General features: G+C 73.2%; 30 protein-coding genes and 1 pseudogene (2 of these 31 cut by a window edge). 11 read left to right on the forward strand and 20 right to left on the reverse strand.

Translation table 11 applies throughout. The annotated features are described in order from the left end of the window. From KHP12_RS20880 to KHP12_RS20915, 8 genes and pseudogenes are all read right to left on the reverse strand, one after another. Window positions 1-13,934, reverse strand: the 5' portion of a protein-coding gene (locus tag KHP12_RS20880; RefSeq protein ID WP_211833438.1) for a type I polyketide synthase. It extends 1,768 nt beyond the left edge of the window; 13,934 of the gene's 15,702 nt are visible here — the first part of the coding sequence; it begins with the start codon at window positions 13,932-13,934; its stop codon lies off the left edge, out of view. 260 nt (window positions 13,935-14,194) lie between these two features. Beyond that, window positions 14,195-19,168 (reverse strand): annotated as a pseudogene (locus KHP12_RS20885) (type I polyketide synthase); the annotation flags it as partial. A 112-nt stretch (window positions 19,169-19,280) separates the two neighbouring features. Then, entirely contained in the window at window positions 19,281-45,377 is a 26,097-nt protein-coding gene (locus KHP12_RS53430; protein ID WP_211833441.1) for a type I polyketide synthase, read from the reverse strand. A 25-nt stretch (window positions 45,378-45,402) separates the two neighbouring features. Continuing rightward, window positions 45,403-55,998 (reverse strand): type I polyketide synthase, encoded by a 10,596-nt coding sequence (locus tag KHP12_RS20895; RefSeq protein WP_211833443.1) that lies wholly within the window; start codon window positions 55,996-55,998, stop codon window positions 45,403-45,405. A 47-nt stretch (window positions 55,999-56,045) separates the two neighbouring features. Further along, window positions 56,046-80,639 carry a type I polyketide synthase gene (locus tag KHP12_RS20900; RefSeq protein WP_211833445.1) on the reverse strand — a complete coding sequence of 8,198 codons (24,594 nt, stop codon included), beginning with the start codon at window positions 80,637-80,639 and terminating at the stop codon, window positions 56,046-56,048. A gap of 315 nt (window positions 80,640-80,954) precedes the next feature. Next, complete coding sequence (locus KHP12_RS20905; protein ID WP_086881338.1) at window positions 80,955-82,502, reverse strand: PH domain-containing protein; 1,548 nt, start codon at window positions 82,500-82,502, stop codon at window positions 80,955-80,957. Then, window positions 82,499-82,999: a PH domain-containing protein gene (locus tag KHP12_RS20910; protein WP_086881339.1), complete on the reverse strand. Its 501-nt coding sequence runs from the start codon at window positions 82,997-82,999 to the stop codon at window positions 82,499-82,501. Before KHP12_RS20910 ends, KHP12_RS20905 begins: the two co-directional genes overlap by 4 nt. 78 nt (window positions 83,000-83,077) lie before the next feature. After that, the gene (locus KHP12_RS20915; RefSeq protein ID WP_244202728.1) at window positions 83,078-83,623 is read right to left on the reverse strand and encodes a hypothetical protein; all 546 of its coding nucleotides are present in this window, start codon (window positions 83,621-83,623) and stop codon (window positions 83,078-83,080) included. A gap of 188 nt (window positions 83,624-83,811) precedes the next feature. Between KHP12_RS20915 and KHP12_RS20920 the strand changes: the two genes are divergently transcribed. After that, complete coding sequence (locus KHP12_RS20920; protein WP_086881341.1) at window positions 83,812-85,056, forward strand: sensor histidine kinase; 1,245 nt, start codon at window positions 83,812-83,814, stop codon at window positions 85,054-85,056. Further along, on the forward strand, window positions 85,049-85,696 hold the full coding sequence (locus tag KHP12_RS20925; RefSeq protein WP_037955164.1) for a response regulator transcription factor: 648 nt from the start codon (window positions 85,049-85,051) through the stop codon (window positions 85,694-85,696). Before KHP12_RS20920 ends, KHP12_RS20925 begins: the two co-directional genes overlap by 8 nt. A gap of 6 nt (window positions 85,697-85,702) precedes the next feature. Here the strand turns inward: KHP12_RS20925 and KHP12_RS20930 are convergent, their stop codons facing one another. The 10 genes from KHP12_RS20930 to iolC form a co-directional block, all read right to left on the reverse strand. Then, window positions 85,703-88,519 carry a helix-turn-helix transcriptional regulator gene (locus KHP12_RS20930; RefSeq protein WP_086881342.1) on the reverse strand — a complete coding sequence of 939 codons (2,817 nt, stop codon included), beginning with the start codon at window positions 88,517-88,519 and terminating at the stop codon, window positions 85,703-85,705. Window positions 88,520-88,620: 101 nt separating this feature from the next. Next, window positions 88,621-89,382 (reverse strand): thioesterase II family protein, encoded by a 762-nt coding sequence (locus tag KHP12_RS20935; protein ID WP_037955160.1) that lies wholly within the window; start codon window positions 89,380-89,382, stop codon window positions 88,621-88,623. A gap of 140 nt (window positions 89,383-89,522) precedes the next feature. Further along, a complete protein-coding gene (locus tag KHP12_RS20940) occupies window positions 89,523-91,637 on the reverse strand; it encodes an FUSC family protein (protein WP_086881343.1) in 2,115 nt (704 codons plus the stop codon). An 83-nt stretch (window positions 91,638-91,720) separates the two neighbouring features. Further along, window positions 91,721-92,185, reverse strand: coding sequence for a hypothetical protein (locus tag KHP12_RS20945; RefSeq protein WP_086881344.1), 465 nt, complete (start codon window positions 92,183-92,185; stop codon window positions 91,721-91,723). A gap of 94 nt (window positions 92,186-92,279) precedes the next feature. After that, a complete protein-coding gene (locus tag KHP12_RS20950) occupies window positions 92,280-95,015 on the reverse strand; it encodes a hypothetical protein (protein WP_210609304.1) in 2,736 nt (911 codons plus the stop codon). A gap of 190 nt (window positions 95,016-95,205) precedes the next feature. Beyond that, window positions 95,206-96,702, reverse strand: coding sequence for a CoA-acylating methylmalonate-semialdehyde dehydrogenase (locus KHP12_RS20955; RefSeq protein ID WP_086881346.1), 1,497 nt, complete (start codon window positions 96,700-96,702; stop codon window positions 95,206-95,208). 28 nt (window positions 96,703-96,730) lie between these two features. Next, entirely contained in the window at window positions 96,731-98,617 is a 1,887-nt protein-coding gene (gene iolD, locus KHP12_RS20960) for a 3D-(3,5/4)-trihydroxycyclohexane-1,2-dione acylhydrolase (decyclizing) (protein WP_086881347.1), read from the reverse strand. After that, a complete protein-coding gene (iolB, locus tag KHP12_RS20965) occupies window positions 98,614-99,546 on the reverse strand; it encodes a 5-deoxy-glucuronate isomerase (protein ID WP_086881348.1) in 933 nt (310 codons plus the stop codon). Before iolB ends, iolD begins: the two co-directional genes overlap by 4 nt. Before the next feature lie 29 nt (window positions 99,547-99,575). Beyond that, window positions 99,576-100,463, reverse strand: a complete 888-nt coding sequence (locus tag KHP12_RS20970; RefSeq protein WP_086881349.1) for a Cgl0159 family (beta/alpha)8-fold protein — start codon at window positions 100,461-100,463, stop codon at window positions 99,576-99,578. Between the two features lie 258 nt (window positions 100,464-100,721). Continuing rightward, entirely contained in the window at window positions 100,722-101,669 is a 948-nt protein-coding gene (iolC, locus tag KHP12_RS20975) for a 5-dehydro-2-deoxygluconokinase (protein ID WP_086881350.1), read from the reverse strand. Between the two features lie 282 nt (window positions 101,670-101,951). Between iolC and KHP12_RS20980 the strand changes: the two genes are divergently transcribed. The 6 genes from KHP12_RS20980 (at window position 101,952) to KHP12_RS21005 (ending at window position 107,659) form a co-directional block, all read left to right on the forward strand. After that, window positions 101,952-102,962 carry a substrate-binding domain-containing protein gene (locus KHP12_RS20980; protein ID WP_086881362.1) on the forward strand — a complete coding sequence of 337 codons (1,011 nt, stop codon included), beginning with the start codon at window positions 101,952-101,954 and terminating at the stop codon, window positions 102,960-102,962. A gap of 7 nt (window positions 102,963-102,969) precedes the next feature. Beyond that, window positions 102,970-104,040 carry an ABC transporter permease gene (locus KHP12_RS20985; protein ID WP_086881351.1) on the forward strand — a complete coding sequence of 357 codons (1,071 nt, stop codon included), beginning with the start codon at window positions 102,970-102,972 and terminating at the stop codon, window positions 104,038-104,040. A gap of 5 nt (window positions 104,041-104,045) precedes the next feature. After that, a complete protein-coding gene (locus KHP12_RS20990) occupies window positions 104,046-104,921 on the forward strand; it encodes an ATP-binding cassette domain-containing protein (protein ID WP_037955144.1) in 876 nt (291 codons plus the stop codon). A 165-nt stretch (window positions 104,922-105,086) separates the two neighbouring features. Beyond that, the gene (locus tag KHP12_RS20995; RefSeq protein WP_086881352.1) at window positions 105,087-106,007 is read left to right on the forward strand and encodes a sugar phosphate isomerase/epimerase family protein; all 921 of its coding nucleotides are present in this window, start codon (window positions 105,087-105,089) and stop codon (window positions 106,005-106,007) included. A 130-nt stretch (window positions 106,008-106,137) separates the two neighbouring features. Continuing rightward, window positions 106,138-107,157 (forward strand): Gfo/Idh/MocA family protein, encoded by a 1,020-nt coding sequence (locus KHP12_RS21000; protein WP_020871201.1) that lies wholly within the window; start codon window positions 106,138-106,140, stop codon window positions 107,155-107,157. 292 nt (window positions 107,158-107,449) lie between these two features. Beyond that, entirely contained in the window at window positions 107,450-107,659 is a 210-nt protein-coding gene (locus KHP12_RS21005) for a helix-turn-helix transcriptional regulator (RefSeq protein ID WP_020871200.1), read from the forward strand. Between the two features lie 26 nt (window positions 107,660-107,685). Here KHP12_RS21005 and KHP12_RS21010 read toward each other — a convergent pair whose 3' ends face one another. Beyond that, on the reverse strand, window positions 107,686-110,106 hold the full coding sequence (locus tag KHP12_RS21010; protein ID WP_086881353.1) for an MMPL family transporter: 2,421 nt from the start codon (window positions 110,104-110,106) through the stop codon (window positions 107,686-107,688). 167 nt (window positions 110,107-110,273) lie between these two features. Between KHP12_RS21010 and KHP12_RS21015 the strand changes: the two genes are divergently transcribed. The 3 genes from KHP12_RS21015 to KHP12_RS21025 all read left to right on the forward strand — a co-directional run bounded on the left by KHP12_RS21015 (window position 110,274) and on the right by KHP12_RS21025 (window position 113,764). Continuing rightward, window positions 110,274-110,933 carry a TetR/AcrR family transcriptional regulator gene (locus tag KHP12_RS21015; RefSeq protein ID WP_244202729.1) on the forward strand — a complete coding sequence of 220 codons (660 nt, stop codon included), beginning with the start codon at window positions 110,274-110,276 and terminating at the stop codon, window positions 110,931-110,933. A 167-nt stretch (window positions 110,934-111,100) separates the two neighbouring features. After that, on the forward strand, window positions 111,101-111,367 hold the full coding sequence (locus KHP12_RS21020) for a heavy-metal-associated domain-containing protein (protein ID WP_086881363.1): 267 nt from the start codon (window positions 111,101-111,103) through the stop codon (window positions 111,365-111,367). Between the two features lie 87 nt (window positions 111,368-111,454). Further along, complete coding sequence (locus KHP12_RS21025) at window positions 111,455-113,764, forward strand: heavy metal translocating P-type ATPase (RefSeq protein WP_086881355.1); 2,310 nt, start codon at window positions 111,455-111,457, stop codon at window positions 113,762-113,764. Between the two features lie 646 nt (window positions 113,765-114,410). On the opposite strand, the gene KHP12_RS21030 is transcribed toward KHP12_RS21025, so the two are convergent. Beyond that, window positions 114,411-115,343 carry the 3' portion of a citrate synthase gene (locus KHP12_RS21030; protein WP_086881356.1) on the reverse strand. The gene runs 357 nt beyond the window's last position, so only the last 933 of its 1,290 coding nucleotides appear in the window; its start codon lies off the right edge, out of view; its stop codon occupies window positions 114,411-114,413.

The raw sequence follows: 115,343 nt of genomic DNA on the forward strand, positions 1-115,343 counted from the left end.
GGCAGGGACGCCACGCCGTCGGTCGCGCGCAGAGGCGCCACGCCGCCGGTCCCGGTGAGAGGCGCCGCGCCGCCGGTCGCGGTGAGGGACGCCACGCCTGTGAGCGGTGCCACGACCACGTCGGGGGCGGGCGCGCCACCGTCGAGGGCGGCGGTGAGCGCCGCGAGGTCCGCGTGGTCGTCCAGCCGCTCGCCGCCGACGGTGAAGCCGGTGGCGGCGCCGAGGGTCACCCAGCGCTCGCCGAGCGGGATGTCGCTGGCGGACGCGGACAGGGCCGCCCACTCGGGGCGGAACAGCGACTCGTGGTGCGCGGCGCGCGAGGCGTCGAGCTGCTCGGCCGCCAGCGGGCGCAGCACCAGTCCGTCGATGGTGGCCACGGCGGCGCCGGTGCCGTCGGCGAGGTGCAGCGACACCCCGTCGGCGCCGGGCCGCAGCCGTACGCGCAGCGATGCGGCGCCCCCGGCGTGCAGCCGTACGCCGGTCCAGGCGAACGGCAGCCGCGCGCCCTCGCTCCGCTCGTCCCGCGGGTCGAGGCCGAGGGTGTGCAGGGCGGCGTCCAGCAGCGCCGGATGCACCCCGTACGCGGCGGCCTGCGGCTCGTAGCCCTGGGGCAGCCGGATCTCGGCGAACAGTTCCTCGCCGCGCCGCCAGGCGGTGTGCAGCCCCTGGAAGACCGGGCCGTAGCCGAGTCCGGCGGCGGCCGCGCCCTCGTAGAACTCCTCGGTCGCCAGGGCCGTCGCGTCGGCCGGGGGCCAGGCGCTCAGGTCCACCGGCTCGGCGGTGTGCTCGACCGCGGCGCCCGGGGCGAGGAAGCCGGTGGCGTGGCGGATCCACGGTTCGTCGGCGGGCGCGTCCTCCCGGCGGGAGTGCAGGGTGAGCGGGCGTCGGCCGGTCTCGTCGGCCGCCGCGAGCTCCAGCCGCAGCTGGACGGCGCCCTGTTCGGGCAGGACCAGCGGGGCCTGGAGGGTCAGCTCCTCGACCGTGTCACAGCCCGCCTGGTGGCCCGCGCGCAGCGCGAGTTCCACGAAGGCGGTGCCGGGCAGCAGCACGGTGTCCATGACGGCGTGGTCGGCCAGCCAGGGGTGGGTCAGCAGCGACAGCCGCCCGGTGAACACGAAGCCACCGGTGTCGGGGAGTTCCACCGCCGCGCCCAGCAGCGGGTGGTCGGCCGTGTCGAGGCCCGCGGAGATGACGTCCTCGACGGAGATGCCCACGTCGAGCCAGTAGCGCTGGCGCTGGAAGGCGTAGGTGGGCAGCTCCACGCGGCGGGCGCCGCGTCCGGCGTAGACCGCGGCCCAGTCCGGGGCCGCGCCGCGGACATGGACGTGGGCGAGGGCGGTGGCGAGCGCCTGGGCCTCGGGGCGGCCGCCGCGCAGGGCGGGGACGAACACCGCGTCGGTGTCCACACCGCCCTCGGTCCCGGTCTCCGTGTCGGCGAGGCAGTCCTCGCCCATCGCGGAGAGCACCCCGTCGGGGCCGAGCTCCAGATACGTGGTCACGCCCTGTTCGCGCAGGGTGCGGACACCGTCGGCGAAGCGGACGGACTCGCGGACGTGGCGCACCCAGAACTCCGGCAGGCGGACCTCGTCGGCGGAGACCACCGTGCCGGTGAGGCAGGACACCAGCGGGATCTTCGGGGCGTTGAAGGTCAGGCACTCGGCCAGCTTGCGGAAGTCCGCGAGCATCGGGTCCATATGCGGCGAGTGGAAGGCGTGGCTGACGGTGAGGCGCTTGGTCTTACGGCCCTGCGCCTCGAAACCAGAAGCGATCGCGACAGCCGCGTCCTCATCACCCGCGATGACCACCGACGTCGGGCCGTTGAGCGCGGCGATGCTCACCCGGTCGGTGAGCAGCGGCGCCACCTCGTCCTCGGACGCCTGGACGGCGATCATCGCGCCACCCCCGGGCAGCTCCTGCATCAGCCGGCCACGGGCCGCCACCAGCGCGCACGCGTCGGCGAGCGAGAACACGCCCGCCACATGCGCGGCGGCCAGCTCTCCGATGGAGTGGCCGCACAGGTAGTCCGGCTTCAGCCCCCACGCCTCGACCAGCCGGAACAGCGCCACCTCGACGGCGAACAGCGCGGGCTGGGTGACCGCGGTACGGTCCAGGGCCTGCGCGTCCTCGCCGAACAGCACGGTCTTCAGCGGCCGTTCGAGATGCGGGTCCAGCGCGTCGCACACCTCGTCCAGCGCCTCGGCGAAGCGCGGGAACGTCCGGTACAGCTCACGGCCCATGCCGAGCCGCTGGCTGCCCTGCCCGGTGAACAGGAACGCCACCTTGCCCTCGGTGGCCACCCCGCGCAGCGCCTGCGCCGGGTGCTCACCGCGCGCCAGCGCGTCCAGCGCGCCCAGCGCCTCGTCCTGGCCCTCGGCCACCAGCGCGACGCGGTGTTCCAGCGCGGCGCGGGTCGTGGCGAGCGAGAAGCCCAGGTCGGTGAGGGAGGTCCCGGGCTCGGCCGCGATCCGCGACCGCAGCCGCCGCGCCTGGGCCCGCACCCCGTCCTCGGTACGGGCCGACAGCAGCACCGGCACATACGGCAGGGCCTCGGGCTCCGCCGCGGGCTCGGCCGGCTCGGCGGCGGGCGGCTGCTCGATGATGGCGTGGGCGTTGGTGCCGCTGATGCCGAACGAGGACACCGCGGCCCGGCGCGGGCGGCCGCTCTCCGGCCACTCCCGCGCCTCGGTCAGCAGCGACACCGCGCCCGCCGACCAGTCCACGTGCGGCGACGGCTCATCGACGTGCAGCGTCCGCGGCAGCAGACCGTGCCGCATCGACAGCACCATCTTGATGACACCGGCCACACCGGAGGCGGCCTGGGTGTGGCCCAGGTTGGACTTCACCGAGCCCAGCCACAGCGGCCGCTCCGCGTCCCGCTCCCGGCCGTAGGTGGCCAGCAGCGCCTGCGCCTCGATCGGGTCACCCAGCGTCGTACCCGTGCCGTGCGCCTCGACGACGTCCACCTCACCGGTGGTCAGGCGGGCGTTGGCGAGGGCCTGGCGGATGACGCGCTGCTGGGACGGGCCGTTGGGCGCGGTCAGACCGTTGGACGCGCCGTCCTGGTTGACGGCCGAGCCGCGCACGATCGCCAGCACCTCATGGCCGTGTCGACGGGCGTCCGACAGCCGCTCCAGGAGCAGCATGCCCGCGCCCTCGCCCCATCCGGTGCCGTCGGCGGCGGCCGCGAAGGACTTGCAGCGGCCGTCCCTGGCCAGTCCGCGCTGGCGGCTGAAGTCGATGAACGTACCCGGGGTGAACATCACCGTGACCCCGCCGGCCAGCGCCAGCGAGCACTCGCCGTTGCGCAGCGCCTGCGCGGCCAGGTGCAGCGCCACCAGCGACGACGAGCAGGCCGTGTCGACCGTGACGGCCGGGCCCTCAAGGCCGAAGGTGTACGCCACGCGGCCGGACACCACGCTGCTGGAGCTGCCGGTGCCGAGGTAGCCCTCGACCTCGTTCGGGACGGCGTGCAGCCGGGATCCGTAGTCGTGGTACATGACGCCCGCGAACACACCGGTCCTGCTGCCGCGCACGGACAGCGGGTCGATCCCGGCGCGCTCGAACGCCTCCCACGACGTCTCCAGCAGCAGCCGCTGCTGCGGGTCCATCGCGAGCGCCTCGCGCGGCGAGATCCCGAAGAACGCCGGGTCGAACTCGGCGGCGTCGTGCAGGAAGCCGCCCTCGCGGGCGTAGGAGGTGCCCTGGGTCTCCGGGTCCGGGTCGTAGAGCGCCTCGAGGTCCCAGCCACGGTTGTCCGGGAAGCGGGAGATGCCGTCCTCGCCCGCGGCGAGCAGCTGCCACAGCTCCTCGGGGGTGGTGACCCCGCCGGGGTAGCGGCAGCTCATACCGACGATGGCGATCGGCTCGTCGTCGGTGGCGGCCACGACCGGCACCGGCGTGTGCACCACCGGGGACTGCGCGCCGACGAGCTCGGTGCGCAGATGGCGGGCCAGGACCTGTGGGTCCGGGTAGTCGAAGATGAGCGTGGCGGGCAGCCGCAGCCCGGTGACCGTGTTGAGCTGGTTGCGCAGCTCGACGGCGGTCAGCGAGTCGAAGCCCAGCTCCTTGAACGCCCGGCCCGAGCCGATGGTCTCCGCGCCCGCGTAGCCGAGCACGGTGGCCACCTGGGCCCGGACCAGGTCCAGCAGCAGCCGCTCCTGCTCGGGCTCGGACAGCCCGGCGAGCCGCCCGACGAGACCGGACTCGCCGCCCGCCGCGACCGCGTCCACCGCGCGCCGTGCCGGGATCCGCACCAGACCGCGGAACAGGGGCGAGACCGCGCCACCGGCGGCCTGGGTGCGCAGCGCCGCGAGGTCCACCCGCATCGGCACGAGCGACGCCTCGGAGACGGTCAGCGCGGTGTCGAGCAGCGCGAGGCCCTCGGCGACCGGCAGCGGCGGCAGTCCGGCGCGCCGCATCCGGGCGATGTCGGCCTCGTCCAGGGTGCTGCCCATACCGGCCCCGGCCCACAGGCCCCACGCGAGCGCGGTGGCGGGCAGGCCCTGGGCGGCGCGGTGGCGGGCGAGGGCGTCCAGGAAGGCGTTGGACGCGGCGTAGTTGCCCTGGCCGGGGCCGCCGAACACGCCGGAGGAGGACGAGAACAACACGAAGGCGGTCAGGTCCAGCTCGCGGGTGAGCTCATGCAGATTCCAGGCGGCGTCCACCTTCGGGCGCATGACGTGCGCCATGCGCTCGGGGGTGAGTGAGCCGATCACACCGTCGTCCAGTACGCCTGCGGTGTGCACGACCGCCGTCAGCGGATGCTCGGCGGGGACCGTGGCGAGGGCCGCGGCGAGCGCGTCCCGGTCCGCCACATCACACGCCGCCCAGCGCACGCTCGCGCCCAACTCAACCAGCTCGGTCGCGAGTTCATCAGCGCCCGGTGCCTCGCCGCCGCGACGGCTCACCAGCAGCAGACGCCGTACGCCACGCTCGGCCACCAGATGCCGGGCCACCAGCCCGCCCAGCGAACCGGACGCGCCGGTCACCAGCACCGTGCCCTCGGGGTCGAGACCCCGGGCGTCGTCGCCCTCCGGCTCCACGGCCACCCGTGTCAGCCGCGGCACGGACACCGCACCGGCACGGATCGCCAGCTGCGGCTCGCCGGAGGCCAGGGCGGCGGGCAGCGCCCGCAGCGACTCATCAGCGCCGTCGGTGTCCACCAGCACGAAGCGGCCCGGGTTCTCCGACTGCGCCGAGCGCAGCAGACCCCAGACGGCCGCACCGGCCAGATCCGCCACCGGTTCGCCGGTCTCGACGGCCACCGCGCCACGGGTCACCACGACCAGCGGGGCGTCCCCGAACCGCTCCTCCTCCAGCCACCGCTGGACGACGGAGAGCGCCGCGGCCGCGGCACGGTGCGCCCCGCGGGCCACCTGCTCACCGACCTCTGCGGACGGCGACACGACGACGTACTCGGGCGCGGGCGCCGTGCCCGCGGCGACCGCCCCGGCCAGCGTCTCCAGGTCCCCGTACGCCGAGGTCCCGAGCCCGAGCGGATCCGCGCCCAGCACCGCCCACCGGCCGTCGGCGGGAACGTCCGCCCCGGCCGCGTCGGCGAGCCCGGCCGTGGTCGCCCACTCCAGGCGGAACAGCGACTCGTGGTAGGCCGTACGGGCGCTCTGGATCTGCTCGGCCGAGACCGGGCGCAGCCCCAGCGTCTCGACGGCCGCGACCGGCGCGCCGGTGGTGTCGGCGATCTCCAGCCGGACGCCGTCGGTGCCCGCGGGGGCCAGGCGCACCCGCAGCGCCGAGGCGCCGCTCGCGTACAGCGACACGCCGGTCCAGGCGAACGGCAGCCGCCCTTCGCCACCCGTGTTGCCCAGGCCGCCCATGCCGATGGCGTGCAGGGCGGAGTCCAGCAGCGCCGGGTGCAGCCCGAACGCGGCGGCCTCCTCGGCCGTCTCCTCGTCCAGCGCCACCTCGGCGAACACCTCGCCGCCGCGCTGCCACGCCCTGCGCAGCCCCTGGAACGCGGGGCCGTAGGCGAAACCGATGTCCAGCAGGCCCTCGTAGCGGCCGTCCAGCTCCACCTCGGTCGCGTCCGCCGGGGGCCACGCACTCAGCTCGAACGCCGCCTCCGGACGGCCACCGGACGCCAGGACACCGGCGGCGTGCCGGGTCCACGGCTCCTCGGCGGGCAGGCTCTCCAGCCGGGAGTGCAGCGACAGCGGACGGCGGCCCGTCTCGTCGGCCGCACCGACCGAGAGCCGCAGCTGGACACCGCCTCGCGCGGGCAGCACCAGCGGCGCCTCGAGGGTCAGCTCCTCCAGGTAGTCGCAGCCGACCTGGTCACCGGCGCGGATCGCCAGCTCCACGAACGCGGTGCCGGGCAGCAGCACCGTGTCCAGGATGGTGTGGCCCGCGAGCCACGGGTGGGTGGACAGCGCCAGCCGCCCGGTGAACAACATCCCGTCCGCGTCCGGCAGTTCGGCGCTGGCGCCGAGCAGCGGATGCTCGGCCTCGCCCAGCCCGACCGCGGCCACGTCGCCGAGGAACAGCGACGAGACCTTCGGCCAGTAGCGCTGCCGCTGGAAGGCGTACGTGGGCAGCGTGACCTGCGTGGCGCCGGTACGGGCGTAGTACGCCGCCCAGTCCACCGCCACCCCACGCACATGCGCCCGCGCGACGGCCGACAGCAGCGCCTCGGCCTCGGAACGGTCCTTGCGCAGCACGGCGGCGAAGGCGGCGTCCTCGTCAGTGACGCACTCCTGGGCCATGGCGGTGAGGACACCGTCGGGGCCGAGTTCGACGTACGTGGTGACACCCTGGGCTTCCAACGTCCGGACGCCGTCGAGGAAACGGACGGCCTCGCGCACGTGGCGCACCCAGAAGTCGGGGCTGGTGATCTCCTCGGCGGAGACCACGTTCCCGGTCAGGTTGGAGACGATCGGGATGCGCGGGGCCTCGTACGTCAGCCCCTGCGCCACCTCGCGGAACGCCTCCACCATGCCGTCCATACGCGGCGAGTGGAAGGCGTGGCTGACGGTGAGCCGCTTGGTCTTCCGGCCCTGCGCCTCGAAACCATCGGCGATCGCGACGGCCTCGTCCTCGTCACCTGCGATGACGACCGACGTCGGCCCGTTGAGCGCGGCGATCGAGACCCGCTCGGTGAGCAGCGGCGTGACCTCGTCCTCCGACGCCTGTAGCGCGATCATCGCGCCACCGGCCGGAAGCTCCTGCATCAACCGCCCACGAGCGGCCACCAGCTTCGCCGCGTCCGCGAGCGAGAACACACCCGCCACATGCGCGGCGGCCAGCTCACCGATCGAGTGCCCGGAGAGGAGGTCCGCCTTCAGACCCCACGCCTCGACCAGCCGGAACAGCGCCACCTCGATGGCGAACAGCGCGGGCTGGGTGAAGCCGGTCCGGTTCAGCGCCTCGGCGTCCTCGCCGAACAGCACCTCCCGCAGCGGCCGCTCCAGATGCGCGTCCAGGTGGGCGCACACCTCGTCCAGCGCGTCCGCGAATGTCGGGAAGGCGTCGTACAGCTCACGGCCCATGCCGAGCCGCTGGCTGCCCTGCCCGGTGAACAGGAAGGCCACCTTGCCACCGGCCACCGCGTCCTGAACGAGCCCGGCGGCCGTACGTCCCTCGGCGAGCGCTTCCAGGCCGGACAGCAGCCCGTCCCGGTCCCCGGCGACGAGCGCCGCGCGCTCCTCGAAGGCGGTACGGCGCGTGGCGAGCGTGAACGCCACGTCGGTGAGGTCCAGTTCCGGGCGCTCGTCCAGGTGGGCGCGCAGCCGTACGGCCTGGTCGCGCAGGCCCTCGGGGGACTTGGCGGAGAGCACCCAGGCGGCGGGGAGACCGGACCGGGGCGCGGCGGCGGGCGCCGGGTCCTCGGTCTCGTCCGCGTACGCGGGGGCCTGCTCGATGATGGTGTGCGCGTTGGTGCCGCTGATGCCGAACGAGGACACGGCGGCCCGGCGCGGACGGCCGGGCTCGGGCCACTCCCGCGCCTCGGTCAGCAGGGCGACCGCGCCCGCCGACCAGTCCACGTGCGGGGTGGGCTCATCGACGTTGAGGGTCTGCGGCAGCAGTCCGTGCTGGATGGCCAGCACCATCTTCATCACACCGGCGACACCGGCCGCGGCCTGCGTGTGGCCGAAGTTGGACTTGATGGAGCCGAGCCACAGCGGCTGGTCGGCGTCGCGCTCCTGGCCGTAGGTGGCCAGCAGGGCCTGGGCCTCGATCGGGTCGCCCAGCTTGGTGCCGGTGCCATGGGCCTCGACCGCGTCCACCTCGGACGCGGACAGACCCGCACCCGCCAGCGCCTGCCGGATCACCCGCTGCTGCGAGGGGCCGTTGGGCGCCGTCAGACCGTTGGACGCACCGTCCTGGTTGATCGCGCTGCCGCGGACGATCGCCAGCACCGGGTGGCCGTTCTTGCGGGCCTCGGACAGCCGCTCCACGAGCAGCATGCCCACACCCTCACCCCACCCCGTGCCATCCGCGCCCGCCGCGAACGCCTTGATCCGGCCGTCCGCAGCCAGCCCACGCTGACGGCTGAAGTCCACGAACGAACCCGGCGTCGACATCACCGTCACACCACCGGCCAACGCCAACGAGCACTCACCCGCACGCAACGCCTGAATCGCCCAGTGCAACGCCACCAACGACGACGAACACGCCGTATCCACCGTCACCGCCGGACCTTCCAGACCCAGCGCGTACGACACCCGGCCCGACATCACACTGGCCGCGTTACCCGTCCCCATGAAGCCTTCCGAGCCATCGGGGGCGGAGAGGATCACGGGCAGATAGTCCTGGCCGTTGGTACCGGCGAACACGCCGACCTGCTGGCCGCGCAGCGTGGTCGGGTCGATCCCGGCCCGCTCGAACGCCTCCCACGACGTCTCCAGCAGCAGCCGCTGCTGCGGATCCATGGCAAGGGCCTCGCGCGGCGAGATGCCGAAGAAGACGGGGTCGAACTCGGCGGCGTCGGCGAGGAATCCGCCCTCGCGGACGTAGCTGGTGTGCTCGCCCGTGCCCTCCGGGTCGTACAGCGTCTCCAGGTCCCAGCCGCGGTCGGCGGGGAAGTCGACCACCGCGTCCTGGCCGGACGCCAGCAGCCGCCACAGCTCCTCCGGCGACCGCACCCCACCGGGGAAGCGGCAGCTCATGCCGACGATCGCGATGGGGTCGTCGTCCAGGGCCACGCCCACCGACGACGCGCCGGTCACCGCCGGGCGCGTGCCGATGAGTTCGGCCTGGAGGTGGTCGGCGAGGGCGATCGGGGTGGGGTAGTCGAAGATGATGGTCGCGGGCAGCTTCAGCCCGGTGAGCGTGGACAGCAGGTTGCGGATCTCGACCGCGGTCAGCGAGTCGAAGCCGAGGTCGCGGAAGGCGCGGCTGGGCTCCACCGAGTCCGGCCCGGGGTGGCCGAGGACGACGGCCACCTGGGTGCGGACGAAGTCCAGGGCGATCTGGTCGCGTTCCTCGTCGGTCCCGGCGTCGGTCAGCCGCTGGGCCAGCGATGTGGGCCGGCCGGGGATGGCGGGGCCGCCGGTGGCGGTGCGCGCCACCTCGATCGCGCGCCTGGCCTCGGAGAGGTCGGCGAGCAGCGGGTTCGGGCGGTGGCCGGCGAGGCCGGGCGCGAAGCGGTTCCATTCGATGTCCACGACGAGGGAGAAGGTCTCGTCGAGGTCGAGCGCGGCGCCCAGGGCGGCGGTGGCCGGTGCGGGGGCGAGGGCGGGCAGCCCGGACTGCCGGAGCCGCTCGGCCACCAGCTCGTCGGTGGCCATGCCGCCGTCGGCCCAGGCGCCCCAGGCCATCGAGGTGGCGGGCAGGCCCTCGGCGCGGCGCTGTTCGGCGAGCGCGTCGAGGTAGGCGTTGGCGGCCACGTAGTTGGCCTGTCCGGCGGCGCCGAAGGTGGCGGCCATGGAGGAGAAGAGCACGAACGCGGACAGGTCGAGGCCGCGCGTGAGCTCGTGCAGATGGCGGGCGGAGTCGGCCTTGGCGCGCAGCACTTCGGCCATCCGCCGCGGGGTCTGGGCGTCGAGCACCCCGTCGTCCAGCACTCCGGCGGCGTGGACGACCGTGGTCAGCGGGAGGTCCGCGGGGACGGTCGCCAGCAGCCCGGCGAGGGCGTCGCGGTCGGCCACGTCGCAGGCTGCGACGGTCACCTGGGCGCCGAGGGCGGTGAGTTCGTCCCGCAGCTCGGCGGCGCCGGGCGCGTCGGGGCCACGGCGACTGGTGAGCAGGATGTGCTGGGCGCCGTGGGCCACGAGCCAGCGGGCCACATGGCCGCCGAGGGCGCCGGTGCCGCCGGTGATCAGCGCGGTGCCGTGGGTGGTCCAGCCCTCGTCGGTGGTCTCGTGGTGCGGGGCGCGGGCCAGCCGGCGGACGTGGATGCCCTGCGGGCGGATGGCGAGGTGGTCCTCGCCGCTGATGCCCTCGGGCCCGGCGAGGATGTCGGCGAGCCGCCCGAGGGCGCGGTCGTCGGCGGTCTCGGGCAGGTCGATCAGACCGCCCCAGCGCTCGGGGTGTTCAAGGGCGGCGGTCCGGCCCAGGCCCCAGATCCGGGCCTGTTCGGGGCTGGTGAGCCGGTCGGAGCGGCCGACGGAGACCGCGCCGCGGGTGGCGGCCCACAGCGGGGCGTCGAGGCCGGCGTCGCCGAGGGCCTGGACGAGGGCGAGGGTGCCCGCGAGTCCGGCGCTGAGGGAGGGGTGCCCGTCGTGCGGGCGCTCGTCCAGTCCGAGCAGGGAGAGCACACCGTCGAAGGACGGGGCCTCGGCCGCCGGGTCCGGGCTCAGGGCGGTGCGGATCCGCTCGGCGAGGGCGGCGCGATCGGCGGTGGTGCCGTCGACGTCGATCCGGTGGACGGTGACGCCGCGTTCGGCCAGCAGCCGCAGCGACTCCACCACCCAGGGGTCGTCGGTACGTCCCTCGGGGGGGACCACGAGCCAGGTGCCGGTGAGCGGCTTGGCCGGGGCCTGTGGCAGCGGGGTCCAGGTGACGCGGTAGCGCCAGCCGTCCACGGTGGTGTCCACGTGACTCCGCCGGCGCCACGCGGACAGGACCGGCAGCACCTCGCTGAGGGGCTGGTCGCCGTCGAGGCCGAGGGTGTCGACCAGGGCGGCCAGGTCCTCGCTGTGCACGACCTCCCAGAACCGGGCGTCGGCCACGGCCGGTGCGGCGGCCTCGGCGGCGGCGGGGTCGGCGCCGTACGAGAAGGGGTTGGCGGGCCAGTAGCGCTGCCGCTGGAAGGCGTAGGTGGGCAGCTCGACGCGGCGGGCGCCGGTGCCCGCGTAGTACGTGGCCCAGTCCACGGGCAGGCCGCGGACGTGGGCCCGGGCGAGCGCGTTGCTCAGGGTGCGGGGCTCGGGGCGGCCGGAGCGCAGGGCGGGCAGGAAGGCGTACGTGCGGTTCTTGCCGCCGCTCACGCACTCCTGGGCCATGGCGGAGAGCACCCCGTCGGGGCCGAGCTCCAGATAAGTGGTCACGCCGTGGTCCTCGAGGCGGCGGACGCCGTCGAGGAAGCGGACGGCCTCGCGGACGTGGCGCACCCAGAACTCGGGCGTGGTGATCTCGTCGGCGCTCACCAGGGTGCCGGTGAGGTTGGAGACGATCGGGATCTTCGGAGCCTCGTAGGTCAGCCGCTCGGCCACCTGACGGAAGTTCTCCAGCATCCCGTCCATGTGCGGGGAGTGGAAGGCGTGGCTGACGGTGAGCCGCTTGGTCTTGCGGCCCCGTGCCTCGAAGCCCGCCGCGATCTCCACGGCCGCGTCCTCGTCACCGGCGATGACGACCGACGTCGGGCCGTTGATGGCGGCGATGGACACCCGCTCGGTGAGCAGCGGTGTCACCTCGTCCTCCGCCGCCTGCACGGCGATCATCGCGCCGCCGGTGGGGAGTTGCTGCATCAGCTGGCTGCGCGCGGCCACCAGGGCGGAGGCGTGGGTGAGCGAGAGCACCCCGGCGACATGGGCGGCGGCGAGCTCGCCGATGGAGTGGCCGGAGAGGAAGTCGGGCCGCAGCCCCAGGGACTCGACGAGGCGGAAGAGGGCGACCTCGACGGCGAACAGCGCGGGCTGGGTGTAGCCGGTCCGGTCGAGCGTGGTGGCGTCGTCGCCGAACAGCACGTCCTTCAGCGGCCGGTCGAGGAAGCGGTCGAGCTGGGCGCAGACCGCGTCCAGCGCCTCGGCGAACACCGGGTACGTCGCGTACAGCTCACGGCCCATGCCGAGCCGCTGGCTGCCCTGCCCGGTGAAGAGGAACGCGACCTTGCCCTCGGCGGCGAGGCCCTCGGGCACCTCGGGGTGGTGGCGGCCTTCGGCGAGCGCGTCGAGGCCCGCGAGGAGCTCCTCGTGGTCGGCGGCGACGACCGCGGCACGGCGGTCGAGGGCGGCGCGGGTGGCGGCCTGGGAGTAGCCGATGTCGACGAGGCGGTGGCCGGGGTGGGCGGCCAGATGGGTCCGCAGCCGGAGCGCCTGGGCGCGCAGTGCCTGCTCGTTCTTGCCGGACAGTACGACCGGGACGAGGGGCGGCTCGGCCCGCTCCGGCTCGTCGCCCTCGGCGGTCTCGACGGGGGCCGCGGCGGCCGGGGCCTCCTCGAGGATGGTGTGCACATTGGTGCCGCTCATGCCGAACGACGAGACGCCCGCGCGGCGCGGGGTGGCGCCCTCGGGGTCCTGGGGCCACTCGCGGGGGGCGGTGAGCAGTTCGACGTCCCCGGCCGTCCAGTCGACGTGCGGGGTGGGCTCGGTGAGATGGAGGGTCTGGGGCAGCACACCGTGCCGCATCGCCATGACCATCTTGATGATGCCGCCGACACCGGCGCCCGCCTGGGCGTGGCCGATGTTGGACTTGATGGAGCCGATGAGCAGCGGTTTGCCCTCGGGCCGGTCCTGGCCGTACGTGGCGAGCAGGGCCTGCGCCTCGATCGGGTCGCCGAGTGCGGTGCCGGTGCCATGCGCCTCGACGGCGTCCACCTGGTCGGGGCTGAGCCGGGCGTTGGCCAGCGCCTGGAGGATGACGCGCTGCTGCGAGGGGCCGTTGGGCGAGGTGAGGCCGTTGCTGGCGCCGTCCTGGTTGACGGCGGAGCCGCGGACCACGGCGAGCACCGGGTGGCCCTTGCGCTGGGCGTCCGACAGCCGCTCGACGAGCAGCATGCCGACGCCCTCGCCCAGGCAGAAGCCGTCGGCCTCCGGGGCGAAGGGCTTGGAGCGGCCGTCGAGGGCCAGTCCGCGCATCTTGCTGTAGTCGACGAAGACGCCGGGCGCGCACATCAGGGTGGCGCCACCGGCGAGGGCGAGCGAGCATTCGCCGTTGCGCAGCGCCTGGACGGCGAGGTGGAGCGCCACCAGCGAGGAGGAGCACGCGGTGTCGACCGTGACGGCCGGGCCCTCGAAACCGAAGGTGTAGGAGAGGCGGCCGGAGGCGACGCTCGCGGCGTTACCGGTGCCGAAGTAGCCCTCGAAGTTCTCGTTGGAACTGAGGATCGCGCCCAGGTAATCGTGATTGCTGGTGCCGACGAAGACGCCGATCTGCCGGCCGCGCACCGCGACCGGGTCGATTCCGGCGCGTTCGAACGCCTCCCAGGAGGTCTCCAGCAGCATCCGCTGCTGCGGATCCATGCCGAGCGCTTCCCGGGGGCTGATGCCGAACAGCGAAGGGTCGAAATCGGCAATGCCGTCGACGAATCCGCCCTCGTGCACATAGCTGGTGCCGGGGTGGTCCGGATCCGGGTGGTACATCGTGTCGACATTCCACCCGCGGTCCAGCGGGAACTCGCTGACCGCGTCGACGCCCTCGCTGACGATGCGCCACAGGTCCTCGGGCGATTGCACGCCCCCGGGATAACGGCAGCCGATCCCCACGATGGCGATGGGGTCGTGGTTCTTCGCCTCGGCCTCTTGCAGGCGGAGGCGAGTCTGGTGCAGATCCGCCGTTACCAGCTTGAGGTAGTCCCGCAGCGTCTCTTCATTCGCCATTTACGCAATCCAATTACGGCAGACGGCATCGGAAATGCTCCACAGATCCTCAACGGGAGCCGGTAACCAACAACCAAATCAGTCGACTTCTCGCTGAGAGGCTATGTGCGAACTAACCCTCATAACAACCCCTAGCTGCCCCCTATGACCCCCTGGAGACCCAAGGTGCGATAGGGGGCAGTCCGGTATTTCGAAACTCTATTGAAGGGTAGAGAAAATCCTGGCCGACATCGGATACGACGTCAATAGCGGAATTCCCGTCAAGCCCTTCCGAGCCCCTTGTTGATGAATGCGAAGAGCTCTTCGTCGCTGGCCGACTGGAGCTGTTCGGCGTCCACCGTGTCCTTCGCCGGGCGCTCCCGCGCCGCCGCGGCGGCGGGCTCGGCGGTGACCGCCGTGCCGTCCGACTCGTTCCACTTCGCCAGCAGCGACTGGAGCCGCATGGTGATCCGGGCCCGGGTGATGTTGTCGGGCGCGGTGCCGGTGAGCGCGGACTCCAGCTTGTCGAGCTCCTCGAGCACCGCCGTGCCGTCGGCCGCCTCGTCGGGCGCGATCCCGGCCCGCAGATAGGCGGCCACGGCGGCCGGGGTCGGGTGGTCGAAGATCAGGCTCGGGGGCAGCTTCAGCCCGCTCGCGGCGCCCAGCCGGTTGCGGAGCTCGACCGCGGTCAGCGAGTCGAAGCCCAGCTCCTTGAAGGCCCGCCCGGCCTCGATGGCCTGGGCGCCGGAGTGGCCCAGCACGGCGGCCACCGCGCTGCGCACCAGATCCAGCAGCACCCGCTCCCGCTCGGTCTCCGGCAGGCCCGCGAGCTGCCCGGCCAGGGCCGTCCCGGCGGCGCCCGCGTCGTCGGTCTCGGCGGCGGCCATCTCCTCGACGACCTCGCGGGCCTCCGGCAGGTCGTGCAGCAGCGGCCGCGGCCGGTCGGCGGTGAAGGCGAGGGTGAACCGCCGCCAGTCCATGTCGATGACGGTCAGCGCGGTCTCGTCCCGGTCCAGCGCGTGCTGGAGCGTGGCGGTGGCCGGCTCCGGCGCCATCTCGTTGATGCCGTGGCGGCGCATCCGGTCGCCCACGGCGCCGTCCACCGTGGCGCCGTCGCCCCACGGGCCGAAGGTCAGCGTGGTGGCGGGCAGCCCGTCCGCGCGGCGCTGCTCGGCGAAGGCGTGCAGGAAGGCGTTGCCGGGCGCCTGGTTGCCCTGGCCCGGTGCGCCGAAGGTGGCGGAGAAGTGCGAGCAGAGCACGAACGCGGTCAGGTCGAGCTCGCGGGTGAGCTCGTGCAGATGGCGTGTGGCGTCCACCTTCAGCCGCAGCACCCGCTCGACCTGATCGGGGGTCAGCCCCTCGATCACCCCGTCGTCGATGACGGCGGCGGTGTGCACGACGGCCGTCAGCGGCTGGTCGGCCGGGATGGCCGCGAGGGTCTCGGCGAGCGCGGCGCGGTCGGTCACATCGCACGCGGCGAGGGTGACCTTGGCGCCGAGCCCGGTCAGCTCGGCCTCCAGCTCGACCGCCCCGGGGGCGTCCGGGCCCCTGCGGCTCGCCAGGACGAGATGGTCGGCGCCGTTGCGGGCCAGCCACCGCGCGACCTGTGCGCCGAGCCGTCCCGTACCGCCGGTGACCAGTGTGGTGCCGGTCGGCCTCCAGGCCCGTACGGCGGAGGTGTCGGCCAGCGGGGCGCGCACCAGGCGGGGCCCGAAGACGCCGGTGGCACGGATCGCGGCCTGGTCGTCGTCGCCGTCGGAGGCGAGGAGGCCCACCAGCCGGGTCAGGGCGGGCTCGTCGGGCGTGTCGGGCAGGTCGATCAGACCGCCCCAGCGCTCCAGGTGCTCCAGCGCGGCCACCCGGCCCAGGCCCCAGACGAGGGCCTGCTCGGGCGCGGCCGGGCGGTCCGTGCCGCCCACGGAGACGGCGCCCTGCGTCAGGCACCACAGCGGCGCGCCGATCCCCGCGTCGCCGAGGGCCTGGACCAGCGCGAGCTGGGCGGCCGTTCCGGCGGGCAGGGAGGCGTGCTCGGGGTGTGTGCCCTCGGCCGGGGCCAGCAGGGACACCACTCCGGCGAAAGCGGCGCCGTCGGCGTCGGTTCCGGCTTCGGTTCCGGTTCCGGCCTCGGCGTCGGTTCCGGCTTCGGCGAGCGCGGTGCGCAGCCGCGCGGCCAGCTCCTCCCGGCCGTCGACGGCGGTGTCCACGACGATCCGCGTCACGTCGGCGCCGCGTTCGGCGAGCACACCGGCGACGGCGTCGGTCCAGGTGTCCTCGGTGGCCGGGGTGACGACGAGCCACGTGCCGGTCAGCCGCGCGGATCGCTTCTCGGCGAGCGGCTTCCACGTCACGCGGTAGCGCCAGCCGTCCACCGTGGACTGCTCACGGGCCTGCTTGCGCCACGACGCCAGGGCGGGCAGCACGGCGCTCATGGGCTGATCGCCCTCGACCGTCAGCTCGGCGGCCAGCGTCTGCCAGTCCTCGGCCTCCACGGCGGCCCAGAACTTCGCCTCCACGGCGTCGTGCCCGCGCCCCCCGCCCGCCTGCGCGGGCGCGGCCTCCGGCCAGTAGCGCTGCTGCTGGAAGGCGTACGTGGGCAGCTCGATCCGGCGCGCGCCGGTGCCGTCGAAAAACGCGTCCCAGTCCACGGCCACACCGCGCGACCACGCCTCGCCGACGGAGGCCCAGAAGCGGTCCAGGCCACCCTCGTCACGGCGCAGCGACCCGATCGCGGCCGCGTCCACTCCGGCGTCCTCGGCGGTCTCCTGCACCCCCATCGTCAGCACCGGGTGCGCGCTGGACTCGATGAACACGCCGAAGCCCTCGTCCAGCAGCCGCCGGACCGCGCCCTCCAGCTCAACCGTGCGCCGCAGGTTGGTGAACCAGTACTCGGCGTCCAGCTCCGGACCCTCGACCCACTCCCCCGTCACCGTCGACAGGAACGGCACCTCGGCGTTCTTCGGCTGTACGGGCGCCAGCAGCTCCAGCAGCTCCTCGCGGAGGAGTTCGACCTGCGCGGAGTGCGAGGCGTAGTCCACCGGCACCCGGCGGGCCCGCACCTCATCGGCCTCGCAGGACGCCAGGAGCTCGTCCAGCGCGGTCGGCTCACCGGAGACGACCACCGACGACGGGCCGTTGACGGCCGCCACCGAGATCCGCTCCTCGCCCCAGGGCGCGATGCGCTCGCGCACATCCGCCACCGGGAGCGCCACCGACACCATGCCGCCCTTGCCCGCCAGCACCCGGCCAATGGCCTGGCTGCGCAGCGCCACCACACGCGCCGCGTCCTTCAGCGACAGGGCTCCCGCCACGCAGGCGGCGGCGATCTCGCCCTGCGAGTGGCCGACCACCGCGCCCGGGACGACACCCAGCGAACGCCACAGCTCCGCGAGCGACACCATCACCGCGAACAGCACCGGCTGGACCACATCCACCCGGTCCAGCGACGGCGCGCCCTCGGCACCCCGCAACACATCCACCAGCGACCAGTCGGTGAACTCCGCCAGCGCCGCCGCACACTCCTCGATCCGCGCGCCGAAGACGGGCGAGGCGTCCATCAGCCCCACGCCCATCCGCACCCACTGCGACCCCTGCCCGGGGAAGACGAACGCCGTCTGCCCGGCGACCACGGCGCCCCGCTCCACACCGGCCGCCATGCCGCCCTCGGCGAGCGCGGTCAGCCCGGCCATCAGCTCCTCGCGGTCCCGGCCCTGGACCACACCGCGGTGGTCCAGGGCGGCGCGGGTGGTGGCCAGCGACAGGCCGACGTCCACCGTGCGCAGCGCCGGTTCGTCGTGCAGCCGGTCCAGCAGCCGCCACGCCTGGGCGCGCAGCGCCGCCTCGCTCTTGCCGGAGAGCACCCACGGCAGCACACCCGGCTGCTTGGACACCAGCTCGACCGGGCCCGGCTCCTCGGCGGGGGCCTGCTCGACGATGGTGTGCGCGTTGGTGCCGCTGAAGCCGAAGGAGGAGATGCCCGCACGGCGCGGACGGCCGGTCTCGGGCCACGGCGTGGCCGACCTGACCAGCGCGATCTTCCCCGAGGACCAGTCGATGTGCGGGGACGGCTCGGCGATGTGCAGCGACTCGGGGACGACGCCGTGCTGCATCGCCAGCACCATCTTCATCACCCCGGCGATGCCCGCGGCGCCCTGGGTGTGGCCGATGTTGGACTTCACCGAGCCGAGCAGCAGGGGCAGTTCCTCGGGCCGGTCCTGGCCGTAGGTGGCCAGCAGCGCCTGCGCCTCGATCGGGTCGCCGAGCGAGGTGCCCGTGCCATGGGCCTCCACGACGTCCACATCGCCCGCGGACAGCCGCGCGTTGGCCAGTGCCTGCTGGATGACGCGCTGCTGGGACGGGCCGTTGGGCGCCGTCAGACCGTTGGACGCGCCGTCCTGGTTGACGGCCGAGCCGCGCACCACGGCCAGCACCTTGTGGCCCAGGCGGCGGGCGTCCGAGAGCCGCTCGACCAGCAGGACGCCCACGCCCTCGGCCGGGCCGAAGCCGTCGGCGTCCGCCGAGAACGCCTTGCAGCGGCCGTCCTCGGACAGCCCGCGCTGGCGGCTGAACTCGATGAACAGGCCCGGCGTGGACATCACATGGACGCCGCCCGCGAGCGCGAGCGAGCACTCGCCGAGCCGCAGCGACTGGACGGCCAGGTGCAGCGCCACCAGTGACGCGGAGCACGCCGTGTCCACCGTGACGGCGGGGCCCTCCAGGCCGAACACGTAGGAGAGCCGGCCGGAGACGACGCTGCTGGCGTTGCCGGTGCCGAGGTGGCCGCCGAAGTCGTCCGCGGCGTCGAGCGCCACCGTCAGATAGTCGGAGGCGTTCATGCCCGCGAAGACACCGGTCCGGCTGCCGCGCAGGGACGCGGGGTCGATCCCGGCCCGCTCGAACGCCTCCCACGAGGTCTCCAGCAGCAGCCGCTGCTGCGGGTCCATCGCCATGGCCTCGCGCGGCGAGATCCCGAAGAACGCCGCGTCGAACCGGGTGGCGTCGCCCAGGAACCCGCCCTCACGGGTGTAGGTGGTGTCCGGGGTGTCCGGGTCGGAGTCGAACAGGTTCGCCAGGTCCCAGCCGCGGTCGGCCGGGAACTCCGTCTGCGCCTCGCCGCCGGAGGCCATGAGCCGCCACAGCTCCTCGGGGGTGCTGACACCCCCGGGGAAGCGGCAGCTCATGCCCACGATGGCGATCGGCTCATGGGCCTGGTCGTCGACCTCCTGGAGCCGCCGGTGGGCGGCGGTGAGGTCGGTGGTGACCTTCTTCAGATATTCGCGGAGCTTGGCTTCGTTCGCAGTCGCCATGGACGTTCACCTATTCGCAATGCTCTTGATCGTCGGGGGGTCCGGATGAGGGTGCTGCCGCGCTTCAGCCGTTACCGAACCTCTTGTCGATGAAGTCGAAGAGCTCGTCGTCACTGACCTCTTCGAACGCTTCCGCCTCGGCGTCCGCCCCGGCCTCGTCCGCGGTGCGACGCACGTCGTTCCACTTCGCCAGCAGCGTCTGGAGGCGCACCGCGATGTTCGCATGCGCGGCCTCGTCCTCCGTCACCGAGACCAGCTCCTCCGGCGTCAGCGAGGACAGGCTGTTCTCCAGCCGCTCCAGCTCCTCCAGTACGGGCACTCCGGGGCCCTCGGCCTCCGGCGCCACTTCCTGGCGCAGATGGCGCGCGAGCGCCACCGGCGTCGGGTAGTCGTAGACCAGCGTGGCCGTGAGCTTCAGCCCGGTGGCCGCGTTGAGCCGGTTGCGCAGCTCCACGGCGGTCAGCGAGTCGAAGCCCAGCTCCTTGAACGCCTGCTCGGCGCCCACCTGCTCCTTCGAGGCGTAGCCCAGCACGGCGGCCACCTGACGGCGGACCAGGTCCAGCACGGTCCGCTGCCGCTGGGGCTCCGACTGCCCGGCCAGCCGCTGGGCCAGGGTGCCCTCGCCGGTGTCCGCCACGGCCTCCGGGGCGGCGGGGCCACCGGCCGCGGCGCGGCGCACCGGCGTGCGCACCAGGCCGCGGTAGAGCGGCGGCAGCTCCCCGGTGGTGGCGGCGGCGCGCAGCGTTGCCATCTCCAGCCGTACGGGCACCAGGACCGCCTCGTCGGGCACGGCGTGGGCCGCGTCGAACAGGGCGAGCCCCTCCGCCGCGGACAGCGGCAGCACCCCGCCGCGCGCCGCCCGCTTCTGGTCGGCCTCGCCGAGCCTGCCGCCCATGCCCCGCTCCTCGGCCCACATGCCCCACACCAGGGACAGCGCGGTACGGCCGGTGGCGCGGCGGTGGCCGGCGAGGGCGTCGAGGAAGACGTTCGCCGCCGCGTAGCCGCCCTGGCCCGCGCCGCCCAGCGTGCCGGCCGCGGCCGAGAAGAGCACGAAGGCGGACAGGTCGAGATCGCGGGTCAGCTCATGGAGGTTGACGGCCGCGTCGACCTTGGGCCGCAGCACGGTGTCCACCCGCTCGGGCGTCAGCATGTCGATGACGCCGTCGTCGAGGACGCCCGCGGTGTGCACCACGGCCGTCAGCGGACGGTCGGCCGGAATCGTGGCCAGCAGCCCGGCCAGCGCCTCCCGGTCGGCCGCGTCGCACGCGGCCACGGTGGCCCGCGCACCCAACTCGGCGAGCTCCGCGACCAGTTCGGCCATGCCGTCGGCGGCGGGGCCGCTGCGGCTGGTCAGCAGCAGATGGCGGGCGCCGTGCGCGGTGGCCAGATGGCGGGCGAAGAGCCTGCCCAGACCGCCGGTGGCGCCGGTGATCAGCACGGTGCCGTCGGGGTCGATGGCCCTGGGGGCCCCGGTGGCGTCGATGGCCTCGGCGGTTCCGGTGGCGTCGATGGCCTGGACGGTCCCGGGGGCGTCGATGACCTGGACGGTCCCGGTGGCGTCGATGACCTCGGGGGCATCGGTGGCCTCGGAGGTCCCGGCGGCCTCGGTGGCCTGGACGGTCCCGGCGGCGTCCGTGGCCTTGGCGGTTCCGGCCGCCTCGGTGACCTTCGCGGCCCCAGCAGCCTCGGTGGCCATCGCGGCCCCGGCGCCCTCGGTGACCTTCGCGGCCCCGGCGGCCCTTGCGGCCCCGGGGGCCGGGGCCGTCTCGACCCTGGCCAGGCGTGGCGCGTACGCCGTCCCGGCGCGCAGCGCCAGCTCGGGCTCGCCCGAGTCCAGCGCCGCCGCGATCGCCGGGTACGACACCTCGCCGTCCACGTCCAGCAGGACGAACTGGCCCGGGTTCTCCGTCTGCGCGGACCGCAGCAGACCCCACGCCGGGGCGTGCGCCAGGTCCGCCACCGCCGGGTCACCGGCCGCCGCGACCGCGCCACGGGTGACCACCACCAGCCGGGCCGTACCGGGCCGCCCGCCGTTCAACCACTCCTGGACCAGGCCCAGGACGCGGTGAGTGGCCGTGTGCGCACCGGCGGCGAGGCCGCCCTGCGCGGCGCCCGGCTCGGGCGGGAACGGCACCAGCACGGTGTCCGGCGCGGGCCCGCCCGCCTCGACCGCCGCGTTCAGCGAGACGAGGTCGTCGTGGACCGTGGCACGGACCCCGGCCGTCTCCAGGGCCACGCTCAGCTTGAGCTCATCGCCGCCGATGACGGCGATCCCCGCCGACGCGGCCTCGGTGGGCGCCGCCACCGGCGCCCAGTCGATACGGAACAGCGACTCATGGTGGTCGGAGGTGGCGGCACCGGCGATCCGGTCCACCTCCAGCGCGCCGGTCACCAGCGCGTCCACCGACGCCACCGGCGCACCCGACTCATCGGCCGCCACCATCGACACCGCGCCGTCCTCGGTCAGCGCGAGCCGTACGCGCAACGCCTCGGCGCCCACCGCGTACAGGCTCACCCCACGCCAGGAGCGCGCCACCGCGGCACCGCCCGCCCCCAGCGCCAGCGGCTGCAACGCGCCGTCCAGCAGGGCCGGGTGCAGGGCGAAGCGGGCCGCCTCGGGCTGCCGCTCCTCCGCGATACGCACCTCCGCGAACACCTCCTCGCCACGCCGCCAGACGCGCCGCAGGCTCCGGAACGCGGGACCGTGCAGCAGCCCGGCGCGCGCCATGCTCGCGTACAGCTCATCGGTGTCGACCGGCTCCGCGTCGGCGGGCGGCCAGACGGACAGCGGTTCGGCACCGCCATCCGCCGGGGCCTCGGACGCGAGCACACCGGCGGCGTGCCGGGTCCACGGCCGGTCCCGGTCCGAGCGCTCGTCACGCCCGTACACGGCCAGCGGACGGCGACCGGCGTCGTCCGGCTCACCGACCGACACCCGCAGCCGCACCCCGCCGCGCTCCGGCAGGACCAGCGGCTCGTCCAGGGTCAGCTCCTCCAGCAGCGCACAGCCCACATGGTCCCCGGCGCGCACCGCGAGCTCCACGAACGCGGAGCCCGGCAGCACGGCCGTGTCCGCGACCGTGTGGTCCGCCAGCCACGCGTGCGAGGCGAGCGACAGCCGACCGGAGAACACATACGCGTCCGCGTCGGGCAGTTCCACCGCCGCGCCCAGCAGCGGATGATCGGCCGAGCCGAGCCCCGCCGAGGCCACCTCGTCCAGGCTCAGCTGGGCGTCGACCCAGTAGCGGCCGCGCTGGAAGGCGTACGTGGGCAGCGCGACCTTCCGCGCGCCCGTACCGGCGAAGAACGCCTCCCAGTCCGGGGCCAGGCCACGGACGTACAGCCGGGCCAGCACGCCCGTCACCGCCTCGGCCTCCGGCCTGCCCTTGCGCAGCGCGGGCAGCAGCTCGGCCGCGTCGGACTCGGCCAGGCAGTCCTGCGCCATGGCGGTGAGGACACCGTCGGGGCCGAGCTCGACGTACGTGGTGACGCCTCGGGCTTCGAGCGTGCGGACACCGTCGAGGAAGCGGACCGCCTCGCGGACGTGGCGCACCCAGAAGTCGGGAGTCGTGATCTCCTCGGCGGACACCACGTCCCCGGTGAGGTTGGAGACGATCGGGATGCGCGGGACCTCGTACGACAGCCCCTCGGCCACCTCGCGGAACGCCTCCAACATGCCGTCCATACGCGGGGAGTGGAACGCGTGGCTCACGGTGAGCCGCTTGGTCTTACGGCCCTGCGCCTCGAACGCGGCTGCGATCTCCCCGGCCGCGTCCTCATCACCCGCGAGGACGACGGAGGTCGGACCGTTGAGCGCGGCGATCGACACCCGCTCGGTGAGCAACGGTGCGACCTCGTCCTCGGACGCCTGCACCGCGATCATCGCGCCACCGGCCGGAAGCTCCTGCATCAGACGGCCACGCGCCGCCACCAGCTTCGCCGCGTCCGCGAGCGAGAGCACACCCGCCACATGGGCCGCCGCCAGCTCACCGATGGAGTGGCCCGACAGGAAGTCCGCCTTCAGGCCCCACGTCTCCACCAGCCGGAACAGCGCCACCTCGATGGCGAACAGCGCGGGCTGAGTGAACCCCGTCTGGTTCAGCGCCTCGGCGTCCTCCCCGAACAGCACCTCCCGCAGCGGCCGCTCCAGGTGCCCGTCCAGGTGGGCGCACACCTCGTCCAGCGCGTCCGCGAACACCGGGAAGGCGTCGTACAGCTCACGGCCCATGCCGAGCCGCTGGCTGCCCTGTCCCGTGAACAGGAACGCCACCTTGCCACCGGCCACCGAGCCCTCGACCAGGCCCGGCACCTCGGACTCGCCGCGCGCCAGCGCCGCGAGACCCGTCAGCGGCCCGTCCCCACTGTCCGCGGTGAGCACGGCCCGGTGGTCCAGGGCGGCGCGGGTCGTGGCCAGCGAGTAGGCCACATCGGTGGCGACCGGCGCGGTCTCGCCGCCGAGGTGAGCGAGGAGCCGTTCGGCCTGACCGCGTACGGCGGCCGGGGACTTGCCCGACAGCACCCACGGCACCGTCGGCAGCTCCACCGCCGGAGTGGCGGCGGGGCGCTCCTCCGGCTCCGGGGCCTGCTCCAGCAGGGTGTGGGCGTTGGTGCCGCTGATGCCGAACGCCGACACCGCGGCCCGGCGCGGACGGCCGGTCTCCGGCCACTCCCGCGCCTCGGTCAGCAGCTCCAGCTCACCGGCGGACCAGTCGACATGCGGGGTCGGCTCGTCCACGTGCAGCGTCGGCGGCAGCACACCGTGACGCAGCGCCAGCACCATCTTCATCACACCGGCGACACCGGCCGCGGCCTGCGTATGCCCGATGTTGGACTTGATGGAGCCGAGCCACAGCGGTCGGCCCTCCTCGCGGTCCTGGCCGTAGGTGGCCAGCAGCGCCTGCGCCTCGATCGGGTCACCCAGCGTCGTACCGGTGCCGTGGGCCTCGACCGCGTCCACCTCGGACGCCGACAACCCCGCACCCGCGAGCGCCTGACGGATCACCCGCTGCTGCGAGGGACCATTCGGCGCGGTCAGGCCGTTGCTGGCACCGTCCTGGTTGATGGCGGAGCCACGCACGACCGCCAACACCTCATGGCCGTTGCGCCGGGCATCCGACAGCCGCTCCACGAGCAGCATGCCCACACCCTCACCCCAGCCGGTGCCATCCGCACCCGCCGCGAACGCCTTGATCCGACCATCAGCAGCCAACCCACGCTGACGACTGAAGTCCACGAACGAACCCGGCGTCGACATCACCGTCACACCACCGGCCAACGCCAACGAGCACTCACCCGCACGCAACGCCTGAATCGCCCAGTGCAACGCCACCAACGACGAAGAGCAGGCCGTATCCACCGTCACCGCCGGACCCTCAAGACCCAGCGCGTACGACACCCGACCCGACATCACACTGGCCGCGTTGCCCGTCCCCATGAAGCCATCGCCGCCGTCCGGCGAGTGGAGGACGAGCGACATGTAGTCCTGGCCGTTGGTGCCCGCGAACACGCCGACCTGCTGGCCGCGCAGCGTCGTCGGGTCGATCCCGGCCCGCTCGAACGCCTCCCACGACGTCTCCAGCAGCAGCCGCTGCTGCGGGTCCATGGCCAGGGCCTCGCGCGGCGAGATGCCGAAGAACGCCGCGTCGAAGTCCCCGGCGTCGGCCAGGAATCCGCCTTCGCGGACATAGCTGGTGTTCTCGGTGGCGGAGTCCGGGTCGTACAGCGCCTCCAGGTCCCAGCCGCGGTCGGCCGGGAAGCCCGTCACGGCGTCCTGCCCGGAGACCAGGAGCCGCCACAGCTCCTCCGGCGACCGCACACCGCCCGGGAAGCGGCAGCTCATGCCGACGATCGCGATCGGATCGTCGGCGACGGCCACCGCCGTGGACGGCACACCGGCCACCGTGTCGGCCGCGCTCTCCTCGCCCAGGATCTCCGTACGGAGGTGGGCGGCGAGCGCCGAGGACGATGGGTAGTCGTACACCAGGGTGGGCGGCAGCTTCAGCCCGGTCACGGTGTTCAGCCGGTTGCGCAGCTCCACTGCCGTCAGCGAGTCGAAGCCCAGGTCCCGGAAGGCCCGGTCCGCCTCGACGGCCTCCGCGTCGGAGTGGCCCAGCACATCGGCCACGGCCGAGCGCACCAGGTCGAGCAGCATCCGCTCGCGCTCCGCCGCCTGGACCCCCGCGAGCCGCCCGGCCAGCGAGGACTCGTCCGCGCCGGCACCGGCCGCACGGGCCGTGCGCGCGCCCTCGGTCTCCAGCGCCGCACGTACCTCGGGCAGTTCCAGCAGCAGCGGGCTCGGCCGGGAGGCGGTGAAGCCGGGGGCCAGCCGCTCCCAGTCGATGTCCGCGACCGTCACCGCGGTCTCGTCCAGGTCCAGGGCCCGCTGTAGCGCGGCGATGGCCAGGTCCGCCGCCATCGGCGGCACACCGGCGCGGCGCATGCGCCGCTCCAGCGCGTCGTCCGCGGCCATGCCGCCCTCGGCCCACGGGCCCCAGGCCACCGAGGTGGCGGGCAGGCCCTCGGCCCGGCGGCGCTCGGCGAGCGCGTCCAGGAAGGCGTTGGCGGCGGCGTAGTTGGCCTGACCGGCGGCGCCGATCGAGCCCGCGAAGGAGGAGAACAGGACGAACGCCGTCAGGTCCAGGTCGCGCGTCAGCTCGTGGAGGTTGGCCGCGGCGTCGGCCTTGGCCCGCAGGACGGTGGCGAAGCGCTCGGGGGTCAGCGACTCCAGAACGCCGTCGTCCAGCACCCCGGCCGCGTGCACCACGGCCGTCAGCGGCAGTTCGGCCGGGAGCCCGGCCACCAGCGCGGCCAGCGCCTCGCGGTCGGCGACGTCGCAGGCCGCGACGGTGACCCGGGCGCCCGAGGCGGCGAGTTCGTCCCGCAGCTCGGCCGCGCCGGGGGCGTCGAGGCCACGGCGGCTGGTGAGCACCACGTGTTCGGCGCCCTTGTCGATCAGCCAGCGGGCCACATGCGCGCCCAGCGCGCCCGTACCGCCGGTCACCAGCACCGAGCCCGCGCCCGGCCGCCAGTCCCCGCGGCCACGCTCGGCCTTGCCGGTCTTGGTGGCATTGCCGGTCTTGGTGGCATTGGCGGTCTTGGCCGCGGTCTCGGCGGCCCGGGTCAGCCGGCGGCCGAAGACACCGGAGGCGCGCACCGCCACCTGGTCCTCGCCCTCGCCACCGGCCAGCACGCCCGCGAGCCGCGACAGCGCGCGGTCGTCCACCGCCTCCGGCAGATCGACCAGACCGCCCCACCGCTCGGCCAGTTCCAGGGCCGCGACCCGGCCCAGGCCCCAGACCCGCGCCTGCCACGGGTCCACCGGACCGTCCGCCCGACCGGTCGAGACCGCGCCGCGCGTGGCGACCCACAGCGGAGCGTCCACGGCCAGATCGCCCAGCGCCTGTGCCAGGGCGGCGGTGCGGAGCAGCCCGTCGGCGCCGTCCGCGTGGGACGGCAGCGCGAACACACCGGCCACCGGCGCATCGGCGATCGCCGTACGCAACAGCTCGGCCATGCCCGTACGGTCCTCGGCGGTCAGCTCGACCGTCCGCACCTCGGCGCCGCGTGCGGACAGCGTCCGTACGACACCCTCGGTCAGTGCGCCGTCCGTGCCCTTTGCTGTCGCGTCGGCCGGGGCGACGACCAGCCAGCGGCCGGTCAGCGTCCCCTCGGCGCGGGCGGCCACCGGCTTCCAGGTCACCTGGTAGCGCCAGGCGTCCACGGTGGACCGCTCGCCCTGGCGGCGCCGCCACGAGGACAGCATCGGCAGGACGGCGCCCAGCGAGGAGAGCGCGTCGGCGTCCGCGTCCTCGGACTGGAGCGTCCCGGCCAGGGCCTCCAAGTCCTCGCGCTCGACGGCCTCCCAGAACCGCGCGTCCACGGAATCCATGGCCGCGACGGTCTCGCGGACCTCCTCCGGGTTCTCGACCCAGAAGCGCTGCCGCTGGAAGGCGTAGGTCGGCAGTTCGACCGTACGGGCTCCCGTACCGGCGAAGAACGCCGCCCAGTCCAGGGTGAGCCCCCGCGTGTGCAGCGCGGCGAGCGCCGCCGTCAGCGCCACCGGCTCGGTACGCCCCTTGCGGAGCGCCGAGACGAAGGCGGCGGCATCGCCGGCGACGCACTCCTGGGCCATGGCGGTGAGCACACCGTCGGGGCCCAACTCGACGTAGGTGGTGACGCCCTGGGCCTCCATCGTCCGGACGCCGTCGAGGAAACGGACGGCTTCGCGAACGTGGCGCACCCAGAAGTCCGGGCTGGTGATCTCCTCGGCGGAGACGACGTCACCGGTGAGGTTGGAGACGATCGGGATGCGCGGGGCCTGGTACGACAGGCCCTGCGCCACCTCGCGGAACGCCTCCAGCATCCCGTCCATGCGCGGGGAGTGGAAGGCGTGGCTGACGGTGAGCCGCTTGGTCTTACGGCCTTGGGCCTCGAAACCAGAAGCGATCGCGACAGCCGCGTCCTCATCGCCCGCGATGACCACGGAGGTCGGGCCGTTCAGGGCGGCGATCGAGACGCGCTCGGTCAGCAGCGGCGCCACCTCGTCCTCGGACGCCTGGATGGCGATCATCGCGCCACCCGCCGGAAGTTCCTGCATCAGACGGCCACGCGCCGCCACCAGCTTGGCGGCATCGGCGAGCGAGAGCACACCCGCCACATGCGCGGCGGCCACCTCACCAATCGAATGCCCGGAGAGGAAATCGGGCCGCAGCCCCCATGCCTCCGAAACCAACCGGAACAACGCCACCTCGACCGCGAACAACGCAGGCTGGGTGAACCCCGTCCGATCCAGCGCCTCCGCGTCACCCCCGAACAACACATCCCGCAACGGCCGCTCAAGATGCGCGTCCAACTCATCGCACACCGCGTCCAGCGCCTCCGCGAACACCGGATAGGCGTCGTACAGCTCGCGTCCCATCCCCAGCCGCTGGCTCCCCTGGCCGGTGAACAGGAAGGCCACCTTGCCACCCTCGGCCACCGTTCCCTGGATCAGCCCGGCCGCCGACTCGCCACGCGCGAGCGCCTCCAGGCCGGACGACAGCCCGGCGCGGTCCTCGCCGATGACCACCGCGCGCCGCTCCAGCGCCGCCCGGCCCGTCGCCAGCGAGTGGCCGACGTCCGTGGCGTCCAGCTCGGGGTGGGTGGCGAGGTGGGCGAGGAGCCGTTCGGCCTGGCCGCGCAGGGCGGCCTCGGACTTGCCGGAGAGCGCCCACGGCACCGTCGGCAGCTCCGCTCGCTCCGCCACCGGACGACCGGTCGCGGGGGTCTCCTCGGGGACGGGGGCGGGGGCCGGGGGCTGCTCCAGGATGGTGTGGGCGTTCGTACCGCTCACGCCGAACGACGAGATGGCCGCCCGGCGCGGCCGGTCGAGCTCCGGCCACGGCCGGGCCTCGGTCAGCAGCTCGAGGTCGCCCGCCGACCAGTCCACATGCGGGGTGGGCTCGTCGATGTGCAGGGTCTGCGGAAGCACCCCGTGGCGCATCGCCATGATCATCTTGATGATGCCCGCGACACCCGCGGCGGCCTGCGTGTGGCCGATGTTGGACTTCAGCGAGCCCAGCCACAGCGGCTGCCCCTCCGGCCGGTTGCGGCCGTAGGTGGCGAGCAGGGCCTGCGCCTCGATCGGATCGCCCAGCGTCGTACCCGTGCCGTGCGCCTCCACCACATCGACATCGGCGGTGGTGAGCCGGGCGCTGGTGAGCGCGTCACGGATGACGCGCTGCTGGGACGGGCCGTTGGGCGCCGTCAGACCGTTGGAGGCGCCGTCCTGGTTGATGGCGGAGCCCCGCACGAGCGCCAGCACGCGGTGGCCGTTGCGCCGCGCGTCCGACAGCCGCTCCACGAGCAGCATGCCCGCGCCCTCAGCCCAGCCGGTGCCGTCCGCCGAGGCGGCGAAGGACTTGCAGCGGCCGTCGGTGGACAGCCCCTGCTGGCGGCTGAAGTCGATGAACGTGTCCGGGGTGGCCATGACGGTCACACCACCGGCCAGGGCCAGCGAGCACTCGCCGTTGCGCAGCGCCTGCGCGGCCAGGTGCAGCGCCACCAGCGACGACGAACACGCCGTGTCGATGGTGACCGCCGGGCCCTCCAGCCCGAAGGTGTACGCCACCCGGCCGGAGGCGATGCTGCCCGCCCCGCCGGTGCCGAGGTAGCCCTCGAGCCCCTCGGGGACGGCGGTCAGCCGGGTCAGATAGTCGTGGTACATGACGCCCGCGAAGACGCCGGTCTTGCTGCCGCGTACGGCCGCCGGGTCGATCCCGGCCCGCTCGAACGCCTCCCACGAGGTCTCCAGCAGCAGCCGCTGCTGCGGATCCATCGCCATGGCCTCGCGCGGGTTGATCCCGAAGAAGTCCGGGTCGAAGTCGGCGGCGTCGTGCAGGAAGCCGCCCTCGCGGGTGTAGCTGGTGCCCACCTGGTCGGGGTCGTCGCTGTAGAGCGCGTCGAGGTCCCAGCCACGGTCGACGGGGAAGTCGGAGATGGCGTCGGTGGCGCCGATGACGAGCTGCCACAGCTCCTCGGGCGTGGTGACCCCGCCCGGGTAGCGGCAGCTCATACCGACGATGGCGATCGGATCGTCGTCGGTGGCGGCCGCTACCGGGACCGGGGTGTGCACCACCGGGGACTCGGCGCCGACGAGCTCGGTGCGCAGATGGCGGGCCAGGACCTGCGGGTCCGGGTAGTCGAAGATGAGCGTGGCGGGCAGCCGCAGCCCGGTGACGGAGTTGAGCTGGTTGCGGAGTTCGACGGCGGTTAGGGAGTCGAAGCCCAGGTCCTTGAACGCCCGCCCGGAGCCGATGGTCTCCGCGCCCGCGTAGCCGAGCACGGTGGCCACCTGGGCCCGGACCAGGTCCAGCAGCAGCCGCTCCTGTTCGGGCTCGGACAGCCCGGCGAGCCGCCCGGCGAGGCCGGACTCGCCGCCCGCCGCGACCGCGTCCACCGCGCGCCGCGCCGGGCCCCGCACCAGGCCGCGCAGCAGCGGCGAGACGGCGGGCTGGTTCCGCAGCGCCGCGAGGTCCAGGCGCATCGGCACCAGGGACGCCTCGTCGACGGTCAGCGCGGCGTCGAAGAGCCGCAGCCCCTCGGCCACCGGCAGCGGGGGCACTCCGGCCCGCCGCATCCGGGTGATGTCGGCCTCGTCCAGGGTGTCGCCCATGCCGCCACCGGCCCACAGGCCCCACGCCAGCGCGGTGGCCGGCAGGCCATGCGCCCGGCGGTGCTGGGCTAGGGCGTCCAGGTAGGCGTTGGCGGCGGCGTAGTTGCCCTGGCCCGGGCCGCCGAAGACGCCCGCGGCGGAGGAGAACAGTACGAAGGCGGTCAGGTCGAGGTCGCGGGTGAGCTCGTGGAGGTTCCAGGCGGCGTCCACCTTCGGGCGCATGACGTGCGTTATGCGCTCGGGGGTGAGCGAACCGATCACACCGTCGTCCAGTACGCCTGCGGTGTGCACGACCGCCGTCAGCGGGTGCTCGGCGGGGATGGTGACGAGGGTCGCGGCGAGCGCGTCCCGGTCCGCCACGTCACACGCCGCCCAGCGCACCTTGGCGCCCAGCTCGGTGAGTTCGGTGGTGAGTTCGGCTGCCCCGGGGGCCTGGTCGCCGCGGCGGCTGACCAGCAGCAGGTGCCGTACGCCACGCTCCGCCACCAGGTGGCGGGCGAACAGGCCGCCCAGGGAGCCGGACGCGCCGGTGACCAGCACCGTGCCGTCCGGATTCCACTCCGGGGCCGCGTTGTCGGCCGCCGAGGCGGCGCGGGCCAGGCGTGGCGTCTTCAGGACGCCCTCCCGCACCGCGACCTCGGCCTCCCCGGTCGCGAGCACGTCGGGCAGTACGGCACGCGAGTCGTCGTGGCCGTCGACGTCGATCAGGACGATGCGGTCCGGGTTCTCGGACTGCGCCGAGCGCACCAGACCGCGGACCGCGGCGCCTGCCAGGTCTGTCACCGGCTCAGCGGCCTCGGTGGCCACGGCGCCGGAGGTCAGCAGGACCAGACGGGAGTCCGTGAAACGGTCCTCGGCCAGCCAGGACTGGAGGAGGTGGAGGGCTTGGGTGGTGGCCTCGCGTGCGGCCCGGGTGGGGTTCTCCCCCACCCCGCCCCTTCCCGAAACTCGGGGCTCCGCCCCAAGACCCCGGTCCTCAAACGCCGGACGGGCTTGAATTGCCGCACCCGAGCCTTCAGATACCGCGCCCGGACTTTCAGATGCCGCGCCGCCCGAGTGAGCGCCCGGACGCCCCTCGGGCGTGTCCTCAAACGCCGGACGGGCTTGATGCGTCAGGTTCACCACGACCTGAGCCGGCAGTGCCGTTCCGGAATCCACGGCCTCGGACAGCGCCGCCAGGTCCGGATACACCGTGGCGCCCAACCCGAACACGTCCGTGCCCAGCACCGCCCACCGGCCGTCCGCCGAGTCCACGGGGACGGGCGTCGACGCCCACTCCACGCGGTACAGCGACTCGTGATACGCCGTACGCGCGCTCTCCAACTGCTCGGCCGACACCGGACGCAACACCAGCGAGTCCACGGCCGCGACCGGCGCGCCGGTGGCGTCCGCGATCTCCAGCCGGACGCCGTCGCCGCCCACGGCGGCCATCCGCACCCGCAGCGTGGCCGCGCCGCTCGCGTACAGCGACACGCCGGTCCAGGCGAACGGCAGCCGCCCCTCGGTCTCGGTGCCGCCGAGCCCGGCCAGGCCGAGCGCGTGCAGCGCGGCGTCCAGCAGCGCCGGGTGCAGCCCGAACGCGGCGGCCTCCTCGGCCGTGCCCTCGTCCAGCGCCACCTCGGCGAACACCTCGCCATCGCGCCGCCACGCCTTACGGAGCCCCTGGAACGCGGGCCCGTACGCGAAACCGACGTCCCGCAGCTCGGCGTAACGGTCGCCGACCTCGACCTCGGCGGCATCCGCCGGAGGCCATGCGCTCAGCTCGAACGACGTTTCCGGCGCACCGCCGGACGCCAGCACACCGGACGCGTGCCGGGTCCACGGCTCCTCGGCCGACAGGTGCTCGGCCCGGGAGTGCAGCTCCAGCGGGCGGCGGCCGGTGTCATCGGCCGCGCCGACCCACAGCCGCAGCTGAACCCCGCCGTCCTCGGGCAGGACCAGCGGCGCCTCGAGGGTCAGCTCCTCCAGCACCTCGCAGCCGACCTGGTCACCGGCCCGGACCGCGAGCTCCACGAACGCGGTGCCGGGCAGCAGCACGGTGTCCATGATCGTGTGATCGGCCAGCCACGGATGCGTGGACAGCGCCAGCCGCCCGGTGAACAACATCCCGTCCGCGCTGGGCAGTTCGGCGCTGGCACCGAGCAGCGGGTGCTCGGCCCGGCCGAGTCCGACCGCGGCCACGTCGCCGAGGAGCAGCGACGAGACCTTCGGCCAGTAGCGCTGCCGCTGGAAGGCGTACGTGGGCAGCTCGGCCAGCTCGTCCGGCGCCAGCCGGGTGGCGCCGGTCCCGGCGTAGAGGGCCGTCCAGTCCACGGCCACGCCACGGACGTGCGCCCGTGCCACGGCCGTGGTCAGCGCCTCGGCCTCGGGGCGGTCCTTGCGCAGCGCGGAGATGAACGCGGTGTCCGACGCGGAGTCGGTCACGCACTCCTGTGCCATCGCGGTCAGGACCCCGTCCGGGCCCAGCTCGATGAGCGTGGTGACGTTGCGCGCTTCGAGGGTGCGGATGCCATCCAGGAAGCGGACGGCCTCGCGAACGTGGCGCACCCAGAAGTCGGGGGTCGTGATCTCCTCGGCGGAGACCACGTTCCCGGTGAGGTTGGAGACGATCGGGATCCGTGGGGCCTCGTACGACAGCCCCTCGGCCACCTCGCGGAACGCCTCCAGCATCCCGTCCATGCGCGGGGAGTGGAAGGCGTGGCTCACGGCGAGGCGCTTGGTCTTACGGCCCTGCGCCTCGAAACCGGAAGCGATCGCGACAGCCGCGTCCTCATCACCCGCGATGACCACCGACGACGGCCCATTGAGCGCGGCAATGCTCACCCGGTCGGTCAGCAGCGGCGCCACCTCGTCCTCCGACGCCTGCACCGCGATCATCGCGCCACCCGCCGGAAGCGCCTGCATCAGACGGCCACGCGCCGCCACCAACTTCGCCGCATCCGCCAGCGACAACACACCCGCCACATGCGCGGCAGCCAACTCACCAATCGAATGCCCCGACAGGAAGTCCGCCCGCAGCCCCCACGCCTCCGAAACCAACCGGAACAACGCCACCTCAACCGCGAACAACGCGGGCTGAGTGAACCCCGTCCGATCCAGCGCCTCCGCCTCATCCCCGAACAACACCGTCGTCAACGGCCGTTCGAGATGCTGGTCCAGCTCGTCGCACACCGCGTCCAGCGCCTCCGCGAAGACCGGGTAGGCGTCGTACAGCTCACGCCCCATGCCGAGCCGCTGACTGCCCTGTCCCGTGAACAGGAACGCCACCCGGCCACCGGCCACCGAGCCCCGCACGAGCCCGGCCGCCGTACGGCCCTCGGCGAGCGCTTCCAGAGCGGACAGCAGCCCGTCCCGGTCCTCGGCGACCAGCGCCGCGCGCTCCTCGAAGGCCGAGCGGCCCACGGCGAGCGCGTAGCCCAGGTCGGCCGTGCGGAGCTCGGTCCGCGCGGTCAGGTGGCCGTGCAGCTGCTCGGCCTGGGCGCGCAGCCCGTCTTCCGTACGGGCCGAGAGCAGCACCGGCAGGGCCGCCGGGCCGTCCTCGGCGTCCGCGACAGCCTCAACAGCGTCAGCCGCCGGGGCCTCTTCCAGCACGGCGTGGGCGTTGGTGCCGCTGAAGCCGAACGACGAGATGCCCGCACGACGCGGATGGCCCGTCTCCGGCCACTCCCGGGCCTCCGTCAGCAGGGCGACCGCGCCCGCCGACCAGTCCACATGCGGGGTGGGCTCGTCCACGTGCAGGGTGCGTGGCAGCACCCCGTGCCGCATGGCGAGGACCATCTTCATCACACCGGCGACGCCGGCCGCGGCCTGCGTGTGGCCGATGTTGGACTTGATGGAGCCGAGCCACAGCGGCTGCCCCTCGGCCCGGTCCTGGCCGTACGTGGCCAGCAGCGCCTGCGCCTCGATCGGGTCACCCAGCTTGGTGCCCGTGCCATGGGCCTCGACCGCGTCCACCTCGGACGCCGACAACCCCGCACCCGCCAGCGCCTGACGGATCACCCGCTGCTGCGACGGACCGTTCGGCGCCGTCAGACCATTCGACGCACCATCCTGGTTGACCGCCGTGCCGCGCACGAGCGCGAGCACCGGGTGGCCGTTGCGCCGCGCGTCCGACAGCCGCTCCACGAGCAGCATGCCCACGCCCTCGCCCCAACCCGTGCCATCCGCGTCGGCCGCGAACGCCTTGATCCGGCCGTCCTCCGCCAGCCCGCGCTGACGGCTGAAGTCCACGAACACACCGGGCGTGGACATCACGGTCACACCGCCCGCGAGCGCGATCGAGCACTCGCCGCCGCGCAGCGCCTGGATCGCCGAGTGCAGGGCGACCAGCGAGGAGGAGCAGGCGGTGTCGATGGTGACCGCCGGGCCCTCGAGCCCGAAGGTGTAGGCGAGCCGGCCCGAGATCACGCTGGCCGCGTTGCCCGTGCCCATGTGGCCTTCGAGGCCCTGCGAGTCGCCCAGCAGCAGGGACAGGTAGTCCTGGCCGTTGGTGCCGACGAAGACACCGGCGGTGGAGCCGCGCAGCGTCGCCGGGTCGATCCCGGCCCGCTCGAACGCCTCCCACGACGTCTCCAGCAGCAACCGCTGCTGCGGATCCATCGCCAGCGCCTCGCGCGGCGAGATGCCGAAGAACGCCGGGTCGAAGTCGGCCGCGTCCCGCAGGAATCCGCCCTCGCGGACGTACGAGGTGCCCTCGACGTCCGGGTCCGGGTTGTAGAGCGTGTGGAGGTCCCATCCGCGGTCGGCGGGCATGTCCGAGATGACGTCCGTGCCGGACACCAGCAGCCGCCACAGCTCCTCGGGGGTGCGCACACCACCCGGGAAGCGGCAGCTCATCGCGACGATCGCGATCGGATCGTCGTCGGCCACCACGCCCGCCACCGGCGACGCGCCGCCCGTGGCCGCCACCTGCCCGCCGAGCAGTTCGGCGAAGAGGTGGTCGGCGAGGGCGAGCGGCGTCGGGTAGTCGTAGATGAGGGTGACGGGGAGCCGCAGATCGGTGGCGGCGTTGAGTCCGTTGCGCAGTTCGACGGCGGTGAGGGAGTCGAAACCGATCTCGCGGAAGGCCCGTTCGGCGCTGATGTCGGACACATCGGTGTGGCCGAGGACCTCCGCGACATGGGTCCGTACGAGATCCAGCAGCGCCCGGTGGCGCTCCGCCTCGGGCAGGCCGAGGAGCCGCCGCGCGAGCACGGAAGCCGTCTCGGCCGGCGCGGCGTCGCCGGTCGCGGTGGCGGCGGCCTGGCGCACCTCGGGCAGGTCGGCCAGCAGGGGGCTCGGGCGGCCCGCGGTGAAGCCCGGCGCGAACCGGTCCCAGTGGACGTCCGCCACCGTCACGGCCGCGTCGCCGAGGTCGAGGGCGCGCTGGAGGGCGTCGATCGCGAGATCGGCGTCCATCGGCGGCATCCCGGCGCGGCGCATGCGCTGCTCCAGCGCCTCGTCGGCGGCCATGCCGCCCGCGGCCCACGGGCCCCAGGCGATCGAGGTGGCAGGCAGGCCCTCGGCGCGGCGCCGCTCGGCGAGCGCGTCCAGGAAGGCGTTCGCGGCGGCGTAGTTGGCCTGGCCCGCGGCGCCCACCGTGCCACTGGTCGAGGAGAACAGCACGAACGCGGACAGATCAAGATCGCGCGTCAGCTCGTCCAGCGCGAGCGCGGCATCGGCCTTCGCACGCAGGACGGAGGCGAAGCGCTCGGGGGTCAGCGACTCCAGAACGCCGTCGTCCAGCACCCCGGCCGCGTGCACCACGGCCGTCAGCGGGAGCTCGGCGGGGAGGTCGGCCAGCAGCCCGGCCAGGGCCTCGCGGTCGGCCACATCGCACGCGGCGACGGTGATCCGGGCACCGGTGGCGGCGAGTTCATCGCGCAGCTCGGCGGCGCCGGGGGCGTCGAGGCCACGGCGGCTGGTGAGCACCACGTGTTCGGCGCCCTTGTCGATCAGCCAACGGGCCACCTGGCCGCCCAACGCGCCCGTACCGCCCGTCACCAGCACCGTGCCGTGGGCGCTCCAGCCCTCGGACTCCGCCACCTGCCGTGCGGTCGCCCGCGCCAGCCGGCGGCCGAACACCCCGGAGGCGCGGACCGCGATCTGGTCCTCGTCCCCGGCCTCGGCGAGCACCACCGCGAGCCGCGGCAGCACCCGGTCGGTCATCGTCTCGGGCAGGTCGATCAGACCGCCCCAGCGGTCGGGCAGCTCCAGGGCCGCCACCCGGCCCAGGCCCCAGACCTGGGCGCGGGCCGGATCCACCGGCTCGCCCTGACGCCCGGTCGAGACCGCGCCCCGGGTGACACACCACAGCGGCGCGTCGATCGCGGCGTCACCCATGGCCTGCACGAGGGCGGCCGTGGGCAGCAGGGCGTCGGCGTCCCCGGTGGCCAGCAGCGAGAGCACACCGGCCACGGCGCCGCCGTCGGCCGCGATGCGGAGCCGCTCGGCGATGGACGCGCGGTCCTCGTCGGCACCGTTGGCCACGTCGAGCCGCCGTGCTTCGGCGCCCCGCTCGGTCAGCGTACGGACGACACCGTCCGTCCACGCGTCGGCGGTGGCGTCCTCGGCGGGGGCGACGACGAGCCACACCCCGGACAGCCGGGCCGCGGAGCCCAACGACAGCGGCTTCCACGCCACCTGGTACCGCCAGCCGTCGATACCCGTGGCGGCGGCCAGGCTCGCCACCGGCTCCTCGGGCCAGTAGCGGCGGTGCTGGAAGGCGTACGTCGGCAGGTCCACGCGGTGCGCGCCGGTCCCGGCGAAGTACGCCGCCCAGTCCGGCGCCACGCCGCGCACATACGCGCGGGCGACGGCCGTGGTCAGCGCCTCGGCCTCGGGCCGGTCCTTGCGCAGCGCGGAGACGAAACCGGCCGCGTCGGCGTCGGTCACGCACTCCTGGGCCATGGCGGTGAGCACACCGTCCGGGCCCAGCTCGATGAACGTGGTGACGCCCCGGGCCTCGAGGGTCCGGACACCGTCGAGGAAGCGGACGGCCTCGCGGACGTGGCGCACCCAGAAGTCGGGAGTCGTGATCTCCTCGGCGGACACCACGTCCCCGGTGAGGTTGGAGACGATCGGGATACGCGGAGCCTCGTACGACAGCCCCTCCGCGACCTCGCGGAACGCGTCCAACATGCCGTCCATACGCGGCGAATGGAACGCGTGGCTCACGGTGAGCCGCTTGGTCTTACGGCCCCGCGCCTCGAAACCAGCCGCGATCGCGACAGCCGCGTCCTCATCACCCGCGATGACCACCGACGACGGCCCATTGAGCGCGGCAATGCTCACCCGGTCGGTCAGCAGCGGCGCCACCTCGTCCTCCGACGCCTGCACCGCGATCATCGCGCCACCCGCCGGAAGCGCCTGCATCAGACGGCCACGCGCCGCCACCAGCTTGGCAGCGTCGGCCAGCGACAACACACCCGCCACATGCGCGGCGGCCAACTCACCGATCGAGTGACCCGACAGATAGTCCGGCGTCAGACCCCACGCCTCGACGAGACGGAACAACGCCACCTCAACCGCGAACAACGCGGGCTGAGTGAACCCCGTCTGATCCAGCGCCTCGGCATCGTCCCCGAACAGCACCGTCTTCAGCGGCCGCTCAAGGTGCGCGTCCAGCTCATCGCAGACGGCGTCCAGCGCCTCCGCGAACACCGGATAGGCGTCGTACAGCTCGCGGCCCATCCCGAGTCGCTGGCTGCCCTGCCCCGTGAACAGGAACGCCGTCTCGCCCTCGACGGCCGCGCCCTCGACCAGCCCCGGCGCGGTCTCCCCCCGCGCCAGCGCGTCAAGCCCGGCCAGCAGGTCGTCCCTGCCGTCCGCGACCAGCACCGCGCGGTGATCGAGCGCGGCGCGGCCGGTGGCCAGGGTGTGGGCCACATCGGCCGGTTCGAGGTCGGGCTGGGCGGTCAGATGGGCGTAGAGCCGCTCGGCCTGGGCGCGCAGGGCGTCGGTGCCCTTGGCCGAGAGCGCGTACGGCAGCACACCGGAGCCGTCCCGCCCGGCGTCCGCCACCGGCTCGGCGGCGATGGCCGGGGCCTGCTCGATGATGGTGTGCGCGTTGGTGCCGCTGATGCCGAACGACGACACCGCGGCCCGGCGCGCGCGGCCGGTCTCAGGCCACTCCATCCGCTCCGTCAGCAGCGCGATGTCACCGGCCGTCCAGTCGACATGCGGTGACGGCTCGTCCACGTGCAGCGTCTGCGGCAGCACACCGTGCCGCATCGCCATCACCATCTTGATGATGCCCGCGACACCGGCCGCCGCCTGGGCGTGGCCGATGTTGGACTTGATGGAGCCCAGCCACAGCGGCTGCCCCTCAGCCCGCTCCTGGCCGTACGTGGCCAGCAGCGCCTGCGCCTCGATCGGGTCGCCCAGCGTCGTACCCGTGCCGTGCGCCTCGACCGCGTCCACATCGCCGACCGACAGCCCGGCGGCGGCCAGTGCCTGCCGGATGACGCGCTGCTGCGACGGGCCGTTCGGCGCGGTGAGACCATTGCTCGCACCGTCCTGGTTGACGGCCGAGCCGCGCACCACGGCCAGCACCTGGTGGCCGTTGCGCCGCGCGTCCGACAGCCGCTCCACGAGCAGCATGCCGACGCCCTCGCCCCAGCCGGTGCCGTCCGCACCCGACGCGAACGCCTTGCAGCGGCCGTCGGCGGCGAGGCCGCCCTGGCGGCTGAACTCGGTGAAGTGGCCGGGCGTCGTCATCACCGTGACGCCGCCCGCGAGCGCCATCGTGCACTCGCCCTGGCGCAGCGCCTGGATGGCCCAGTGCAGCGCCACGAGCGACGACGAGCAGGCCGTGTCGACCGTGACCGCCGGGCCCTCCAGACCGAGGGCGTAGGCGATACGGCCGGACATGACACTGCCCGCGTTGCCCGTCATCACATGGCCCGCGACCTCCGAACCGGCCTGCTCCAGGCCCGCGTCGTAGCCGCTGTAGGCCGCGCCCACGAACACGCCGACCGAGCGGCCGCGCAGCGAGTCCGGGTCGATACCGGCGCGCTCGAGGACCTCCCAGGACGTCTCCAGCAGCAGCCGCTGCTGCGGGTCCATGGCCAGCGCCTCGCGCGGCGAGATGCCGAAGAACGCGGCGTCGAAGAGGTCCGCGTCGTGCAGGAAGCCACCGGCGCGGGCGTAGTCGGACGGGCCCGCGTCGGCCTCGTCCCCGTCCGCCGCCCACTGGCTCTCCCAGTTGCGGTTGACGGGGAATCCGGTGATGGCGTCCGAGCCCGTGGCCACGAGCTGCCACAGATCCTCGGGCGAGCGGACGTCGCCGGGGTAGCGGCAGCCCATCGCCACGATGGCGATCGGGTCGTCGGCGAGGGAGGCGGCGGTGGCGGCGAGTGCCGGATCCGCCAGTTCGGCCTCGGCCCCGCTCTCGTTCTCGTTCTCGTCCGGGCCGAGGAGTTCGGCGCGCAGATGGTCGGCGAGGACGGTGGGGTTGGGGTGGTCGAAGACGATCGTGGTGGGCAGCTTGAGCCCGGTGGCGGCGGAGAGCCGGTTGCGCAGTTCGACGGCGGTGAGCGAGTCGAAGCCCAGCTCCTTGAAGGCCCGGCGCGCCTCGATGGCGTCGGCGGAGGCGTGGCCGAGGGCCGTGGCCACATGGCCGCGTACGAGGTCGAGCAGCGTCCGGCGGCGCTCGTTCGGGGACAGCGCGCGCAACCGGTCCGCGAGGGACGAACCGGCGGCGAGCGCGCCCGCGGCGGTGCGCCGGCCGGTGCTCCGGATCAGCCCGCGCAGCAGCGCCGGGACCGGGCCGGATCCGGCGGCGGAGCGCAGCGCGGCGAGGTCGAGGCGGGCCGGGATCAGCAGGGTACGGCCGGTGCGGTGGGCGGCGTCGAAGAGCGCCATGCCCTCGTCGTCGCTGAGGGCGCCCATGCCGCTGCGGGCCAGCCGCAGCAGATCGGTCTCGGTCAGACCGCCGGTGATCCCGCCCGACTGGGCCCACAGGCCCCACACCAGCGAGGTGGCGGGCAGGCCCGCCGCGTGGCGGTGTGCGGCGAGGGCGTCGAGGAAGACGTTGGCCGCGGCGTAGTTGGCCTGGCCCGCGCCGCCCAGCGTGCCCGCGATGGCGGAGAACAGCACGAACGCGGACAGGTCGAGGCCGCGGGTCAGCTCGTGCAGATTCCACGCCGCGTCCACCTTCGGACGTAGCACCCGCTCCAGTTGCTCGGGGGTCAGGGCGGCGGCCGTGCCGTCGTCCAGCACACCGGCGGTGTGCACGACGGCCGTCAGCGGATGCTCGGCCGGGACGGCGGCCAGGGTCGCGGCGAGCGCCTCGCGGTCCGCGGCGTCACAGGCGGCGAGGGTGACCTCGGCGCCCCGCGTACGGAGTTCGGCGGCCAGCTCGGCGGCGCCCTCGGCGTCCGCGCCACGGCGGCTGGTCAGCAGCAGGTGGCGTACGCCGTGCTCGGCCACGAGGTGGCGGGCGAGCAACCGGCCCAGGGCGCCAGTGCCACCGGTGATGAGCACGGTGCCGTCGGCGTCGAACGCGGGGCCGGCGGCCGGGAAGTTGGTGTCCGAGCCCGAGCCCGAGGCCGAGTCCGGCGTCGGGGTCGAGCCCGGGGCCGGAGCTGAGCCCAGGGCCGGGGTTGAGGTCGAGGTCGAGCCCAGGGCCGAACCCGAGCCCGAGGCCGGGACCGAGGCCGAGCCCAGGGCCGAACCCGAGCCCGAGCCCGAGGCCGAGCCCAGGGCCGAACCCGAGCCCGAGCCCGAGGTCGAGGTCGAGCCAGGGGCCGAACTCCACTCCGAGCCCGGAGCCGGGGCCGGGGCCGTGGCGCGGGCCAGGCGGGGGGCCAAGGCCCGGCCCGCACGCAGGGCGAGCTCGGGCTCGCCGGTGGCCAGGGCGTCGGAGAGCACGTCGGCGAAGGTGTCGGCGACCTCGGCGGCGCCAGCGGTCCCTGCGGGCCCAGCGATGCCAGTGGCCCCGGCGGCCTCGTCTACGTCCACGAGGACGAAACGGCCGGGGTTCTCCGTCTCGGCCGAGCGCACCAGACCCCACAGGGGCGCGTGCGCCAGGTCGGTGACGCCCTCCTCGGTGTCGGCGGCCATCGCGCCCCGGGTGATGAGCGCCAGGCGCGCATCGGCGAACCGCTCATCGGCCAGCCAGCCCTGCACCAGGGCCAGCACACGCCGCGCCTCCCGGTGCGCGGCCTCGGCCACGTTCTCGTTCGCGGCGCCGGATATGGGTGCGAAGGACGCGAGGACCAGCTCGGGGGCGGCGGTGTCGCCCGCCTCGACGGACGCGCCCAGCGCGGCCAGATCGGGGGCGGAGTCGGCGGCCACTCCGGCCGCGACCAGCCCGAACGGGTCCTCGCCCAGGACGAGACGGCGGGTGGCGGCGTCCGGACCGGCGGAGGCGGGCTGCGGGGCCACCCAGTCCAGCTGGAACAGACTCTGCCGCGCCACGTCCGCGTCACCGGTGAGGTCGTCCGGCAGCGGACGGCAGCGCAGGCCGTCCACGGCGGCGACCGGCTCGCCCGTGGCGTCGGCCAGCGCCAGGGACACCGTGTCGGCTCCGGCGAGTGCGATCCGTACGCGCAGCGCGGACGCGCCCTCCGCGTACAGGGAGACGCCCTGCCAGCCATCGGTCAGCTGGGCACCTTCGCGGCCGTGAAGGACGTGCAGGGCGGCGTCCAGCAGCGCCGGGTGGACGGCGAACTCCTCGGCGCCGGGCTTGGTGTCATCGTCCAGCCGGACCTCGGCGAAGAGTTCGTCCCCGCGCCGCCAGGCGGCCGTGAGCCCCTGGAACGCCGGGCCGTACCGCAGCCCGCCCTCGGCCAGCCGGGCGTAGAGCGCCTCGGGCTCGATGGCCTCGGCGGCGCTCGGCGGCCACTCGGCCAGGTCGAACGACGGGCTGGGGGCGCCGGAGGCGAGCACACCGCTCGCGTTGCGCACCCACGCCGTGTCGGCGGCGGCGTCCTCCGCGCGGGAGGAGACGGTGAACGAGCGGTGCCCGGCGTCGTCCGGCGCGCCGACCGTGACCTGGAGCCGGACGCCACCGCGTACGGGCAGCACCAGCGGGGTGTGCGGGGTCAGCTCGTCGAGGAGGTCACAGCCGAGCTGGTCACCGGCCCGGATGGCAAGTTCCACGAACGCCGGGCCCGGCACCACCACCGCGTCCCGGACCGTGTGCTCGGCCAGCCACGGATGGGTGTCGAGGCCCAGCCGTCCCGTGAACACCAGCCCATCGGACTCCGCCAGCGGCACCGCCGCGCCCAGCAACGGGTGTCCCGCCAGCTCCAGCCCCACGGACGCCACATCGCCCACCGAGGCGGCGCCCGGCTCCAGCCAGAACCGCTCGCGCTGGAAGGCGTACGTCGGCAGGTCAACACGCTGGGCGCCGGTACCGGCGAAGTACGCGGCCCAGTCCAGCACCACACCACGGACATGAGCCCCGGCGACGGCCGTGGTCAACGCCTCCGCCTCGGGACGGTCCTTGCGCAGCGCCGAGATGAACGCGGCGTCGGACGCGGAGTCGGTCACGCAGTCCTGGGCCATGGCGGTCAGGACGCCGTCCGGGCCCAGCTCGATGAATGTGGAGACGTTCTGCGCCTCCAAGGTCCGCACCCCGTCCAGGAAGCGGACGGCCTCGCGGACATGGCGCACCCAGAAGTCCGGGCTGGTGATCTCCTCGGCGGACACCACGCCACCGGTGAGGTTGGAGACGATCGGAATACGCGGGGCCTCGTACGACAGCCCCTCCGCCACCTCGCGGAACGCGTCCAACATGCCGTCCATACGCGGCGAGTGGAACGCATGGCTCACGGCGAGCCGCTTGGTCTTACGACCCTGCGCCTCGAAACCAGAAGCGATCGCGACAGCCGCGTCCTCATCACCCGCGATGACCACCGACGACGGCCCGTTGAGGGCGGCGATGGACACGCGCTCAGTGAGCAGCGGCGCCACCTCGTCCTCCGACGCCTGGACGGCAATCATCGCGCCACCCGCCGGAAGCGCCTGCATCAACCGCCCACGCGCCGCCACCAGCTTGGCGGCATCGGCGAGGGAGAGCACACCCGCCACATGCGCGGCGGCCAGCTCACCAATCGAATGCCCGGAGAGGAAATCGGGCCGCAGCCCCCACGCCTCCGAAACCAGTCGGAACAGCGCCACCTCAACCGCGAACAGCGCAGGCTGAGTGAACCCCGTCTGATCCAGTACCGCCGCGTCATCCCCGAACAACACATCCCGCAACGGCCGCTCAAGATGCGGGTCCAGCTCCGCACACACCGCGTCCAGCGCCTCGGCGAAGACGGGAAACGCCTGGTAGAGCTCGCGCCCCATCCCCAGCCGCTGGCTCCCCTGCCCCGTGAACAGGAACGCCACCTTGCCACCGGCCACCGAGCCCTCGACCAGCCCGGGCGCGGATTCCTCCCGCGCCAGCGCACCCAGCCCAGCCAGCAGCCCGTCCCGGTCCTCGGCAACCACCACCGCACGGCGCTCAAAGGCCGACCGCCCGGTCGCCAGCGAGAACCCCACATCCAGCGGCCGCAGCTCGGCGCGCCCCTCCACATACGCGATCAGCCGCTCCGCCTGAGCACGCAGCGCGGCCGCACCCCGGCCCGAAAGCACCCACGGCAACACGCCCGGAGCCACAGCACTCGCAGGAGCCTCAGCCGTCTCCACCTCCGGCGCCTGCTCGATGATCGTGTGCACATTCGTGCCGCTCACACCGAACGACGACACACCCGCCCGGCGCGGCCGGCCGGTCTCGGGCCACGGCCGCGCCTCGGTCAGCAGGGACACCTCGCCCGCCGACCAGTCGACATGCGGGGTGGGCTCGTCCACGTGCAGCGTCCGCGGCAGCACACCGTGCCGCATCGCCATGACCATCTTGATGACGCCACCGATACCGGCGACGTTCTGGGTGTGGCCGATGTTCGACTTCAGCGAGCCGAGCCACAGCGGCTGCCCCTCCGGCCGCTCCTGGCCGTACGTGGCCAGCAGCGCCTGGGCCTCGATCGGGTCGCCCAGCGTCGTACCCGTGCCGTGCGCCTCCACCGCGTCCACGTCGGCGGGGGCGAGCCGGGCGTTCTCCAGGGCCTGCCGGATGACACGCCGCTGGGACGGGCCGTTCGGCGCCGTCAGACCGTTGGACGCACCGTCCTGGTTCACGGCGCTGCCACGCACCACCGCGAGCACCGGGTGGCCGTTCCGCCGCGCGTCCGACAGCCGCTCGACCAGCAGCACGGCGACACCCTCGGACCAGCCGGTGCCATCCGCCGAGGCCGCGAAGGACTTGCAGCGGCCGTCGGCGGAGAGCCCGCGCTGACGGCTGAACTCCACGAACACATCCGGGGAGGACAGCACGGTCGCGCCCGCCGCCACCGCGAGCGAGCACTCGCTCTGCCGCAGCGCCTGGACCGCCAGGTGCAGCGCGACCGAGGACGAGGAGCAGGCGGTGTCGATGGTGGCCGCCGGGCCCTCGAGACCGAAGGCGTAGGAGAGCCGCCCGGACGCGACGCTGGAGGCGGTGCCGGTGAGCAGATGGCCCTCGACGCCCTCCGGCAGGTCGTACTCCCCCGCCCCGTACGCCTGCGTGGACGCGCCGACGAACACACCGGTGCGCGAACCCCGCACCGTCGCCGGGTCGATGCCCGCCCGCTCGAACGCCTCCCACGACGTCTCCAGCAGCAACCGCTGCTGCGGGTCCATCGCCAGCGCCTCACGCGGCGAGATCCCGAAGAAGCCCGGGTCGAACTGGCTGGCGTCGTACAGGAAGCCGCCCCCGCGGGCGTAGAACGTGCCCTCGCGCTCCGGGTCCGGGTCGTACAGCGCCTCGATGTCCCAGCCGCGGTCGTCGGGGAAGCCGGAGATGGCGTCCTGGCCGTCCGCCACGAGCCGCCACAGCTCCTCGGGGCTGCCGACGCCGCCGGGGAACCGGCAGCTCATGCCGACGATCGCGATCGGTTCCCGGGAGGCGTCGGTGAGCTGCTGGTTCTGTTTCCGCAGCCGCTCGGTTTCCTTCAGCGAGGCCCGCAGCGCGTCAACGAGCTTTTCGTTGGGGGTTGTCATCGTGTACTCCGTGCTTGGGCCCGCGTCAGGAATCGTTGCCGTCGAGGCTGTCGAGGTCGAGCGCCATGTCGATGAGGTGCTGGACGTCCATCTCGTCGATGGACTCCGCCTCGTCCTCGGCGCGGCTGGGGTCGGAAGTGGCGGCTTGTGGATCGGCCAGCCGGAGCAGTGTGTCCAGCAGCCCGGCCTCCCGGATCCGGCTCATCGGGATGGTGGCCAGGGTGCGGCGCAGCTCGGCGTCCTGCGGGTCGAGGTCCACATCGGGCAGGGCGTGGCCGGGGCCGTGGCCCGGTCCGTCCGGGACCAGCTCGGTCAGCAGGTGCTCGGCGAGCGCGGCCGGGGTCGGGTAGTCGTAGACCAGGCTGGCGGGCAGCTTGAGGCCGGTGGCCGTGCCGAGCCGGGTGCGCAGTTCGACCGCGGTGAGCGAGTCGAAGCCCAGCTCGTTGAAGGCGCGTCCGGCCTCGACCTCGTCGGCGGAGGCGTGGCCGAGGGCGCTGGCGACATGGGTGCGGACCAGCTCGAGCACCGCGTCCTCGCGCTCGGCCGCGGACAGCCCGGCGAGCCGCTCGCGCAGGCCCGACCCGCCGTCGGCCGCCGCCTTGTCCGCCGGCTCGCCGTCGCCGCCGCCGCGCAGGGCCTTGGCCACCTGCGGCAGATCGTCGATCAGCGGGCGGGGGCGGGCGGCGGTGAAGGCCGGGGCGAACCGCTCCCAGTCGACATCGGCCACCGTCACGGCGGTCTCCTCGCGGGAGAGCACCCGCTGGAAGGCGGCCATGTTCACCTCCGGTGCCATCGGCGGCAGTCCACGGCGGCGCAGCTGCTCCTCGGCGTCGCCCTCGGCGGCCATGCCGCCCTCCGCCCACGGGCCCCAGGCCACCGAGGTGGCGGGCAGGCCACGGGCCCGGCGCTGTTCGGCCAGCGCGTCGAGGAACGCGTTTCCGGCCGCGTAGGCGCCCTGGCCGCCGCTGCCCCACACCCCGGCGATCGAGGAGAAGAGCACGAAGGCGTCCAACTCGGTGTCGCCGCCGAAGAGCGCGTCGAGGTGGACCGCACCGGTCGTCTTGGCCGCCACGATCCGGGCGAACTCGGGCAGTTCGGTGCCGGTGCCGGGCTCCTGGGAGATCCCGGCCGAGTGCACCACGGCCCGGACCGGCGTGCCATTGGCGGCCAGCTTCTCCACCAGTGCGGCGAGCGCGTGGCGGTCGGCCACATCGCACGCCTCGACGGTCACGGCGGTGTCGGTGCCGGACAGTTCGGCCACGATCTCGGCCGCGCCCGGCGCGTCGGGGCCACGGCGGCTGAGCAGCACCAGCCGCTCCGCGCCGTGGTCGGCCAGCCAGCGGGCCACATGCCGTCCCAGGGCGCCCGTGCCACCGGTCACCAGCACGGTGCCGCGCGGCGTCCAGGGCTCGGCGGCGGCGGTGGCCGCGGTGCGCGGGGCCGGGACGAGGCGGCGTACGAAGACCCCGGTGGCGCGGATCGCCACCTGGTCCTCGTCGTCGGACCCGGCGAGCACGGCCGCGAGCCGGTCCAGCGTCCGCTCGTCCACGGTCTCCGGGAGGTCCACCAGGCCACCCCAGCGCTCGGGCTGCTCCAGGGCGACCACGCGGCCGTAGCCCCAGACCTGGGCCTGGGTGGCGCTGTCCAGCCGGTCGGCGCCGCCGGTCGAGACCGCGCCCCGGGTGGCGCACCACAGCCGCGCCGGGGCGTCGTCGCCGCGCCGCGCCAGCGCCTCGGCCAGCGCACCGGTCAGCGCGAGGCCGACCGGCACCGCCGGATGCTCCGGGTGCGGCCGCTCGTCCAGCGCCAGCAGGGACAGCACCCCGGCCGCCGGGCCACCGGCCGACGCCGAGGCGAGTCGGTCGGCCACGGCGGCGGGGTCGGTGTCGGCGGCGTCCAGTTCCAGCGTGACGACCCGCACGCCGCGCCGGGCCAGGTCGTCGGCCACGGCGGTGATCCGCGGGTCGTCGGCGTGGCTCGCCGGGACGACGGTCAGCCAGGTGCCGGACGGGGCCGGGGCGCCCGAAGGGCCGCCCTGGGGACGCGGCTTCGCCACTACGGGCTTCCACACCACGTTGTAGAGGTGGCCGTCCGCGGCGGACCGCTCGCGCTGGGCGCGGCGCCACGAGGACAGGGCGGGCAGCACCGCGCTGAGCGGCTGGTCGCCCTCGACCCGCAGCTCACCGGCGAGCGACTCCCAGTCCTCGCGCTCCACGGCCTCCCAGAACCGCGCGTCCACGGCGCCCACGGCGCCCTCGGCCGGGGTCCCGGCCGCCGGGGCGATGTCCGGCCAGTAGCGGCGGCGCTGGAACGCGTACGTCGGCAGGTCGACACGGTGTGCGCCGGTCCCGGCGAAGTACCCGGCCCAGTCAACCTCGGCGCCCCGGACATACGCCTGGGCGAGCGCGGTGGTGACGGTCTGGGCCTCGGGGCGGTCCTTGCGCAGCGCGGCGGCGAAGGCGGTGCCCTCGCCGGTCACGCAGTCCTGGGCCATGGCGGTGAGCACACCGTCGGGGCCGAGTTCGACGTAGGTGGTGACGCCCTGGGCTTCCAACGCCCTTACGCCATCGAGGAAGCGGACCGCCTCGCGGACGTGGCGCACCCAGAAGTCGGGGCTCGTGATCTCCTCGGCGGAGACCAGCTCGCCCGTCAGGTTGGACACGATGGGGAGGCGCGGGGCCTCGTACGTAAGCCCCTGTGCGACCTCGCGGAACGCCTCCAACATGCTGTCCATGCGCGGCGAGTGGAACGCGTGGCTCACGGCGAGCCGCTTGGTCTTACGGCCCTGCGCCTCGAACGCGGCTGCGATCTCCCCGGCCGCGTCCTCATCACCCGCGATGACCACGGAGGTCGGACCGTTGAGCGCGGCGATCGAGACACGCTCGGTGAGCAGCGGCGTCACCTCGTCCTCGGACGCCTGGACGGCGATCATCGCGCCACCGGTGGGCAGCGCCTGCATCAGACGGCCACGCGCGGCCACCAACTTCGCCGCGTCCGCCAGCGAGAACACCCCGGCCACATGCGCGGCGGCCAGCTCACCGATCGAGTGCCCGGACAGGAAGTCCGCCTTCAGACCCCATGCCTCAACGAGCCGGAACAGCGCCACCTCGACCGCGAACAGCGCGGGCTGAGTGAACCCGGTCTGGTCCAGCGCCTCGGCGTCCTCCCCGAACAGCACCTCACGAAGGGGCCGTTCGAGATGCGCGTCCAGCTCCGCACACACCGCGTCCAGCGCCTCGGCGAACACCGGGTACGCGTCGTACAGCTCACGCCCCATCCCCAGCCGCTGGCTCCCCTGCCCCGTGAACAGGAACGCCAGCTTGCCACCGGTCACCGAGCCCTCGACGAGCCCCGCCGCACCGCGCCCCTCGGCCAGCGCCGCGAGCTGGTCGCCGAGGAGGTCGCCGTCCGGGCCGAGCAGCACGGCCCGGTGTTCCAGGGCGGCACGCGAGGTGGCCAGGGAGTACGCGAGGTCGAGCGGGCGCGGCGTGTCGGCTCCGGCGGCGGCCACGGAGGGGCGCAGCCGTGCGGCCTGGGCCCGTAGCGCGTCCTCGGTACGGCCCGAGACCGGCCAGGCGAGGACGGGCAGGGCCCGCTCCGGAGCGGGCGCGGAGACCGCGTCCATGGCCGGGGCCTGCTCGATGATCGCGTGCGAGTTGGTGCCGCTGAAGCCGAACGACGACACGCCCGCGCGGCGCGGACGGCCGGTCTCCGGCCAGGGCCGGGCCTCTGTCAGCAGCTCGATGTCCCCGGCGGTCCAGTCGACGTGCGGGGTCGGCTCGCTGACGTGCAGGGTCCGCGGCAGCACACCGTGCCGCATCGCCATGACCATCTTCATGATGCCGGCGGCGCCCGCCACGGCCTGGGTGTGGCCGATGTTGGACTTCACCGAGCCCAGCCACAGCGGGCGGTCCTCGGGCCGGTCCTGGCCGTAGGTGGCGAGCAGCGCCTGGGCCTCGATCGGGTCGCCGAGCGTCGTACCCGTGCCGTGTGCCTCCACGACGTCGATGTCCGTGGCCGAAAGACCGGCGTTGGCGAGGGCCTGCCGGATGACGCGCTGCTGGGACGGGCCGTTGGGCGCCGTCAGGCCGTTGGACGCGCCGTCCTGGTTGATGGCGGTGGAGCGCAGGACGGCGAGCACCGGGTGGCCGTTCCTGCGGGCGTCGGAGAGCCGCTCCACCAGGAACAGGCCCACGCCCTCGGCCCAGTTGGTGCCGTCCGCGTCCGCCGAGAAGGCCTTGATCCGGCCGTCGGCGGCCAGTCCGCGCTGCCGGCTGAACTCCAGGAAGGCGCCCGGGGTGGACATGACCGTGACGGCACCGGCCAGCGCGAGCGAGCATTCGCCGTTGCGCAGCGCCTGCGCGGCCAGGTGCAGCGCCACCACCGAGGACGAGCAGGCGGTGTCGATGGTGACCGCCGGTCCTTCGAGCCCGAAGGCGTAGGAGAGGCGGCCGGAGGCCACGCTGGAGGAGTTGCCGGTGCCGAGGTGGCCCTCGAGGCCCTGCGGCTCGTTCAGCCACAGGGTCAGGTAGTCCTGGTCGTTGGAGCCGATGTACACGCCGGTACGGCTGCCGCGCAGCGCGGCCGGGTCGATCCCGGCCCGCTCGAACGCCTCCCAGGTGGTCTCCATCAGCAGCCGCTGCTGCGGGTCCATCGCGAGCGCCTCGCGCGGCGAGATGCCGAAGAACGAGGCGTCGAAGTCGGCCACGTCGTGCAGGAAGCCGCCCTCGCGGGTGTAGCTGGTGCCCTCGAGGTCGGGGTCGTCGCTGTAGAGGGTGGCGAGGTCCCAGCCGCGGTCGGCGGGGAACGGCGTGATGGCGTCGTCACCGGCCACCAGCAACTGCCACAGCTCCTCGGGCGAGTGCACCCCGCCGGGGAAGCGGCAGCTCATGGCGACGATCGCGATCGGGTCGTCGCGGTCCACCGCGCTGATCACCCGGTCGGGGACGATTCCGTCGGCCGGTTCCCCCACGATCTCCTGGCGCAGATGGCCCGCCAGGGCGGTCGAGGTGGGGTAGTCGAAGACGAGCGTCGGCGGCAGCCGCAGCCCGGTGGCCTCGCGCAGCAGGTTGCGCAGCTCGACGGCGGTCAGGGAGTCGAAGCCCAGGTCCTTGAACGCCCGGCCCTCCTCCACGGCCTGCGGGCCCGCATGGCCGAGGACGGCCGCCACCTGCGTACGCACCAGGTCCAGCAGCAGCCGGTCCTGCTCGGCCGCGCTCAGCCCGGCCAGTCGCTCCGCCAGCGCGGAACCGCCGCCCGCGGCGGTGTCCACCGCGCGGCGCACCGGGGCCCGCACCAGGCCGCGCAGCAGCGGCGCGAGCGCGCCCGCCGCGGCCCGGGCGCGCAGCGCCACGGCGTCCACGCGCATCGGGACGGGTGCCACCTCGTCCGTGGTGAGCGCGGCGTCGAGGAGCGCCAGGCCCTCCGCCGGGGACAGCGGCGGCAGTCCGGCGCGCCGCATCCGGGCGATGTCGGCCTCGTCCAGGCCGCCGGCCATCCCGGCGCCGGCCCAGGGGCCCCAGGCCAGTGAGACGGCGGGCAGGCCCGCGGCGCGGCGGTGTGCGGCCAGGGCGTCGAGGAAGGCGTTGGCGGCCGCGTAGTTGCCCTGGCCGGGGGTGCCGAACACGCCCGAGGCGGAGGAGAACAGCACGAAGGCGGTCAGGTCGAGGTCGCGGGTGAGCTCGTGGAGGTTCCACGCCGCGTCCACCTTCGGGCGCATGACGTGCGCCATGCGCTCGGGGGTGAGCGAGCCGATCACACCGTCGTCCAGTACGCCTGCGGTGTGCACGACCGCCGTCAGCGGATGCTCGGCGGGGACCGTGGCGAGGGCCGCGGCGAGCGCGTCCCGGTCCGCCACATCACACGCCGCCCAGCGCGCGCTCGCGCCCAACTCGGCCAACTCGGTGGCGAGTTCATCAGCACCCGGCGCCTCGCCGCCGCGACGGCTCACCAGCAGCAGCTGCCGTACGCCACGCTCGGCCACCAGATGCCGGGCCACCAGCCCGCCCAGCGAACCGGACGCGCCGGTCACCAGCACCGTGCCCTCGGGGTCGAAGGCGTTCTCGGTGGTCGTCTCGTCCGCGACCGGCACCCTGGCCAGCCTCGGGATACGGGTCACGCCCGCACGGACGGCCAGCTGCTCCTCGTCCGCCGCGAGCGCGGCCGGAAGCGCCGCGAGCGACGCGTCCTGGCCGTCGATGTCCAGGAGGACGAAGCGGTCCGGGTTCTCCGCCTGCGCGGAGCGCACCAGACCTTGTACGGCGGCGCCCGCCGGATCCGTCACCGGCTCACCGGCTCCGGTGGCCACGGCCCCTGAGGTCAGCAGGACCAGCCGGGAGTTCGTGAAGCGGTCGTCAGCCAGCCACTGCCGCAGCAGGCCCAGCACCTGGGTGGTGGTCTGGTGCGCCGTGGTGGCGGGCGAGGGGCTTTCCCCCACCCCGCCCCTTCCCGCAGCATCGATATGCGGCTCCGCCGCGTGGATGGGCTCCGCCCCTTGACCCCGGTCCTCAAGCGCCGGACGGGCTGAAGATGCCGCATCCGGGCCTTCGAGTGCCGCGCCGTCTGCGTGCGGGTGCGTACGCCCTTCGGGCGTGTCCTCAATCGCCGGACGGGCTTGAACTGCCGCACCCGGACCTTCAGATACCGCGCCAAGGCCTTCAGATGCCGCGCCGTCCGAGTGCGCGCCCGGACGCCCCTCGGGCATGTCCTCAAGCGCCGGACGGGCTTGAATTGTCGCACCCGGGCGTTCACGTGCCGGGCACACCACTACGTACTCCGGCAGCGCCGTTCCGGAATCGACGGCCTCGCCCAGCTCCGCGAGGTCTGCGTATGCCGTGGCACCCAACCCGAACGCATCCGTGCCCAGCACCGCCCAGCGGCCGCCGCCGGGCGCGCCGGCACCCGCCCCGGCCGGGAGTTCGGTCCACTCCACGCGGAACAGCGACTCGTGGTACGCCGCCCGCGCGGCCCGCACCTGCTCCGCCGACACGGCGCGCAGGACCAGCGAGTCCACGGCCGCGACCGGCGCACCGGTGGCATCCGCGATCTCCAGCCGGACACCGTCCGCGCCCCGCAGCTCCAGCCGCACCCGCAGCGCCGGGGCGCCGCTCGCGTACAGCGACACGCCGGTCCAGGCGAACGGCAGCCGCCCCTGGCCGTCGCCGTCGCCCAGGCCGTCCAGGCCGAGCGCGTGCAGCGCCGAGTCGAGCAGCGCCGGGTGCAGACCGTACGCCTGCGCGTCGGGCGCGGCGGACTCGTCCAGCCGGACCTCGGCGAAGAGTTCGTCGCCGCGCCGCCACGCGGCCGTGAGCCCCTGGAACACCGGGCCGTACCGCAGCCCGCCGTCCGCGAGCGCCGCGTACAGCTCCTCGGTACCGGCCGCCTCGGCGCCCTGCGGCGGCCACGCGGTCAGCGCGAACGACGGCCTGGGCGCGCCCGTGGCGAGCACACCGTCGGCGTGTCGCGTCCACGGCTCCTCTGCCGGGGCGTCCTCCGCGCGGGACAGCACGGTCAGCGACCGACGTCCGGCGCCATCGGGCGCGCCGACGGTGAGCTGCAACCGGATGCCACCGCGTGCGGGCAGCACCAGCGGGGCGTGCAGGGACAGCTCGTCGAGCAGGTCACAGCCGACCTGGTCACCGGCGCGGACGGCAAGCTCCACGAAGGCCGTGCCGGGCAGCACCACCGCGCCCTGCACCACATGGTCGGCCAGCCACGGATGCGTATCCACACCCAGCCGTCCCGTGAACACCAGCCCATCGGTCTCCGCCAGCGGCACGGCGGCGCCGAGCAGCGGGTGCCCCGCCAACTCCAGGCCCACCGAGGCCACATCGCCCACGGACGCCGCGCCCGGCTCCAGCCAGAACCGCTCGTGCTGGAAGGCGTACGTCGGCAGGTCGACGTGGTGGGCGTCCCTACCGGCGAAGTATCCGGCCCAGTCCACCGCCACACCGCGCACATGGGCACGTGCGACGGCCGTGGTCAGCGCCTCGGCCTCGGGACGGTCCTTGCGCAGCGCGGAGACGAAACCGGCCGCGTCGGCGTCGGTGACGCACTCCTGGGCCATGGCGGTGAGCACACCATCCGGGCCCAGCTCGATGAACGTGGTGACGCCCCGGGCCTCGAGGGTGCGCACACCATCGAGGAAGCGCACGGCCTCACGGACGTGACGCACCCAGAAGTCAGAAGTGGTGATCTCGTCGGCGGACACCACGCCACCGGTCAGATTCGACACGATCGGAATCTTCGGGGCCTCGTACGACAGCCCCTCCGCAACCTCGCGGAACGCCTCCAGCATCCCGTCCATACGCGGGGAGTGGAACGCGTGGCTGACCGTGAGCCGCTTGGTCTTACGACCCCGCGCCTCGAAACCGGACGCGATCTCCAGCGCCGCGTCCTCATCACCCGCGATGACCACCGACGACGGCCCATTGAGGGCGGCAATGCTGACCCGCTCGGTCAGCAGCGGCGCCACCTCGTCCTCCGACGCCTGGATGGCGATCATCGCGCCACCCGCCGGAAGCTCCTGCATCAACCGGCCACGCGCCGCCACCAGCTTGGCAGCGTCGGCAAGCGACAACACACCCGCCACATGCGCGGCGGCCAACTCACCGATCGAGTGACCCGACAGATAGTCGGGCCGCAGCCCCCACGCCTCCGAGACCAACCGGAACAGCGCCACCTCAACCGCGAACAAAGCGGGCTGAGTGAACCCCGTCTGATCCAGCGCCTCGGCATCGTCCCCGAACAGAACGTCCTTCAGCGGCCGCTCAAGATGCGGGTCCAGCTCCGCGCACACCTCATCCAGCGCCTCCGCGAACACCGGATAGGCGTCGTACAGCTCACGCCCCATCCCCAGCCGCTGACTCCCCTGCCCCGTGAACAGGAACGCCGTCTCGCCCTCGGCGACCGTCCCCTCGACCAGCCCCGGCGCGGACTCCCCCCGCGCCAGCGCGTCAAGACCGGCGGCCAGCCCGGCGCGGTCCTCGCCCACGAGCACCGCGCGCCGCTCCAGCGCCGCCCGGCCGGTGGCCAGTGAGTGGGCCACATCAGCCGTGCCGAGGGCCGGTTCGCGGTCGAGGTGGGAGGCGAGGCGCCGGGCGTTGTCGCGCAGCGCCGCCGCGTTCCTGGCGGAGAGGAGCCACGGCAGCACGGCGGCCGTGACCGGCGCGGCGTTCGCGGCCGGGGCGGCGTCCCCGTCCGGCTCCGGAGAGTCTTCCGCGGCCTCCGGCTCGGGGGCCTGCTCCAGGATGGTGTGGGCGTTGGTGCCGCTCACGCCGAAAGCCGAGATCCCGGCCCGGCGCGGCCTGCCGGTCTCGTCCCAGGGCCGGGCCTCGGTCAGCAGGGACACCTCGCCCGCCGTCCAGTCGACGGTCGGGGACGGCTCGTCGACGTGGAGGGTCTTGGGCATGAGGCCGTGGCGTATCGCCATGACCATCTTGATGACGCCCGCGACGCCCGCCGCCGCCTGGGCGTGGCCCAGGTTGGACTTGAGCGAGCCCAGCCACAGCGGCCGCCCCTCGGGCCGCTCCTGGCCGTAGGTGGCGAGCAGCGCCTGCGCTTCGATGGGATCGCCCAGTGTGGTGCCCGTGCCATGCGCCTCGACGACGTCGATCTCGGCGGCGGACAGCCGGGCGTTCTCCAGCGCCTGGCGGATGACACGCCGCTGGGACGGGCCGTTCGGCGCGGTCAGACCGTTCGACGCGCCGTCCTGGTTCACCGCGCTGCCGCGCACCACGGCCAGCACCTGGTGGCCGTTGCGCCGCGCGTCCGACAGCCGCTCGACCAGCAGTACCCCGACGCCCTCGGACCAGCCGGTGCCGTCCGCCGACGCGGCGAAGGACTTGCAGCGGCCGTCGGGGGCGAGGCCGCGCTGGCGGCTGAACTCCACGAAGACATCGGGGTTGGGCATCACGGTGACGCCGCCGACGAGGGCGAGCGAGCATTCGCGCTGCCGCAGCGCCTGGGCCGCCCAGTGCAGGGCGACCAGCGACGACGAGCACGCGGTGTCGATCGTGGCGGCGGGGCCCTCGAGACCGAAGGTGTAGGCGATACGGCCGGACAGCACGCTGGTGGCACCGCCGGTGAGCAGCAGGCCCTCCAGCTCCTCCGGCGCGCCCTGGACATCGGAGCCGTAGCCCATGGCCGAGGCGCCCACGTACACACCGGTGCGGCTGCCCTTGACGGACGTCGGGTCGATTCCCGCGCGCTCGAACGCCTCCCACGACGTCTCCAGCAGCAGCCGCTGCTGCGGGTCCATGGCGAGCGCCTCGCGCGGCGAAATGCCGAAGAATCCGGGGTCGAATTCGGCGGCGCCGTCGAGGAATCCACCGCCGCTGTTGTAGAAGGTGCCCTTGCGGTCGGGGTCCGGATCGGCCAGTCCGTCGATGTCCCAGCCGCGGTCGGCGGGGAATCCGGAAATGGCGTCACCGCCCTCCGCGACCAGCCGCCACAGATCCTCTGGCGAACCGACGCCACCGGGGAAACGGCAACTCATCGCCACAATGGCGATCGGTTCCTGCGCGTCCGCCTCCACCTCGGTCAGGCGGCGACGGGCCCGGCGCAGCTCAGTGGTCATCCACTTCAGATTGTCGAGAAGCTTCTCTTCGTTCGCGCTAGCCACGGAAACGTCACCTCCTGAGGTCAGTTGAATTGAGGGCGGTCATCACGTCAGGACCTTCCGAATTCATTGTTGATGATGTCGAAGATGTCTTCGGCGGAGGCGGCGTCGAGATCGAGTTCATCGTCGTCGGCACCGTCGGCGCCCGCCGCGTTCTCGTTCTCGTTCCAGGTCCGCAACAGCGCTTCGAGGCGTGCGGTGACCCGCTCGCGTTCCGTCGCGTCGTCCGAGACGTTGGAAAGGGTGAATTCCAGCTTGTCGATTTCGGCGAGGACGGGGAGTCCGGGTGTGGTGTCCTCGCCGAGCAGGTCGGCGCGCAGTACACCGGCGAGCGCGCTGGGTGTCGGGTGGTCGAAGACCAGCGTGGCGGTGAGCTGGAGTCCGGTGGCCGCGTTGAGCCGGTTGCGGAGTTCGACGGCGGTGAGGGAGTCGAAGCCCAGCTCCTTGAAGGCCCGGCCCGCCTGGACGGCCGTGGTGTCGTCGTGTCCGAGGACGGCGGCGACCTCCGTACGGACGAGGTCGAGCAGGACCTTCTCGGCCTCGGGCCCGGTGAGCCCCGCGAGCCGCTGCCGCAGGGACTCCGCCGGTGCCTCGGCCGAACCGCCGCCGGTACCGTCCGCGCCCTCCGCCGGGTCCGCCGCGAGGGCGGCACGCACCTCGGGCAGATCGGCGATGAGCGGGCGGGGGCGGGCTGCGGCGAAGACGGGCGCGAAGCGGCCCCAGTCGACGTCGGCCACGGCCACGGCGGTCTCGTTCCGGTCCAGCGCCTGCTGGAGTGCGGCGATGGCGGAGTGCGGGGCCATCGCCGGCAGGCCACGGCGGCGCAGTTGCTCGGCCGCCTCGTCGTCGGCGACGAGCCCGCCGTCCGCCCACGGGCCCCAGGCCACCGAGGTGGCGGTGAGGCCACGGGCCCGGCGCTGTTCGGCCAGCGCGTCCAGGAAGGCGTTTCCGGCCGCGTAGGCGCCCTGGCCGCCACTGCCCCACACCCCGGCGATCGAGGAGAAGAGCACGAAGGCGTCCAGCTCGGTGTCGCCGAGCAGCGCGTCCAGGTGGGCCGCGCCCGCCACCTTGGCGGCCACCACATCGGCGACATCGGCCGGGGTGGTCTCCGCGAGCGGTGCGAACTGCCCGGCACCCGCCGTGTGCACGACGGCCGTGAGCGGGTGCTGTGGGTGTCCGTCGCGGATCCGGGCCAGCAGCCCGGCCACCGCGTCCCGGTCGGTGACATCGCAGGCGGCGACGGTCACCTGGGCGCCGGACGCGGCGAGTTCGTCGCGCAGCTCGGCGGCGCCGGGGGCGTCGGGGCCGCGGCGGCTGGTGAGCACCAGATGCTCGGCGCCGTTCTCCGCCAGCCAGCGGGCCACGTGGGCGCCCAGTGCGCCGGTGCCGCCGGTGACCAGGACCGTGCCGCGCGGCCGCCAGGGCGCGCCGGTGGCCGGGGCACGCTCGGCGTGGGCGAGCCGGCGGGCCAGCACTCCGGCCGTACGGATCGCCAGCTGGTCCTCGTCGCCGTCGCCGTGTCCGCCGAGCACCCCGGCCAGGCGGTCGGCGGCCCGTTCGTCGAGCGTGGCGGGCAGGTCGATCAGACCGCCCCAGCGCTCCGGGTGCTCCAGCGCGACCACCCGGCCCAGGCCCCAGATCTGCGCCTGCGCGGCGCTGCCGACCGGCTCCGAGGCGGCGGTGGCGACGGCGCCGGTGGTGGCGCACCACAGCGGGGCGTCCAGTCCCGCGTCGCCGAGCGCCCGCACCAGCACTCCGGTGCGCAGCAGCCCGGTGGGCACGGCGGGGTGGTCGGGGTGCGCACGCTCGTCCAGCGCGAGCAGCGACAGCACCCCGTGCACGGGCTCGTCGGCCGCGGCCCGGCGGATCCGGTCGGCCAGGGCGTCCCGGTCGAGGTCCGCGCCGTCGGCCGCGATGCGCCGGATGTCGGCGCCCCGGTCGGCCAGCGCGGCCACGACACGCCGCACGGTGTCGGCGTGGCCCGCGGACGCGGCCGGTTCGGCGACCAGCCAGACGCCGGGGGCGGCGGCGAGCCGGGGCTCCTCCAGCGGCTTCCAGGTGACGCGGTAGCGCCAGCCGTCGAGCGCGGACTGCTCGCGCTCACGCCGCCGCCACGCGGACAGCGCCGGGAGCAGCGCGCTGAGCGGCTGGTCCACATCGATGCCCACGGCGTCCGACAGCGAGGCGAGGTCGTCGCCCTCGACCGCCGCCCAGAACCGGGCACCGGCCGTGTCGTCGGCCGTGGCCTCCTGGCCGGGCGTGGGGTGCGGGGTGCCCTCGAGCCAGTAGCGCCGCCGCTGGAACGCGTACGTGGGCAGCTCGACGCGGCGGGCGCCGGTCCCGGCGAACAGCGCCTCCCAGTCCAGCGCCGCGCCCCGGACGTGCAGCGTGGCGAGGGCGCCGGTCAGCGTCTCGGTCTCGGGGCGCCCGGCGCGCAGCATGGGCACGAAGGCCACGTCCTCGGCGCCCTCGTCCCCGGCGGTGACACAGTCCTGCGCCATGGCGGACAGCACCCCGTCCGGGCCCAGTTCGACGTAGGTGGTGACGCCCTGTGCCTCCAGGGCGCGCACCCCGTCGAGGAAGCGGACGGCGTGGCGGACGTGGCGCACCCAGTAGTCGGCGGCCATGCCCAGCTCGTCGGAGATCTGCTGTCCGGTGACGGTGGAGACGATCGGGATGCGCGGCGCGTTGTAGGTCAGCCCCTCGGCGACCTTGCGGAACTCGGCGAGCATGCCGTCCATCAGCGGGGAGTGGAACGCGTGGCTCACGGTGAGCCGCTTGGTCTTGCGGCCCCGCTCCTGGAACGACGCCGCGATCGCGACGGCCGCGTCCTCGTCGCCCGCGATGACCACCGACGTGGGCCCGTTGAGCGCGGCGATGCCGACACGCTCGGTGAGCAGCGGCTCGACCTCGTCCTCCGCCGCCTGGAGCGCGATCATCGCGCCGCCGGAGGGCAGTTCCTGCATCAGCCGGCCGCGCGCGGCCACCAGCGTGGCGGCGTCCTCCAGCGACAGCACCCCGGCCACCTGCGCCGCGGCCAGCTCGCCGATGGAGTGCCCGGTCAGGACGTCCGGCCGCAGCCCGGCGGCCTCGGCCAGCCGGAACAGCGCCACCTCGACGGCGAACAGCGCGGGCTGGGTGAACCCGGTCCGGTCCAGCGGCTCCTTCGTGTCCCCGAACAGCACGTCGTACAGCGGCCGTTCCAGGTGCCGGTCCAGCTCGGCGCAGACCGCGTCCAGCGCCTCCGCGAAGACGGGGCTGGCCTCGTACAGCTCACGGCCCATGCCGAGCCGCTGGCTGCCCTGCCCGGTGAAGAGCACGGCGGTACGGCCCTGCGCGGGCACGCCCCGGACCAGCTGCGCGGCGGACTCGCCGCGCGCCAGGGCGGTCAGCCCCGCGAGCAGCCGGTCCCGGTCCTGGCCGAGGACCACCGCGCGGTGCTCCAGGGCGGACCGGGTGGTGGCCAGCGAGTACGCCACGTCCACCGCGTCGAGCCCGGCGTCGGCCTCGAGGTGGGCGCGCAGCCGCTCGGCCTGGGCGCGCAGCGCGTCCTCGCCCTTGGCCGACAGCGGCCAGGCCACCACATCGGGCCGGACGAGCGGGTGCCGCGGTGCGGCTTCCCCGGCGGTCTCGTCGTGGACCGGTGCCTGCTCCAGCACCGTATGGGCGTTGGTGCCGCTGAAGCCGAACGAGGAGACGCCCGCGCGGCGCGGACGGCCGGTCTCCGGCCACTCCACCTGCTCGGTCAGCAGCGACACCGCGCCCGCCGACCAGTCCACGTGCGACGACGGCTCGTCCACGTGCAGCGTCCGCGGCAGCACACCGTGCCGCATCGCCAGCACCATCTTGATGACCCCCGCGACACCGGCCGCGGCCTGGGTGTGGCCGATGTTGGACTTGATGGCGCCCAGCCACAGCGGCCGGTCCGCGTCCCGCTCCTGCCCGTACGTGGCGAGCAGCGCCTGCGCCTCGATCGGGTCGCCGAGCCGGGTGCCGGTGCCATGGGCCTCGACCGCGTCCACGTCGGCGGCGGACAGGCCCGCACCGGCCAGCGCCTGGCGGATGACCCGCTGCTGGGCGGGGCCGTTGGGCGCGGTCAGACCGTTGGAGGCGCCGTCCTGGTTGATGGCGGAGCCACGGACGAGCGCCAGCACCGGGTGGCCGTTGCGGCGGGCGTCCGACAGCCGCTCCACGAGCAGCATGCCCACGCCCTCGCCCCAGCCGGTGCCGTCAGCGCCGTCCGCGAACGCCTTGCAGCGGCCGTCCGGGGCCAGCCCGCGCTGACGGCTGAACTCGATGTACGCGCCGGGGCTGGACATGACCGTCACACCGCCCGCGAGCGCGAGCGAGCACTCGCCCTGGCGCAGCGCCTGGATCGCCCAGTGCAGCGCCACCAGCGACGACGAGCAGGCCGTGTCGACGGTGACCGCCGGGCCCTCCAGGCCGAAGGTGTAGGCGAGCCGGCCGGAGACCACGCTGGCCGCGTTGCCCGTGCCCAGGTAGCCCTCGACGCCCTCGGGGACGGTGTGCAGCGAGGCGTCGTAGTCCTGTCCGTTGGAGCCGACGAAGACTCCGGCGGAGGTGCCGCGCAGCGCCGCCGGGTCGATGCCCGCGCGCTCGAACGCCTCCCACGAGGTCTCCAGCAGCAGCCGCTGCTGCGGGTCCATGGCCAGCGCCTCACGCGGCGAGATCCCGAAGAACGCGGCGTCGAAGTGGCCCGCGTCGTAGAGGAATCCGCCCTCGCGTGCGTAGAAGGTGCCGCGCGTGTCCGGGTCCGGGTCGTACAGCGCGTCCAGGTCCCAGCCGCGGTCGGCCGGGAACTCGGCGATGGCGTCCCCGCCCGCGGTGAGCAGCTGCCACAGCTCCTCGGGCGACCGCACCCCGCCCGGGAAACGGCAGCTCATGGCGACGATGGCGATCGGGTCGTCATCAGCGGCGGCCGTCACTGAAGCAGGGCGGGAAGCGTCGGTGCTGGTCCCGATGAGCTCGCCGCGCAGATAGCCCGCGAGGGCGGAGGCCGTCGGGTAGTCGAAGACCAGGGTGGCGGGCAGCCGGACACCGCTGGCGGCACCGAGCCGGTTGCGCAGCTCGACGGCGGTCAGCGAGTCGAAGCCCAGCTCGCCGAAGGCACGGTCGGCGCCGATGGACTCCGAGCCGTCGTGTCCGAGCACCGCGGCCACCTGCGTACGGACCAGGTCCAGCAGCAGCCGGTCCCGCTCCGCCGCGCCCAGCCCGGCCAGCCGGGTGGCGAGCGAGGAGCCGTCGGCGGCGGGCTCGGTGGCGGTGGCCTCCGCCGCCGCGCGGATCTCCGGGAGCTCCGCGAGCAGACGGCTGGGCCGGGCGGCGGTGAAGTCCGGTGCGAACCGGTCCCAGTCGATGTCCGCGACCGTGACCACGGTGTCGTCGAGGTCGAGCGCCCGCTGGAGCGCGCCGATCGCCAACTCGGCGTCCATCGGCGGCAGTCCGCCGCGCCGCAGCCGCTGCTCCAGCGCCTCGTCCGTGGCCATCCCGCCCTCGGCCCACGGGCCCCAGGCGATCGAGGTGGCGGGCAGGCCCTCGGCGCGGCGCCGCTCGGCGAGCGCGTCCACGTAGGCGTTGGCGGCCGCGTAGTTGCCCTGTCCGGCGGCGCCGAACGTGCCGCTGATCGAGGAGAACAGCACGAAGGCCGACAGCTCCCGATCGCGCGTCAGCTCGTCGAGATGGGCCGCGGCGGCCGCCTTGGCGCGCAGGACGCCGGTGAAGCGCTCGGGGGTGAGCGAGTCCAGGACGCCGTCGTCCAGCACCCCGGCCGTGTGCACCACACCGGTCAGCGGAAGCTCGGCCGGGATGTCGGCGAGGAGCGCCTCGACCTGGGCGCGGTCGGCCACATCGCACGCGGCGACCGTCACCCGGGCCCCGGATGCGGCGAGTTCGTCGCGCAGCTCGGCGGCTCCGGGGGCGTCGGGGCCACGGCGGCTGGTGAGCAGCACATGTTCGGCGCCGCCCGCGACCAGCCAGCGGGCCACCTGTGCGCCCAGCGCGCCCGTACCGCCGGTGACCAGGGTCGTACCGGCACCCGGGCGCCAGGAACCGCCGGCGGACGCGGACGCGGGCACGGAGGCCCGGACGAGGCGGCGTCCGAACACGCCCGACGCCCGCACCGCCACCTGGTCCTCGCCACCGCTACTGGCACCGACACCGGCACCGGCACCGGCCAGCACCTCCGCCAGCCGCCCCAGCGCACGCTCGTCGGCCGTCTCCGGGAGGTCGACCAGACCGCCCCAGCGCTCGGGCACCTCCAGCGCGGCCACCCGTCCCAGACCCCAGAGCCGCGCCTGCGCGGGGCTGACCGTTCCGTCCGAACGGCCCACGGCCACCGCGCCCCGCGTGGCCACCCACAGCGGCGCGCCGATGCCCGCGTCGCCAAGGGCCTGCGTCAGCGCGGCCGTCCGCAGCAGCCCATCGCCATCGCTGTCGCTGTCGCTGTCGCTGTCCGCGAGGGCCAGCAGGGAGAGCACACCGCCGGTCACGGGCGTGTCGCCGATGGCCATGGCCATCCGTTCGGCCACCGTGGCGCGGTCGTCGTCGGCGGTCAGCTCGACGCGGCGTACGTCGAGGCCACGGTCGTTCAGCAGCCGTACGGCACCCGCGACCCAGGCGTCCTCGGCCGCCTCGGCCGGTACCACCACGAGCCAGCCGCCGCTCGGGGACGCGGCGGAACGGTCGGTGACCGGCTTCCACGACACCCGGTAGCGCCAGCGGTCCACCGTCGAACGCTCCGACTGCTGCCGCCGCCACGCCGACAGCGAGGGCAGCAGGGCCTCCAGCGCGCCGCTGTCCTCGGTGCCGAGGTTCAGGGTCTCGGCGAGCGAGGCCAGGTCCGCATGCTCGACGGCCTCCCAGAAGCGGGCGTCGACGGCGCTCTGAGCCGTGGCCTCGGGGGTGGCGGTGGCCGTCCGCACGTCCAGCCAGTAGCGCCGCCGCTGGAAGGCGTACGTCGGCAGCTCCACGCGCCGCGTGCCGGTTCCGGCGTAGAACGCCTCCCAGTCCGGGGAGAGCCCCCGGGTGTGCAGGGCGGCGAGGGCGGTGGTGATGGTCTCGGCCTCGGGTCGGCCACCGCGCAGGGCGGCGACGAAGCCCGCCGTGTCACCTTCGGTGAGGCAGTCCTGGCCCATGGCGGAGAGCACGCCGTCGGGGCCGAGTTCGAGGTAGGTGGTGACGCCCTGGGCCTCGAGGGTGCGGACGCCGTCGAGGAAGCGGACGGCCTCGCGGACGTGGCGCACCCAGAAGTCGGGAGTCGCGATCTCCTCGGCGGAGACCACGTTCCCGGTGAGGTTGGAGACGATCGGGATGCGCGGGGCCTCGTACGACAGGCCCTCCGCGACCTCGCGGAACGCCTCCAACATGCCGTCCATACGCGGCGAGTGGAACGCATGGCTCACCGTGAGCCGCTTGGTCTTACGGCCCTGGGCCTCGAAACCAGAAGCGATCGCGACAGCCGCGTCCTCGTCACCCGCGATGACCACGGAGGCCGGGCCGTTGAGCGCGGCGATGCTGACCCGCTCGGTCAGCAGCGGCGCGACCTCGTCCTCCGACGCCTGCACCGCGATCATCGCGCCACCCGCCGGAAGCGCCTGCATCAACCGCCCACGCGCCGCCACCAACTTCGCCGCATCCGCCAGCGACAAGACACCCGCCACATGCGCGGCGGCCAGCTCACCGATCGAATGCCCGGAGAGGAAATCGGGCCGCAGCCCCCACGCCTCCGAAACCAGCCGGAACAACGCCACCTCAACCGCGAACAACGCGGGCTGAGTGAACCCCGTCCGATCCAGCGCCTCGGCGTCACCCCCGAACACCACCTCACGAAGCGGCCGCTCAAGATGCGCGTCCAACTCATCGCACACCGCGTCGAACGCCTCCGCGAACACCGGATAGGCGTCGTACAGCTCACGCCCCATCCCCAGCCGCTGGCTCCCCTGCCCGGTGAACAGGAAGGCCAGCTTCCCGGCCACCGGCGAGCCCTGGACCAGGCCCGTGGCCGGTTCGCCGGAGGCCAGCGCCTCCAGGGCGCGCAGGAAGCCCTCGCGGCCGTCGGCCACCAGCACCGCGCGGTCCTCGAAGGCGGTGCGCCCGGCGGCGAGGGTGTAGCCGATGGCGGCCAGGTCCACGTCCTCGTCGGTGGCGCGCAGCCGGTCGCGCAGGCGGCGGGCCTGGTCGCGCAGCGCGTCGCCGCCCACGGCCGACAGCGGCCACGGCAGCACCGGCGGTACGGCGGACGGCCGCGCCGCCGCGTCCTCGCGATCCTCGGCGGCCGGCGGCTGCTCGATGATGGTGTGCGCGTTGGTGCCGCTGATGCCGAACGACGACACACCGGCGCGGCGCGGACGGCCGGTCTCCGGCCACGCCATCGGCTCGGTCAGCAGCGAGACCGCGCCGTCCTCCCAGTCGACGTTCGGGGAGGGCGCGTCCACGTGCAGCGTCCGCGGCAGCACACCGTGCCGCATGGCCATCACCATCTTGATGATGCCCGCGACACCCGCGGCGGCCTGCGTGTGGCCGATGTTGGACTTGATGGACCCCAGCCACAACGGCCGATCCCCGTCCCGCTGCTGCCCGTAGGTGGCGAGCAGCGCCTGCGCCTCGATCGGGTCGCCCAGCGTCGTGCCCGTGCCATGCGCCTCGACGACATCCACCTCGCCGGTCGCCAGCCCGGCGGTGGCCAGCGCCTGTCGGATGACACGCTGCTGCGACGGCCCGTTCGGCGCCGTCAGACCATTGGACGCACCGTCCTGGTTGATGGCCGAGCCCCGGACCACCGCGAGCACCGGGTGTCCGTTGCGCCGCGCGTCCGACAGCCGCTCCACGAGCAGCATGCCCGCGCCCTCGGCCCAGCCCGTGCCATCCGCACCGGCCGCGAACGACTTGCAGCGGCCGTCGGTGGCCAGGCCGCGCTGACGGCTGAAGTCGATGAACGTCTCGGGCGTGGCCATGACCGCCACACCACCCGCCAGCGCCATCGTGCACTCGCCCGCGCGCAGCGCCTGGATCGCCCAGTGCAGCGCCACCAGCGACGACGAGCACGCCGTGTCCACGGTGACCGCCGGGCCTTCGAGGCCGAAGGTGTACGCCACCCGGCCGGAGGCGATGGAGCCCGCGTTGCCGGTGCCGATGTAACCCTCGACGCCGTCGGGGATGCCGTCGAGGCCGGTCACGTAGTCGTGGTACATGACGCCCGCGAAGACGCCGACACGGCTGCCACGCACACTCACCGGGTCGATGCCCGCCCGCTCGAACGCCTCCCACGACGTCTCCAGCAGCAACCGCTGCTGCGGATCCATCGCCAGCGCCTCACGCGGCGAGATCCCGAAGAAGTCCGGGTCGAAGTCGGCGGCGTCGTGGAGGAATCCGCCCTCGCGGGTGTACGAGGTGCCCGCGTGGTCGGGGTCCGGGTGGTAGAGGCCGTCGAGGTCCCAGCCACGGTCCACGGGGAAGCCGGAGATGCCGTCGCCGCCGGTGGCGATGAGCTCCCACAGCTCCTCCGGGGTGCGCACCCCGCCCGGGTAGCGGCAGCTCATGCCGACGATGACGATCGGGTCGTCGTCGAGCGCCGGGGCCGCCCCCGTCCGTACGGGAACGAGGGGCGCGGTGGTCTCCTCGGCGCCCAGCAGCTCCTCGCGCAGATGGCCGGCGAGGGCGGTGGGGGTCGGGTAGTCGAAGACGAGCGTCGCCGGGAGGCGCAGCCCGGTGACGGTCTTGAGGTCGTTGCGGAGTTCGACGGCGGTGAGCGAGTCGAAGCCCAGCTCCTTGAACGCCCGCCCGGCCTCGACCGCGTCCGGGCCCGCGTAGCCGAGCACCGCGGCGACCCGGCCGCACACCAACTCCAGCAGCTCACGGTCCTGTTCGGGCCGGGTGAGCCCGGCGAGGCGCTGGGCGAGCGAGGAGCCGTCGGCGGTGGCGGCGGTGGCGGCGGCCCGCCGGACCGGGGTCCGCACCAGGCCGCGGAACAGGGCCGGGACGGTCCCGGTCGCCGTGGCCTCGGTGCGCAGCCCCGCGTAGTCGAGCCGCATCGGGAACAGCACGGCGGCGCCGTCGGCGCGGGCCGCGTCGAAGAGCGCGAGCCCCTCGTCGGCGGCGATCGGGGCGACCCCGCCGCGCGCGATGCGCCGCAGGTCCACCTCGTCCAGCTCGCTGCCCATGCCCGCACCGGCCCACAGGCCCCAGGCCAGCGCGGTGGCCGGGAGCCCCTGGGCGACGCGGTGCTGGGCGAGCGCCTCAAGGAAGGAGTTGGCGGCGGCGTAGCTCGCCTGTCCGGGCGCGCCGAACACGGCGGCGGCACCGGAGAACAGCACGAACGCGGACAGCTGGTGATCGCGTGTCAGCTCGTGCAGGTTCAGCGCCGCGTCCACCTTGGGGCGCAGTACGTGTGCCACCCGCTCGGGCGTCAGCGAGCCGAGGATGCCGTCGTCCAGGACGCCCGCCGTGTGCACCACGGCGGTCAGCGGATGCTCGGCCGGGACGGCGGCCAGGGTCGCGGCGAGCGCGTCGCGTTCGGCCACGTCGCAGGCCGCCCAGGTGACGGTGGCACCGGCCGCCGTGAGCTCGGCGCCCAGCTCCTCGGCGCCGTCGGCGTCGGCGCCACGGCGGCTGACCAGCAGCAGGTGGCGTACGCCGTGGGTGGAGACGAGGTGGCGGGCGAAGAGGCCGCCGAGGGTTCCGGAGGCACCGGTGATCAGGACGGTCCCGTTGGGGTCGTACGACGGGACGGTGACGGTTTCCGCGCCGGTGCTTTCGGTGTTTGTGTCGTCCGTGACCGGCACCCGCGCCAGCCGTGGCGCGAGCGCCACGCCCGCGCGCAGCGCCAGCTCCGCCTCGTCCACGCCGAGCGCGGCGGGCACCGTACGGTACGAGCCCTCCTCGCCGTCCACGTCCAGCAGCACCAGACGGCCCGGGTTCTCCGACTGCGCGGAGCGGAACAGACCGCGCACCGCGGCGTACGGCAGATCCGCCACGCCCGCGCCCGGCTCGGTCTCCACCGCGCCCCTGGTCAGCAGCGCCAGCCGCGCCCCGGCGAACCGCTCATCGGCCAGCCACTCCTGGAGCAGGGCGAGCATGGCCCGTGTGGCCTCGTGTACGGCCGACGCGTCGCCGTCGCCACCGGTAGCGCTCAGCAGGACGGTGCCGGGCGCGGGTGCCCCGGACTCCACGGCCCTGCGCAGCACCGCCAGATCGCGGTACGCGGCGAGCCGGACCCCGGGCCCGAACGCGCCCTCCAGCGCGGCCAGTTCGGCGGCGTCCGCGCCGAGCACCGCCCAGTCGCCCGTGACCGCGCCGGTCGCGGGCGCCGGAACCGCCGTCCAGTCCAGCCGGAACAGCGACTCGTGCAGCCCGCCGCGCGCCGCGCGCACCTGGTCGGCCGAGGCCGCCCGCAGCGCCACGGACTCGACCGTGGCCACCGGACGGCCCGTGCCGTCGGCCACCAGCAGCGAGACCGCGTTCGACGACCGCTCGGACAGCCGCACCCGCAGCGCACCGGCCCCGGCCGCGTGCAGCTGGACGCCGTTCCACGCGAACGGCAGCAGCGCGCCCTCGGCCAGTGCCGACTCGCGGTCGGCACTGTCGAGGCCGATGACGTGCAGCGCGGCGTCGAGCAGGGCCGGGTGCAGCCCGAACCGCTCGGCCTCGGCCCCCGACGTCAGTGGCGCGTCCTCGGGGAAGCCCACCTCGGCGTAGAGGTTCTCGCCGAGCCGCCAGGCGCCCTTGAGCCCCTGGAACACCGGCCCGTAGCCGAGGCCCGCCCCGGCCAGCTCCTCGTACAGCCCCTCGACCGCGATCGGCGTCGCGCCCTGCGGCGGCCAGACGGCCAGCTCATCGGGCTGGTCGGACGCGGGCGTCCGGGCGCCGGGTGCGAGCACACCGGTGGCGTGGCGCGTCCACGGCTCGGTGCCGAGCGCGTCCTGCCGACGCGAGTGCAGGCTGAAGGAACGGCGGCCGGACTCGTCCGGACCGTCCACGACGAGCTGCACCCGCACCCCGGTGTGCTCGGGCAGCACGAGCGGGGCTTCGAGGGTCAGTTCGTCCAGCCGCTCACAGCCGACCTGGGCGCCCGCCGTGCTCGCCAGCTCGACGAAGGCGGTGCCGGGCAGCAGCACGGTGTCCACGACGGCGTGGTCGGCCAGCCAGGGGTGGGTGCGGGTGGAGAGCACCCCGGTGAGCAGGAGGCCATCGGCGTCCGCGAGCGCGACGGCGGCGCCGAGGAGCGGGTGGTCGATGTCGCCCAGCCCGATCGACTCGGGGTCGCCCGCCGCGAGGGCGGCGGCGCTGGGCCAGTAGCGCTGCCGCTGGAAGGCGTAGGTGGGCAGCTCGGCCGGGTCCACGGGGGCGGCGCCCGCACCGGCGAACACGGCCGCCCAGTCGGGCGTCACACCACGGACGTGCGCGCGTGCGACGGCCGAGAGCAGTGCCTCGGCCTCGGGGCGGTCCTTCCGCAGGGCGGCGGCGAAGGCGGGCTCATCGCCGCCTGTCACGCATTCCTGGCCCATGGCGGAGAGGACGCCGTCGGGGCCGAGTTCGAGGTAGGTGGTGACGCCCTGGGCCTCGAGGGTGCGGATGCCGTCGAGGAAGCGGACGGCCTCGCGGACGTGGCGGACCCAGAAGTCGGGGGTGGTGATCTCCTCGGCGGAGACGACGTTTCCGGTGAGGTTGGAAACGATGGGGATGCGCGGGGCCTCGTACGACAGCTCCTGCGCGACCTCGCGGAACGCGTCCAGCATGCCGTCCATGCGCGGCGAGTGGAACGCGTGGCTGACGGTGAGTCGCTTGGTCTTACGGCCCTGGGCCTCGAAACCGGCGGCGATCTCCAGCGCCGCGTCCTCATCACCCGCGATGACCACGGAGGTCGGGCCGTTGAGCGCGGCGATCGAGACGCGCTCGGTGAGCAGCGGCGCGACCTCGTCCTCGGACGCCTGGACGGCGATCATCGCGCCACCGGTGGGCAACTCCTGCATCAGACGGCCACGCGCCGCCACCAGCTTGGCGGCATCGGCGAGCGAGAGCACACCCGCCCCATGCGCGGCGGCCAGCTCACCAATCGAATGCCCGGACAGGAAGTCCGGCGTCAGACCCCACGCCTCAACGAGCCGGAACAGCGCCACCTCAACCGCGAACAACGCGGGCTGAGTGAACCCCGTCCGATCCAGTACCGCCGCGTCATCCCCGAACAGCACATCCCGCAGCGGCCGCTCAAGGTACAGATCCAGATGCGCGCACACCTCATCCAGCGCATCCGCGAACACCGGGAAGGCGTCGTAGAGCTCACGCCCCATACCGAGCCGCTGGCTGCCCTGCCCCGTGAACAGGAACGCCACCTTGCCCTCGGCGACCGTCCCCTCGACCACACCCGGGACGGACTCGCCCCGGGCCAGCGCGTCGAGTGTCCGCAGCAGTTCGTCCCGGTCGCCGACGGTCAGCACCGCACGCCGCTCCAGGGCGGCGCGGCCGACGGCCAGGGCGTGGGCGAGGTCGAGCGGTGCCGCCTCCGGGCGCGACGCGATGTGGGTGTGCAGCCGCGCGGCCTGCTCCCGCAGCGCTTCGGCGTTCTTGGCCGACAGGGCGAACGGCAGAAGGCCGCCGAGACCATTCCGCTCGCGCGCCTCGGCCGGTGCGTCGACCGCCGGAGCCTGCTCGATGATGGTGTGCGCGTTGGTGCCACTGATGCCGAATGACGACACACCGGCGCGGCGCGGACGGCCGGTCTCCGGCCACTCCATCTGCTCGGTCAGCAGCGACACCGCGCCCGCCGACCAGTCCACATGCGGCGACGGCGCGTCCACGTGCAACGTCTGCGGCAACACACCATGCCGCATCGCCAGCACCATCTTGATGATGCCCGCGACACCCGCCGCCGCCTGCGTGTGCCCGATGTTGGACTTGATGGACCCCAGCCACAGCGGCTGCTCCGGGGCACGCTGCTGCCCGTAGGTGGCGAGCAGCGCCTGCGCCTCGATCGGGTCGCCCAGCGTCGTACCCGTGCCATGCGCCTCGACGACATCGACATCGCCGGTCGTCAGCCCGGCGCTGGTCAGCGCCTGTCGGATGACACGCTGCTGCGACGGACCGTTCGGCGCCGTCAGACCATTCGACGCACCGTCCTGGTTGATCGCGCTGCCGCGTACGACCGCCAGCACCGGATGGCCGTGGCGCCGCGCGTCCGACAGCCGCTCGACCAGCAGCATGCCCGCGCCCTCGCCCCAGCCGGTGCCATCCGCACCCGCCGCGAACGCCTTGATCCGGCCATCGGCGGCCAGTCCGCGCTGACGGCTGAAGTCGATGAAGTTCTCGGGGGTGGACATCACCGTGACGCCGCCCGCGAGCGCCATCGTGCACTCGCCCTGCCGCAGCGCCTGCACCGCCAGATGCAGTGCCACCAGCGAAGACGAGCAGGCCGTGTCGACCGTGACGGCCGGGCCTTCGAGGCCGAAGGTGTACGCCACCCGCCCGGACACCACACTCGCCGCGTTGCCCGTGCCCAGATGGCCCTCCAGGCCCTCGGGCGCCTGCATCAGCAGCGACAGATAGTCCTGGCCGTTGGTCCCGGCGAAGACACCGATCTGCTCACCGCGCAGCGCCCCCGGGTCGATCCCGGCCCGCTCGAACGCCTCCCAGGAGGTCTCCAGCAGCAACCGCTGCTGCGGATCCATGGCGAGGGCCTCACGCGGCGAGATCCCGAAGAACGCGGCGTCGAAGTCCCCTGCGTCGTAGAGGAAACCACCCTCACGCGTGTACGACGTCCCCTGACGATCCGGGTCCGGGTCGTACAGGCCCGCCAGATCCCAGCCACGGTCCGACGGGAACTCCGCAATCGCGTCTCCGCCAGACGTCAGCAGCGCCCACAGCTCCTCGGGCGACCGCACCCCACCCGGGAAACGGCAGCTCATCGCCACGATCGCGATCGGATCGTCGGCCACCGCGACCGCCGGAGCCACCACGCCACCGGCCGCCACGGCGTCCGCGCCCAGCAGTTCAGCGCGCAGATGGTCGGCGAGGGCGGTGGCGTTCGGGTAGTCGTAGATGAGCGTGGCGGGCAGCCGCAGGCCGGTCGCCGCATTGAGCCGGTTGCGGAGTTCGACGGCGGTGAGCGAGTCGAAGCCCAGCTCCTTGAAGGCGCGCCCGGCCTCGACCGCCTCGGCCCCGCCGTGCCCCAGCACCGACGCGACCTGCGTACGCACCAGCTCCAGCAGTGTCTGAGCGCGCTCGTTCTCCGTCAGCCCGGACAGCCGCTCCGCGAGTGTGCCGGTCCCGGCGGTGGCGGCCGGGCGCGGCGCGCCCTCGGCGGCCGGCGTCGGACGCGCGGCCCGCACCTCGCCGAACAGCGCGCTCGGCCGTACGGCGGTGAACTCGGCGAGGAACCGGTCCCAGTCGAGGTCCGCGACCGTCACGGTGGTGTCATCGAGGTCCAGCGCCTGCCGCAGCGCGGTGAGCGCCGACTCGGGTGCCATCGGCGGCACTCCGTCGCGGCGCATCCGCCGCTCCAGCGCCTCGTCGGCCGCCATGCCGACCTCGGCCCACGGGCCCCAGGCGATCGAGGTGGCGGGCAGGCCCTGGGCGCGGCGCAGCTCGGCCAGCGCGTCCACGTAGGCGTTGGCCGCCGCGTAGTTGCCCTGACCGGCGGCGCCCACCGACCCGGCGAGCGAGGAGAAGAGGACGAACGCCGAAAGGTCGAGGTCGCGGGTCAGCTCATGGAGGTTCTGCGCCGAGGTGGCCTTGGCGCGCACCACGCGCTCCAGCCGCTCGGCGTCCAACGTGTCCACGAGGCCGTCGTCCAGCACACCGGCCGCGTGGACGACGGCGGTCAGCGGTAGCTCGGCCGGTATGGACGCCAGCAGCTCGGCGAGCGCGTCCCGGTCCGCCACATCACACGCGGCCACCGTCACCCGAGCACCCGAGGCCACGAGCTCATCGCGCAGCTCCGCCGCCCCCGGGGCGTCGAGCCCCCGGCGGCTGGTGAGCACGACATGCTCGGCACCGTTCGCCAGCAGCCAGCGGGCGACATGCGCACCCAGCGCGCCCGTACCGCCCGTCACCAACACCGAACCGGACGCCCGCCAGCCCTCGTCACCGGATGTCCGGAACCCGGAAGCCTCCGTCAGCCGACGCCCGAAGACGCCTGAGGCGCGCACCGCAACCTGGTCCTCGCCCGAGCCACCAGCCCCAGCCTCAGCACCGGCACCGGCACCGGCCAGCACACCCGCCAGCCGTCCCAGCGCACGCTCGTCGGCCGTCTCGGGAAGGTCGACCAGACCGCCCCACCGGTCCGGCAGCTCCAACGCCGCCACCCGGCCAAGCCCCCACACCAACGCCTGACCCGGACGAACCACACCATCCGAACGCCCCACCGACACCGCACCCCGCGTCGCCACCCACAACGGCGCACCCACACCCGCATCACCCAGCGCCTGCACCAACGCAGCCGTACGCAACAGACCGGACTCATCCTCGACCGCCAGCAGGGAGAACACCCCCGCCACCGAACCGCCCACAACCGCCGTCCGCAGCTCCTCCGCCAGCCCGGCGCGCTCCGCCGCGTCCGACTCGACCACGCGCACATCCACACCACGCCCGGCCAGCGTCCGCACCACACCCGTGGCCCAGGCACCCTCGGCCTCGTCCGCCGGGACGACCACCAGCCAGCAGCCACCCAGCACCCCGGTGGCCAACCGCTCCGACACCGGCTGCCACGACACCCGGTAACGCCAGCCGTCCACCGCCGAACGCACCGACTCCTGCCGCCGCCACGACGACAGCGCGGGCAGCGCCTCACCCAGCGAAAGCCCCGGATCCACCGCGAGCTCCGCCGCCAGCGCGGCCACATCCCCGCGCTCCACGACATCCCAGAACCGCCCGTCGACGGCACCGCCCGGCGCGACCTCCGACGCCGCCGGGGCCTCCTCCCACCAGTACCGGGTGCGATGGAAGGCGTAGGTCGGCAGCTCGACGCGCCGGGCCCCGGTGCCCTCGAAGTAGCCGCCCCAGTCCGGGGACTGGCCCCGGACGTGCAGCAGGGCGAGCGCGGTGGTCACCGACTCGGCCTCGGCACGGCCCTTCCGCAGCGTGGCGGCGAACGCGGCGTCCTCGCCGGTCACACACTCCTGCGCCATCGCCGAGAGAACGCCATCGGGGCCGAGCTCGACGAAGGTCGTCACACCCTCCGCTTCCAGCGTCCGCACACCGTCGAGGAAGCGGACGGCCTCGCGGACATGGCGCACCCAGAAGTCGGGGCTGGTGATCTCCTCGGCGGAGACGACGTCACCGGTGAGGTTGGAGACGATCGGGATGCGCGGGGATTCGTAGGTCAGCCCCTCCGCGACCTCGCGGAAGGCGTCCAACATGCCGTCCATACGCGGCGAGTGGAACGCGTGGCTCACCGTGAGCCGCTTGGTCTTCCGGCCCTGGGCCTCGAAACCGGAAGCGATCTCCAGCGCCGCGTCCTCATCACCCGCGATGACCACGGAGGCCGGGCCGTTCAGGGCACCGATCGAGACGCGCTCGGTCAGCAGCGGCGCCACCTCGTCCTCGGACGCCTGGACGGCGATCATCGCGCCACCGGTGGGCAACTCCTGCATCAACCGGCCACGCGCCGCCACCAGCTTGGCGGCATCGGCGAGCGAGAGCACACCCGCCACATGCGCGGCCGCCAACTCACCAATCGAATGCCCGGACAGGAAGTCCGCCCGCAGCCCCCACGCCTCCGAGACCAGCCGGAACAACGCCACCTCAACCGCGAACAACGCGGGCTGAGTGAACCCGGTCTGATCCAGTAGCGCCGCGTCATCCCCGAACAGCACATCCCGCAACGGCCGCTCAAGGTACAGATCCAGATGCGCACACACCTCATCCAGCGCATCCGCGAACACCGGATAGGCGTCGTACAGCTCACGCCCCATCCCCAGCCGCTGACTCCCCTGCCCCGTAAACAGGAACGCCACCTTGCCCTCAGCCACCGTCCCCTCGACCACACCCGGGAAGGACTCGCCCCGGGCCAGCGCGTCCAGGCCCGCCAGGAACGTCTCGCGGTCCGTGGTGACGAGAGCGGCGCGCCGCTCCAGCGCGGCGCGGCTGGTGGCGAGCGAGAAGGCGACGTCGGTCGCGCTCAGCTCGGGGTGGGTGCGCAGGTAGGTGGTCAGCTGTGCGGCCTGGGCGTGCAGCGCCTGCCCGTCCTTCGCCGACAGCAGCCACGGCAGCGCGGTCAGCTCACGCGGCGCGGGCTCCTCGGTCAGGGCAGCCGAAGCGGTCGGGGCCTGCTCGATGATGGTGTGCGCGTTGGTGCCACTGAGCCCGAAGGACGACACGCCCGCGCGGCGCGGACGACCCGTCTCCGGCCACTCCATCTGCTCGGTCAGCAGCGAGACCGCACCCGCCGACCAGTCCACATGCGGCGACGGCGCGTCCACGTGCAACGTCTGCGGCAACACACCGTGCCGCATCGCCAGCACCATCTTGATGATGCCCGCGACACCCGCCGCCGCCTGCGTGTGGCCGATGTTGGACTTGATGGACCCCAGCCACAACGGCCGGTCCCCATCCCGCTCCTGGCCGTACGTGGCCAGCAGCGCCTGCGCCTCGATCGGGTCACCCAGCGTCGTACCCGTACCGTGTGCCTCGACCGCGTCCACATCGCCGGCCGAGAGCCCCGCACCGGCCAGCGCCTGCCGGATCACCCGCTGCTGCGAGGGACCGTTCGGCGCGGTGAGGCCATTGCTCGCACCGTCCTGGTTGATCGCGCTGCCTCGCACGATGGCCAGCACCGGGTGGCCGTTCTGCTCCGCGTCCGAAAGCCGCTCCACCAGCAGCATGCCGACGCCCTCGCCCCAGCCCGTGCCATCCGCACCGGCCGCGAACGCCTTGATCCGGCCGTCCTCCGCGAGTCCGCGCTGACGGCTGAAGTCGACGAACGCCTCCGGCGTGGACATCACCGTGACGCCACCCGCGAGCGCCATCGTGCACTCACCGCCGCGCAGCGCCTGCACCGCCATGTGCAGGGCCACCAGCGACGACGAACACGCCGTGTCCACCGTCACCGCCGGGCCCTCGAGACCGAAGGTGTAGGCGACCCGCCCGGACACCACGCTCGCCGCGTTGCCCGTGCCCAGATGGCCCTCCAGGCCCTCGGGCGGGGTGGATACGAGCCCGGCGTAGTCCTGGCCGTTGGTGCCCGCGAAGACACCGGTACGGCTGCCCCGCAGCGTGGCCGGGTCGATCCCGGCCCGCTCGAACGCCTCCCACGACGTCTCCAACAGCAACCGCTGCTGCGGATCCATCGCCAGCGCCTCACGCGGCGAAATGCCGAAGAACGCGGCGTCGAAGTCCCCTGCGTCGTAGAGGAAACCACCCTCACGCGTGTACGACGTCCCCTGACGATCCGGGTCCGGGTCGTACAGCCCCGCCAGATCCCAGCCACGATCCGACGGGAACTCCGCAATCGCGTCCCCACCGGCCGTCAGCAGCGCCCACAGCTCCTCGGGCGACCGCACCCCACCCGGGAAACGGCAGCTCATCGCCACGATCGCGATCGGATCGTCGGCCACCGCGACCGCCGGAGCCACCACGCCGCCACTCACCGCAGCGTCCGCACCCACCAGCTCCGTCCGCAGATGGTCGGCGAGGGCGGTGGCGTTCGGATAGTCGTAGATGAGCGTGGCGGCCAGGCGCAGGCCCGTCGCCGCGTTCAGCCGGTTGCGGAGCTCGATCGCGGCCAGCGAGTCGAAGCCCAGTTCCTTGAAGGCGCGCCCGGCCTCGACCGCCTCGGCCCCGCCGTGCCCCAGCACCGACGCGACCTGCGCACGCACCAACTCCAGCAGCGCACGGTCCTGTTCTGCCTTCGGCAGGCCGCTCAGGCGCTCGCCGAGCGGGGAGGCGGAGTCGGCGTCGGTGACGACCTTGGCGGTGTCGGCGCCGGTGGCCGCGCCGGGCCCGGGCTCCGCCGCCAGCGCGGCGATCAGCGGGCTGGGCCGTACGGCGGTGAGGGTGCGGGTGAAGTTCTCCCAGTCGATGTCCGCGACCGTCACGGCGGTGTCATCGAGGTCCAGCGCCTGCCGCAGCGCGGCGACGGCCGACTCGGGCGCCATCGGCGGCATGCCCTCGCGGCGCATCCGCCGCTCCATGGCGTCGTCACCGGCCATCCCGGAGTCCGCCCACGGGCCCCAGGCGATCGAGGTGGCGGGCAGGCCCTGGGCGCGCCGCCGCTCGGCCAGCGCGTCCACGTAGGCGTTGGCCGCGGCGTAGTTGCCCTGACCGGCGGCGCCCACCGACCCGGTGATCGAGGAGAAGAGCACGAACGCCGAAAGGTCCAGGTCGCGCGTCAGCTCGTCCAGATGGAGCGCGGCGTCGGCCTTCGCGCGGAGCACCGAGGCGAATCGCTCGGGCGTGAGCGAGTCCAGTACGCCATCGTCCAGCACACCGGCGGCGTGCACGACGGCGGTCAGCGGTAGCTCGGCCGGTATGGACGCCAGCAGCTCGGCGAGCGCGTCCCGGTCCGCCACATCACACGCGGCCACCGTCACCCGAGCACCCGAAGCCGCGAGCTCATCCCGCAGCTCCACCGCGCCCGGAGCCTCCAGCCCCCGGCGGCTGGTGAGCACGACATGCTCGGCACCGTTCGCCACCAGCCAACGGGCCACATGCGCACCCAGCGCGCCCGTACCACCCGTCACCAACACCGAGCCCGAGGCCCGCCAGCCCTCGTCACCCGACGTCCGGGAGCCGACCGCCCGTACCAGCCGGCGCCCGAAGACACCCGAGGCCCGCACCGCGACCTGGTCCTCACCCGAGCCACCGGCCCCGGCACCGGCCCCGGCCCCGGCCAGCACACCCGCCAACCGACCCAGCGCACGCTCATCCACCGACTCCGGCAGATCGACCAGACCGCCCCACCGCTCCGGCAGCTCCAACGCCGCCACCCGGCCAAGCCCCCACACCAACGCCTGACCCGGACGAACCACACCATCCGAACGCCCCACCGACACTGCACCCCGCGTCGCCACCCACAACGGCGCACCCACACCCGCATCACCCAGCGCCTGCACCAACGCCGCCGTACGCAACAGCCCCGACGCGCCATCGCCCTCGTCCACCGCGAGAAGCGACACCACACCCGTCACCGAGGCATCGCCCACCGCCGTACGCAGCTCATCGGCCGCCCCGGCGCGGTCCACCGCGTCCGACTCGACCACGCGCACATCCACACCACGCCCGACCAGCATCCGCACCACACCCGTGGCCCAGACACCCTCGGCCGCACCGCCGGGCACCACAACCACCCAGCAGCCACCCGAAACCGAAACACCAGCCCCGGACCGCTCCGACACCGGCTGCCACGACACCCGGTAACGCCAGCCGTCCACCGCCGAACGCACCGACTCCTGCCGCCGCCACGACGACAACGCGGGCAGCGCCTCACCCAGCGAAACCCCCGGATCCACCGCGAGCTCCGCCGCCAGCGCGGCCACATCCCCGCGCTCCACCACATCCCAGAACCGCCCGTCCACCGCCGAGCCCGGCCCGGCCTCCGCCGCCGTTCCGGCCTGAGCCGGGGCCGGGGCGTTGAGCCAGTACTGCTGGCGCTGGAAGGCGTAGGTGGGCAGGTCGATCGTGCGGGCGCCGGTGGTGGCGTAGGGGGCGGCCCAGTCGGCCTTCTCGCCCCGGACGTACGCCAGCGCCACGGCCGCCGTCAGGGTCTCCGCCTCGGGGCGCCCGCCGCGCAGCACGGCGGCGTACGCGGTGCCGTCGGCGTCGGGCAGACAGTCCTGGGCCATGGCGGTGAGCACGGCGTCGGGGCCGAGCTCCAGGAAGGTGGTGGCGCCCTTGTCGGCCAGGGTGCGCACGCCGTCGAGGAAGCGGACGGCCTCGCGGACGTGGCGCACCCAGTACTCGGGCGAGCACAGCTCCTCGGCGGTGGCGACGCGCCCGGTGACGGTGGAGACCACGGGGATGCGCGGCGGTGCGTACTCCAGCACCTGCGCGACCCGCCGGAACTCGGCGAGCATGCCGTCCATCAGCGGGGAGTGGAACGCGTGGCTCACGGCGAGCCGCTTGGTCTTCCGACCCCGCGCCTCAAAACCGGAAGCGATCTCCAGCGCGTCCTCCTCGGCGCCGGAGACGACGACGGACTGGGGGCCGTTGATCGCGGCGATGCCGATCCGGTCCTCGCGCCCGGCGAGCAGCGGCAGCACCTCGTCCTCCGACGCCTGCACCGCGACCATCGCGCCACCCTCGGCGAGCTCCTGCATCAGCCGGCCACGGGCGGCGACCAGCGCGGCGGCGTCCTCCAGGGACAGCACACCCGCCACATGGGCGGCCGCGAGCTCGCCGATGGAGTGTCCGGCGAGCAGTTCGGGGCGCAGCCCCCAGGACTCGAGGAGGCGGTAGAGCGCGACCTCGATGGCGAACAGGGCGGGCTGGGTGTAGTCGGTGCGGTCCAGCAGGGCGGCCTCGGGGCTGCCCTCCTCGGCGAAGAGCACGTCGAGGAGCGGGCGTTCGAGCTGCTCCTCGAGGTACCAGCAGGCGTCGTCGAGGGCTTCGGCGAAGACGGGGTAGGCGGCGTGGAGCTCGCGGCCCGTGCCGAGGCGCTGGCTGCCCTGGCCGGTGAACAGCAGGGCGAGCTTTCCGGCGGCGGGGGCGCCGCGCACGACGGACGGCCCGTCGCCGCCGTCGGCGAGGGTGCGCAGGGCCGAGCGGAAGCCGTCGCGGTCGCCGGCGAGGAGCACGGCGCGCTGTTCGAAGGTGGCGCGGGTGGTGGCCAGGGAGTGGCCGACGTCGGTGAGGGCGAGGCCGGGGTCGGCCTCCAGCAGCGCGTACAGCCGCTCGGCCTGGCCCTGGAGCGCGTCGGTGGTCTTCGCGGAGAGGGCCCAGGGCAGCAGGGCGGGTTCGGCGGAACCCTGGGGCTCCTCGGACTCGTTCCGCTCCGCGTCCTCGACCGGCGGCTGCTCGATGATGGCGTGCGCGTTGGTGCCGCTCATGCCGAACGACGAGACGCCCGCGCGGCGCGGGCGGTCGCTCTCCGGCCAGGGCCGCGCCTCGGTCAGCAGCTCGATGTCACCGGCGGTCCAGTCGACGTGCGGGGTCGGCTCGTCCACGTGCAGCGTCCGCGGCAGCACTCCGTGCCGCATCGCCATGACCATCTTGATGATGCCGCCGACACCGGCCGCGGACTGGGTGTGGCCGATGTTGGACTTGAGCGAGCCGAGCCACAGCGGCCGGTCCGCCTCGCGGTCCCGGCCGTAGGTGGCGAGCAGCGCCTGGGCCTCGATGGGGTCGCCGAGCGTCGTACCGGTGCCGTGGGCCTCGACCGTGTCGACCTCGGCGGGCGTGAGTCCGGCGTTGGCGAGGGCCTGGCGGATGACGCGCTGCTGGGCGGGGCCGCTGGGGGCGGTGAGTCCGTTGCTGGCGCCGTCCTGGTTGATGGCGGTGCCACGGACGACGGCGAGGACCCGGTGACCGTTCTTTCGGGCCTCCGAGAGCCGCTCGACGAGCAGCATGCCGACGCCCTCGCCCCAGGCGGTGCCGTCGGCCGCGGCGGCGAAGGGCTTGCAGCGGCCGTCGGGGGCGAGGCCGCGCTGGCGGCTGAAGGCGATGAACGAGCCGGGGTTGGCCATGACCGCCGCGCCACCGGCGAGCGCCATCGTGCACTCGCCCGCGCGCAGCGCCTGGACGGCCAGGTGCAGCGCCACCAGGGAGGAGGAGCAGGCGGTGTCGACGGTGACGGTGGGGCCCTCGAAGCCGAAGGTGTAGGCGATCCGGCCGGAGGCGACGCTGGCGGCGTTGCCGGTGACCAGATAGCCCTCGAAGCCCTGCTCGGCCTCGTGCAGCCGGGGGCCGTAGTCCTGGGTCTCGGCGCCGACGAACACACCGGTCCGGCCGCCCCGGAGGACCGCGGGGTCGATACCGGCGCGTTCGAAGACCTCCCAGGAGGTCTCCAGCAGCAGCCGCTGCTGCGGATCCATCGCGAGGGCCTCGCGCGGGGAGATTCCGAAGAACGCCGGGTCGAACTCATCGGCGTCGTGCAGGAATCCGCCTTCGCGGGTATAGCTGCTGCCCGGCCGGTCCGGGTCGGGGTCGTAAAGTCCGGCGAGATCCCAGCCCCGGCTCACCGGGAATTCGGAGATGACGTCTTTTCCGCCCGCGACGATTTCCCAGAGTTCTTCGGGGGAGCCGACCTCACCGGGGAACCGGCAGCTCATTCCGACAATGGCGATGGGCTCGTCGGCGGCCGCCGGGCCCATTCCGGCGTCGGCCGGGGAAGCGTCGGAGTCGTCGTCCGCACCGAGCAGTTCGGCCCGAACATGGCGGGCGAGGTCGGCGGGGGTGGGGTGGTCGAAGGCGAGGGTGACCGGCAGCCGCAGTCCGGTGGCGGCGGTCAGCCGGGCGTGCAGATCGACCGTGGCGAGGGAGTCGAAGCCCAGGTCGAGGAAGGGACGCTCGGGGTCGAGAAGGTCCGGTGCCTTGTCCTTGAGGGCCTGTTCGACGATCTCGCCGACCCAGGCGGTGAGGGCCTCGGCGCGCTCGGCCTCGGGGAGCGCGGCGAGCCGGTCACGCCAGGGGGACGCCCCTTCGGGGCTCGTACCCCCCTTTTCGGTGTGCTCGGGCGTGAAATCCACGGACTCACTCACCATCGCGCGCCCCATTACCCTCGCAGACATAACACCAAGACCGTACGTCAGCTTTACACAGGGCAGGGCGACCAGAAACCCCTTCAAACCCCCTATGGACCCCTATCATCCCTTTGGGGTCCCGTATCCGAGGAGTCTCGCGCAATGGCCACCGTTAATTCACCAGAGTGCATGAGAATTCCGGTGGCGACAAGGATCTCGAGCAAATAATGCGCCCACTATTCAGTTTTTCGGAGGTGGAGGGGTTCAGAGGTGGAGGGGCGGCCTTTCGGTCCGCCCCTCCACCTCTCGGGGGATCGCCAGTTGGTCTCGGGGTGGTCAGCCGCGGTCGGGGGCTCTCTCGATGAACGGGGCCAGCAGCCCCGGTACCGCGGTCTCGGCGAGGGCGATTCCCTGGCCTTCGGTCAGGTCGTGCACGTGGTAGACGCCTTCGCCCGCGGCGGTGGTGGCGCCGAGGGTGATCAGCCCGGCCCGGCGCTGGAAGGGCGTCCGGGAGAGCTTCCAGCCGATGACCCCGTCGCGCTGGAGGGCGACGGTGCGGCGGGCGAACGCCCCGGAGCACATCACCAGGAAGCGGCCGCGCAGCAGGTGGCCGAGGCTGTGGTAGGCGCTGAAGGCGAACGCCACCAGGACCGGCACCAGCACCACACCGGTGATCACGCCGGTGATGACGAGCCACCGGCCCAGCCACAGGCCCAGGCCCACCGGGACGGCCGCGATCAGGACCGACCACATGAGGGCGCGGTTGATCCGGCGCCGCAGGGCCGCCTTGGGGTGCGGGAGGAGGCCCTTGCGCTCGATCAGCCCGGGGCCGGTCGGCAGTGCCTGCGCGGCGACCCGCATGGCCTCGTCGCGCGGGGTGGGCGGGGTCAGCCCGCGGCGCCTGCGGTTGTCCTCCTGGCTGCCCAGGCCGCTGGCGACGGCGTTGAGCTTGGCGCCCCTGGCCCAGCGCAGCGGGACGGGCTCGACGAGTTCGAGGCCGCGCAGATGGCGCTCCTCGATGCTCACGGAGCGGGTGGCCAGCAGGCCGCGGCGGATGCGGAGGATTCCGCCGTCCTCGCGGCGCAGTTCGTAACCGGCCCAGTTCTCGATGTAGGTGGCGGTGGAGCCGATCATGCCGAGTACGGCGATGACGACGGCGGCCAGCAGGACTCCGTACCAGAGCGGAATGGTGCCGAAGCGGTCCTCGAGGTCCTTGACGACGCCGAGGTCCAGCGGGTTCACCTGGAGCTCGCTCAGGGTGCGGTACGTACTGGCGGCGGCGATGAAGACACCGCCCACGCCCCATACGGTCAGCGGGCCGTAGCGCAGCCAGGACCAGTCCAGCCGGCTGAGCACACCGTCGCTGTCGGCCACCGGCCGGGCCCGGCCCGCGTCGCGCAGCGCGATGATCTGGCGGCGCAGCTCCACGGCCTCGGCCTTGGTGATGCCGTCGAGGGCGAGCCTGCGCGCGGCGGCGTCGCTCTGGTCCCCGCTGTCGATGCGCAGCGTGGTGAGGCCGAAGAGGCGGTGGACCGGGTTGGCGGTGACGTCGACACCGCGGATGCGGCCGATCGGGACCGAGCGCTCACTGCGGAAGAGCAGCCCGGTGTGGAGCTCGAAGCGGTCCTCGGTGAGCCGGTAGCGGGTGGTGAACAGCCGCATCAGCCCGATGCCGCTGATGACCAGGAAGGTCATGAACAGCGAGCCGAGGGTGATGATGACCTGGAGGTTGGTGTCGCCTCCGGTGACCGCGAGGCTGGCCAGGAACATGGCCACCGGCGCGGCGAGGATGGAGAGGTTGACCAGGAGCAGCCGCCCGTTGAGCCGTCCCCAGCCGCGGCCGGCCGCGTCCAGGTCCGGCCGCACGGTGGTCTCGGAGCTCATGTGGCGTCTCCCGGCACGGCCTGGGTGGACTTGGCCAGGTACTCCACCAGGTCCCCGGCGAGCTTGTGGTCGATGCCCTTGATCTTCACCGCGCCCGCGGCGGAGGCGGTGGTCACGGTGACGCCGGAGAGCCCGAACAGCTGCTGGATCGGGCCGCGCAGGGTGTCCACCGTCTGCACCCGGGACAGCGGCACGACCCGCCACTGCTGCCAGAGCCAGCCGGAGGCCGCGTAGACCGCCTCGTTGGTGGCCTCCCAGCGGTGGACCCGGTACCGCCAGGCCGGCATGACGGCCATGTAGAGCAGCCCGGGGACCAGCGAGATCAGCGTGGCCCACATGAAGAACTCACGCGTGGGGGGAATGGAGGCCCACAGGATCCCGAAGACGAGCGGCAGGGGCAGGGCGAAGAGTGCGGACTGGAGCGTCCACCAGCCGATCGCTCGGCGGTCGACCCGGTGCCGAGGCGGTCGGAGCCTCAGATTGTCATGGCGTTCCACTGCTTCACCCTGCTCTTGCGTCTGACGGGTACCGGGGCGGGGCCCGGCGGGGGTTGGTGGACTATGAAATCAGGCGGCTCAGACCGACGCACCGGTGACGGTCTGCTGCGGCAGCTGCCCGCTTCCGGTGTTCCGGCCCTTCAGCTTGCGCATCTTGGCCAGCAGCACGGCGGTTCGGGTCAGCACCATGGCCAGCGACATGAAGACGAAGGCGTTGGCGTAGGTGTCCTGGCCGCTGATCTTGTAGTCGATGGAGAACTTGATCAGGTCCATGGTGAACCAGTGCTCGGCGCCGTAGGCGAAGAGGATGCGTCCGCTGGAGAGGACGATCCACACCAGGGCGTAGCCGATGCCACCGATGGTGTAGAGCTCACCGGACGTGGCGTCCTTGTAGGCGGGCAGCAGCACTCCGGCGATCAGACCGCAGATGACGCCGGTGCCGACGCCCACGAGCTGGAGCGAGATGTCGTTGCCCTTGGTCGGGAAGGACTCGACGAAGATCGCGATGACCACGGCCACGGCGATGACCGAGCGCACCATCCGCATCGTGGTGATGCGGCGGCGGCCGATGTCGGTCGCCAGGATGATGATCAGGATCGTGCCACTGGCGATCAGTGCGGACATGAACTGGCTCATCTGTGGCATATGCGACGTTCTCCAAGCCGAACGGGGATGTGCGTTCGGTGTGACGGTTCTCCGCCTCACCTGGCTCAACGCTAGAAGCGGGCGAGCCACCGCGAGACGACTGAACGGTGGGTTCTGGCTGTCAACCGTCCGGTGGACACGGTGGACACGCGTGGTAGTACTGAGCCGTGCGCAATCACTCTCCGGGGGACGGCTCGCAGACCGGGGCGTACTACGGTCCCGAGTCCGGCACCCGCTGGTTCGGCCTGTGGGACGGCTTCTTCGCCGTCTCCTATCTCGTTACGGCGGTCCTGCTCTTCCTCTCCGGCGGCTCGCAGGTCAACCACTCCATCCCGATCGCCGCCCTGACCCTCATCGTGCCCTGGTACGCGGCGGTCGGCCGGACGCTGATGATCGAGGACACCTACGGCCCGCGGAACCTGGTCTTCGCGGCGGGCCTGGTGACGCTGTTCTGTCTCACCACGGCGTTCAACCTCGTCGGCGCGTTCGCGCTGTTCGCGGTCATCCCGATGCTGATCATGAGCCTGCCGATGGCCTCGGCGGTGGTGCTGGCCACGGCGGCCAATCTCTGCCCCGTGCTGGTGGTGGCGTTCACCGGTGAGGACCTGGGGCTGAGCGTCCTGGGTGTGCTGCCCATCTCGCTGCTGAGCATCGCGCTGTCGGTGCTGCTGGGGATGTGGATCAAGCGGGTGGTACGGCAGAGCAAGGAGCGCGGGCTGCTCATCGAGGAGTTGCGGCACAGCCGGGAGCGGGTGGCCCGGCTCTCCCACGAGGCCGGTATCTCGGCCGAGCGCGAACGGCTGGCCCGGGAGATCCACGACACCCTGGCGCAGGGCCTGACCAGCATCATCAGCCTGGTGCAGGCGGCCGAGTCGGAGGTGCGCGAGGCCCCGGACCAGGCGGTGAACCATCTGTCGCTGGCCGGCCGGGTGGCCAAGGAGTCGCTCGCCGAGGCCCGTGGCTTCGTGGCGGCCCTCACCCCGCCCGCGCTGCGCGGCGGTTCGCTGTCCCAGGCGGTGCGGCGGCAGGCGGAGGGGCTGATCGCCGAGACCGGCCTGGAGGTGCGGTGTTCGGTGATGGGCGAGGAGAAGTCGCTGCCGATGGCGGTGAGCGTGGTGCTGCTGCGCACGGTGCAGGAGGCCATCGCCAATGTGCGCAAGCACGCCAAGCAGGCCCGTACGGTCGATGTGATCGTGGTCTTCGACCAGGGTGGCGTCCGGCTGCTGGTCCGCGACGACGGCGAGGGGTTCACCCCGGACGGCACCCAGGAAGGCTACGGGCTGCGCGGGATGCAGGCCCGGGTGGCGGAGATCGACGGGGTCGCGTCCGTCACCAGCGGCCCCGGACGGGGCACCACCGTGGAGGTGAGCGTGCCGATGACGGCGCCGGCCGGGGAGACAGTGAATGGCTGAGGCTACGCCGGGCGGGCCGAGCCCGATCAGGGTCCTGCTGGCCGACGACCATCCCGTGGTGCGGGAGGGGCTGAGTGCCATGCTGGAGTCCGCCGAGGGGATCACGGTGGTCGGGCAGGCCGGTTCCGGCGAGGAGGCGGTGGTCCAGGCGGTCGCGCTGCGGCCGGACATCACCCTGCTGGATCTGCGCATGGGCGGGATGGACGGGGTCGAGGCCACCGGGCAGATCCTGCGCCAGGTGCCGGACTGCAAGGTGGTCATCGTGACCACGTACGAGGACGACTCCGACATCCTGCGCGCGGTGGAGGCGGGCGCCGCGGGCTATCTGCTGAAGGGCAGTTCACGCCAGGAGCTGATCGACGCGGTGCAGACCGCGGCGCGTGGCGAGACCGTGCTCACCCCGTCCCTCGCGGGCAAGCTCTTCCGCACCCGGGCACCCGAGCCGTCCCCGCTCTCCGGCCGTGAGCGCGAGGTGCTGCGGCTGGTCGGCCGGGGGCTGACCAACGCCGAGATCGGCGCCGAGCTGTTCGTCAGCGAGGCCACGGTCAAGACACATCTGCTGCGCTCGTTCAAAAAACTCGGCGTCTCCGACCGCACGGCCGCGGTGATGAAGGCGATGGAACACGGCCTGCTGAACTGACGGCTCTCACACCGTCCCAGTGAGGCTGCTGTCGGAGAGCTTCGCGGGGAGGTCGCGGCGGCGCTTGACGTTCAGCTTGCGGTAGATGCGGGTCAGGTGCTGCTCCACCGTGCTCACGGTGACGAACAGCTTGGACGCGATCTCCCGGTTGGTGTTGCCGTGCGCGGCCAGCACCGCGATCCGCACCTCCGCCTCGGTCAGCGCCTCCACATCGCGCTGCGCCTCGGTCGTCGCCTGACCCGGCTGGGCGGCGGCCGCCGCGAGCTCGCCGGGGTCCGCGTGCCGGGGCATCAGCTCACGGCAGAGCGGATCGGCGCCGCACGTCTTGGCCACGTGCCATGCCTTGCGCACGAGCACCCGGCCCCGGTTGAAGTCGCCCAGCGCGCGGTAGGCGCGGCCGAGTTCACCGAGGGCCACGGCCAGCTGGATGCGGTCGTCGCCGCCCTCCAGGATCTCCACGGCCTCCTTGAGCCGGGGCACCCGGCGCTTGAGCTCGTCGGTGCGGGCGAGCACGACCAGCAGGGCGCCGCGCAGCCGGGCGTCCTCCGGGCCCAGCCGCAGCTGCTCCTCGGCCAGGGCGCGGGCGCGCCCCGGGTCGCCGAGGGCCAGCCACGTCTCGGCGGCGTCCGCCCGCCAGGGGGTCAGCAGGGGGGTGTCCATCCGCCAGGCGCCCATCAGCTCACCGGCGGCCATGAAGTCGCCGAGCGCGGCGTGGTAGCGGCCGGTGGCCAGGTGGCAGCGGCCCCTGGCGCGCAGGTAGAACAGCCCGGGGAGGGTCTGGAAGAGCTCCTCGGGCAGGGGCTGTTCGAGCAGCGCCATGGCCTCGTCGTAGTGGCCCATCCCGGTCTCGGCCTGGATCAGGGTGGACAGCAGCAGCCCCAGCCCCACGCCCCAGCCCTGGACCGATATCCGTGACATCGCCGTGCGCGCCTGGTGCGCGGCGACCTGGAGATCGCCCTGGCGCAGCGCGATTTCGGCCCGTACGGCGGACAGCAGCGCCTGCCAGGTCGGGACGCGGCGGGAGGAGCACTCGCCCTGTAGCCGCTCACACCAGGACAGCGCGAGGTCGAGCCGGCCGGCCAGGACGAGTGCCATCAGCGCGACGACCAGCGGCTGGAGGGTGCTGTCGCTCAGGTGGTAGCGCTGCAACACCCGCTCGGCCTCGATGACGGCCCGGTCGGCCTGGCCCTCGGCGAGCACGGCGGACAGGGTGGCGGCGGCGTGGGCGTGGGCCAGGTCGGCCATGTCGCGCGGGGCTCCGGCGGTGGCCCCGGTGGTGCCGGTCCCGACGGTGGGGAGGCGGTCGCGCAGCGGCGGGCTGAGCATGGTCAGCCACTGGGCGGAGGCGGAGACGGCGGCGGTCATCGCGGGGTCGTCGCCGGTGGCGGCCGAGCGGGCCAGCGCGGAGACGGCGCCGGCCGCCGCGTCCAGCCGCCCCGACCAGGCGAGGTAGGAGGTGATCGGGGCGACGTCGCGCGGGGCGAGCCGGCCCCGCCCGGCGTCCTCGGTGAGCTCCGGCAGATGGCTCTCGGCGGTGGCCGGGCCGATCCGCCACGCGATGCTGACCAGCCGGGCCTTGAGCGCGGTGCGCTCTGGCCCGGGCGGGCAGGCGTGGTGGGCGCATTCGAGGCAGCGGAGCGCGAACTCCAACTCCTCCTCGACCAGGGCGAATTCGGCGGCCTCGCGCAGAACGGGGACGGTCCAGCGCTCGGCGTCCTGCCGGGCGGAGACCAGCTGGCGGGCCACGTCGAGCGCGGAGGCGCCGTCGGCGTGCAGCAGCCGGGCGGCGCGGGCGTGCAGGGCGCCGCGGGCGGTGGCGGGGGTCGCGTCGAGCACCGCGGTACGGGCCACCTCGTCGCGGAAGGCGTTGTGCTCCAGGATGGCGCACTGGTGCAGGTCCTGGACGCCCTGCTGGACCGTGTTGGCGCCGAGGTCCAGGAGCTGGCCGAGCAGCCGCGGGGAGCGGGCGTCGCCGAGGACGGCGACCCCGCGGGCGATCTCCAGCGCCTCGGGCTCGCCGCGGTGCAGACAGCCGAGGACGGCGTGGGCGAACGCCTCGCCGGGCGCCGGGCGCTGCTGGGCCTCGCCGTGCTCGCCGACGGTCCGCCAGTCCTCCAGCAGGGCGCGCAGCAGCATCGGGTTGCCGCCGGAGACGCGGTGGCATTCGGGGGCGAGGCGGGCGGCGACGGTGGCGGACAGGGTGCCGGAGAGCGCCTCGGCGACGCCCGACTCGGTGAGCATGTGCAGCCGCATGCGCACACAGTTGGGCTGGCGGAGCAGTTCGGCGTGGAAGGTGAACTGTTCCTGACGAAGCCGGGGGGATTCGGTGAGGACGATGAGAACCTTCGCCTGACGCACCCGCCGGGCCAGGTGGAGCAGGAATTGCAGGGACTGGTCGTCGCCGCAGTGCACATCGTCGACAAGGACGACAAGTGTGCGATCGTCGACCATTCGCAGCAGCGCCGAGGAAATCTGGGACATCACGCGCATGCGTCCCGCGGCGGTGCTTTCCAGCGCGTTTCCGTCAAGCAGCGCGATCACTTCGGATCGCACATCGGCGGGCATCGCACCGTTATCGAAAATCTTTCGGACAATTCCGAAGGGAAGGTCCCGCTCGGCCCGCGAACCGGTCGCTTCCAGGAGCAACTCACCGCTTTCGATGGCCTGTTCGGCAAAGGTGTTCAGCAGTGTGGTCTTGCCACTGGCCACCGCACCGCTGACAAGAGCCAGCCGACCCCGGCCCTGCGTCGCGCCGCGCAGCATTTCACGCAGCGCGGAGAGGTGGTTCTCCCATTCGAAGAGGTTCGCAGGCAAAGAATTCATCCCCCGATGAAGCCAGCTGATGCCCCCAACGGACCGCCGGGGGCATCGAGCATGACGAGTGGTTTTTCCAGTGCGTCGGGTAGGTTCCTGAGGCGGTCGGCTCAGGGTCTCGACCCTGAAAGCGCCTCCGCGACGAGACTCATAATCGGCTCTTGATGCCCGGCCAAGAAGAAGTGGCCACCCGGGAACACCCGGATGTCGAACGCGCCGCTGGTGTGCGACCGCCAGCCTTCCGCCTCCTCGAGGCTGGTCCTGGGGTCGTTGTCGCCGGTCAGCACGGTGATCGGGGAGCGGACGGCGGCGCCCGGCACCGAGCGGTAGGTCTCGATCGCCTTGTAGTCACCGCGAATCGCCGGCATCGCCATGCGCAGGATCTCCTCATTTCCGAGGACGCGGGAATCGGTGCCGCTCAGCAGCTTCATCTCGCGTACGACGCCGTCGTCATCGCGCCGGTGGACATTCTCGTCGCGGTAACGGGACGGCGCCCGGCGGCCCGAGGCGAAGACGGCGAGCGCGGCGAACTCCGGATCGGCCTCCTCCAGCCGGCGGGTCACCTCGAACGCGAGAACGGCGCCCATGCTGTGCCCGAAGAAGACGACCGGGAGATCGAGCCAGGGCTTCAACTCCGCGGCGATGGCGTCGGCGTACTCGTCGATGTTCTCGATCAGCGGGTCCTGACGCCGGTCCTGACGCCCCGGATACTGCACGCACAGGACATCGGCGGACGAGGAAAGCGTTTGGGACATCGGGAAGAAGAACGACGCCGAACCCCCGGCGTGGGGCAGACAGACCAGACGGGCGCGACTCTCGGGCATCGGATGGAATCGTCGTATCCAGACGCTGTCTTCTCGCTGTGCACCCATGCGTAGGGAAAGTCTTTCACTCGTCAAGCAAAATGTGGGGGACAGACGGCAGAGCGTACCGGGCACGCGCCCGAGGACGCGTCAGCAAGCACCGCCCCTTCATGATTAACACGCCCAATGATGTAGGGGGCACCCCTAGTCTAGGGGGATTCTTCTTGACTGGGGTCACGGGGCGTGCGCGACTGCCGTGCACCCTTGTTGAGCGCCTCCGCCAGATCGTCCAGGGCGTCGACGAGTTGCTCCGCGTCGCGCAGCGCCACCCCCGGACGGTCCCCGGACCGCTGGCGCCACCGCTCCAGCGACCGGTGCACCGGCGACCAGTTGAGCGGCCGCCGCTCCCGTACCGCCTTCACCGCCTCCGGCAGCGCCTGCCGCAGTGCCGCGGCGAAGTCCCCGGCCCCTTCGGACGGCGCCGCGTCGCGCTCCGGCAGATGCGCCTCCAGCAGCATGACGACCCGGCCCATCGTGGACAGCGCCGTCTGCGCCGCCCGCGCCGCGGGCCGCGACAGCCCGCGGTGGCGGACCGGTTCCCGGTGCGCCTGGGTCTCGCTCTGCTCCCAGGCCGCCCGCGCCGCGCGGGCGTCCAGCAGGGCGTCCCGCACCTGGCGGGGACGGCGCTCGGCGGGGTGGGCGTAGGCGTCGAAGACGGCGGTGGCGAAGGCGCCGTTGGCGGCCAGCCAGTCCGCCAGCCGGTCCCGCAGCCGCGGTGTCTCCCAGGCGGGGAAGACCGCGTACGCGACCATCGCCAGCACCCCGCCGAGCAGGGTCAGCGCCACCCGCGCCTGCACGGTCTGGCCCCATGCCTCGCCCGCGATGCTGAGCAGGAAGACCACATACGCGCTCACGCACGCGGAGGTCACGATGAAGCCGGTGCGCAGCAGCAGATACATCGCCAGGACGCACACCACGGCCAGCCCGGCGCTCAGATACGAGCCGGGGTGGACCAGCGCCACCACCCCGCCGCCGATCAGCACCCCGGCCAGGGTGCCCAGGAAGCGGGCGACACCGCGGGAGTAGGTCTGGGCGAAGTCCGGCCGCAGGACCATCGTGGAGGTCAGCGGCGCCCAGTAGGAGTGGCCCAGCGGCAGCGTCGTGCTCAGCAGATAGCCGCTGACGTTGACCACGCACAGCCGCACCGCGTGCCGCAGCACCGGCGAGGACCAGCGGGCCTCGCGGCGGACGGCGCGCAGCGCCATGGCGACGGTGCCCCCGAGACCGGGGCGGGGCAGGAAGCGGTGCACCGTCCGGCCTTCGGCGGACACCTCCTCCACCGGTTCGTCGGACGCCTCCACCACGTCCGCCACCAGTGAGAAGAGCCGCAGCGCGGCACGGCGGGCGGCGCCGGTCAGCTTGGGCCCGTCCTCCGGCATCCGCAGGACGGCCATGGCCTCAGAGGGCACCCGCACCGGTGTGCCGTGGCGGATGGCGTGGGCCACCGCGTCCAGCACGGTGCCGGTGGCGGCCAGCAGTTCCCGCACCCGGTCGCGCTCGGGCCCCTCCGCGGGGGCGCCGACCACCGGGTCGGCCAGTGAGGCGAGCACCGGGCGGATCCGCTCGGCCAGCAGCCGGTAGCCGTTCAGCTGGCGGGGCCGCCGCCGGGCCTGACGGGGCGTCACGGCGGCGGCGCTGCGGGCGTCCATCAGCGGCGTGGGGTCGAAGGGCGCCACCGGCTCGTCGCGCAGCCTGCGGGCGTAGTCCGCCACGGCGGCGAGCGCGTCGGCGAGGGCGTCGCGCTGCACACCCCATGGCCGCACCGGGAAGAGGACGATCAGCGCGGCCTGCACCACACCGCCGAGCCCGACCAGCAGCGCGTGCCCCAGGGCGCCCATGACCGAGGTCGGGAGGGTGACCGTGATCAGCATGACGGCCACCATCTGGGTGGAGACCAGCCCGGAGACCGGGCCGACCGCCCACGACATGCCCGTCATCAGCGTCCACACGGCGAGCATGAGGACGAAGGTGAGGGTGTGGGCGGCGGCCAGATAGCCGAGGAAGGTGCTCACCGCGAGACCGCTCGCGGCGGCCAGCGCCAGCCAGGGGCGAGGGCGCCAGCTGCGCTGGAAGGTGGCGACCCCGGCGGAGAAGGCGCCGAAGGCCGCCGAGACGGCGAGCGTCGGTGAGCCCAGCCACAGCGCCACCCCGATGACGAGCGCGACCCCGCACGCGCCGCGGACCGCAACCATGGGCTCGGTCCTGGTGCGCTCGATCGCAAGCCCCGTCCGGGCGGTCTCCTTCAACGCGTGCGACCAGGTCATACGGCGAGACTACGGGGTGGCCCCGGGAGAACTGAACCAGCCGTTCCGGTCCGGGTCTCCCGAGCGCGGCCCCTGGCGGGAGGTCAGTCCCCGGGCGCGCAGTCCACCTGGAGGAGCTGGATCGGCCGGCTGGCGTCGAGGTCCACATAGGCGGTGAAGGACCGGGTCGTCGGCGACTGGCCCCAGTGGGTGGTGATGGTCGCCCAGCCCACCCGCGCGGACTGGGCCGTGGTCACCTCACCGACCTCGATGTCCTGCGGCTGGTTCTGCGCGCACAGCAGCAGGTCGAAGTCGGGCGTCTGGGCGGCCTCCTCCTTGAGCTGGTCCGAGACCAGGTGCTCGCGCTCCCAGGGGCGCGGGCCGTGGTTTCCGTAGAAGCCCTCCAGGAAGTGGTGGATCTCCTCGGCGGTGTAGCGGCCGTTCGGGTCGGTCCGCTCGGTGGCCGAGGCGGGCGACCCGGCGGCCAGGGCGAGCCCGAGGCCGAGCGCGGCCACACAGCCGCCGGCCACCGCGGCGCGGGAGCGAAGCGCACGAATGGAACTAAGCATGGAAAATCCCCCTGTGTACAGTCTTGCGCTGATGATTCGCCCCTTAGCCGGGCGAGCACACAAGAAGACCCCTCAGCCCCTCGAATGGTTGTGCTCAACTGTCCCTGGGACATGAGAACTTCCCCCTCGGCCCCCAGTGCGCTATCCGCCCCGCCGGGTTCTGGGTGAACGCGCCGCAGTACAGCACCGGCTCCGAGCCCCGGTCGGTGTGGTGCAGGATCACCACCGGCTTGTCCCGGGGCACCGAGCGGCCCCGCCCGACGTCCAGATAGCCGCTGGCGCCCTGCTTCCGTATGCCGTTGTCGAGGCCGATCTGCACATTGGAGCGCTCCACGTTGTCCGTGCTGCGGAAGGCCCGGTTGGCGGCCTCGGCCATCAGCTGCATCGCGTCGTACGCCAGGGCGGCCCGTCCGTCGTCGCGCCACAGGTCATGGGAGCCGAAGTCCCGCGCGTAGTCGGCGTTGAACTTCTTGGCGATGTCGCTCAGCCGCGGATGGCCCGCGGGCAGCACATGGACGGTGTGGTACAGCCGCAGCCAAGGCCGGTCCGCGTACTCACCGGCGAGGGCGGCGGTGGTGAGGTCATTGCCGCCGAGCACCGTGAGCTTCCTGCCCTCGCACGCCGTGTTGTCCCCGAAGTCGTCGAGGAACGCGCTGAACTGGAGGGCGCGGGAGGCCCAGTAGACGACCGTCCGGGGGTTGGCGGTGATCCGCTCGCACACCGCGTCGGCCAGCTCGCCGATGCTCTCCTTACGGGCGACACCGTCCTTCGGCGGCTGCCCCTGGGCGAGCCCGCCGCCCCGGCCGCCCGGGGTGTACTCCAGGGTGAACGGCCGGGCGCCGAACCGCTCGGCGAACAGCGTCCCTATCTCGTCGCTGTACAGGTCCCGGGGATCCTTGACGACCACGGCGGCGCGGGCCGGGGAGCAGCTCCCGCTGCCGTCGTCCATGATGTTGCCCCGGCGGGCGAAGTCGGCCTCGACCGCGGCCTCGCGGCTGTTGGTGGGCGCCACCCTGCGGTAGTACCCGTCCACCTGCATCAGATCCGCCGTGGCCGTGGTGCCCACGACGGGGATCCGCGCGGCGCCCAGGATGCGCACGGCCTCCTGGGTCTGCTTCAGGCTCTTGGAGAAGCCCACCACGCCGATGATCCCGGAGCCCTTCTCACGGGCGTCCTCGGCGACCTGGCGGGCGATGCGCGGCGCGCCCGCGAAGTCGTCCCCCGCGTTACGGCTGTCGACGCGCAGCCACACCTTCTGGGAGTCGTTGCCCGCCTCGTCGTTCAGCGCGCGCTGGGCCAGGGCGATACCGCGCAGCTCGGGCACGGCCGCGTTGTACCGCTGGCCCTCCTGGTCGGCGGCCACGTCGGAGCCGATGTGCACCACCGTACGGGCGGTGCCGCGGTGGTCCGCGACCTCGCGGTCCACTCGTGCGTTCTCCTCGCGGATCAGCCGCCGCGCGTCCTCGTACTGCTTCCGCGGCGAGTCCGCGCTCAGCTCGGGGCGGCCCGCGACGACCTCGCTGGACGCCCCGCCCAGACAGCCGCGGTCCGGCTCGTCCGTGATCCGGCCGACCAGCCATACGCCCGGCGCGCTCAGCAGGGACACCACCACGGCCCCGGTCAGGGCCAGCTCGGCGGCCGGGCCGAGCCGGAAGGCGGGCGGCGAGACGGGGTCCAGGTCCAGCGCCTCCGCCTCCGGCACGGGCCCGGGCAGCGCGGCCCGCAGCGGCCGGGGCGCCCGCGACGGCATCCCGCTCGCACCGCGCAGCCGGGCGGCGGCCCGGCCCAGCCCGCCGCCCTCCCCCTCGGTCACCCCGTCGGCCCGGGACGCACCCTCCGGGGGCTCGCCCGCCGGGGACGCCGGAGCCACCGCCACCACCACGACCGCCGCGCACCGGGTGTCCCGGGCGGCCTCCCCGTACCGCTCCAGGAAGCGCTCCCCGGCCGCCGCACCGGCGGCGTCCTCCGGCAGCTCCAGCAGAAAGACACACCGGGTGCGCCGCCGGCGCCGCCAGGGCGAGATCCGGCCCGGCCGCGCCGCGCGCCGCAGATCCGCCAGCAGCGCGCGCAGCAGCAGCTCCTCCCAGCGGCCGACCGCCGCCTCCCCGTCCCGCGCGCGCTCGGCGCGCACCAGCCGCGCGGCGTTGTCGAAGAACTCCTCGGCGGTGCGGCCATGGCTGATGCGCCGCCAGTCCGCGTACCAGCCGCGCCGGGTGGAGCGCAGCAGCCGACGGGTCCTGCGCCGCCCCCACCACCAGCGCGGCAGCAGCTGGAAGAGGGGGCGCACCAGCAGCCGGCGCAGCTCCGCGATCCAGCCCGGCCCCGCCGGGCCGCCCGCCGCGCTGTCACCGGCTTCGCCGCCGAGCGTCCACAACGCCTTGAGCAGCGGCCCTCGGGTGAGCCGCTGTGCGTAAGCGTGGTCGCGCAGCGCGCCGCCGTCCGGCTCGGCGGCCCGCGGGTCCAGCGCCTGCTCGACGATGTCCCGCATCAGCCAGAAGTCAGTGAGCCGCAGAGCGCCGGTGCGGCGGGGCACATCGACGCACAGCTCCCGGCCGAGGTCCAGCGTCAGCGGCCGCCGCCCGGCGGCCGCGCGGATCTCATCGGGGCCCAGCGCCGCGTACGGCACCCGCTTGGCGCCGTCCGGGTAGAGCATCCGGCGCAGCCCCCGCATCGCCCGGTGGGCGCGGCCCGGCGCCCCCTCGCCGCTCGCGAGCAGCAGCACGGGCGGCAGCAGATCCCGCGCCTTGGCCTTTCGGTCCCGAGGCACCACGGCGCCCTTGAACGCCTCGATGAACTCCTCGGTCCCTTCCCCCTCCATGAACCCAGGCACGTCGGCTCCCCCGCTTTCCCCCGGCTTCCCGTGCTTGTTGCGCCTGGGATCCCCGCCCGCCGCAACGGCGAAACCCCCTGCCGGACCGGGTCCGGCAGGGGGCGGGGAAACCACTCAAACGTGCGAATCACACGTCCCATACGCCTCAGTGGTTCTTCACCTGCGTCCTCAGAGGTTCTTCAGAGACGCCTCAGTGGTTCTTCGGGAAGCCGAGGTTGATGCCGACCTCCTCCGACGGCTCCGGCCAGCGGGTGGTGACGACCTTGCCGCGGGTGTAGAAGTGCACCCCGTCGTTGCCGTAGATGTGGTGGTCGCCGAAGAGCGAGTCCTTCCAGCCGCCGAAGGAGTGGTAGCCCACCGGCACCGGGATCGGCACGTTGACGCCGACCATGCCCGCCTCCACCTCCAGCTGGAAGCGGCGGGCGGCGCCGCCGTCGCGGGTGAAGATGGCCGTGCCGTTGCCCCACTGCGAGCTGTTGATCAGCGCGATGGCCTCGTCGTAGGTCTCGGCGCGCACCACGCACAGCACCGGGCCGAAGATCTCGTCACGGTAGGCGTCGGCCGTCGGCGGGACCCTGTCCAGCAGCGAGACGCCGATGAAGAAGCCGTTCTCATGGCCCTCCACGGTGTACCCCGTACCGTCCACGACCACCTCGGCGCCCTGGGCCGCGGCCCCGTGCACATAGGAGGCGACCTTGTCGCGGTGCTCCTTGGTGATGAGCGGGCCCATCTCGGAGGCCGGGTCGTTCCCGGGGCCGATCCGCAACGTGGCGGCCCGGTCGGCGATCTTCTTCACCAGGTCGTCGCCCGCGTCGCCGACCGCGACCACGACCGAGACCGCCATGCAGCGCTCACCGGCCGAGCCGTAGGCCGCGTTGATGGCGTTGTCCGCCGCGAAGTCCAGATCGGCGTCGGGCAGCACCAGCATGTGGTTCTTGGCGCCGCCGAGCGCCTGCACCCGCTTGCCGTGCTCGACGGCCCTGGACTGGATGTACTTCGCGATCGGCGTGGAGCCCACGAAGCTGACGGCCGCGACGTCCGGGTGCTCCAGCAGCCGGTCGACGGCCACCTTGTCGCCGTTGACCACGTTGAGCACCCCGTCCGGCAGCCCCGCCTCGGCGGCCAGCTCGGCCAGCCGGCGGGAGGCCGAGGGGTCCTTCTCGCTGGGCTTGAGGACGAAGGTGTTACCGCAGGCGATGGCCACCGGGAACATCCACAGCGGCACCATCGCCGGGAAGTTGAACGGAGTGATGCCCGCGACCACGCCCAGCGGCTGGCGGATCGAGGAGACGTCGACGCCGGTGGAGACCTGGGTGGACAGCTCGCCCTTCAGCTTCTCGGCGATCCCGCAGGCCAGCTCCACGATCTCCAGACCGCGGGCCACCTCACCGAGCGCGTCCGAGTGGACCTTGCCGTGCTCGGCGGTGATCAGCTCGGCGATCTCGTCGCGGTGGGCGTCCAGCAGCTCGCGGTACTTGTAGAGGATCGCGGTGCGCCTGGAGAGCGAAGTGGTGCCCCAGGAGCGGTACGCCTCCTTGGCCGCGGCCACGGCCGCGTCGACCTCGTCCACGGAGGCCAGGGCGACCTGGGTGTCCTGGGCGCCGGTGGCGGGGTTGTAGACCGGCCCGTACGCGCCGGTCGCGCCCTCGACGGTCTTTCCGCCGATCCAGTGGTTGACGGTCTTCATGGGTGCGGAGCCTTTCTCTCGAAAAACGTCAGAGGTGGCGGCGGCGTGCGGCGGCCTGCCGGTCGTAGTCCTCACGGGCCTTCACGGCGGCCGGACGGGTCGCGATCTGGGCGACAGGCACATCCCACCACGCCTGTGCCTCGGGTGCGCCGGACACTGTGTCGGCCGTTTCGGTCTCCACATAGACACATGTGGGCCGATCCGAGGCGCGAGCCTCGGCGAGCGCCGCCCGCAGCTCGCCCACGCTCTTCGCGCGGAGCACATCCATGCCCAGCGAGGCGGCGTTGGCGGCCAGGTCGACCGGGAGCGGATCGCCGGTGTACTGCCCGTCGGCCGCCCGGAAGCGGTAGGCGGTGCCGAAGCGCTCGGCGCCGGTGGTCTCCGACAGACCGCCGATCGAGGCGTAGCCGTGGTTCTGGAGCAGCACGACGTTGATGTTGATGCCCTCCTGGACCGCGGTGACGATCTCGGTGGGCATCATCAGATAGGTACCGTCCCCGACCAGCGCCCAGACCGGGGTGGCGGGCGCCGCGAGCCGTACGCCGATGGCGCCGGGGATCTCGTATCCCATGCAGGAGTAGCCGTACTCGAGGTGGTACTGGCGCGGGGAGCGGGCGCGCCACAGCTTGTGGAGGTCGCCCGGCAGCGAGCCCGCCGCGTTGATCACCACGTCCTCGTCGCCGACGACCGCGTCCAGCGCGCCCAGGACCTGGGTCTGGGACGGGCGGGCCGTCTCGTCCTCGGCGGCGTACGCGGCGTCCACCCGGCGCTCCCACGCGGTCTTCCCGGTGCGGTACTCGGCCTCGTACGTCTCGTCCACCCGGTGGCCCGCCAGCTCGGCGGTGAGCGCTTCGAGCGCGGCGCGGGCGTCGGCGACCACGGTGGTGGCGCCGAGCTTATGGGCGTCGAACGGCGTGATGTTGAGGTTGAGGAAGCGGACCGCCGGGTCCGCGAAGAGGGTCGCGGAGGCGGTGGTGAAGTCGCTGTAGCGGGTGCCCACGCCGATGACCAGGTCGGCGGTGCGGGCCAGGTCGTCCGCGACGGCGGTGCCGGTGTGGCCGATGCCGCCGATGTCGGCGGGGTGGTCGTAGCGCAGCGAGCCCTTGCCCGCCTGGGTGGACGCCACCGGGATGCCGGTCGCGTCCACGAGGGCGCGCAAGCTGTCCTCCGCCTCGCTGTGGTGGACCCCGCCGCCCGCGACGATCAGCGGCCGGCGGGCGGCGCGGACGGCCCGCGCGGCGGCGGCCACCTCGGCCGCCTCGGGGGCGGGGCGGCGGACGTGCCAGACCCGGTCGGCGAAGAACTCCTCGGGCCAGTCGAACGCCTCGGCCTGGACGTCCTGCGGCAGGGCCAGGGTGACGGCGCCGGTCTCGGCCGGGTCCGCCAGCACCCGCATGGCCTGGAGCGCGGCCGGGATCAGCGCCTCGGGACGCATCACCCGGTCGAAGTAGCGGCAGACCGGGCGCAGCGCGTCGTTCACCGAGATGTCGCCCGCGTAGGGCACTTCGAGCTGCTGGAGCACGGGGTCGGCGGGCCGGGTGGCGAAGATGTCGCCGGGCAGCAGCAGCACCGGCAGCCGGTTGACGGTGGCGAGCGCGGCACCGGTCACCAGGTTGGTGGCGCCGGGGCCGATGGAGGTGGTGACGGCCTGGGCGGCGAGCCGGTTGTTCTGCCGGGCGTAGCCGACCGCTGCGTGCACCATCGCCTGCTCGTTACGGCCCTGGAGGTACGGCATGGTGTCCGGCCCGGACTCCAGCAGCGCCTGGCCGAGCCCGGCCACATTGCCATGGCCGAAGATCCCCCAGGTGGCGTTGATCAGGCGATGCCGCCGCCCGTCCCGCTCGGTGTACTGGTGGGCCAGGAACTCCACCAGCGCCTGGGCGACGGTGAGGCGACGCACTGCCGAACCGTTCATCGTGGGTCTCCAGCGGGTGCTTGATAGAGGGGCAGACGGGGGTCGACGGCCTGGTCGGGCCAGGTGGAGCGGATCCAGGCGTGGTCGGGGTGGTCGCAGATGAGCCAGGCGCGCTCCGCCGCCGGGCCCGCCATGACGTTGAGGTAGTACATGTCGTGCCCGGGGGCGGCGATGGAGGGGCCGTGCCAGCCGTCGGGGATCAGGACGGTGTCACCGGAGCGGACCTCGGCGAGCACGTCGGTGCCGCGGCCGTGGCCGGACGGGGAGACCCGCTGATAGCCGATGCCCTCGTTGCCGTGGGCCTCGGCGATCTCGAAGTAGTAGATCTCCTCGAGCTCGCTCTCCTCGCCGGGGCGGCACTGGTCGTGCTTGTGCGGCGGGTACGAGGACCAGTTGCCGCCCGGGGTGAGCACCTCGACGGCGATGAGCTTGTCGCATTCGAAACCGCCAGCTGATTTTCCGCCTCCGGCGGGGGCTGCCGCGCCGAAGTTGTTCACCTGGCGTGAGCAGTTGCCGCTGCCGCGCAGCTCGACGGGGACGGCGGAGGCCGGTCCGTAGCGCGCGGGCAGCCGGCGCTCGCAGCGGGCGCCGGTGAGCGCGAAGCGGCCGCCCGCGCCGCTGGCGATCTGGGCGTGGGAGTCGCGCGGCAGATAGACGAAGTCGCTCACCCCGCTGAACACGCTCTCCCGGCCGTGCAGTTCGAACGTCTCGCCCTCGGCGATCACGGTGCAGCCACCGCTCAGCGGCAGCACGATCCACTCGCTGTCACCGGTGGCCAGCGAATGCGAACCGCCGGGCGGCAGATCGAGGACCCGCAGGCTGGAGTAGCCCCAGCCGGCCCGCTCGGGGGCGATGTCCACGGCGTAGGGCCCGTCGGCCGCCTTGCCGGCCTGCACATGGAAGCCGGGGAACGGATCGGTGGTGGTCATGGCGTGAAGTCTCTGCCTTTCTTACAGCGTCACAGCAGGCCGACGGCGGTGTCCACGGCGGTCTCGACACTGCCCTCCGCCGGATAGAGCAGGGAGCGGCCGACGACCAGCCCCTGCACGGTGGGCAGGCCCAGCGCCTTGCGCCACTTCTCGTACGCATCCTCCTGGTCCTGCGGAGACTTGCCCACGTCGCCGCCGAGCAACACCGCCGGAAGGGTGCTCGTCTCCATCACCGCCGCCATCTCGTCGGCGTCGTCGGTGACCGGCACCTTCAGCCAGGTGTAGGCGGAGGTTCCGGCGAGGCCGGAGGCGATGGCTATGGACTTGGTGACGGCCTCGGCGGACAGGTCGTTGACGACCTTTCCGCCGGTCCGCCGGGAGATGAACGGCTCGACGAAGACGGGCAGCCGCCGCTCCGCCATGTCGTCGATGGCGCGGGCCGTGGTGACCATGGTGGTCAGCGAACCGGCGTCCTCGTAGTCGATGCGCAGCAGCAGCTTGCCGGCGTCGAAGCGGAGGCGCTCGATGTCCTGGGGGCGGTGTCCGGTGAACCGGTCGTCGAGCTCGAACGAGGCCCCGGCGAGGCCGCCGCGGTTCATCGAGCCCATGACGACCTTGCCGTCGAGGGCGCCGAGCAGCAGCAGGTCCTCGAGGATGTCGGCGGTGGCGAGCACCCCGTCGACCCCGGGCCGGGACAGCGCCACACACAGCCGCTCCAGCAGATCGCCCCGGTTGGCCATGGCCAGCTTGTGGCCACCGACGGCGAGGGCGCCGCGCGCCGGGTGATCGGCGGCCACGATCATCAGACGGCCGCTGTCCCCGATGAGGGGGCGGCGGACCCGGCGGGCGGCCGCCTCGGCGATGGCCTCCGGATGGCGGCTGCGCACCGTCACGAGGTCCGAAATGCTGATGCTCAAGGGTTTTTCCTCTCTTTTTCGAGGCTCGGTTCGCCTCCGGGGCGCTCCAGTCGCTGTCGACGGTCGACCGTGCTCGGTCGCCCACGCGGCGGAGCCGCATATCGATCGGAGCCCTCGCTCCCTGCGCGCGCTCTCCCTTTCGACAGCGACGCGCCCCTTCGGCTCGCCCCCAGCTACCGCTGGGAGGTACCCCCAGCCGGTCGGACGGGACGCCCCGTAACGATGGGCACCCAGCGGCCACACCACTGGGCTCCGGGGTCAGTCCCCCGCCAGCAGAGCCTCGACCTCCGCTTCGGTGGGCATCGCGGAGGAGCAGGCGAGGCGGGACGCGACGATGGCGCCCGCCGCGTTGGCGTACCGCATGACGCGCTCCAGGGGCCAGTCCGAGAGCAGCCCGTGGCACAGGGCGCCGCCGAACGCGTCGCCCGCGCCCAGCCCGTTGACCACCTCGACCGGGACCGGCGGGACCTCCGCGGTGGTGCCGTCGCGGTGCACGGCGAGCACCCCGCGCGGACCCTGTTTGACGACGGCGATCTCCACCCCCGCGTCCAGCAGCGCCTGCGCGCACGCCTTGGGCTCGCGCGCACCCGTGGCGATCTCGCACTCGTCCACGTTGCCGACGGCGACGGTGGCGTGGCGCAGCGCCTCGGCGTAGAAGGGGCGGGCGGTCTCCGGGTCGGCCCAGAACATCGGCCGCCAGTCGAGGTCGAAGACGGTGGTGCCGCTCTTGGCGCGGGCGGCGAGCGCGGCGAGGGTGCTGGTGCGGCTGGGCTCCTCGCTGAGCCCGGTGCCGGTCATCCAGAAGATCCGGGCGGCGCGGATGGCGTCGAGGTCCAGCTCATCGGCGTGGATCTCCAGATCGGGCGCCTTGGGGCGGCGGTAGAAGTACAGCGGGAAGTCGTCCGGCGGGAAGATCTCGCAGAAGGTGATCGGGGTGGGGTACTCCTCGACGGGGGTGACGAAGCGGTCCTCCACCCCGAAGGCCCGCAGCTCCTGGTGGATGTAATCGCCGAACGGATCCGCCCCGGTGCGGCTGATCACCGCGGAGCGGCGGCCGAGGCGGGCCGCGGAGACCGCGACATTGGTCGCCGAGCCGCCGAGAAACTTTCCGAACGATTCAACCTGCGGCAGCGGCACACCGGTCTGGAGTGGATAGAGGTCCACTCCGATGCGGCCCATCGTGATCAGGTCGTACGGCTCACTCATGCCTGCCCCTTCGGGAAAGACGCAGCTCAGGGTCTGGTGCTCAGAACTCCGGGATCCACCCCGGCCCTTCAGGTCTAGACGTGCGCCCCGCCCACTGTCAAGACTTTGTCCTTACATACGGACGTCATCATCCGGATCCACGGGGCGCGTTACCGCCTCGTTACGTCCGGATGAAATGTTGTCATGACAAAGTCTTGACAGTGGCCCCCCACGGGGAGAGGCTCCCGTTCTGCAACGGCCGTGCTGATTCGACGGACCTGGCTTTGAGAGGTGCTGGAACGGATGGACCTCAGACTCAATCGACACCGCAGAGCGGGCCTCGCCGCACTCGCCACCGCAGCCGCCCTCCTGGCGGCGGGGTGCAGCAGTCAAGGTGGCAAGAAGGCCCAGGAAGCCGACGCCGGCCTCGCGGCCGGGAAGGCCGACACCCCGCGGATGCGGATCGCGATGATCACTCACGCGGCCCCGGGCGACACCTTCTGGGACACGGTGCGCAAGGGCGCCAAGGCCGCCGCGGCCAAGGACAACGTCGACCTCGTCTACTCCAGCAACCCCAACGGAGCCGACCAGGCCAACCTGATCCAGAACGCGATCAACCAGAAGGTCGACGGCATCGCCGTCACCCTCGCCAAGCCCGACGCCATGAAGGGCGCGATAGCCAAGGCGAAGAAGGCCGGGATCCCGGTCGTCGCCTTCAACGCCGGACTCGACCAGTGGAAGGACATGGGTCTGCTGGAGTACTTCGGCCAGGACGAGAACATCGCGGGCCAGGCGTTCGGCAAGCACCTCAACGAGGTCGGCGCCAAGCACGACATCTGTGTGATCCAGGAGCAGGGTCATGTCGCCCTCGAGGCCCGCTGCGCGGGTGTGAAGAAGACCTTCAAGGGCAAGACCGACATCCTGTACGTCAACGGAACCGATATGCCGTCGGTCAAGTCGACGATCTCCGCGAAGCTCAAGCAGGATTCGAGCATCGACTATGTCGTCACCCTGGGCGCCCCGTTCGCCCTGACCGCCGTGCAGTCCGCGAAGGACGCGGGCGACAAGGCCAAGGTGGCCACCTTCGACCTCAACAAGGACCTGGTCTCGGCCGTGCAGAGCGGCGATGTCCAGTTCGCCGTCGACCAGCAGCCGTATCTCCAGGGCTATCTGTCCATCGACTCCCTGTGGCTCTACAAGAACAACGGCAACTTCAGCGGCGGCGGCGAGCAGCCGGTGCTGACCGGGCCCGCGTTCGTCACCAAGGACAACGTGGACACCATCGCCAAGTTCGCCCAGAAGGGAACACGGTGAGCCGGTCATGACCCATACCGCCACCCCGGCGGCAGCGACACCGCCGGCCTCCCCCGCGGTCCCGCCCAAGAGCCGCACCGCCGAGCGCTCACTGGCCCGGCGGGCGCTGGCCCGCCCCGAGATCGGGGCGCTGGTCGCGGCCGTCGGCGTCTATCTCTTCTTCTTCGCCGTGGCCCCCACCTTCCGGCAGGCCGACTCCTTCGCCACCGTCCTCTACCAGGCGTCCACCATGGGCATCATGGCGCTCGCCGTCTCCCTGCTGATGATCGGTGGCGAGTTCGACCTGTCGGCCGGAGTCGCCGTCACCTCCTCGGCGCTGGCCGCGAGCATGCTCAGCTTCCAGCTCACCACCAATGTCTGGGTGGGTGTGCTCGTCGCCCTGCTGGTCTCGCTCACCGTGGGGCTGATCAACGGACTGCTGCTGATCAAGACCGGGCTGCCCAGCTTCCTGGTCAGCCTCGCCAGCTTCCTGATGCTCCAGGGCGCCAACCTGGCCATCACCAAGCTGCTGACCGGCAATGTCGCCACCGACACCATCAGCGACATGGACGGCTTCGACCAGGCCAAGTCGCTCTTCGCCTCCGAGATCGCCATCTTCGGCGTCGATGTGAAGATCACCGTGCTGTGGTGGCTGCTCTTCGCCGCCATCGCCACCTGGGTGCTGCTGCGCACCAAGTTCGGCAACTGGATCTTCGCGGCCGGTGGCTCGAAGGAGAGCGCCCGGGCCGTGGGCGTACCCGTGAACCTCACCAAGATCGCCCTCTTTATGACGGTGGGCTTCGCGGCCTGGTTCGTGGGCATGCATCTGCTCTTCGAGTACAACACCGTGCAGGCCGGCGAGGGCGTGGGCAACGAGTTCTACTACATCATCGCGGCCGTGATCGGCGGCTGCCTGCTCACCGGCGGCTATGGCTCCGCGATCGGCGCGGTCCTCGGCGCCTTCATCTTCGGCATGGTCAACCAGGGCATCGTCTACGCCAACTGGAACCCCGACTGGTTCAAGTTCTTCGTCGGCGTGATGCTGCTGCTCGCGACCCTCGTCAATCTGTGGGTGCGCCGTCAGGCCGCCAGGAGGTGATCGGAATGGCAACGAACGTCACCAAGGACAGCGCCGCACAGGCTCCCGCGCCGGACGAGGAGCCGGTGATCCGGCTGCGGGGCGTGGGCAAGCTCTACGGGAACATCCGCGCCCTGGAGGGCATCGACCTGGCCGTCCGGCCGGGCCGGGTGACCTGTGTGCTCGGCGACAACGGCGCCGGCAAGTCCACCCTGATCAAGATCATCTCGGGGCTGCACCAGCATGACGAGGGCGAATACCTCGTGGACGGGAAGCCGGTGCGGCTGAACACTCCGCGCGACGCCCTGAACCTGGGCATCGCCACCGTCTACCAGGACCTGGCCACCGTGCCGCTGATGCCGGTGTGGCGGAACTTCTTCCTCGGCTCCGAGCTGACCCGCGGCCCCTGGCCGGTGCGCCGGCTGGACATCCAGCGGATGAAGCAGATCACCGGCGAGGAGCTGTCCGCCATGGGCATCCACCTCGACAACCTGGAGCAGCCCATCGGCACCCTCTCCGGCGGCCAGCGGCAGTCCGTGGCCATCGCCCGGGCGGTCCACTTCGGCGCCCGGGTGCTGATCCTGGACGAGCCGACCGCGGCGCTCGGCGTCAAGCAGTCCGGTGTGGTGCTCAAGTACATCGCGGCGGCGCGCGAGCGCGGGCTCGGCGTCATCTTCATCACCCACAACCCGCACCACGCCTATATGGTCGGCGACCACTTCGCGGTGCTCCGGCTCGGCGCCCTGGAGCTGAACGCGGCGCGCGAGGACGTCAGCCTCGAAGAGCTCACCAACCATATGGCCGGCGGTACCGAACTGGCCGCGCTCAAGCATGAGCTGGCCCAGGTCCGCGGGGTCGATGTGGACGAGCTGCCGGAGGAGGTGACCGCTCCTTCCTCCTGACGGACACCACCTGACGGACGCCATCCTTCCGACGTCTTCCCTCCCTTTTCCCTGACAAGACGTCCGAATGTCCTGACGAAGCCTTGACGGCCGCCCGCCCGGCCGGTGAAGCTGCCCAAAACAGTACGACGCGGGCACCCCAGCACACCGAGGAGACCCTCTGCCATGACTGCCGACGCCTCCCCCGTACCCGCCCTGGACCGCATCCGGGTCGGCTCGGCCCCCGACTCCTGGGGGGTGTGGTTCCCCGACGACGATCAGCAGGTCCCCTGGCAGCGCTTCCTCGACGAGGTCACCGAGGCCGGTTACGAGTGGATCGAGCTGGGTCCGTACGGCTATCTGCCCACGGACCCGGCCCGGCTCACCGAGGAGACCGGCCGGCGCGGTCTCACGGTCTCCGCGGGCACCGTCTTCACCTCGCTGCACCGCGGCCCCGAGGTCTGGGACGCCACCTGGGAGCATGTCTCCCAGGTCGCCGAGCTGACCCGGGCGATGAACGCCAAGCACCTCGTGGTCATCCCCTCCTTCTGGCGGGACGACAAGACCGCCGAGCTGATCGAACCCCCGAAGCTCACCGCCGAGCAGTGGCGCCATCTGTCCACCGGGATGGAGCGGCTCGGCCGTGAGGTGCGGGAGCGCTTCGGACTCGACATCGTCGTCCACCCGCATGCCGACACCCATATCGACACCGAGGAGAACGTGGCCCGCTTCCTGGACGCCACCGACGCAGACCTGGTCAACCTCTGCCTGGATACGGGCCACTACGCCTACTGCGGCGGCGACAGCGTCAAGCTGATCGAGACCTACGGCGAGCGCATCGGCTATCTCCACCTCAAGCAGGTCGACCCGGAGATCCTCGCCGATGTGGTGAAGAACGGGGTGCCGTTCGGCCCCGCCGTCCAGCGTGGTGTGATGTGCGAACCGCCGAACGGCATTCCGGAGCTGGGTCCGGTCCTGACCGCGGCCCAGAACCTGGATGTGGATCTGTTCGCCATCGTCGAGCAGGACATGTACCCCTGCCCGCCCGGCCAGCCCTTCCCCATCGCCGAGCGCACCCGGCGCTTCCTGCGCTCCTGCGGCGCCTGACCCCTCCCTTTCCGCCCCCACGGGCCTTCGCCCACTCGGGCCTTCGCCCCACGGGCCTTGGCTCCACGGGCCTTCGCCCCCACGGGCCTTCGAACCGTCCAGAGAGCAGAGAGAGAAGAGAGAGCAGTTTATGACCCAGCAGGGAACGCTCGGGGTCGCCGTCATCGGGACCGGCAAGATGGGCGCCGACCATGTCCGCCGCATCAACGACGTGATCAGCGGCGCCCGGGTGGCCGCCGTGGTCGACATCGACGAGGCGCGGGCCAAGGCGGTCGCCGACACCGCCGACGGCTGTCAGGCGTTCACCGACCCGGCCGCCGCGATGGCCGCGCCCGGCGTGGACGCGGTGCTGATCGCCTCGCCGGGGCCCGCGCACGAGGCCGCGCTGCTCAGCGCTTTCGAGCGCGATCTGCCGGTGCTGTGCGAGAAGCCGCTCACCCCGGACTCCGCGTCCGCGCTGCGGGTGCTGGAGGCCGAGCAGCGGCTGGGCCACCGCCGGGTGCAGGTGGGCTTCATGCGCCGCTACGACACCGAGTTCATGAAGCTCAAGGCGCTGCTGGCCGGGGGTGAGCTGGGCCGCCCGCTGCTGCTGCACTGCCGCCACCGCAATGCCTCGGTGCACTCGTACTTCACCAACGAGATGATGATCACCGACTCGGTGGTGCATGAGATGGACCAGTCGCGCTGGCTGCTGGAGCAGGAGATCGCCGCGGTCACCGTGCTCAAGCCGACCCCCAGCTCACTGTCGCCCGAACCGCTCAGCGACCCCCAGCTGGTGGTCTTCGAGACCACCGGCGGGGCGATCGTCAATGTGGAGATCTTCGCCACCTGCGGCTTCGGCTACCAGGTGCAGGCGGAGGCGGTCTGCGAGCGGGGCACCGCCCGCGTCGGCGATGCCCACGGGATGCTGGTCAACCGGCCCGGCACCTGGGGCGGGGAGATCGCCCCCGACTTCGTGGCCCGCTTCGAGGAGGCGTACGACCGCGAGGTGCAGAGCTGGGTCAACGCCACCCGGCGCGGCGAGGTCGAGGGCCCCAGCACCTGGGACGGCTATGCCGCGACCGCCGTCAGCGAGGCGGGGGTCCGGGCCCAGGCCACGGGGCAGCGCACGGCGGTCGAGATGATCGAGCGCCCCGCCCTCTACAGCTGACGCCCCGTCTCCAGCTGACGCCTTGTCTCCAGCTGACGCCCAGCGGGCCGGCCGTGACCTCACGGCCGGCCCGCTGTGGTCATGGCGTCCGGGTCTCGTCCGGTGCGTCACCCGTGCGTCACAGCGGTCACATCTCCACACGCCTCCGTCACAGCTGTTCAACAGCCCCGGGCCCCCTTCACTCAGCGTCGTTGACCGGGCACAGGCTGATGGAATGTGAGCAGGCGCGCCGTGGCTCCCCCGACGGCCCCACCGGGCCGTGACCGCGACGCCCTGCGGAAGGGCATAAGAGATGACCGACCGGAGGCTGTGGTCGTACAAGGAGATCGCCGCGCATATCGGTGTGCAGACCGACACCGTACGGTCCTATCGCAAGCACGGTCTGCTGCCGCCCCCCGATCATGTGGAGGGCGGCAAACCGTATTGGTACGCGGATACGATCCGCTCCTGGGTGGTCCGCAGACCCGGCAACCGCCGCGCCCGGCGTGACGGCAAGGACTAGCGGTGCCGCCACGTCCGCCTGAGCCGTCAGCGGCCCGTACTCACCCGGTCCCGGTCCCGCGCCTTCTCCCCCTCTCCCCGAACCCCGTCCTCGTCGTGCACCTTGTCCTCACCGTGAGCCCCGTCCTCGCCGTGCGCCTTGTCCTCACCGTGAGGCCCGCCCTTGCCGTGAGGCCCACCCTTGCCGCCGCACCGGCGACCATCGGCCTCGCCGCCGGTGGCGGCATCCGTGGACTCCCCCTCGCTCAGCCCGAACCGGGTGTGCAGCCGCCGCAGCGGGCCCGGGGCCCACCAGGTGGCCCGGCCGGTCAGCTTCATCACCGCCGGCACCAGCAGCCCGCGCACCACCATCGCGTCCATCAGCACGGCCAGGGCGATGCCCAGCCCCAGCATCTTGGTGTTGGTGACCCGCGAGGTGCCGATGCCCACCATCACCACGGCGAGGATCAGCGCCGCCGCCGTGATCAGTCCGCCGGTGCGCCGCAGTCCGAACTCCACCGCCGCCTGATGGTCCCCGGTGCGGTCGTACTCCTCCTTGATCCGGGAGAGCAGGAAGACCCCGTAGTCCATGGAGAGCCCGAAGGCGACGCAGAACATCAGGACGGGCAGGGTGGTCTCGATATCGCCGGAGGTGGTGAAGGCGAGCGGGCCGGACAGATGCCCGTCCTGGAAGACCCACACCACCGCGCCGAACATCGCGGTCAGACTGAGCGCGTTGAGCAGCACGGCCTGAATCGGTATCAGCACGCTTCCGGTGAGCAGGAAGACCAGCAGCAGGGTGACGGCGACGATGATGGCCGCGGCCCAGGGCAGCCGGTCGGCTATGGAGTCCTTGGTGTCCACCAGGACGGCGGCGGTGCCGGTCGCCGAGGTGGTGAACGACGGCTCCTGGGCGCGGATCGTCCGCACCAGGTCCTGGCTGGCGGTGTCCACGGCCTCCCCCTTGGGCTGCACGGTGATCTCCGCCGAGCCATCCGACAGCCGCGCCGCCTCCGCCGGCCCCGGCTCGGCCACCCGCCGCCCGTCGGCGAACCGGCCCGCCGGGCTGTCCACCCGCAGCACCTGGGGGAGGGCGGAGACCTTGGCGCTGTAGTCGGCGAGGGCCTTGGTGCCGATGGAGCCGCCCTCCGCGAGGACCTCCACCGCGCCCCCGGGACCGCCGGGGAACCCCTCCCGGATGTGCTGCTGCACCACATGGGACTCGGCGCTCGACGGCAGCTGACGGTCGTCCGCGGTGCCGAACTCCACCCTCAGGAACGGCAGTCCCAGCGCGACCAGACCGGCGACGGTGGCCAGCGCGAACACCGGGGCGCGCCGCATCACCAGCCGGGCGAGCCGCGCCCACCCCGCCCCGGGCTCACCGCCCCGGGCCGGGCGGCCGCGGCGCAGCAGCCGGGTGAGATCCAGTGCGTTGACCCGGTCGCCCAGGAGGATGAGCGCCGCGGGCAGGACCACCAGGGCGGCGGTGGCGGCGATCAGCACCACCGCGATCCCGGCATAGGCGAAGGAGCGCAGGAAGTACTGCGGGAAGACCAGCATGGCGGCGAGCGACGCGGCGACGGTCAGCGCCGAGAAGAGGACGGTGCGCCCGGCGGTGCGCAGCGTGGCCGCGACGGCGGGCAGCTTCTCCGCGCCCCGGCCCAGCTCCTCGCGGAAGCGACGGACGATGAACAGGGCATAGTCGATGGCGAGTCCGAGGCCGAGCGCGGTGGTCAGGTTCTGCGCGAAGACCGAGACATCGGTGAACTCGGTGAGCCCGCGCAGCACCGCGTCGGTGCCGAGGATCGCGATGATGCCGACTCCGAGCGGCAGCAGGGCGGCCACGGCGCTGCCGAAGACCATCACGAGCAGCACCAGGGTGATGGGCAGGGCGATCATCTCGGCCCGCAGCAGATCCTCCTGGATGGTGGACTGGAGCTCATGGCGGACCGCGACCATCCCGCCGACCCGCACCTCGACCGGGCCGTGGGCACCCCGGTAGTGGGGCGCTATGCGCTCCAGCGCCTTGCCCGCGGCCGACTCATCGCCCAGGATCCGCGCGGCGATGATCGCCTCGCCCCGGTCACGGGCCCGCAGCGAGGGCGCGCCGGTGGTCCAGTACGAGGTGACCCCGGTGACCGCCTTCTCGCCCGAGAGCTTCTTGGCCAGTGCCCGGGCCTCGGCGGCGACGGCCGGATCGTCCACGGCCTTCTTACCGCTGTCGACGAGCAGGATCAGATTGGGTTGCGAGGCGGGGAAGCGCTTCTCGAGCGCCTTGGTGGCATACGCGGACTCGGACGCGGGGTCCTCCCAGCCGCCGCTTCCCATCCGGTCGGCGACCCCACTCCCGGCTACGACGGCCAGCGCGGTGAAGATCAAAGCGATCAGCAGAGACAGCCGAGGACGCGCCGTGACCAGGCGGGTCCACCCTCCGATCCGGTCCTCGGGTGGGCGGTTGACATCGGTCATGGCGCGGTGTCCCCTTCACCTGTGCCCCATGCCGCCACCACATGTCCGTAGGCAGCACGGGTCGCTGATTACCATGGACGGTAAACACGAGCGACCGCTCGCGTTTCTCAAGAATGCGAGCGGGCGCTCGTGTTTGTCAATCGAACACGGAGAGCCGGGGAAAACAGGTGAGCGAGAGCAAGGCGGACCAGTCCGACGAGACGGCGAAGCCGCGCCGCAGACAGGCGCGCGGCGAGCGCCGGATCCAGCAGCTGCTCGACGCCGCCGCCAGCGTCTTCTGCCGCACCGGCTACACCTCGGCGAGCACCAACGCCATCGCCCGCGAGGCCGGGGTCTCCCCCGGCACGCTGTACCAGTTCTTCCCGAACAAGGAGGCCATCGCCGTCGAGCTCGGCGAGCGCCTCAACCGCCGGATGCTGGAAACCCACGGGGTGGCCTTCACCCTCGAGAACGCCGCGCTGCCACTGCGCGAACTGCTCGACGCGGTCCTCGATCCGATGATCGAGTTCAACTGCGCGAACCCCGCCTTCCTGACCCTGCTCCAGTCCTCCGACGCCCCGGGCCACTTCCTCGAGGAGCACGCCACCCTGCACGACTCGATCCAGGACCGCATCAGCGAACTGATCGGCGCCCGCAGCCCCGACCTCTCCCCCGAGCGCCGCACCCAGACCGCGAACATGGCGTTCGCCCTGTTCAAGGCCGGGCTGGGACTGATCCTCGGCCATGAGGGCGCGGAACGGGACGCGTACGTAGCGGAGTTGAAATCCGCCCTGTACGGCTATCTCGCCCCGGCGCTGGGCACCGAGGGAGTCCCCGCCCAGCCCTGACCCCGGACCACACCTCGTCGCACGTCCCTCCCCCGCTCCGGCCCGCGGAGGGGTGCGCGCGGGCGCACCGCACCCGTCAGCGACCGGCGCACCACCGGCTTCCATCCATACCCCCTAGGGGTATAGAGTGGGGATTGCCAGGAGACGCTGAGGCATTCCGGTGCCTCCTGCGCACCGACCGTCACGCTCACCCCACACAGGAGAACCCCATGAGCTCCGAGGCAGTCACCACCGTCTACAAGGTGACGGGTATGACCTGCGGCCACTGCGAAGGCGCCGTCACGGAGGAGGTCGGCGCCCTCGACGGCGTCACCTCCGTCAAGGCCGTGGCCTCCACCGGCCAGGTCACCGTGGTCTCGGCCGCCCCGCTGGACGACGAGACCGTCCGCGCCGCCGTGGACGAGGCGGGCTACGAGCTCGCCGGCCGGGCCTGAGCGAGCCCCTACCAAACCCCCGCCGGACCGTGCCGCCCTGCTCATACAGTCGCCGCACGGCCCGGCCCTCCTCCCAGGAGACCAGACATGACCAGCACGGCACCCCCCGCCGGGTCCGCCGCCGACACCACGGCGACGGCCGACGGGCCCTCGCAGGTCGAGCTCGCCATCGGCGGAATGACCTGTGCGTCCTGCGCCGCCCGTGTCGAGAAGAAGCTCAACCGCCTCGACGGCGTCACCGCCACGGTGAACTTCGCCACCGAGAAGGCCAAGGTGTCCTACGGCGCGGGGATCGAGGTCGCCGACCTGATCGCCACCGTCGTCAAAACCGGGTACACCGCCGAGGAACCGCGCCCCGCCGTGCCCGAGCCCCGCACCCCCGAGGGCGCCGCCGCACCGGAGGCCGACCCGCGCGGCGAGGCCGCGCCGGACTCCCTGCGCCACCGCATGCTCGTCTCCCTCGCGCTGTCCCTGCCCGTCGTGGTGCTGGCGATGGTGCCGTCCCTCCAGTTCGACAACTGGCAGTGGCTCTCGCTCACCCTCGCCGCGCCGGTCGTCGTCTGGGGCGGCGCGCCCTTCCACAAGGCCGCCTGGACGAACGCCCGGCACGGCGCGGCCACCATGGACACCCTCGTCTCCATCGGCACCCTGGCGGCCCTCGGCTGGTCCGCATGGGCGCTGTTCTTCGGCCACGCGGGCATGCCCGGTATGCGGCACGGCTTCGACCTCACCGTCTCCCGCACCGACGGATCGTCCTCGATCTACCTGGAGGCGGCGGCCGGAGTGACCGCGCTGATCCTCCTCGGCCGCTACCTGGAGGCGAAGTCCAAGCGGCGGGCGGGCGCGGCGCTGCGCGCGCTGCTTGAGCTCGGCGCCAAGGACGTGGCCGTGCTGCGCGGAGGCAAGGAGGTACGGATCCCCGTCGGCGAGCTGGCCGTCGGCGACCGCTTCGTGGCGCGCCCCGGCGAGAAGATCGCCACCGACGGCACGGTGGTCGAGGGCTCCTCCGCCGTGGACGCCTCGATGCTGACCGGCGAGTCGGTGCCCGTGGACGTGGGGGTCGGCGACGCGGTGGCGGGCGCGACCGTCAACGCGTCGGGCCGGATCGTGGTCGAGGCCACCCGGGTCGGTGCGGACACCCAGCTGTCCCGTATGGCCAAGCTGGTCGAGGACGCGCAGAACGGCAAGGCCGAGGTGCAGCGGCTCGCCGACCGGGTCTCGGGGATCTTCGTACCGATCGTGTTGCTGATCGCCGTCGGCACCCTACTGGGCTGGCTGCTCACCACGGGCGACGCGGCCGCCGCCTTCACCGCGGCCGTCGCCGTCCTGATCATCGCCTGCCCCTGCGCCCTGGGCCTGGCCACCCCGACCGCGCTCATGGTCGGCACCGGCCGCGGCGCCCAGCTGGGCATCCTGATCAAGGGGCCCGAGGTGCTGGAGTCCACCCGCCGGGTGGACACCGTCGTCCTGGACAAGACCGGCACGGTGACGGCCGGGCAGATGCGGCTGCGTGGTGCCGTCACGGCGCCCGGAGTGGACGAGCGGGAGCTGCTGCGGCTCGCGGGCGCCCTGGAGCACGCCTCGGAGCACCCGATCGCGCGGGCCATCGCGGACGGCGCGGCCGAGCGGATCGGCGACCTCCCGGCGCCCGCCGACTTCCGCTCCGAGCCCGGCCTCGGCGTCCAGGGCACGGTGGACGGCCACGCGGTGCTGGTCGGCCGCGAGAAGCTGCTCGGCGCCTGGGCCATCGAGCTGCCCGAGGACCTGGCGGCCGCCAAGGCCGCGGCCGAGTCGGAAGGCCAGACGGCGGTCGCGGTGGCCTGGGACGGCGCGGCGCGCGGCGTCCTCCTGGTGGCCGACGCCGTCAAGGAGACCAGCGCCGAGGCGGTCGCCCAGCTGCGGGCGCTCGGCCTCACCCCGATCCTGCTGACCGGCGACAACCGGCTGGTCGCCGAGGCGGTGGCCCGCGAGGTCGGCATCGACGACGTCATCGCCGAGGTGCTGCCGCAGGACAAGGTGGACGTGGTGAAGCGGCTGCGGGACGAGGGCCGTACGGTCGCCATGGTGGGCGACGGGGTCAACGACGCGGCCGCCCTGGCCACCGCCGACCTCGGGCTCGCGATGGGCACGGGCACGGACGCGGCCATTGAATCCGGGGATCTGACCTTGGTCCGGGGCGATCTGCGGGTGGCGGCGGACGCGATCCGGCTGGCGCGCAGGACCCTCGGCACCATCAAGGGCAATCTCTTCTGGGCCTTCGGCTACAACGTCGCCGCGCTGCCGCTCGCGGCGGCCGGACTGCTGAACCCGATGATCGCGGGAGCGGCGATGGCGTTCTCGTCCGTGTTCGTGGTGACGAACAGCCTGCGACTGCGGACCTTCACAGCATCTCCATAGATTCACCAAGTCCCCATAAGCCGCACAACACCCATACGACAGAGCCTCGATCTTCAAATCGAGGCTCTTGCCCTTTTATGGCCCTTATGGCAAGAGACGCAGATCACACACAACCCAACGTAACCATCGAGGGGGGTCGCGAGTCTAATGGGACGGTGGGGATACGTCTTGGGGGACGGATCCTGCTACGCGTAGCCGGGACGACGTACTCGGGGAGCTTTGAGCGGCCCTCCCGTAGGTACCCGTCCCGGCAGATCGCGTCACCATACGGCCCGCAAGGGCCCGTAGACGCCCGGCCGGATCCCGTGGGGGGAATCCGCTCCGGGGCAAGGGAAGCGCCCCGCTCCGACCCGTGGGGGGATCGGCAGCGGGGCGCTTCTGGCACCTTCTTTTTGAGGCTCGGTTCGCCTCCGGGGCGCCTCAGTCTCCCCCAGCTACCGCTGGGAGGTGCCCCCTGTCGACGGTCGACCGTGCTCAGTCGCTCGTTCCTCGCTCCCTGCGCGCGCTCTCCCTTACGACAGCGACGCGCCCCTTCGGCTCACTCGCCGGAAGACCCAAGCGCCAGAAGCTCTACGGCGCCCGGCCCAGGTCATACGAGTGCCCCCGACCCGAGCAGGGCGGGGGCACCCGGGGCGCAACGGTTGCTCTAGCGCTCCTCGACCGGGACGAAGTCGCGCTCGACCACACCCGTGTAGATCTGGCGGGGGCGGCCGATGCGGGAGCCCGGCTCTTTGATCATCTCGTGCCACTGGGCGATCCAGCCCGGCAGCCGGCCGAGCGCGAACAGCACGGTGAACATCTCCGTCGGGAAGCCCATCGCCCGGTAGATCAGACCGGTGTAGAAGTCCACGTTCGGGTAGAGCTTGCGCTCCACGAAGTAGTCGTCCGCGAGCGCGTGCTCCTCCAGCTTGAGCGCGATGTCGAGCAGCTCGTCGGACTTGCCGAGCGCGGAGAGGACATCGTGCGCCGCCGACTTGATGATCTTCGCCCGGGGGTCGAAGTTCTTGTAGACGCGGTGCCCGAAGCCCATGAGCTTCACGCCGTCTTCCTTGTTCTTCACCTTGCGGATGAAGGTGTCGACGTCGCCGCCCGAAGCCTGGATGCCCTCGAGCATCTCCAGCACGGACTGGTTGGCGCCGCCGTGCAGGGGGCCCCACAGGGCGTTGATGCCCGCCGAGATGGAGGCGAACATATTGGCCTGCGAGGAGCCGACCAGCCGGACCGTGGAGGTCGAACAGTTCTGCTCGTGGTCGGCGTGCAGAATCAGCAGCTTGTCGAGCGCGGAGACCACGGTCGGGTCGAGGTCGTACTCCTGCGCGGGGACCGAGAAGGTCATCCGGAGGAAGTTCTCGACATAGCCGAGGTCATTACGCGGGTAGACAAAGGGGTGGCCGACCGACTTCTTGTACGCATACGCGGCAATGGTCGGCAGCTTGGCCAGCAACCGGGTCGTCGAGAGGTTGCGCTGCTTCTCGTCGAAGGGGTTGTGGCTGTCCTGGTAGAAGGTCGACAGCGCGCTGACCACGGAGGACAGCATCGCCATCGGGTGGGCGTCACGCGGGAAACCGTCATAGAACCG

Origin of the sequence: Streptomyces asiaticus, from assembly GCF_018138715.1 — a bacterium.
GTDB classification, from domain to species: domain Bacteria; phylum Actinomycetota; class Actinomycetes; order Streptomycetales; family Streptomycetaceae; genus Streptomyces; species Streptomyces asiaticus.

What these genes read in the sequence shown, in the direction of transcription:
- KHP12_RS20905 (WP_086881338.1), bottom strand. Translation starts at nt 82,502, where the DNA reads ATGAGCTCCGAGACCACCGTGCGGCCGGACCTGGACGCGGCCGGCCGC.
- KHP12_RS20995 (WP_086881352.1), top strand. Translation starts at nt 105,087, where the DNA reads ATGACTGCCGACGCCTCCCCCGTACCCGCCCTGGACCGCATCCGGGTC.
- KHP12_RS53430 (WP_211833441.1), bottom strand. Translation starts at nt 45,377, where the DNA reads ATGACAACCCCCAACGAAAAGCTCGTTGACGCGCTGCGGGCCTCGCTG.
- iolB (WP_086881348.1), bottom strand. Translation starts at nt 99,546, where the DNA reads ATGACCACCACCGATCCGTTCCCCGGCTTCCATGTGCAGGCCGGCAAG.
- KHP12_RS20900 (WP_211833445.1), bottom strand. Translation starts at nt 80,639, where the DNA reads ATGGTGAGTGAGTCCGTGGATTTCACGCCCGAGCACACCGAAAAGGGG.
- KHP12_RS20955 (WP_086881346.1), bottom strand. Translation starts at nt 96,702, where the DNA reads ATGAAGACCGTCAACCACTGGATCGGCGGAAAGACCGTCGAGGGCGCG.
- iolC (WP_086881350.1), bottom strand. Translation starts at nt 101,669, where the DNA reads ATGAGTGAGCCGTACGACCTGATCACGATGGGCCGCATCGGAGTGGAC.
- KHP12_RS21025 (WP_086881355.1), top strand. Translation starts at nt 111,455, where the DNA reads ATGACCAGCACGGCACCCCCCGCCGGGTCCGCCGCCGACACCACGGCG.
- KHP12_RS20925 (WP_037955164.1), top strand. Translation starts at nt 85,049, where the DNA reads ATGGCTGAGGCTACGCCGGGCGGGCCGAGCCCGATCAGGGTCCTGCTG.
- KHP12_RS20945 (WP_086881344.1), bottom strand. Translation starts at nt 92,185, where the DNA reads ATGCTTAGTTCCATTCGTGCGCTTCGCTCCCGCGCCGCGGTGGCCGGC.
- KHP12_RS20985 (WP_086881351.1), top strand. Translation starts at nt 102,970, where the DNA reads ATGACCCATACCGCCACCCCGGCGGCAGCGACACCGCCGGCCTCCCCC.
- KHP12_RS20940 (WP_086881343.1), bottom strand. Translation starts at nt 91,637, where the DNA reads ATGACCTGGTCGCACGCGTTGAAGGAGACCGCCCGGACGGGGCTTGCG.
- KHP12_RS21000 (WP_020871201.1), top strand. Translation starts at nt 106,138, where the DNA reads ATGACCCAGCAGGGAACGCTCGGGGTCGCCGTCATCGGGACCGGCAAG.
- iolD (WP_086881347.1), bottom strand. Translation starts at nt 98,617, where the DNA reads ATGAACGGTTCGGCAGTGCGTCGCCTCACCGTCGCCCAGGCGCTGGTG.
- KHP12_RS21010 (WP_086881353.1), bottom strand. Translation starts at nt 110,106, where the DNA reads ATGACCGATGTCAACCGCCCACCCGAGGACCGGATCGGAGGGTGGACC.
- KHP12_RS20990 (WP_037955144.1), top strand. Translation starts at nt 104,046, where the DNA reads ATGGCAACGAACGTCACCAAGGACAGCGCCGCACAGGCTCCCGCGCCG.
- KHP12_RS20915 (WP_244202728.1), bottom strand. Translation starts at nt 83,623, where the DNA reads ATGTCCGCACTGATCGCCAGTGGCACGATCCTGATCATCATCCTGGCG.
- KHP12_RS20930 (WP_086881342.1), bottom strand. Translation starts at nt 88,519, where the DNA reads ATGAATTCTTTGCCTGCGAACCTCTTCGAATGGGAGAACCACCTCTCC.
- KHP12_RS21005 (WP_020871200.1), top strand. Translation starts at nt 107,450, where the DNA reads ATGACCGACCGGAGGCTGTGGTCGTACAAGGAGATCGCCGCGCATATC.
- KHP12_RS20980 (WP_086881362.1), top strand. Translation starts at nt 101,952, where the DNA reads ATGGACCTCAGACTCAATCGACACCGCAGAGCGGGCCTCGCCGCACTC.
- KHP12_RS20935 (WP_037955160.1), bottom strand. Translation starts at nt 89,382, where the DNA reads ATGGGTGCACAGCGAGAAGACAGCGTCTGGATACGACGATTCCATCCG.